Raw genomic sequence first — 115,343 nt, 5'->3', positions numbered from 1 at the left:
TGATCAAAGGGATCGATGCAACGATTGAAAAAGATATAGAACTCAATCAAAAATAAACGATTAACTACTTATTCACAAAATACGCTGAACCGTAAAATGAACTAAATAACAACACGTAAACTATTTTAACTGGTTTACGTGTTGTTAAATACTTTAGCTCATATTTTTGAATTAAGCTTATTTTAAACTAATCTATTGATTGTACAGATAAAATTCAAGATTGTTAATCTACATTATACTGTATGCTCATCTACATAATTAGTCCCCCATACTCTATAGGTGAGGGACTAATGTAGCTCGCTATGATGGTTACCCTTGGTCACTCGAACACCGCCACATAAGGCTTATTTTGTTTCATGTTATAATCCGATCTATATAAGAAATGAGCTAATCTAATATGCATTTAGAGAAAATAGTCATTCAATATGTTCTCTGCCCAAGAAGCTCCCACTTCAAGCGTTAAAAACCGATACTACGTAGGGAGTAGTTCCCTACATACAAGAAGTACTTTTTTTGACATAGATTGGAAAAATTCGCCCTTCTTCCATTGTTATGAGCTGAATGTCTCAATCAGTTAAAAAGAACTCGCTAACGCTTGTTGTACGCAAGCGCTGGCGAGTCCTTTTTATAGTCCATTTTGAGCAATCACTTTTTTATACCAATAAAAACTGTCCTTTTTCTTTCTACATAAAGTACCAGTTCCATCGTCATATTTATCAACAAAAATCACCCCATAGCGTTTTTTCATTTCACCAGTAGAGGCACTTACAATATCAACGGCACTCCAAATCGTGTAGCCAATCAAGTTTACCCCGTCATCGATGGATTTTTCCATTTCAATGATATGTTTTTTTAAATAATCGATACGATAATCATCATGGATTTTTCCATCTTTAGCAACTGTTTCTGAAACACCGATGCCATTTTCTACAATCATCAAAGGTAGTTGGTATCGGTCATAAATGTCATTCAAAGCAATTCTTAAGCTCACTGGATCAATCATAGCATTCCATTCTGTTTGCTCTAGGTATGGATTATTCACTCCAGAACCTCCAATCATGCTATGACCATTTTTAGTGACTTCATCATCTGCAGAAACACAAAGTGTTAAGTAATAACTGAAAGTATAGTAATCCACTGTTCCTTTTGCCAATATTGCTTGATCTTCTGGTGAGAAATCAATTGAAAATCCATTATCAGCAAAATATTTGTTTGCATAGTATGGATATTTTCCTGTTACTTGCATGTCCCCGCAAATCATCTTGAATAACTATCTTACAACTTTGTCCATATTTACGTAGATCGTAATTTAATATTTCGATGAATTTAGTAATCTTAAACTTAGACTGGCCGGTTAATTCAACTAATTCTTGAATTGTAACATAATCATCAACTTCTAAATCTTGAAATCGCAATATAAATAATTGGTAGCGTTGGTCTTCATCAAGAAGCTGAAAAATATCCAAATAAATTCTCCTTCACCTCAAATATTTTATTCACTAGATAATTTCATATAATGATTTTTTCCTGTTTTTAAAATTACTATCAGCTTGGCATTACCTATTAATAATTTATAAATTTAAGGAGATAACCTAGCCTTACCTATATCATTATAGTGAAACGAAAGAGAAATGAAATACTAATTTCAAAATAATTTTTTTAGTTTTTCTATTTAATAGGAAAAATTCAAAAGAAAAGATTTATCATATTGTCCTAAAAACTGAAAAAATGAATATAAAATACTACCTAAAAAAGGTAGTACTTTTGAAATTTATCTAATTTTATTATTCATTCCCCATCCTTTTCGAATGGATTCTTCCGTATCTTTTTTGATTTGAGCTGTTGTTCTTATTATTTCTCCATGATCGTCTAGTTCTGGAACAATAGGATACTTTTCTCGAAACAAATCTAATTCTTTCACAACATCATTAAATAAGTCCTGCTTATCTTCTTGTGTAAGATTTTGCTTGATATATTCATCCAATGCTTTCCTCAACAATTCATCTCTTGTCATATTTGTTTCATACTTCTCTACTAAAACTCGGGATGTAGCATTTAACAAAGTCGACAGTTTTAAAGGATGCTTAGTAGAATAAACCTTATCAAATTTTCTGATTGGTGCACCAACTTTTTTTGTTCTTCTTCTACTCTGCCTTTCAGCATTGGATGAATTTTTTATTTCTTGTAGTTGATGTGCTTCCATTTGCTTATTTTCGGTTGGAGTAGTTATTTGCTGCTTTTTCTTTGCTTCTGCTTCTTTTTTTATTTTGGCAAGCCCTTTGTTGTTCCCAAAAATATCCAATCCTTTGATGTCAGCCAATTACTCCACCTCCACATACCAATTCTCGTGTTCTTCCAATTCTTTCAAAATACTGATAAATAATTCGTGGCTTTTACGATCCCATTGTTTTAAGAGTCCTTTTTTTGTCTTCTCCATCGTAATACCTGAACCGTCATACCGTTTTAAACGCGCATTTTTGAGTACAACATTTTTAATTAAATGTTCCCCATAAATCTCTTTAGCTTGTTTATACATTTCCTGGTCTACTGCATCGCCACTTTCTAACATAAATGGAATCACACCAGCAACATATAGATTTGTATCAAACTCTTTTACAAAAAAGTCCATATACTCCAGGTATTGCATCGCATTTCTCATCGATTTTACTTGAGTTTGCAGGACAACGATTGCCCAGTCTGCAATGTACATTGCGGATTTACTATATACAGAAATGGAAGGTGGGACATCTAGATAAATGACATCAAACTCATCAAATAATGGCTCTAGCTTTTCTTTCATGTATTTAAATTGGGATAATGAATCATTATATTGTTCTTTGATCCAATCATCATACATTTCAAACGACATATCTGCCGGAAGTATATAAAGATTATCAATAACTTTATATACAGCGTCTTTAGATGGAAGATTGTTTATCAATACATCAGTTACGGTATTTTCGTAAACGATTGATTCACCATCTCCTCCGCCTTCCTCTTCAGTGAAATTCATATGTGTTAAGTTCATTACATCAGAGGTATTTCCTTGCATATCCAAATCAATGATTAATGTCCTTTTTCCTTCATTGACTGCTGATTCGAACCCTAACATCTGCGCGCACGTACTTTTACCCACGCCACCTTTAAAATTACCGATCACATATTTCTTCGCTACCACGTTCCTACCTCTTTTCTTTTACTAATATTATGTTTAATACTATTATAACATATATATGTTTAGTTACTACCATAAAAAAGAGAAATATGTACTACCTTATAATTAATAAGTGAAAGGTAGTACATAAATAAGAAAAAGACGAAATATATTGATTTATAGCTTTCCTCAAAGTAATGACGTTATTTAATCTATCTAGAATCCGAGAATACTTGCGACTTTAGTCATGTAGACGAATCAGATTTTTGATAAAAAAAATCCGTCCTTCTTAAGAACGACCACAAATCCCTAGATTATTTTTTTCAACTGTTCATATTCTTGATGGTTCAGATACAAAAAAAGTGGAGGTATCTGAGCTTAAAGGTACACCTCAAATATCTAATCTGGATGCTTTACTTTCACAAATAGATACTGTTGCACGTGACGATAATCACTCAAATTCATTTGTTAAATACACCATTACACGCCAAGAAAACTACTTTATTGGAACAAATGTCAATAGCTCTTGGTCTAGTTACACTAATGATAACTCAGATGAATTCTCTATAGTTTCAATATACAAAATAGACAGTCAAATGAGTGGTAGTACGTCTACCTCTTATAAAATTTATGGATACTCTAATTTAGTTCTTAATAACAATCAAGTAAATGTTTCTAGTCTAAAGAGTAAAGATCAATATTCTGATTACAATTCTTTTGATAGTGCACAAGAATGTCACTTTTCTTTTTAAATGGCATAAATTTTTAATTTTATTTGACACAAACTATAAATATTTAATCGCTAAGAAAATCGTTCAAAATAATTGGTGAATTTTCTTAGCTCTTATTTTAAAACAAAGTGTTCATAAAATCTGCTGATTTTAAAAGAAGTTAATAAGTAGCCTAGTCGCGTTTTTAGGATTGACGTACCAATATTCAAAATTGCATAACCTGTTTTATAATTGAATTGAATAGTTTCGCCATAAAAGTAATTGTATTTTTATCATTAGGTATTTAAAGAGAAAAGTGACATCTGGTTTTCTAGTGTATGATTAGTGTGTATTTTAAATAGTTGCAGAAAGTAGGTAAAAATTTGAGAGTTGCATACATACGTGTCTCATCAATCGATCAAAATGAACAACGCCAGATTGAAGAAATGAAAAAATTCGGTACAAAGAGAATTTTCATCGAGAAACAATCTGGCGCTACGATTACTCATCGACCTGTTTTCCAAGAAGCATTGGATTACGTCCGAGATCAAGATATTTTTTATTGTGGAAGCTATTAATCGACTTGGAAGAAATTATGACGGGATCATAGCTGAAGCAATTGGCAATCCTCTCATGGATAAATTCATAAAGAATCTGATCATTCAAATTTTGGCCATGATCGCTGAACAAGAACGGACTGAATCTAAACGTCGCCAGGCACAAGGAATTAAAATTGCAAAAGATAATGGTGTTTATAAAGGACGTCCTAAGCTATACAGTACTAACGCAAAAGATCCTCAACAGCGCCTTTTTTATAAAAACATCGTTGAGTATCTTAAAAATGGAGTTGCTATTTCAAAGGTTGCAAAAGAATACAATGTTACGAGACAAACCGTATATAGAATAAAAAAGACAGCATGGTCAATGACGAATAGTTGATCATGCTGCTGTTTCTATTTTATTTACTTACTTTTTGAAATACTGTTCTAACTTTCATCAATAACTCCTCAACCAAACTATCATGTGCTTTTTCCAAGAAAATACACTCTCTGGCTTCATAATCAATCGTCGTTAGTTGATCTAATAATACTTTTCCTGTTGTCTTCATTTCATATTTTGAATTAATATTTACATATAACGGATAGTTTCTAGTTGTACTAGAAATCGGAGCAACTGTAACAACGTTACTATAATCTGCAATAATATCATGACTTAAAACAATATAAGGTCTTTTCCCTGTTTGTTCGTGTCCAGATCGAGGTGCTGTATTCAATAATAGAATATCGCCTTGTCTAGGTTTTCTCACCATTTTTCATTACCTACTGCTTCACCTAAATTTTGAATCGTCACATGATTTCTTTCGTCAGTGTAATTTTCAAATAACTGTTCAATTGTTAATTCATTTTCTAAATTAGCCGCTTCGATGATTAGACGCTTTTGACCGTTTACTTCTTCTTGTATTATCTTCACTTTGTCTTCTGTGTGAATTCCAAGATATTCCATAATATACTTTGGCAATCTAAGACCATTACTATTTCCCCATTTTTTTATAGGTAACATTTCCATATTAGACACCTCTTTCTGTATATACATAGTATAACACATTCAAGAAAGAATGTATATACATAATTATCCTTTTTTGTTACATTAGATTAACATTCTATGAATTCTTGAACCAATAGAAACCTTACTTTTATAGAGAGTTCTTAAGTATCAAAAACTCTTAAGTTTCTGACCCCTTCAAAGAATTGTCCTAATAAGTATAAAACTAATTTTATGAACACTTCGTTTTAAAATAAAGAAGAAAATTGAAGAAAGGTAAACTATCGCTACTTAAAACCTTTAGGTTTAGCTAAGTGGTGATTAGTTCATTGTATAAACACAAAAAGGAAGAGCCATTAAAAGAGACACAACTAAGTTGTGTCTCTTTCGCTTAATAAGAAAAACAATGCAGTCTACTTAATAGAATCAGTTGTTTCTCTTATAAATAAAATCTGTGTTGAGATCATCATTACTAATGGTAAAAAACAATCACAACTATATCATATCAGGTATATTTAGTAATCTCAAAATTGGTGTTTATAAAACCACATAATAAATACTTAAGTTTATTTAAATATTGTTATAATTAAATCGCTTTATATTTACAATTCATCATTATTTTTAAATAAAATTGGGGGTTTTTTTATGAATACAAGCAATAAGAATAACTTAAAACTTTATTTACAAAAATATCATTTATCTATTAGTGATATTTTTGCAATAACAGGATCACTCATTGTTCTATCAGGCGTATATATTTTTAATTTTATAGATATAAATTTTCCACTTATAGGACATCAAACTTCTAGTTTAGCACACATTGTAAAATTCATTAAGCAGATGGCTAGTTGGGGATCAACGAATTCAATTTCTTCCGATGTAACAATAATACTTCGTTACTTGCAAATCTTTATTGTAGCGATAACAATTTTACCTATCGTCGTTATAATTTGTAGTTTCATTCACAATAAGATCGCAAAAATCACTGCCAGTATATCAGCATTCGTTGTAACAGTATTATACTGTTGGTTTAACTATTTCTTACAGTCTAATCTCTCTACTAATACAAATGAATTTGCAGATGCGTTTTTGGGAATAGCTGGTACTATTATTATACTAGGATTAATTATCATGTTTATTAGCTCTGTATATAGTCTCATTCATTACTTAAAGAGCAACAATCAAAATATCAATATAGATTTTTCAAAAATCACTAAAAGACATTGGAAAATTATAGGTGGAAGCACCGCAGCTATTATTATTTTATTTAGTATATTTTTGTTTATTAGTCAAATGCCTAAATCAATCATTGACGATGTATCAGTTAATTTCACTGGATATAATCACCAGGGAACAGCAACTCTATCAGGTGAGTATGAAGATAAAATAGACAGTATTCTTAGTAAAAATAAAGACATTGATCGATCTGATATTTCTATTGAACTAGATAAAGACTCTGATTTATCAAACGGAGACAAAGTAAAAGTTTCAATTTCTTCAGATAAAAAAAATAGTCCAGTAAAATCCCAAACAAAAACAGTCACTGTATCTGGATTAAAAAAATCAACTAGCTATACGATTGATAATGTTTTAAAAGATAATCCGATTCATTGGAATGGGTACGATCATTATGGTTCAGCAGAAATAGATAGTGATATCTTTGATACAGAAGATGAAACAACTGAACTATCAAATGGAGATAGTATCACTATAACTTTAAATTCGGATTATGTTGAACAAGAAACTACCAAAGGAAAAATTCTTGATGGTTCAAATACAAAAAAAGTGGAAGTATCTGGGCTTAAAGGTACACCTCAAATATCTAATCTGGATGCTTTACTTTCACAAATTGATACTGTTGCACGTGACGATAATCACTCAAATTCATTTGCTAAATACACCGTTACACGCCAAGAAAATTACTTTATTGGAACAAACATCAATAGTTCTTGGTCTAGTTACACTAATGATAACTCAGATGAATTCTCTATAGTTTCAATATACAAAATAGATAGCAAAACGGATTATACCACATCGACCTCTTATAAAATTTATGGATATTCTAATTTGTCTCTCAATAATAATCAAGTGAATGTTTCTAGTCTAAAGAGTGAAGATCAATATTCTGATTATAATTCTTTTGATAGCGCACAAGAAGCATTAGATAGCCTCAAATCAGAATATCCTAGCATTACCACCTTATCATAAATAAAAAGACCACAACCTACTTTTCTTGGCTCTATAATTTCTAGGACTGATAGAATTTTCTGTCGGTCCTAGATTTCTTTGTAAAAAACAAACAGACATACAAAAATTCCGATAGAATAGAGTCGTCTAAAACATCAATCTGAAAGGAAGTTTTTGTATGTCCATCTCTCATTCTATCAAAGAGCTCTTCACTATTAAAGATAAAAATATTGAAATTAATTCTTTTCAAGAAACTACTTATAAGAACAAGAAAGTAAGAACAAGAAAGCCATCATAATCGAAGGAAATTTGGTTCGAACCTTTAGACATTGTCCATTTTGTAAAGAATCTGCGAAGCAGATCGTCAAAAACGGCAAGAAGATTTCAATGGTTCTCTTAAATCGCAGTGGAAATAAGCAAACCTACTTGAGGCTAAGAAAGCAACGTTATCACTGCCTAGCATGCGGGAAATATTTTACTGATCATACGTATCTTGTCGCTCCTTCATGTTTTATTTCGAAACAAGTTCATTACACAATATTAGAAGAATTGACCGAGCGTCAAGCGTTAAAGACAATTGCAAAACGTTGTAATCTTTCAGTGACGACCGTTCAGCGGACATTATCTGCTCTATCGGCAACAATGCGGCAGAAACTGGACTATTTACCTCATTGTTTACTATTCGACGAGTTTCGCTCTCTTTCAACTTCCTATGGGAAGTTCTCCTTTTCTTGTATGGATGGAGAGACAGGGAAACTCTTTGACATCTTGCCCAGCCGGAGAAAAAAAGATTTGGTTGCTTATTTCATGCGTTTTACAAAAAAAGCTCGTATGGGGGTTCGCTACATTGTCACAGATATGAATGCCCCTTATTTTTCATTAGTCAAAGAGTGCTTTCCAAATGCACAAATTATCATTGATCGCTTCCATATTGTGCAACACTTGAACAAGTTTTTCGACCGTATTCGAAAACGCGTGATGAAGCAGCTGGATCAAAAAGACGCTTCACAAGCCAAGTACTATCGACAATTGAAATCTTTGCATAAATTACTTCTAAAATCAGAAGACGAGTTGGATTACACCACATTCAAGAAATGGTAGAATTTTCAATGGCGCTATTTAACAGAAAGTGAAATAGTTGACCGTCTACTTTCACTCTCTTTTGAACTTAAAACGGCTTATCAGTATTATCAAAAGCTGCTTAATGCTTATCACGAGAAACAACCAGCTATTTTTTTCCAGCTACTTCGAGAAATGCCCAAAGAAGTTCCCTTGGAACTCCACTACATCAAAAAAGCCTTTTTCAGATATGAAAAAGGGATTCAGCTAGCGTTTTCGAAAAAGTATTCTAAAGCAAAATTAGAGAATCTTCACACGCATATCAAAACGTCAAAACGAATTGCTTATGGATTTCGCAGTTTCACCAATATGCGCTTGCGGATTTTTCTAATCAACGGGTTAATCAGCTACACATAAAAAAACATCAAAGCTAGTGACTTTTACTAACTTTGATGTTTATAGATGACCTTATCAGTCTGATTTGACAAAGAACCCAAAAAAAGTGGGGCAATAATCAGATTTTTTTCTGACTATTGCCCCACTCTCTCTAATCTTAGTATGTTTTTCTTATTTATAGCGTCAAATAGATATCACTAATCCGCACGTCATTCACTGCTCCTTCACCATTAGATTGATTACATCGGCGAAAAATAATATCAATCTTCTTCCCTTTCATCCAGCTAGAATCAAAAGTAACATCAAAACCTAACGCATCGCCACCTTGATATCCGTATGCCTTTTTAACATCCGGACGAGCAATGCCTTGAGATTGGATACGCGTTAATTCTTTAGGTGTCCCGTGTTCCATCACAAGTACGTAAGCGTATGTTCCAAGTGCACCTTGTGGTTTATCAGGAACCAACCAACCAGCCACACGAACTGTTTTGTCTGATACCTTCTTGAAAATATCTAGCTTGCCATAAGCATTTCCCTGATGCGTTGGCGTACTTGCTGATACTTTATCATCATGGTTCTGATCTTCTGTACTACCATCAGGTTTCAATGCAGGATTATCATAGTATTTTTTGATTTGTGAAATAAAGTAATCTTGCATTTGAACAGTGATTGCTGCAGGAACTGCTAACGTAGAATCATAGCCACAATGTTCCATCAGTGAACGTTTAGGACATTCCGTTGCTGAAAATTGATGATGGCATTTGACTGTATCTCGGTTGACTGGCAATCCGTAAAAATGAAAATCTTCTGCTGCTTGCCAGAAAGCATTTTGTTCCGCTTGTAGAAAAACTGCTTTTGGCGTTTCCCGATTTCCACGCACTTCATATCCGATATAACTGTTATTTCCGTCAGAATTAGCGACATGCCAAGCACGATTATAAGTATCTTCTGTCCGAATAATCGTGTTTTCATCACAGTAATAATGAGCAAATCCTGCTTCTAACTGTTTATCTGACATTCGTGCTAAACGATTCATTTCTTGTTCTGCTGTCGTATTTGTCCAAGTATTATGAATGACTACACCCTTCACATCTCCTACACGTCTACCTGCTACGCCACGACATACCGAATTATTGATAATATTGACCATTATTGACTACCTCCATTTTTCTTATAATTTTTGTTGGATACTTACATGATTGTCCCTAAGAATGTCGTCACATATATGATTATTTTGACAGCCACATCAGTGTGTTCATCCCCATAGGGTTTTCCCAATCCACACCTACCAATACAGTGAGTGCTGGCAGAACAACCGATACTACCCATTTGACAATGTCATGCATTGAATTATTTAATTTCATCATTCTTCCTTCTACAGTACTTTTGATATCTTACACATTACTAGAGTATCGTCATTTTATAGATTGTGCTTTTATATCTTTTTTCTCTTGCATTGTTTCTGTTGCATTTCCCATATAAATAAAACCACGAACAAAGTAGTAAAGCTGATTTGTTCAGGATTTGACAAGCAACGATCCTAATAATTTCTCCATGTTTCGCCGTCTTTTTTACAAAATAAAAAGCACATCTCTCAAGATACGCTTTCTTCATTAATAATCTCATCTACTTCTTCGTCCGTAATGCATCCTGGAACAAACTCTCGAACTTGGTCTTCTGTAAAACAGCCCCAGTCAAACATATGGATTGTACAGGTAAAATCCAATACTGCTAATCTCATTTATATTGTATGCTTGCCTACATAAATTCCAATTTAGTATACATTTAGAAGATATATTTTTATTTAATATAGATAGGTGAGGAATGTCCGAATCAGATGACCTACTCCCACTTCAATCTTAAAAAACGTTATTTTTAATAGAGTTGGAGTAGGCCTCATATATGAAATCAACAGCGATCATTTCATTATCTTCAATAAGTAAGACTTGACTGATTTGAATATATTGATAGGCTCCACAATATTAAACGCCCATATAGTACATCAAATATGCTTACGCCTAATAAAATGGAGGAAAAATACTTTGAAACTAATTAGAAATTTTCTATCTTCCTACATTTTAGAATACGTAGTTGTCTCCGCCCCTTTATTGTTAATGATTTATTTCTTAAATCTCTTTCACTGTCCTTTTCATAATTCAAAAATGATCTGATTGGCTAAAATAAATGGGTTATATAAATTTATTGAAATAGTATCTTCTTTATGTGTCTAACAAGACTATAACTATCTATGATGTTTTTTGTTCAGTCCTCTTTCCAACCTTCATCCACGGGAATAAAATACCAATTTCCCGCAGTTTTGGAACTAGTATTATAATTTTCATAATACCAAGCACTAGACCATATCCAGTAAGTACTACCTTTTAAGGTATAATTTAATAAACTCTTGTTACGACCATCATTCATAATTAATTGGCCATAATACAAAGATTGAGAACTTGATCTTGTCCTAAAATAAAGACATAAATCTTCAGCGTGATTATAGGTAGTCACAACGTAAGCACCACTTTCAGGCCTCCATTCTGGCAATTTAAATGGATTAACTACTCCGATATAAAAATCATCAATCTTCAATCTAATATTTTTATTACTTTTCACATGGGGTTCTAAGTTTTTTCCATCAGAGTGAATAGTGATTTTCTGTCCTTGGTATAACTTAGGATATGTTACCTCATGTGTAGGAATTTTTTGAGTACCTAATTCGCTCAATATGATATAATCAAATCCAGACCATGTTCGATATTCTCGCTTTATACCTCTTCCTGGTAAAGTACTAAGTTGCATGTAGTAATCACGATTATACGTTAAGCGTTCACCCCAGACGTCTCTCAAATAAGAACCCTCGAAATATTTCCAATAAAGCCGGTTTACTTCACTATCGGTCAATGCTTTACGATACACATTAAATTGTTCAAAACGTACAAAATAATTAGGGTCAGAATTATCTTGTATACTAAATAAAATAGGCTCCTTAGGATGGCAATTTCCCAGTACAGAAATATCTTTTTGATCTTGTAAGACGCCATTTATATAAAGTCTACTTTTTTCTGAACGCTTGTTTGTAACAGTAATGTGTAGCCAAAAATTCTGTAGCAAATAATTCTTATTTGTCAAGGCAGACCCGCTTGTTAATTGAATTTGATTATTAAATGTATCATGTAAAGTCCAAACAAAGACGCTATCTTGAATCGCTAATTGCCAACCATACTTATTAAATTGTTGGATGATGGTATATTTTTGCCCTCTGTTTCGATTATTCCGAAGCATGGAACATCTAATCCAAATACTTATAGAAAAATCTTCAAAAGCTGTAAAATGAATATTTGGACGAGATTGAATTTCTAGTTTACTGTCAAGTTGGTTATTTAATCGAACTGCTTGATTATCTCTTCCGTTTACAATGTGTAAATTTTCCCCTAGCGTTAAAGGTGTATTTTCTCCAGATAAATCTTGTATCTTCCCGTTATTCACACCAATATTTAAAACTTCACTATCTTGAATATCTATTTCATGTGAGTGAATAAGATCTTCAAATTCGGAAATAGGTAAATCTTCTAAGTTAAAAACTGGTAAGCTAGTAAGTCGTTTTTCTACCTTCTTCTTTAAATCTTTAGCAAGCGATTCACCTAAAACTCCTTGATTTTTATTAATAAAATCATTTACATTTCTCAGTGTTTGTTGGTCAAAAGCAAGAAGCTGTTCTTTTGTTTTGGGTAGCATTTGATTAAGTAAATAGGATTTCGAGCTTTGGATAAGAAATCTTTTAATATTATGCATAGCTTGATCAACAGCATAATACAAAGATTGTAGAGTATCATCGATTGCTTTTTCTAAGAGTTCTTTGTCTTCCTGGTTTCCTCTGTAATTAGCCAATTGATAAGTCATATTCGCTTTGATAGCTTCTACTTGGTGATTTAAAGCTTGATAAGCGTGCAAAATTCTTGTTTCAAATTGAGTATGCACCATCCACCACCACTGTTGTTTTACAAATCCATAAACTTCTTCCCATTTCTCATCTCTTTTATCTAAAACATTATAGACTGTTTGACTTACTTGTTCTTTTTCTAGTTCATCCTCAATGATTGTCAAACCAATTAAAACTGGCAGCGTAAGTTCTGGTATAGCTTCTAACAAAATTGTAACGCCGCCAAGCTCTACGGCCCCCATAAAATCGCCTTTTCTTATATCATTACCAATGTTTAAAATATTTCCTAGATAGGGCACTATCATTGTTACATCAGAAATCTTGTCAAACGTATCTTTTTGTGTGGCTTCCTCTGTAAAGTCTTGGACAATCCCTTTTAGCCATTGATAGAACATCATACCATTAGCAATACCTGTTCCGGCTTCGTTTATGCGAGAAGCTGTATTTTCAAATACAGTATACACTTTTTTAGAATCAAACAATGCCTCTTCCATATTTGTAGTAAAAACTACTTTTGTTTGAGTTGGCACAACTTCTTTGCCTATCTTTTGTGCTTCCAGAAAATGAAAAGTGGTGTAATCATCTACATATACAGTTCTATCTTCTGATATAACCGGCACATCTTCATCTGTTTCAAGCGGATCTTCTACAGTTATAATAGGAACCGTAGAGGTGAAATTAATTTCTTTGGAAAAGTCATAATTACTTAATGTTGAATCAAGAATTGTATCGGCTCCCTTCTTTGCCTTATAAGATACAGGGCCAACCGATGGTTCAGAAAAATCTGTGTCAGTGAATGAATCTTTCGAACTCATTATAAATAAATCGTCCTCTAAAATTTCAATACAGCTACTTAACCCTCGTTGTGAAGAGAAATGTGGATTAGGGCAAGCTCTTACGACTGCTCCTCGAGCCAAAGCACTTATCTTTCGAAAATAACTTTGAGAGACAGACTGCCCCTTGAATCCTTTTGAAAGATGATTAAATCCTTTGTCTATTGTATAGACATTCGGGGATAAAATATCCACTTGAACTATATTTTCTACTTTGGGAACCAAATAGCGAGCACGTGTTAAGGCCTTTAGATTTTCAGCAAACATAGTTTCATTCATGACCATCCATAAATCTCTAATATCTTTTTCTAGTTGAGTATCGTCGAAAAAGAACTGTCCTAATGTTCCCTTTAACGAAGGATATTTAGACTGCAGACACTGAAGCATCTCATCATGAGGATCTGTTATTTTATTTATAATAGGTTCTACAGTTGTCTTAATTAAATTTAAAATACCTGGTATCTTTTTATCTATTTCACTTTTAATAACTTTAACATCTTCTCCACCAAAGGTCATAACTTCTTCAAAATTTACAGCCTCTTTGCTACTAAACCAACTACTAAACAAACTATTAGGATTTGAATTAAATTCCCAACTACCAACATTTCCTAAATCAATACCATAGAGAGCGTGAAGCCCGTGACATAATTCATGAATAAGTGTAACGGCAGGATCTGGAACAAATTCTTGTACACTTTTATCTACTAAGGAATTTTTATTAGTCAGCTTAGTGGAATAAGTTTTATGATACATGGGACTAAAATAAATTTCTGCCATGCACCCTCTCCCCGTCTCGCGACTCTTGGTTAGGGCTTTTGAACCTTTTGCCATCAGATCTGGACCAGGTCCATAAATAATAATATGTGCTCGCCTGTGTTTAAGAACATTCCCCTTATCATCCATCTGTTTAATAACTTGTGTGGTACCCATTGCGACATCGCCATTTGATTCATAAGGCACAGGTATACTACGGGATAATAAATTTAAAAATTGCTGACCTTCTTGGGTAGAATTGATTCGTTTAAACAGAAGTATCATTTGTTGTAAAAATACTTCTTTCTCAGCATCACTTTGCAAATAAGTAGGATCATAATAACTACTTCTTGATGGATTTGCTGGTGCATCTAAGTTTTTCATTGTTGAGTAAAACGTATAACGCTCTGGTACGACCCAAACATTAGGAAAAACCTGAAAAGCTTTTAAATCAGGTACGTTATGATTGATAAACTGATCATCAACCTCAAGATCATAAAGCGGAATTCTCATATTAATAATATTATCTTCATCAATTGGATCACTATAATGTAAGTCATTAATTGTTACCATTCCTATTTTCCTCCTTTTCTAGATTCCAATAAAAGACATTTTTTAACTCCCTATCTATATATTCTGGATTTACAACTTCTAGCATATTTTGATTGTTCTGCTTAGGAGATAATTTGATATAGTAGTTATTCATATTTTTAAAGCACAAATAGGTGAAGCTATTTGGATAAGAGAATAAAGCGCTTGTCCAGATTGTGGCTTGACTTCTATCTTCGGTTAAAACAATCATTCCATCCGTTTGAATTGTGAGATACTTTTCTGTTTCTTCTTGAACAAGCTCAATAATAAATACATCACTTGATTCTATAATAGTTTTCTTGTTGTCCTCTAAAATTTGAAATTTTAAGGATACTGTCTGCTTTTCATTTTCTTGAATTCCCAGGAAACTACCCTCTAATACTGTCACCTTTTGTAAAGGATTTACTTTATTGCTTAACAAGTAAGGTTGATTAAAAAAGAGGGGCATTCCGTTCTTGTCTCGAAGGAATTCATCAGAAAAGTCTGATTGATATCGTTCGTATATATCTAGTTGTGAAAAAGCTACCGAATCAATTTTCAACTCATCAAGTTCCAATTTGACATCACCGGTTACCTGAATCATTAATAAATTTAATGCTCCTAAGCAATTTATATTCGCTAAATCTTCACTTCCCACTGCTTTTCCATCAATATATAAGATTACTTGATTTAAGATTCGATTAACACTTATATCTACCTTACGCCAGCCTGAATTAAGGGATTGGAAAGAAATAATCGATTGATGATTCCCTAAAATGTCTTGCATATCAAATGTGAGGTATCCGTCTACAAACCCAACCTGCCAATAAAATTCTTCACTACCACATTTTAATAATGCTGTAGTTAATTCACCTTCTATATGTCTTATCCAGAATGAAATCGAAAAACTTTGCAATAAGTCAAATGATAGTTTTTTATTTTGAACTTCAATAGCTCCCCATTGAGAATCAAGAGGAATAACAGGTGATAAAGTACGTCCCTCTGGAAACTTGCTTGAAATAGAATAATGAATAGATTCACTATTGTATGTCTGATCGCTAATAGAATCTACATTGTCCTCTTGATTAGGTACTGACTGAGCTATTAGGTGGCATAATTCAGTTTCTTGTCCTTCCAAAGAAAACGGTGCTTGATACTTAAAATCAATAAAGTCACGTAACATCTGTTCATTCAAGCAACTCTCATAATCAATGTCAGTAAACTGAAATTGTGCTATAACTTGCTCTTTTTCTTCATCGGATAACAAATTCCCGTTTTTAGATAAATAAGTGGTTAATGATTGATTCATTGACTTCCCAACTTCTTCAGCTGTTTTTAAATATTGAAGATAGAAATTTTCTTTGTATGCCAAAAGAACCAAATCTTCTAAAAAGTGGTTGACGTTTTCTAAAGAACTTTGCATCCACTTAGCAGTTCTATTAGTTTGTAAAGTCACTTGTTCCCCCATTCTTTCAATTTGTGTTGGAGTTAAAACTCCCTCTCCACTCATATATAAAAGCGCATTGTTGATTAATGTCAAATATAGGGATTGCTGATGAGCTAACGCACGACGCACAAAATAAAATAATTGTACAAATTGGCTATACTCTTTTACCCAAAATTGCTGAACTGTAAATTGATGAAGAGCATTCAAAAATCGCTGACCTTTTTCATAATAGGTAGATAATTTTGTTTTTATTTCTTCATAAGAAAGGGGTTTGTCATCGTCTGTTAGAGAAGGATGATAACCTAGGCTTGGTGACTCCCAGTTTGCCTTTTGTATAAAAGCAAATGCACCTTCTTTTCTGAGTGTTTCTTCTATACCATCTTCGTTATTAGCAATATTTATTGCTTGTGAAATCCAAGGAATATAATAGGAAAGAGATTCTACTTTTGTTTGGTGGGTATCAATAATATCCCAATAAAAAGCATTGCTCAGTTTTTTAAGCCAATTATAATAGTCAGTTTCTGATTGCAACATTTCAAACGGATTTTCACTTAAAAATTGATAAAAACGAAAAAGAAATGTATATGAAAAGTGATCGTTTTTTACAGCTGTTGTAAAATTATTCGTTACATATTTTGTAACGAAATCATTTTTTTCTGTTCGAATCTCTTGGGCTTTAAGATAGTGTAAAGGAAGCGGATTTTCAACTTCAATAGATACGGTTTCTTTAGCCTGAGGAACGTCTGGTACAAGATGAGTAGGAACAAACCAATCATCAATTTGCTGTAATGTTAATGTTAAGGGAGCAAGCTCTTCTATTTTTTGCGTATCTACTAATAAATGTACACGTTCAGGTGATTGGACGTTGAACCCTCCTTCTTGCCCATCATCCACCCGATAATCGTTGTAATAGTCGTCTTGATGCTGTAATTTATCATCATAATTCAACACTGTAAAATTAGTATCAGCTAAAGTAATTTTTTGAATAGGCAAATCTACTACATTTTCGACTATTTCAATTTTTCCTAAATCTAAATAATGATGAATATTTTGTCCCTTAGTAAAACCACTTTCATTATACGTTTGCGGATAGTTCAATTTATATATAGCGTTTCTTTCCCATGCTGATAGAGATGCTGTAAAGCTAGGTGGTGCAAATATTCCTAAGTTTTGCTTTAGCTTACTTAAAGATATATTCCATAAATCATTAATTGAAACAGAAAATTTTTGCTCTAAGTACTCTTTCAGAGGGCTATCTAAAGCTCCCCTTTCCACCATATCTTGAAAGCTTTGTTTACTCGCTGTATAATACTTATCAGCTTCTTCAAAATAGGTAGTATCTAACCAAACACCTTGCTGAAAAGCAGCTAATGAGTCTTCTGGACCATTGATGAGAATTTCTTCTAGCGTAACCATCGATAACATTTGATTAGCTACATTTTGTTTATAAGGTAACTTTAAATCGACTGGTGGAGTAATACCATATAAACGATACATTGCTTTTAAAAGACCTTTAATAAAAGCTAAAACTGGATCTTCTAAAAAATCACCATATTGATGGACGTGAAACGGGTTAAAAGCTATTTCACAAGTAGAACCCATACCAGAATGACTATTTTCATCACTCAGTTCATAGACTTTCGTCTCTGTTAAATTTGCTCCGGGTCCATAAATGACAATGTTTGCTCCAAAAAATTTATTAGTAGGCATATTATCTTCGTCTAACCCCATTAAGCTTTCATCAAACTTATAAGCAGTAAAATCTGCGTTTACACGAGGCAAGGGCAAGCTACTACTAAGCAGTGTCAAAAATTCAGCTCCCTGAGGTACACTGTTTAACCGTTTCAATAAAATCACAATAGCGTTTAAAAAATCTTGTTTTTCTTCATCACTTTTCATAAAAGAAGAATCATAAATGCCCTGGTCAATCTTGTTTTTATCTAATACATCAAGTTCTTCTATATAATACCTCTCAGGTACAACCCAAATATGTTTTGCTACTTGAAAAGCTTTTTTATACGTAGCTTCTCCCTCTGAATTTTTTCTTGGTGTAATTAATTTAATTATATCTTTTCCATCTATTGGATCTGTCACTTGGAACTTATCTCGAATGATCATTTTATCCTCCTACCTTATTATAGATGTCACTATTTTTTACTATAATTAGTTTAATTTATTTTTTATATAAAAATTAACATCTAACCCTACTTCATTTGGGATTGCAGAATTAATTAGGTTATTGCTTAATGTATGCTTTATTTGAGGAATAAGTTGTTGTTGTAGTACATTCAAAATATACCAAGGAAGAGTAACAGTTAAATTTTCCAAAATATACAACATTTTGCTATTACCTTTATGATCAGTGCTAATTTGAGGAGAACTTGTTGTTTTATCGAAATAAATGCTTCGACTATTACGATCAAATACAAAGAGAAATTCATCTACTAGTTTAAATGTTAATTCTGCATAGTCTACATAACAATCTGCCTTACCTTGTATAGATATTCTCAGATTATTATTTTCTATATCCGCATATAAATTATCGAATGAGAGCTCAAACAAATAAGGAATACACGTTGGATCCTCAAAAGGCGTTTCCTGAATACACAGTGCTCCTCTCTGAAATATAAATATAGGATAATCAGTTAATGTAATTACTCCCGTAGAAGTAGAAGTTGGTTGCACATAAAACTGTTTTTCATCAGACAAAATACCTTTAATAATAGGTAGTATCTTCTCTTGACAAGAAGGTAGAATAAAATACTCTAAAAAATATTTTTGTGATAGTAGAATATATTCGTTATTAACATGATCTAGTAAATTACTATCAAGCGCTGTTTTTAACTGACTAATGTCACGTTCAGTAACAACAGCAAATGTTACAAAATATTCATCTTCTTGATTGGTAGCAGCATAGTAAGCAAATTTGTAATTGACAGGAGTCAACCACGGTTCAGTAGGTGAATAAAGAAGGCTAGCTAGAACCTTACCTATATTATCTTTGTTGAAATTAAATAATTCTTCCATATATGATTTAATCACATAATAGGAGGTTTTTTTTGAATCTAGCACCCCATTTACATCTAAATTTATAATATTCACGTCTGACTTTGTTGTTTGAGTAAGCGTATCTAAATTCACTTCAATTTCTGGACAAATTCCATTTAAAGAGCCATTAAGTCCCCCTGTGATAGTTCCTGCTTCTACATTTAATGCTAGACGCAATAGCTTATTAGAACCACCATCGACAATCCTCCACTCTTTGAAGTCTAAGTAAATATTTGTACCATCAGTATTTTGATAAACGAAAGTAACAACATTTTGATTCAAAAAGTTTTTTAACCGTTGATTAACTACTTTATTTGTCATTACATAAACAAAATCCCAGTCGTATATCTCCATCATAATACCTCCTAGTATATTAAATGATTATAAAGTAAGGGAACCGCCTAATTGTAGTGGACCAACTAAGCCCGCTTGTTCTATTTTAAAAACATCGGCAGCATTCCATATAACTTGTGAAGTAGTATTATCTAATAACATACCAATACTAGGAGCATCAACACTATTAATATTATGAGCAATTCCATAAGCTAATGCTAAACCCCCAGCTAATAAAAATGCGACAACGACAGCAACAACATAGCCAATAGTACCTGTTGCAATCCCAACAATTATACCCACTAACGCTACACCTATTCCTATGATCCAATCAATAATAGTTGGCATATCCCCTTCATATTCGTGATGAACGGTAATCGGTTCTCGCGCTTCTACATATTCAAGTGTTTGTTTTCCATCTCTTTTTTCACTGAGCTTAATTTTATAAAAATGTGTTGTTTCGCATGTAGCAGAAGCATTACTTGGAAGATTAGCCCGCGTATAAGTGTACATTTGAACTTCTTGATCTACTAGTTTTATTTCCAATTGTTCAATAATGGGTGTAAATGTAATACCTTCTTGTTTTTGTTCTTCCAAAATAATATTCTTATCAGCTTTTAAACGTACAGCATATTGATAAAAACCATTGTCACTTATGCTCTCATGGAGTTCAAAGTCTTCTAATTCAGTAGACGGGAACTGTTTAGGGATAGTTGGTAGAATAACTTCTTCTAGTAACCTTTTTTCATGGATCAAAAAGCCAGACTGCGAACCTTTTGGTATCGCTTGTGCATCTACTGCTTGTTCTTGTAAATCCCCTTTTCTGCCATCGGTCATACAAAGTACACCTAAAACACTATTCTCACAAGTAGCATTTTCAATAGGCTCACTATATGCATAGTCAACGTAGCTTGGGCGCGCCCATTGCCATGGTTCCTCATCATCAATATAATTATTTAAATTTACTGTGTTAAATACATGTACAAATTGATCTAAATGTTCATTTAGCCACATCATTAAGCTAGCATCTACAAATCCTTTAATCATCTCTGGAGAAGGGATAATACCACTACCATCCACTTCCACATCTTCATTCTGATAAATAATATTTGTCGAAACAACAGCTGGATCTGTGTTGCTCAGTCCATAAGTTCGTATCTTTAATTGTTTTTTTGTAATTGCTTCTTTTTCTTGTTCTGGGTGTGTCAGGTAAACAAGTTTCACTTCGATATGATAAGCAAGTTTTTTGATTTTTAATGGTTGATTTGGTTTGTCACTACGCGTATACGTAAAGTCAGTAACCGGTAAACTCATTTTTACAATTTTACCACTACCTCCGGGAATAATTTCCCAACTGTCAAAATTTCCTGTTACTGTAGCATCAGGAATAAAATCATCAGCAGGAATATACTTTTCAAAGACTTTCGGACTCGTTTGCTGATGATTAATTGCTTGATTAATAATATTAATAGGTGCCGCAAAAACTGTATCCCAGTTAAAAGTTGATACATTTCTCATTCTTTTATCCTACCTTTCTTTAATAATACGAAAGGGAAATTAGCAGAAATTTCCTTATTTCCCTTTCACAATTCATTATTTTAAATTACCACACATTAACATAGCGCCTTGCATCTTAATATGATCAAGCACAAATTCGCTATCGTCTGGCCATTGAATAGCTCCTAAAGTAGTAAGAACAAACTCATTAATTTCAGGCAAGCTTTCAAAGTTATCTTCTTGTACTAGTTCAATAATATCATTAACTACTACAGGAATAGATCCTCCTACTCCACCAAGAATAGCTCCTCCGATTAGTTTAAAAGCAGGATTAACCAATCTTTGCATCAATGGAAGGGATTCTGTCGTTATATTATAAATAGCAGAAGACCCATTGCTGATTAACCTCATGTTTCCTCCTGTGTTACCTACTTCTTGTTCTATTTCCCTGATAAGCGTCGTTTCAGTCAGTTCAATCGCTTCCGCAAATTCGCTGCCTGCAGCACTTGCAACTTCACCTGCCGCCTCACTTAATCCAGCAGCTCCACTCTCTATACCTGCCATTAATCCACCTTCTTCAGCCGCTGCATCAGCTGCTGAGCTGCCTAGGCGCCCCAAAAATTCCCAAAAGGCTGTTCCCACTAATTTCGATGCAACAAATGAACCCAGCGCTCCACCTGCTATACCCGCAGCAACACCTATAGCTATACCAGCTAGTATATTAATCAACATATCTTTGTCTCTACGCCATTGCTCAATGTTAAAATCAAAAGTATATGCTACTTCTCCACTTTCTATTGGCACAAAAACCTTTTTGTTTGGATCAGATTCCTTACTTTTAGTAGTGAATTCGAATCGTTGATTATAATTTACATGGCCTTCAATACCATCTTTTTCAAACACCATGTCACGAATATCCATAACGATTAAATTTGTATCTTCATCAATTTTAACGGTAAAATTATTTGCACTAATTTTAGCTTGTGCGCCTTCCCAACCATCATCTGATAATGTTGCAAAAGGAATTTCAACATTATTTTGAAATCCATGACCACTACTAATTTCATCAAATTGTTCATTAGTTCCTATCTGCATTTTATATACAGCTTGCTTAAGCCAGTTTTGTGCAAAGATGGGATAATCCAAAGCTACTACACTTGGATGATCATCATCGATGTTTGCTGCTTCTAAAATTAATGAGTCAACAAAAGCTTTATTATTTCCTGGATCATGATTGTTTACCATATTTAAACAAGCAAACGTACTTTTTTTCAATGCTTCTTCATATTCAGGAGTACCTTCATCTGGCTCATTTTCTCCTGAGTATTTTTCAGGTATGGAAACGGCATAAGAAGTATAAGTCGGTTTTAACCACTGGAAAGTCTCATCACTAGCGGTTTGATTTAATTGAAAATAGGAAAAAACTTGCAACATCTGGTCAAGGTTTTCTAAGAACCACTTTTGTATATAAGAATTAACAATTGCTAATTGTGTTTGAGGTATATCTTCAGGTAGTTTAGTAGAAGGTACACTAATCACCGGATCTACACCTTCTTTTTGTTGTGTTGGTGGCACAAGTTTAAAATATTGACCATTATTTTCTCCCGTAGGATCTTGGGCGCTATTTTGTTCATCAGTCACTCTATCTAACTTAAATTGCGTTCTAATATAGTAGGTATCTGAATCTGTCACTTCAAAACTTACAGGTTTGTCATTTTTAGTGATAGTTATATTTGATGACTGATCAAGCATAACTTTAAAATCCAAATAGGCACTTTCGCCTTTTAAAGTAGCTTGCCAATCATGAAAAGATAAATCAAAATCATATTTCCATGTATCTCCCCAAGGATCATTTTCATCTTCTGAAAAATATGTCTGTTGAATCAAGCTAGGAAATAGATTCTCTTTAGAAATTATCTCATTCAATTGCTGATAAGAAGTTGCGTAAACCGTATCCCAATGATCAAGAGTAATATTTGTATTTTCCTTTATTTCTATACTTTCAATTTGTTGTACTACCTTTGCAAATCTGTTCTTTTTCTTATTTAAATATTGACCTGTAAAACTAGTTAATAGACCAGATAAAAAAGGGTTATTACTTGTATATGACGTTCCATCAACCCAAAACCATTCAGAATCTAATAATTGTAATTGATTTAAATCTTTAGCTAATTTTAAGCGCACTGTTAATTTCACCCATGCATCTTCTAATCCCACTGATTCTCCGTTCTCACTAATAATTTTTGCATTTGCTAAGTGCCCCTTTAACTTCAAATGTTTAGCAGAACTATCTTTATGCAAAATCTCCCAACTATCCCATTCTCCTGTTAATTTATAGCCAATTTCTTCATCTATCATTATGCGTTCGTCAATTCGCTCTATTTTTTTGTCAAACAATCTCTTTTTATGTTCTTTTTCCCAGTCTACCTTTACTAATCTTCGTGCGTTTGTTGAATTCAATGTCATTTTCCTTTCTTTTTTAAGATTACTTAATAATAATTATCACAGCAAAATTTCTTCTCTATCAATAAATAGCTCTTTTACCAATTGTCGTAAGAAAGCTTGAGTAGTAAAACCAATATCCGTAGTAGATAAAATTCGGAGAATTTTTAAATCATATAAGTTTCTTCTGTCTGGCGTTTCTAAACTATCCAATTCTATTAAAGAGAATTCTTTTTGAATATCTACATTTTCTTTGTCTTTAACAAAAAATTTTTTCAAAGCAATAAACACTTCTATATAGGGTATTTCAATGTATTTTTCTCCGATAGCTAAATTGCTATTAAAAAAAGTAACTTTTTTTACAAAATAGTCTGGTAAAGTTTTTTCATCCATCAATGTCTCAATTTGGATTTCTTCTGTAATCCACTTTATCTGATCTTGAGAAATTTCTACATTCAATTTCATTTTTTCACCTCCTTTCTCTTGAATTTTTCATACATTAACACAGCACCTTACAAAGTTATATGCTCCAATTCAAAGAAATCCGTCTGGATCCAATAAATTGTTTGGTTTAGATATAATTAACTAAAATCATTCTATTGATAAACGTCTAAACCTTTTTCTAAAGGATCTGACACATTTGAAACAATACCTGAACAAAGCCTACCTCTTATCAATTTACTTTTAATTAATGATATTTTGTGAAAATGGTAGCTATATACTGGTCGCGTTTTCAATCCGAGCTATTCTTGTATCAATTTCTTGAAAATTAGTCTCTGTATTCTCTCTAAACATCACCTCCTCTCTTAATACTCTTAAAATAGTATCGCTTAACTATTCTTCTTCCGATATTTCTCCCAAAGCTTTCTCAAAGTCATTCCACATTAAATCTTAATTATCAGATGAGTTAATGATCATCACAACTGAATCAGAAATTACATTTTCAACAACATCTTTTCTAAAGATTTGAATAGGTCTCTTTAATTCCTCCCCTGCAAATTCTCCTACGGAACATCCTAGTACTCCAGTTGCAATCCCTAATCCTATTCCAACAAAGATACTCATCAGCATATCTTGTATTCTTTTCCAATCTTCAATTTTGTATCCGAATCGAAGTTCCAGTTTTTCTTTTTCCACAATAGCTATTACTTTGCTTTATTTTGCGCAATGAAATCAAATAACTGCATATAATCCACATGAATTTCTATATCATCTTTAAAGTATTATTTATATACAATCGTCACTAAATACCATATCCCTCATTGTTAACAGATACCTCAGTTGGTATTAGTATCATAATTACTTTTCATAGTTCAAATATTCACATAAAAGGTTAAAATCAATCACTCTACAAGTGTAATATGTCATTTAACAATAACAACGGAGTCGGCAACTTAGTATACTGTTATTACCTATTTCACCTCTTTTTCTTCATATTCATTCAATTTTTTCTTTTTGTTAGTTAGATCATCCTTACTGCATCTATTTAAAAAATTTTGAAATAAGATAACATCAATTCCTAATTTTCTATAATTTTCTAAAATTGATTGAATTTCCATAATTAAATATCCAGAGTAGAGGACATAAAGTAATCCCGTACCTGTTTTTCCTGGAATAAGCACTGATAGTGGGATAAAGAATATTAGTAATATTAAGGCAGCAATTTTCTTTAAAATTCCATTAATTCCTATTTGTGTTTGAAAATCGATTCCTGGATTCACCTTTGCTGCAAAAACGCCTGACAAAAAATCGATAATCATCGCGCAACAAATCATTGCTAGAATATACATATGATTAATTTCTAATCCAATATAAGTAAGTTGTTCTTGTATCTTGTCCATAAAGTCCTCCTTATAATATATTAAACTGCATACAGTTGCTCATTAAAAAAATTTAAATGTAGTAGTCTCTAAAACTTCACTGACAGGTAGTACATACTAGACTAAGTAATGAACGTCTATAATAGATATATCAAATAAAATCTTCTTTTTATGCTCAAAATTCAGATTAATTGTATCCTATTTTTGAATATTATTTTTACATGTGTATCTCTTAGTACCAAAACTGGCACTCCTAAAGAAAGCGCTTCTTCTTGAATACTACTTGAATCTGTTAAAATCATATAACTATGCTCAATGAAATTATGAAAACCAAATACATCTAAAGGTTCAATTAAATACACATTGGAGAGATCGCGAAGTATTGCTATCACTTTTTCTCTTACTTTTGGATTACGATGTATTGGAAAAATAAATTTAATATCAGTTCTTTCTTCTGCAATTCTATATATCGAGCAGCAAACGTTCTCAAAAGGTTTCCCAAGATTTTCTCTTCTATGCATTGTAACAATAATCATTTTTTCATTTTTGGTAAATATTGATGACTATAATCTTTTTGAATTGTATATTTCATTGCATCAATTGCTGTGTTTCCAGTAACATATATTTTATTATTTGGGAGATTTTCTTTTTCTAAATTTTCTTTACTTTTTTGTTGGCGCAAAATAAAGATCACTTAAAATATCTGTCAATTGTCAATTATCTTCTTCAGGAAATGGAGAACGCTTATTCCAAACGTAGACTTTTAACAATAAAATAATCAATATTTATAGTACGAATAATAATATTATCATTGATGATTTTAGGATTTGTTTCAAATTGAGTAAGTTCATAATTTAATTCGTCAATAATTTTCTTTATTCTTAATTCACTAATACCTATAAAAGAAGTTAGTTCCGTTAATATAATATTTTGGGACAAGAAATAAATCCTGATGAAGAGATTGAAGGAGATCTTTATTTCGATTTAGATAAAAAAGATGACGTAGACCAATCGGTCTATTTCTTATGCGATCAAAAACATATTGTTTGGAATATAAATAGTAACTAAATCATAATACTGACCAGTAATTTAAGCGCTGGTCTTTTCATTTTGTTTAAACCATATTCCCCTTTAAACTTTTGCTAACCTTAAAAAAGATGTTTATACCACTTTATAATCCATAAAAAAGCTTTATATTGTCGAATATTCATTGTGTATAATCTAAATATGTAATCTATTAGTCAATAATTGTTTCTTCAATTTTAAAAGTACAACCTGAACAATCTTATCTTAATAAATAAGGGCCTATTTTAGCAGAATAATTTTTCACTGTACACATAACCAGTAATATTATTTGCTTTGCAGGCTCAAACGATAAAAAAACACATGCAACTTGAGTTACTTGTGTTTTTTTTTTATTAGTAAAACTTCTATTTAGTAATCTGTATCTATTAAAGATATGCTAGTTATATTTTAATTTATCTTATCAATATCAGGATTTAAATATTCCACATAACGAACTTAAAATGTTTGTACGTTTGATATTGTTTTAATTATGTAATAAATAGTTAATTTAAAATAAATCTTACAAAAAAGAGGGATAAAATGGATATCAACCATCTTTATGGGAAAAATATCAAGAAAAAAATTACATTAATCAATATTCTATATAATAAGCATGATTGGGTTACAACAAATGAACTTGCTAAACAAGCTAAACTAGATAGAAAAACAGTATTAAAATATGTAACGGAACTTGAAAAAGATATAGAGTTATTTGATCATTCAAAAATCTATATCAGTTTTTCTAAAGGACGGGGAACGATCTTAAATGCTGATAATCCTTTAATAATTCAAGAATTTATTTTATGGCTGATAAAAGAAAACATCGCCATAAAAATAGTTCATACTCTTTTTTTTGAGAGCAGTTTAAATATCACAACTTGGTCTTATGAAAACTATGTAAGTGTTTCAACTGTTAGAAGAACAATTAATGAATTAAATAAAAATTTCAAACCATTAAATATTAATATTACTTCTAAAAAATCTACTTATTATATTTCTGGCGAAGAAAAAGATATTCGCTATATGTTTTACGCATTTTTTTGGAATACTTATAAGGGAATACATTGGCCTTTCAAAAATATTTCAAAAAATAAACTTAATGATTTATTAAAAGATATAAGTTCAGTTTATTCCACTTCTTTTAGTATCCAAGGCGAAGAACAATTACGTTTTTTTATGGCTGTTAACATAACTAGATATTTTCAAAATCATCATATTTGTCTAGAACAATTTAATTCAAATTATAAAATTATAAATTTAAATATAATGAATAATTCTAAGATAAACAACATAATTAAAAAACACTTTCTTATTTCTGATTCAGAAATTCATTTTTTGTTATTTTATTTTCAGACTAATGGTTCTTTCTATAGTCGTTTTGTTAAAGAGATGAATATATTAGCTTTACATCAGAAACATCACACTGAAAGTTATCGATATTTTCAAATATTTAAAGATGAGTTTATTAGATATTTTGACTTAGATATTAACTCATTATCCAAAAATGATAAAAAAAGATTTGAAACCAGTACTTTTTCAATACATTATAAAATATCTCTCTTTCCACAGATTGATAAAAATCCTATTGAAGAGGATTATACCTTTGAATTGTTGTATCCAAAATTATTGAAACATATTGAAAACTTTATGATGGTAATGTATAACGAGACAAAAAATTGCATTTTTTTAAATAACTCGTTTTTAAGAAAAAAATATTCTTTGCTTTATGAAATTTTTCATCCACTTCATTTTTTAGAACAAAAAATTTTCATATATTTTGAAGCCGATTATCCTTTGATGATTCGTTGGTCATTAAAAAAACATTTAGAATCAATAATAAGCACATATTTTAATGTCAGCATTTATTCTATTGATGAACTAGAAAACTATAAAATTCCATATGAAGATATTGACTTAGTAATTTCTACAATTCCAACTAATACACAATCACATAAATTTCAGAATAGTTCATTCATATATTTAAATTATAAAAATAGATTCACTAGTTACGATATACAGTTAAAGAATAGCCACTTAACTTTTTTATTCTATTAAAATATTATAGATAGTATGCCATTGATTCATATAACTATCTAAACTAAAATTCTCCTTTATCTTGTTAAATGAATTTTCTGATATTTGATCTTTTTCAACTGAGTTTTTATCTAGATATAAAAATATTTTTTACTAATTCCTTCTATATCACCAGGATTAGTCAAAAAAACCTTCTTTGTTACCAGTAATGAGCTTGGGAATTCCGCCAATTTTTGTAGTAAGATTTGGAATCCTATAGCTCATTGTTTCTAATACAGACATAGGTAATTAAGCTTACATTATATGATGGTAAAAAAATGCATTAGACTATTTTTCATAATTTTTTCCTTATTCCTTTGCTCAATCTATTCCTTAATTTTTACATTTGGTAATTGACTAGCCAAACGACGAAACTTTTCAACTTCGCCATCTCCATACAATTCAAATACAATATTTGGATATACTTTCCCTACAATCTCCGCTACTTTAAGCAAGTCAACGGTAATTACTACAGTGACACTCTTACCTGATTCTGGCGAATTAAATATTATGTTATAATTTCCCGTTTTTTTTGTGTCTACATTTCCTGATATCGTAACATTGTTTGTTACATCATTTCCAGATTTATCTGTTGCTTTGACTCCTGTTACTTGTTTCGCCACACTATCATTCCATGTTGATCCATATTCGACGGTCACATTATGTGCTGTTAAACTAGACTCATTATCTATATCTTTTCCTAAATCTGTTGCATTAATACGTACCATTGGAACTCTAAATTCTCTACCATTTGATGCAACTACATAATAATATTTTGTAGATGTATATGAACTAATTTTTTCATGACCAAAGTAATTACCACTTCCATCATTCAAAACCTCATCGACTGAAGTATACCAATACTCGTTAGCGTCGTTTAGATCGAATACAGGACTGTCAGTACCAAAAACAAAATAAAACCCTTCCTCCGCCACAGTTTTATCTGTTTTAACAATTAATTGATTATTAACAGCTGAAATAGATGTAATTTTTGAACCTTGTCTATCCTTTACTAAAAGAACAAACGTTATCTCACCATAAGCATTACTTTTTGCTTCTACTTCATTAGTTACATTTGTATCTGCAAAAGCTACTCCTGTACTAATGAAACTATTTGTTATCATTCATGCTGTCATAAACATAGCTTGCGGTTGCTTTTTTCTTTTTTAGTTAACTTTTTCTTACTCAAAAATTATCCCCCTCATAATTTAATAAGTCTGGACTTTATCCTGCTTTTACATTTTAAGAGATTATTAGTACTAAAAAAGTTCAGTTCTAGGCTTTTTTTAAGTATAAAATTGATATTGGATATCAAATAAAATAACAATTTTAAACAGATGTATTGCAGACTACCATAAAACGGTAATATTTAAATAAAATTAAAGTACGACCTAAAAAATTAGTACTTTCAGACGGTAGACAAAATACTTATTTAAATAGAACTATGAATTGGAGGTGTAACCCGATGTTCTCAAAACAAGATATGAGTAAGCGTGCACATATGGGATTTTTTTGCTCTTGAAGACTTAGTTCCCCAAGACCATTTATTACGACAAATGGATCAGTTTATTGATTTTTCTTTTATTTACGATTTGGTAAAAGATTAATATGATGAAATCCAAGGACGGCCAAGTCTAGATCCCGTTTTTCTGATTAAATTACCGATGATTCAATACTTTTGGTATTAAAAGCATGACAAACCATAAAAGACATTGAAGTGAACAACGCTTATCGCTGATTTTTGGGATTAGAGTTAGAAGATGTAGTTCCTCATTTTTCTACATTTGATAAAAACTATACGAGACGGATCAAATAAAACACTATGTTTAAACAAATCTTTTATGAGATTTTAGCACAGTGTATGTCGGAAAGTATCATTGAGACCTCTGAAGTTTTTGTTGATGGGACGCGTATTAGAGCACATGCGAATCGAAACAAGAAAGAATCCGTCGAAGTGCTGGATCAAGCATTCTTTATACGGAAAAGTGAGCATAAAGAAGTGTTTGCTTATAGCGCACAAGTAGCATGTGATAAAAACGGCTGGATACTGGGCTACACGATAACATCCAGGAAACCTACATGATAGTCGTACGTTCGTTTCTTTATTTGAAAAGCTTAAAAGAACTTTCACTTTAGATAAATTATAAATTGATTATGGATACCGGATGTAAAACGCCAGCAATCGCCCAATGACGAAAACGGGCTATTTCAAGAAGAACGACTATGCCTACGATGAATATTATGATTGTTATATTTGTCCTAATGATAAGATCCTCTCTTATTCGACAAAGAATAGAAAAAGATATTTAGAATACAAAAGTAATCCAGAAGAATGTAAAAATTTTCCTGTTCTATCCACTTGTATAAATTCAAAAAATCATACAAAAGGAATCACCAAACGTATTTGGGCGAAAGCAATAGAAATATGTGAGGAAATACGTCATCAAAGAGGGTTTAAAGACCTATATAGAAAAAGAAAAGAAACAATTGAACGAATTTTTGATGTAGCCAAAGAATTTCATGGGTTACGTTATACGGATCAAATAGGAATTGAAAAAATGCACATGAAAATTGGGATTAATTTTGCCTACCTAAATATAAAAAACTAGTAAAAATCAACAAAATTAGAGCAAGAAAGGAGTGTTTTTCTAAAGAAAAACAGAATTATTTCTCTTTTATTTTTGAAAGCATACATACAAAAAAGACAAACCTCATTTTTACATAAGGTTTGTCTACAATCTGAAAGTACTACCTTAAAAAAGTAGTACTTTATTTATTAGTAAGTTATATAAGTTCCATATTGTTTGCTTGCTAAATACAAGAATACATTTTTATTATATAGTCCGGTTTGCCCTGAGATAAAACAGAAGGCTGTATGCCTGAACTGTTGGTTGTTGAGTTTCCTAATGTGCTCTGTATTCTCTATAACTATCTCACATATGATAGATATTCAATTTCTTCTTAAAACAAGGAAAATTATAAAAAATCAACAAAAACCTAACTTTTAAATGTATTATTTTTTTATCTTTATCTAATTTTAGTATTCATTCCCCATCCCTTACGAAGGGAATCTTCCGTATCTTTCTTAATTTGCGCTGTCGTTCTTACTATCTCACCATGATCATCTAGTTCTGGAACGATTGGATACTTTTCTCTAAACAAGTCTAGTTCTTTCACCACATCATTAAACAAGTCCTGTTTATCTTCTTGCGTAAGATTTTGCTTGATATATTCGTCCAATGCTTTCCTCAACAACTCATCTCTTGTCATATTTGTCTCATACTTCTCTACTAAAACTCTAGAAGTCGCATTTAACAAAGTCGAAAGTTTTAAAGGATGCTTGGTGGAATAAACCTTATCAAACTTTCTGATTGGTGCACCAACTTTTTTGGTTCTTCCTCTACTCTGTCTTTCAACATTTGATAAAGTTTTTATTTCTTGTATTTGATGTGCTTCCGATTGTTTATTTTCGGCTGGAGTAGTTGCTTGCTGCTTTTTCTTTGCTTCTGCTTCTTTTTTTATTTTGGCGAGCCCTTTGTTGTTCCCAAAAATATCAAGTACTTTGATGTCAGCCAATTACTCCACCTCCGCATACCAATTCTCATGTTCTTCCAATTCTTTTAAAATACTGATAAATAGTTCGTGGCTCTTGCGATCCCACTGTTTTAAGAGACCTTTCTTTGTCTTCTCCATCGTAATACCTGAACCATCATACCGTTTTAAACGTGCATTTTTGAGTACAACATTTTTAATCAAATGTTCCCCATAAATCTCTTGAGCTTGTTTATACATCTCTTGATCTACTGCGTCACCGCTTTCTAACATGAAAGGAATAACCCCGGCAACATATAAGTTTGTATCGAATTCCTTCACAAAAAAGTCCATATATTCAAGATATTGCATAGCATTTCTCATTGATTTTACTTGGGTCTGCAAGACAACGATTGCCCAGTCTGCGATATACATTGCGGATTTACTATATACAGAAATAGAAGGTGGAACATCTAAATAGATAACATCAAACTCATCAAATAATGGTTCTAGTTTTTCTTTCATGTAGTTGAATTGGGATAATGAATCATTATATTGTTCTTTAATCCAATCATCATACATTTCAAAGGACATGTCTGCTGGAAGTATATAGAGATTATTGATCACTTTATATATTGCTTCTTTAGGTGGAAGATTATTGATCAACACGTCAGTCACAGTATTTTCGTAAACAATCGGCTCCCCTTCTCCTCCTCCTTCTTCATTAGTAAAGTTCATATGCGTTAAGTTCATCACATCAGAAGTATTCCCTTGCATATCTAAGTCAATTATCAAGGTTCTTTTCCCTTCATTAACTGCTGATTCAAACCCTAACATTTGCGCACACGTACTTTTTCCTACGCCACCTTTAAAATTACCGATTACATATTTTTTCGCTACCACGTTCTTACCTCTTTTCTTTTAGCAATATTCTATTTGATACTATTATAGCATATTTGTTTTTAGTTACTACCATAAAAAAGAGAAATATGTACTACCTTATAATTAACAAGTGAGAGGTAGTACATAAATAAGAAAAAGATGAATTATATTGATTTATAGCTTTCCTCAAAGTAATGACGCTATTTAATTTATCGAGAAGCCGAGAATACTTGCGGCTTTAGCCATGTAGACGGATCAGATTTTCGATAAAAAAAGCCGTCCTTCTTAAGAACGACCACAAATCCCTAGATTATTTTTTTCAACTGTTCATAAAAATTTTCATGCGTTCCACATAACAATACTGGAATAACCTTGTTTTCTATAATCTCGTAAGCTACTCTATATGTTGTACCCGCATATTTAAACCCACTAGACCAAATACCTGATAAATCCCCAGTTTTTTGTTCTCCCTTGTATGGATCAATCGCAATTTCATCATAAATTAAATTCAAAAATTTTTCTTTTAACGGCTTCTCTTTTAGCTTTTTTAAATACTTAATGACATGTTTTGAAGGGACGATTTCATAAGCCAATTTCTGCTGCCAACTCCTCTTTAGTCATTACTTTAGAATTAGTAAGTGTATCTTCAGCAATATTTCTAAAGGAAGCATGCATTTTGCTTTTTCTATTCTTAAATTCCACAAGAATCTCGTCTTTATCATAGCCCTCTGCAATTATATCGGACAAAATATCTTCGCTAAAATCATAAAATTCTTTTTGTGGTTCGACAAATTCATAAAGAATACCATTCTCTACCAACTTTGCCTCAACTTCAACTCCATTAGGAACATTAAAATCTTTAGGTACTGTCAACATGATTGAATTGCCTTGTCTTCTTGTTTTTGTAATCACTTAAATCCCTCATTTCCAATATAATGTAATTACTTAGTAAATACATTATACCACGAGATGATGTTTTTACAAGTAATTAATGTGACTTGTAATGTGTCCATGCTGAATAAATTTCAACCACATGTTTATCTACCTTAGTAAATCTACTATCATCTTTTTCTCGCTTACGAACAACATCCAACGTGCCTGTTTGCTCAAGTAATAGCGTTTCTTTGATTGCTTTCCAACATCCAAACCAATAAGCACCGCATTATTTTCACTTATGCTCACTAATGATTTCAATTTCCGTATGATTCTCATTTACGTCTTTCAATAACTTATAAAAATCTTTCCGTGCTGAGCTAGGATTCAAGACTGTATTTGCCATATCTACTCCCCTCTAATTTTATATCTCCATTCCAACGTACTTAATTAAGTACGTTAGTTTAATTTATTTAAATTGGAGTACCAACATAAAAATGTGAATCCTTTCTATTTACTTTTATCAACAAGTTTTATCACTGGCTTCATAAATTTGATCCTATCTTCATCTTCTACATAGCTATCTATTACCCTTACGATATCTGTACTGTTTCGATTAAGTACTTTCACTTGATCTCCAGCATTGATTTTCCCTCTAAATCTTTTAGGAATGAACCAACTATACATATGATTAGCATCACCAAAATGTGCTTTTATCGCATTCTCAGGATATAACTTATTCAATAGTTCATTCTTTTGAATTTTCAAAACTTCAAATCTATACTTATCATCTTCTGCTAATCTAAATAAATCTTCTAAACGCATGTTTTCTAACTGTAAGTTTTGAAAATCTTCCGGTATAAATTTTCTATATTTCATTAATAATGAACGCCCGGCCCGAGTTATTAGAATCTGGCCATTTTGGTCATCTCTATAAAGAATTCCGTAACCCATCAACGCCAATAGCACACGTGACGTTTTGTTACTTGTAATATTCATATTTCCTTGATTACCTGAGGCAATGAAAGACTTATCTACTTGAATTAGGGTGAAATTCTCATTCAAATATGGTAGTAAAATTAATATATGTGAAAATCGAATCTTGAGATAGCTATTCCCCTTGAGATATTCACTGATACTTCTACTCAAATCATTTAAATTTTTATAATTATTTGTACGGAACGTATATATATCAACATCAGTTTTCTTTACATGAGAACTTATTCTAAAATGAAAAAGCCTACTCTCAGAAAGAATTGAAAAATAGATACTTTCAGTAGATACTGAAGATTGAACAAAATTAAACTTGTATCCTTCAGGCATAGCACTTTTAACAGTCTGCTGCATTAACTCGGATAATCTTTTGAAAGTAGTAATATATTTTTTACCAGCAAACCATACATATCTTTTTTCATTAAGTATGTTCACTATCTCTCCTCCATTAATTATATTTAGCATCAAATAGTTATTGTACCTATATTTTATCCCATTCCTTTTAAAACAAGAATACGTACAAAGTAAAATGTTGTAAATAGTCTAGCAGGGATGTATATTTTCATGTACCAACATATTTTAAAACACAAAAATAAATACTACCTTATTTAGGTAGTATTTATTAAAAGTTACGTCAATTTTGATTAAAAATATACTACTTGAACCTCTCATGAGTAAAGTCACGAAATTTTTGGGAATAGAGCGTACTTGATATCTTATTTTTTCACTAATAGCAGTGTCTCTTATTCACCAAGCGATCCCCGTAGTTCCTACGGTTCTTAATTTTTCTCTAGACTAATGATTGTATCTTTAGACCTTCGGCCATAACATGGAGCAAAATAAAAAGGTACTAAGTCTTATATATCAATCTTCGAGTAACCGACGGTTAACAACCATATCGAGCGGCATTAATCACCCACCTGTAGAGGATGAGCGACTTTTGCCTAATTATTGTTAAAAGCCTAGTTTCATTTGTTTAGATTGGAAAATACGTCCTACAAGTATCTCTTTTTTTTCATGGTCGATCCGATAAAATAAGGCATAGCTTTTGCCGATCACGATCCGATATGTTGGGATATCCATTCCATAGATTTCGGAAACTTCCTCATGCATAGTTGGAAAATTTTTGGTTAGTTCTAAAGCCTTCTGGATCGCACCTACAAATCTTTTTATGCTGGCTGGAGAAAGAGCAAGCTCATTTTCCCATTCTTCTATTATCGTTTCAAGGCTGGTCTGGAAACTTTTAGAATAAACTAGCGTGTACTCTTTCATCTATTCACTCCAGCCGTATTTTCCGAAAGCTTTTACCATTTCAATTTCTGAAACTGTTAAACCTTTCTCAAAGTCTTGGAAACTTTCTTCAATCAATTTGCGATCGTGTTCTTTTGCTATTTGAGTAGTATCTAATATGAATAAGTTGCCTTCTTGTTTGGCTTGGATAGTGTCTCCGCTTTTTAATCCAAGAGAGCTTGGAAGGATCACTCCCACGCTATTGCCGATCTTTCTAACCTTTAGTTCTTTTCCCATGTTATCACACTCCTTTTAGTTTTTGATAAATAAATTATAACATGTTATAACAACAATTGCCAACGGTGTTTCTTAAGGGATTCCACTCCATATTATTATTGGACAAAATAAGCCACTTAGAACGCTGAAAACATATACAAACGATATCAAAATACGAGTGAACTACTCACCATACACTTCCGTTAACATCCATTTAAGTAGGTATTTTTATTATATATAGATTTAACATATGTCGGTCGGTTGATTGATATAGCTAAAGTTATAACTCAACCGAAGCCGATTCATCTACACGAATAAAGTTGCGAGTGTTCTCGGCTAATTCATAAAAATTGTTATGTGTTCCATATAGCAATACTGGAATAACTTTATTTTCTTGAATCTCATAAGCAACTCTATACACGGTGACCGCATACTTAAATCCATTAGACCAATTACCTGATAAACCTCCAGTTTTTTGCTCTTACTTAAATGGATCAATAGCAATTTCATCACAAACCTATAGAGGATGAGTGACTTCTGCCTAATTACGTTAAAAAATATTGAAAATAACTCTATGTAGCAAAAAATATCTAGAATTTCATTTCCTCAAAACTGATCGATATTGTATCTAAAAATATATACTACCTAAAATAGGTAGTATATATTAAAATATGTGCTTTTGTTAGAAAAATCAATACATAAATTATCATATCTGTATATGTCATTTAGGTATTTCAGTTATGTTATAATAGTTTTGCTGTCTGCTACCCCGGCCTAATCTGGCAAGGGGAGGAGGAGATATAATGAAATACCTTTTTGATTTTGTTTTTGCAATCTTAGCATAGGTAACTGCACACTACATCTGCAAATGGCTTGATTGCAAAATTGCCAAAAAAGACAGTAAGCCTACCCGTTAATTCTATAATATAGAAACGTAAAAAAAACCCCATCAGCGTGCACGCTGATGGGGTTTGGTGATATAATGAAATACCTCTTTGTTACTCATAATTATACCATAATTAGTCACGAATGCAACCAATAGAAAAAACTACTTAGAACGGTAGATCATCGCTAATAACAATGCATTGTCCACCAAATGGATTTTGTGAAGCATTAAATACATTGTTATTAATTGTCGCTGCTTTTAACTAGGCCTCTCCCCTTCTATTATAAAAGAAGATATATATTATTTCTTAATTACCTACTACCTTAAACCAAAATTTAAGTACTACCTAATTTAAGTAGTACTTAAATAATCTAAAAAATAGTTATCCCAATTGTTATGCTTTTATAATACGATTATTTGTAACAAAATGAATATTATATAATTAAACACTACCATATTTAGGTAGTGTTTAATTATTAGCAAAACAAAAAATATTTATTCTATTCTCTTAACTTCAACTAAGTTATGCTGCACACCTTTATATAAATCATATGCAACTCATTAGCTAGACAAACTACAAGTATGTAGTTTTATCTGTTAATTATGTACTACCTAAATAAAGTAGTTTATAATTAACAAGTATATATATTTAAAAATTTAAGATTAATTTTTTTATGACTTGTACAAATTTATCTGAAATTCTCTTATTAAGAACTACCTAATTTGGGTAGTTCTTATTTTTTTACATTTTAAGTAGTATTTAATTGCAATTTGGTAGTATTTTTTTATTATCTTATTCCTAGAACGGTAGTACTTAATATAAATATAGGTAGTATCTAATTTAAGTATTAATGGTAGTATCTAATTTAACAGGTAGTATGTAACTACCTTAAAGTAATTTTTTTCAGATTAACACGGTAGTATCTTATTAAATAAGTTAATTTTAATGGTAGTACATAATTATTATATTTATCTGACATTGGTAGTACTTATTGTATTTTTTAGTAGTATATAATCTATTGTTTTCTAGCCTAAAGCCTTGTCTTATAAGATTAATATAATATATACTACTGAAATAAGGTAGTATATATTACTAGTAATGGTAGTATGTTTTATATGCATAAGGTAGTTCTTAATTTATTTTTTGTTTTGACACTGGTAGTACTTAATTATCTTTAATTTTAAAACTAAATTTTATTCATACGTTCTTCTGGTAGTATTTAATTATAAATAATATTTATTTAAAGTAGTTCTTAATGACTTTAAAGGTAGTACATAATTCATTTTATTTCTGATTTTAGGTAGTATTTAATTAAAAAGCAGTTTTAATGCGTTTGCATTTTTTATTTATCTTTGCTATTTTCGAAAAGAGTAGGTAATTTTACATAAATAAAACAACGTGAAAGTAGAGGATCTACAATGACTGATTTTAATTTTTTTAAGGCGGATAGAGTTTACAACGAATTATTTTATCAATTTCCAAAAGTCTTTATTGTTTCTGACGAATACAAAAAAATGAAAGATTCAACTAAGATTGCCTATATGCTTTTAAAAGCAAGATTAGAGATCGCAATCAGTAAACGGCAAATCGATGAAGAAGGTAATGTTTATTTTACTTATACGACAAATGAACTATGTAGCGTATTAAACTGCCAAAAACAAAAAGCGATAGCAATCAAAAAAGAGTTGGAATCCTTTGGTTTATTATTACAAAAGCAGATGGGATTTAACAAACAGTTAGGGAAAAATAATCCTAATAGACTATATCTAGCAGAATTAAAAGTCTCAGAAAATGATATCTACTTACTCGAAAAATTTGATAGAGAGAATAGGGAAAACGTTGATAAATCAGAGGGTATGAAAATCATACCCACCCTCGACGAAAAATCAGACGCTGAATCCCTTGGGGCTCAAGAGGGTATGAAAATCATACCGTGCCAAAACGTTGATAAATCAGAGGGTATGAAAATCATACCAGAACTTAATAATAATATATTAGACACTAATAGACACAATATAGACACTGAAAAAGACCGCCTACAAGATCAATTGTTGTTAGACAATTTTGAGACAATTATGACAAACGACAGCATTGCTACGTTTGTCCCTGAACGAGTATTAAATTTGATAAAAACATTTTCTTCAAGTTACAGTGAAGCTCAAAAAACCGTCCAGACTATTCATAATGCAAAGAAAAAAGCTGAAATAGAAAGTGGTATTTCGATAGTTTTTGAAGAACTCGATAGTTATTATGTCAATGCAGAACAAGAATTATACACGACACTGTTAAAAGCCTATCAAAAATTAAAAACCGAAAAAGTCGAAAATATCCAGAACCTGATTTTTGTCTATGTAAAAAATTGGTTTATCGAAAAACCAATAGCTGCTAAAGTTTCAAGTGAAAAACATTTGAATTCTGAAAGCTCTTCACACACTATTACGAAAGACTGGTTAGAGTGAAACTTTAATGACAAAGTGATTGTTTCTTCATGGAGTAGCATTAAAATTAAAAATTTTTTATTATTCTAATTATATTACGAATGTTACAAAGAAATAGCTATTTTAATAGAATTTATGAGTTAAAATATTATGATAAAAATCACAAACGTAGCTTTTTACGTCATAAGTGTTAAAAGTAATAATTAATTTTAAACATAAAAAAGGGAACAAATGTTTGCGCGCTCCTATTTTTGAGTTATAATAATACGCGAAGAGAGGTAATTTCATTTTTTAAACAAGCTAAAAACCTTGATATTACTTCTTTTCAGGAAATACGAATATTATTCGCTTACATTTTTTTGTATAAATTTAGTTGTTTTAAATTTAATTGTCTGCTATGCTTGTGATGAATTGATTTTCGTTCTGCACTTTTGGACGATAAATTTGGACAATTGAAAATACAAAAAAAAGAAAGGCGGTATGAACTCGGAAGGCTGGTAACCTTCGTCAGCGTTCATACACGGCATTAAGATTTGGCCCTTAATGCGTTAACCTTTCAGTGTTACGGTATTACCCGCAACGGATTTAGTATAACAGATATTCAAAAGTGATACCACTTTTTTTGGCTGTGTTAAGGTTAAAAATACGTGATATTACGATGAATCTATGCCTAAGCATAATGTTATAAAAATGTCCGTGTGGCTCTTTGCCGTATGACGAACACTGAAATTAGAGGGAACGCATGTTTGGGTGCGTTCCCTCTTTTTTGTTTGTCATGAACGAAAATCAATTCTCTATTTTTGAAAAATAACAAGAAAAACTTGTTAAAAATATTTAAAGAAATTGGGTGGTTTATTTTATGTCATATACAGGAATTTTGAGTCTCAAAGATATTTGTCACTACGGTAAACGGTGTACCGCTACAGAGAAAATCACGAAGAAACTATCAACTGGCCAAAGTAAAACCGTTGTGCAGTGTAAGAAATATATAATCCAGAAAGACAAAGTCTCAGAGGAAATGATTTATTACATTGGGAAACAAAAGCAAATAATTTTAAAAGATCCTATCCCCTTAAAAGAGCTATATCCAACAATCAAACATGTTTATGACCAAAACGGTGTACTGATTGGTCGAAGAAAAAATGGAGTCTTGCGTTGTACCGCAAAAGGGATGGGGCGTTTGATCAGCTGAATTGATCATTCTCATAACTTGTATTTTATCGTTTTTCGCTTGCTTGAAAATATTGTCGAGACTTCTAAAGGAACTTAGAGTCACTAGAAAAATAAGGAGTAGACTTGATCTATCAACAATTCCCTTCGGGGAGTGACGGGGTAGGTTTTAACGATTGGTAACGTAAAAAATTGGTCAATCGAGTAAATGCGCTTGTTTGGATAGTGGTGAAATGAATTTGTGTAAATAATATGCGCAGAGTAAACAAGAGGGAATTTAGAAGTTAGACAAGTTAGAATAGCGTCTAGATTAATCATGAGCAGCTACTAAGGGATCTAGACTTTGACGCAAACTCATGGAATAAGGAGTAGGTCTTCTCGTAATGGGGAGGACGCACAAGAAATTGTGTCGTGTGCTGCAGTACATGTAGATACTTGCGAGGACGTTGATTATTGGATCAATCGAGCATTTACCGCTGTCTACTAGGGTTTCTCGTTTCGGACGCCATAAACGAGTCGAAATTTTTTATGTATTTTTAAGTAAACGAAAAACGATAAAATATGAACAAGTCCTGAATAAAGTGAAAAAATTGATATAAAACATAGAGAAAATGAAATTTACGTAATGGAGGAATGACAAATGAAAAATTATGATCCGAATATACGATTGGGCACACATACTATTAAGGTTTCTTTCCGACGTTGGGATTACAAAGGATTTGTGACGTTTAGAAGAGGCGGAAATTGTAAAGGATTAGATGTTTTAGCATTAGACGAGGATGATTTATACGATTAAACATTGACTGATAATCCAATTGGATTCGGCTTGCTACCTGAAGATGATGAAGGCGATGAGTGGTTTAAAATGACGCTTACGAACGACAAAGGAGACAAATTGTCTGTAGAAGATACCTGGTCATATTTGAGTGATTATATTGTCAGTGTTGAAATCATTGACTTTGTAGCGGATAAAGAAGAATAAAAATTGGAGGAATAGATCATGAAATTTTTCGAAGTAAAATCACCATGCTATTATGCGTTAATCGCAGAAAATAATGAAGAATGTGCAGAAATTACGACGAATAATAAAAAGCTAGTATTATCATTAGACATCGAGTAAAGAATTTATTTAGGAGGCAAATTAGATGGCGCGACCAGTTTTAGATGCGATGGATATGGATACTTTGACAAAAGGAAGGTATGTACAGCTGTTAGCTCGTGGTTATTCACCTAAAGATGTATTTAAAGCCTTATCCAAAGGAACAGATATGGAAAAAGAAAGATTACGAAAAGAGTTTGATTATTGGAGAACCTATAATGGAATCAAGGATTTGAAACCAGCAAGGCCAGTAGTTAAAAGAAAGAAAAAGATAACCCAAGAGTGAAGTGTAGAGCGTATGTGATCATAGGCTTTTTTATTTTTATCAAAACAAGGAAGGTAGGAAAACTCATGAATTGTAAAGAAATCGAAAATAGAAAAAAAGTGTCGAAAGAAATGGAAGAAAAGTTACTAAAAACGATGAAACAAAAACACCTTAAAAGGTTATCTGTCATGCAATATATCAATGACATGCAGATAACAGGAAAGGAGAAAGCCTGTCTATTGGGATCAATGAAAAATTTTGAACAGTTGAGACGAACTTATGTGAAAACAAGTTCTAATTGCCAACTATTATTAGAAGTTTCTTGACGATTATGATATGAAAATGATCAATTATGATGTGGCATTGTTATTGAATAAAAAGAATAGTAAAATTTAACGTGGTTTATCTTGGTTAGATGTAGGTAAATTAATTCAAATATAGAAGGTAGATAGATGAATAAAAACAATAAAACTTTATTTAATCCTTACGTGGGCGTAATCATTGTTTTTCTCCTTTTTAGTTATTTTGCTTATCAAGGTTATCAAAAGGACAAAATCGCTGAAAAAGTAGATGGTGTAACAAAAACAATCCATATTCAGGAACAGGCTAAAACCTATCAAGATAATTTAACCAGTTTAACGGATATTTCTAAGAGACAACTTATTACTAATCAAAAACAGGCATTAGAAAAGGATCTCAAAGGTGAAATTGCTGGAAAACTTGTTTTTTCTTCTACAGGATTTATTCTCCCTGTTTTTCAAGGAGCGAATAGCGATACGCTTAGCTTAGGAGTAGCTTCTACTTATTATCCAGATGCTGAAATGGGAAATGGAAATTATATTCTTGCTGGTTATAACGTAGATACACCAAGCGTTTTATTATCCGATATGATTGATTTATCTGAGGGAGAAGAAATTGATCTAATCGATGCTCATTACAAGTATCAGTATGAAGTCTCCAAAAGAGGAAAAATTTATGATTACAGCCAGGTAGTTCAATCTAAGGAAAACAATTCCTTTTTATCCTTGCCAAAAGCAGGTAAAAAACCACTACTCACACTGTTAGACTTTGAAGCAAATAATATGAAAAAGTGCGATGTGATCCAGTGCGAATTAGTCAATGTAGAAAAAATCAATAAATAAGGGAAGTGAGTCACATTCAAGAACTTGTAGAAAAATTGATCAATAAAATGAGTGCCATTTTTCTGTTACTGTTGGTATCCATTCTATATTTAATATGGACGGTGGGGTTAAATCCTCCTACGATATTATTTATTTATGATAATGCTGCACAGTTAGTGACGTTTTTCGTAGGCTGTTTGTTTCTTTTGAATCTGTACAAGGTAAAGAGAAACGATTTATTCTTCATTGCAGCAGGCATTCTTTTTTACCTTTTCTTTTCTTTTTTTAGAAGCTACCGAGGAGATACTTTCTATGGTGATCTGATCGTTCCGACAATTATTGCCATTATTTTGATTGTAAAATGGACGGAATTTACTGTATTTGATCGTAGCTTGTATCTTGTAGTATTCTATGTCTTTTTACTCGTAACGGTTTATCGAGTATTTACCGAGATACCAGTACCAGAAGGACAAAGTATTTGGAATCCATCGAACAAATTATCAGATATTTGGATCAATACAAATACGATAGGTAGTTCTTTAATGACATTAGCCCTTCTTATCACAGGATTTGCTAGTTCATTTGGAAAATGGTACATGCGATTGCTATCATTACCAGCGTTGATTCTTGCTGGGGCAACGATTTGGGTTTGCCAATCGAAAGCAGCATTATACGCGCTTGTTATCTTCGTTATCCTAGAAATTTTACCTAAGAAGATTTTTCGAAACACACACTTGTCCTTTTGGATGTATGCAGCAGTTTCGGTTCTAGCTTTACCGATTTCTTATTTTGCTGCAATGTCAGACAAAGTTCACTTATTTACAGGACGAGAAGAAATTTGGCGCAAATTCTATGAAACATTAGGCGAAAAAACAGGACAAATATTTGTAGGGATGAAACCTTTCTTTTTCCATAGAGGAAATCAGATTCTAGGCAATCATAATACGTATCACGCACTCGTCAATCACTATGGATTGATTGGTTTTGTTCTATCGATTATTCTTTTGCTTAGTTTCTTATGGTTGCTCGTAAGAAAATGTGAGCTGACAAATGGACAATTAACATTCTTGTGGGCTTTTTTAGCGATCATGTGTCAATCATTCATGGAAGAAACATTAAATACAATCAGTTGGGTTCCAATTGTATTTTTAATGTTAGGAATGGCTACACACCAATATAAAACCACCAGATAAATGAAATAGAATTAAGAGAAAACACTTTTTCATTGTGAAAAAGTGTTTTTTGTTTTGTCTGAAAGGAGGCAGATGGATGAAAAAATGGTTATTTGGTTTTTTAGGAGTTGCTTTAATCGTCTTTTGCAGTGTGTTTGGCTATGTTAGCTATCAAAAACATGAAGGAGAGGTGTTTAAGCAAAATATAGAAAAAAAGATGCCCGTAGATCAAATCAATGCACATGCAAAGAGTTATAAGGAGGATGCAACGAACGTCAATAATGATATGTCTTTGGGGCAAATGTTGTCCATACAAAAAGAAGCAATCGAAATGGGTGTCAATAAACAAGTATTTGCACAAATTCAGATTCCTGCACTTGGTTTAGCATTGCCGATTTTTAAAGGTGCAAATCAATACACTTTGAGTCTTGGAGCGGCTACTTATTTTTATGAAGATGCCGAAATGGGCAAAGGAAACTATGTCCTAGCAGGTCATAACATGGAAATGCCAGGTGTTTTATTTTCTGATATTCAAAAGTTGTCATTAGGGGAGGTGATGGACTTAGTTAGTAACGATGGCGTCTATCGTTACAAGGTAACGCGTAAATTTATCTTACCTGAGTACTTTAAATTAATCGATGGCGTTCCTGAAGAGAACTCTTTCTTGTCTTTGCCAAAGAAAGGAGAGAAACCCTTATTAACGTTGTTTACTTGTGTTTATACGTCACAAGGAAAAGAAAGATACGTGGTACAGGGAGAGTTACAATAACAAGGTTTTAATCAACGTGAGTCGTTGAAATATGAAATGAGGAGAGTAAAAAATGGCAATAAATCGGTATGTAAAAAAAGCTGGAATGCTTGTTGGAATGTTAGGAATCATTGCAAGCTGCTTTCAGGGATATCAAGCACATGCAGAAGATGTCACGCAAAAAACGCCACCAGAGAAGGTCAATATCACGGTTCATAAATTAATGTACGATCAAGGAACGCAATTGAATGTTGATATTGACGGGATCAAAAACGATGGTTATACGCACGATCAATATCCTACAGGTGTAACGAAATACAACAAGGCAGATTATGGTGATGTTGAGTTTACGTTAGGAAATATTACGGATCAAGTATTACCGACTGAAGATTCTGATCTAACCAACGCGAAAGTGGACGAAATCGTTAAAGATGTAGAAGACAAGGGATCTAACAGTGAGTACGTCAAGAATGCAACCAATAAAATTACTTCAGCTGTAGATGAAAATGGTGAGATCACTTTTGCGGATCAACCAGCCTATGTCAATTCCAAAGGGAATGTATATGTGGTGTATGAAAGTAAATCTGCTGCTGGATTAGTCACACAAAAAGCAAAACCAATGGTTGTGATTGCGCCAATGACAGATAATACAGGTTCAGGTTTTTTAAAAGACATTCACTTATATCCTAAAAATATTGTTTCTAAGTTGAGTTTTGAATTAACGAAATTTGGTGACGATGGCACAGCTCAAAGCAAACAAACACCTTTAAAAGGGGCAAAATTTGAGTTATACAAGGGCGAACCTGGAAAAGGAACAAAATTAGGAGATCTTGTAGCGGATGATCAAGGAAAGCTGACTGCGACTGATTTGACGTTAGGAAAATACTATTATGTGGAAGTTCCTTCAGAAGTCGTAGTGGGATCAGATCAAGAACCAACAGCCGATCAATATTTATTAGGCGCAGACGCTCGCAACGATGCGCACAATAAATTAACCTTTGAAATTACGAATGATGGCGTGACAAGTGACTTAAAAGCTTCATACGTAAACTATAAAGCACCAGTGATCGATAAAACAGTAACAAATGGAACAGGACAAGAACATTCTTTCCAAATTGGTGACGCAGTAAATTATCAAGGAACGATTCATATCCCAACAGACATTGCAGGCGGAGCAGACGGTATCACAGTAAACGGCGTGAAAAGCGAAACTTCTCCTTACAGTGTATTTAAATGGGGGGATACAGCAGGACAAGGACTTTCTTATGTCGCTGCTAAAGCAAATATCAAAGTAACAAATAAAGATGGATCAGTGGTATTAAAAGAAAATACAGATTATAAGATCCAAAATTCAGAAAATGGCTTTGTGATCGATTTTATCGTGAATAATGGTCAAGTAAGTGATACTGTCGCAAGTTTACATGGACAAGATCTTCAAATGACTTATAACATGTATGTAAATGACAGCGCAGCTGTTGCCAATCCATTAACAAATAGCGTGGATTTCGTTTATAACAACAATCCATTTAACCAGGAAGAACACCACGAAAAAACGAAAGCTGACGTTGTGACTTATGGTGCAAAATTCTTAAAAGTCGATAGTGGCTTATTTGGAACAGGAATCAAAGCAACACCGCTTGAAGGCGCAGAATTTGCTGCTAAAAACGCAGAAGGAAAATATTATTGTGGATTAGTTGATACGGATAAAGACGGTGTCAAAGAAGCAGTATGGGTGGACGATGTAGCAAATGCAGCGATACTAAAATCAGATAAAGAAGGTCACTTTGAAATCACTGGTTTAACTGAAGGTGAATATTCACTGGAAGAAACAAAAGCGCCTGAAAACTATCAAAAATTAACGAAAGAGATCTCTTTCAAAGTAGACAAAGATTCATACAAAGAAGAAAACCGAATCACGATCAAAAACAATCAAAAAGCTTCCGTACCTATGACTGGTAGTAACGGTTTCCAAACGTATGTATTGATCTCTTGCTTGTTGCTAGGAGCAGGGGTACTTTCTGCAGTTGTTTACTTTAAGAAGAAAGCCTAGAAGGATCAAAACCAATGATTATCAGGAAGCCTAAGAAAAAGCGAATCATGGGTAAATGGATCATTGCTTTCTGGTTACTTTCAGCTGCAGGTGTTTTACTTTTGATGCCTGCTGAAGCGAGTGTGGCAAATTACCAACAAAATCAGCAGATTGTCGCAATCGATCGAACAGGAACGGCAGCAGAAACGGATTCTTCTTTGGATGTTGCTAAGATTGAGTTAGGCGATCCCGTTGGTATTCTTACAATTCCAAGTATTTCTTTAAAACTACCAATTTATGACGGAACGTCCGACAAAATTTTAGAAAATGGTGTAGGTATTACGGAAGGAACTGGTGATATTACAGGAGGAAACGGTAAAAATCCTTTAATCGCAGGTCATAGTGGACTTTATAAAGATAATCTTTTTGATGATTTACCTTCAGTAAAAAAAGGAGAAAAGTTTTATATCAAAGTTGATGGTGAGCAGCACGCTTATCAAATCGATCGGATTGAGGAAGTGCAAAAAGACGAACTACAAAGAAACTTTGTCACTTACTTAGAACCAAATCCCAATGAAGATCGAGTAACGCTAATGACATGTACGCCTAAGGGAATCAACACACACCGTTTCCTAGTGTATGGGAAACGAGTAACCTTTACAAAATCAGAATTAAAAGATGAAAAAAATAAGAAACAAAAATTATCTTGGAAATGGCTTTTAGGAAGCACTGTTTTTCTTTCAGTCATGATTATTGGTTCGCTATTTGTTTATAAAAAGAAAAAATAAAGGAGGGTAACCAACATGAAAAATAGAAAATGGCTATTTGTTTGTGCAGCCGCTCTTCTTTCTTTCACTGCCTACACACAGTTGACGTTTGCAGACAGTCAAGAAAGTACGGATAGCACAGATAGCACAGAACAAACAATCCAAACGTCAGATAGCAGCACGATTCAAAGCAGCGATGAAACCGTCGATTCGTCAACAGTTGATTCTTCAGAAGAACCTAAAATTGCTGAAGACGATCAAATAGTCAAACAGACCATTCACGTTCAAAAGATTATTTCTTCCGAACAATTAGACAACCAGGGGCAAAAGCTTGAAAAACAAGAAGGAGTAAATGGCGCGAAGTTTTCTGTTTATGATGTATCGGACATTTTACAAAAGATGGATGTTAAGAATCTCACTACTGACCAAATTGAATCCCAATTGAAAGATCGAGTGAAAAAACTATCCAGTGATCAATTGAAGCTAGTTTCTAATGGAGAAACAAAGACAATTGATCAACAAACAGGTGTCTTTGAATTCTCGGTAGAAGTACAGGCAAATCAGAAACAAGCTTATTATATTGTCAATGAATCAAGTCCTGAAAACATTTCTAATAGCGAGGATATTTTGCTATTAACACCTGTTTCTGATAAAAACGGTGAATTCTTAAAGGATGTGTGGATTTATCCTAAATCAGAAGCTTCGCAACCTAAAGAAGAAGTAAAAAAAATCGTTTCTACTGGCGTAAAGAAAAACTTCTTTGAGAATTGTTGGGATTTTGTTACTCACTTGTTTTCTAGAGATTAAGGAAGAAATAAGATGAAACTGATCAAATTATTATTATTCAATCTTTCTTGTTTAACCGCAGTCTTTTTGTACTGCGGTTTATTATTTTCTCAACTATCTATTTTGCCAAGCTACCAACTATACCTAATGAGGATTTTAAACATACCAGCTGCTTCCATGCCGCTAGATATTATGGAAAAGCTCATTAGGAATCCATTATTTACTACGATCAATTTGATCGTTATTGTCGGAATTTCACTAGTCATTTATAAAAAAGAGGGGATGAAGGGATGAATTTTAAACACTCGTGGACAAGACGGTTAAAATATGTTTTTCCCATAATGATGATGTTAGGTACATTGTTTGGGTTAAAAACAGCCAATGTCTTTGCTGAAAAAGTTATTGTCGATCCGTCAAATCCAATCCAGAACGTAAAGAATAATTTTATTATTCCAAAAGATGTTCCTAATGCAAAAACGAATATTACTGTAAACGGAGCGTCCAAAGTTTACAAATATCATGTTGATGCCAACAAAGGTGGTTTTACAGACGACTACGTAGGATTAGTGGAGGGAAACAAAAATATACGCTATCCTTCTTTCCAAAAAGAATACGGTGAAACAAACCTTGTTTTAGAAGGCGTAACAACCAACACCAAAGTCAATATTGACTATGGAAAAATCGGTACGTATAACGGGAAAAAAGTCAATATCAAGCTAGTTTTATCTAATATCCACTTATATTCAGATACGTTGCCGTGGAATCTACTAGATAATAACTATACAAAAACTCATTTTCGAGACGATGGCTATAAAAATACGAATGGTGCAATGAGTAAATCTAAAAAAAGAACAGTACTTTGGATCTCAGACAATCTTTTCTCAGGAATTGTTTACCATTCAACACAAATGAATGTGCAGCTAGTAGCCACATATGAGGACGGTACCCCCATTCAATTTTCAGGAGACACGTTTATCAGTTTTAACTCTTTGAACCCTGCAGGAGGAAAAAGCACGGATCTTAAAGGAGAATATGCCCACTATGACAAAATGAATACGACAGATTGGTATGTCAGAAAAGATACGGTTCTTTCAGAATTTAAATCTTTCTACAACAATCTGAACGTGGTAGGTGGCCACCCAGGAGGAAGCTCTAAGCTGACACAAGCGGATAATGATTTCAATAATTTGCATGATAAATTAGGAGATCCGAAGTTTGGTCAAGGTACTGTGTCCTTTAAAATATCTGAAGCAAATCCGACGTTTGTGATTGGTTCTTCTAATGTTCAAACCTGGTTTACTTTATCTTCTGCGACAATCTTTAGTGTTGTTCCTGATCAACCTGAAAAAACAGGGGTTGATAAAAATGGAAATAACGTGAACGATAAAATGTTGCAAATAGGAGACACGATTCAATATCGAATCAAACAGAAGGTGAATCGATTAGGAGTGGATTTACTAGCGGTTTACGATCGATTTGAGTTAATCGATAATTTACCAAAAGAAGTAGATTACGTCGATGCACACGTTGAAAGTGGTACAAATAAAAAATTCGATGTATCTGGTGAAGTGACCTATGACAAAACAAAACACCAGGTAAAATATGCAGCGAAAGCTGATACATTAAAAAATCGAATGAAGTATAACGGCGAAACTTACGAATTAGTGATCAATGTAAAAGTCAATGAATTGGCCAATCAAAATAGTGTAGCCAAAAATCAGGGAACGTCGATCATTAATAAAGTAGAAAAGGATACAAATATCATTACCGTTTATTTCCCTAAAATTCCAGTGAAAGAAGTACAACAAAATGGAAAAGATGTAAACGGACGAAATGACGGTAAGAAGGGTACGCCGACAGCTCCTTTAAACGCAGGATCTGAAGTACAATATCTAGTCACACAAAAATGGCACACAAAAGGTGTAGACGCTGCGTCAGATCACTACAAGCAATTTAGTATTCAAGATCCAATTGAAGCTCGTTTGACATATGAAGAAGGTTCTGCGCAAGTAATAGATAAGAGTACAGGAAAAGATATTACTTCTGAAGGCACACTAACCTATGATAGCAATTCAAGAACGCTGAAGTGGGAAGCTTCCGCTGACTTCTTAAGTAACAATCTTTTAGATGGACGAGAAATTCAGCTGATATTTACAGCTAAAACCCCACTACAATCAGAAAAAAATATTGATAACCAAGCTGTAGCAGCAGTAGATAATGTTTCAAATAAAACGAATGTAGTGACAATTGGTGTTGATCCTAACTTGCCACAAGTTATTGTTCCTAAAACAGGTTCTACACATTTAGTAACGATTTTAGCGGTCAGCTTACTATTACTTGTGTTAGCAACTTTTAGCTACGCAGTTCTGAAATTCAATTAAACAAAAAAACAAGGCTGATTTTCAGCCTTGTTATTCTATTTGAAAATTGGATTGGCACTAATAAATACGTTGTCTGAAGAAAGTGATCCGTCTGAAGAAACTTCATAAGCATGGGATAAACCAACGATGCTTTGATTGTTGTAAAGCAAGTTTGCGTTATGAGCAGCGCTATCTTTCCACATTACCATAGCATTTACTGCTCCTGTATCTGAAAGGATCTCGTCAACGTAAAGGTAGAAACTATTGATATTTTCTCCTTTAGCACCGTAGCAGCCTAAACTTTCTAAGAGATCTTGGAAAGTACCGCCACCAGGTCGATAATGACTGAAGCTTACTTGTAATTCTTTTGCACGAATATCTGCAGCTTGTTGAACGATATCATTGAATTGCATTGGGGCAACGCCATTTTGTTGACGGTAGCTATTTAACCAAGCAAGTTCTTTTTGACGCACATAGTTGTTTAAATCACTTAGTGAGATATTTTTGTATTTGAAAGTGATCGTTCGATTTTGGTCAACATTATTGATTACACGTTGTCCATTTTTATCAACGGTAACAGATGAATCGTCATTTCTACACAAGAAGTAGTTTTGATCGGTCATATTTTTCCAAGAAGTAGAGAAACTATCTCCCTCGTAAACCGTTTGTGTTTCAGTAGATAAAACAGCGTTTGTGTCAACGTTTATATGGTTCACAGTGACGTTGTATTGATGAGTATAGGCAAAATTGATTCCTTGATTACTTGTAACGTTGTTTAAAGTCACAGTGTTGCTAGAGCTTTCTCTAGGGTCAAGAACAAAATTAGTGAACGTAGGTGCTTCAATTGTGATGCTTTGTCCATAAACGACGGGATAACTCTTACTGTAATTATAGAGTTCTTGGATATTTGGATCAGTATCCGAGACTTTATTTGGACGAGCTTTCACTTCAACTAGAAAGACTTCATCATAGTAAAAAGTAAATGTGGTATTTGTGTTAATCGTTTGTGTTTGTGTTTCATTCCCATTTACTTGATACTGTGGTGCTTCAAAGTTAGTCAAGTCGGTTCTAGCTTTTGCAGTGTAACTTGTACCAGCTTTTACTGAGACATGTTCTTCTTTTAGCAGCGTTCCAGTTTGTCGATTCATATGACGGACAGTTACCGCATATTCTGAAGGTTTAGGTTTGTGTTGTAACCCTTTAAATGCAGAATCAAGACTATTTTTAGCATTATTTACTTGGGTTTGAGAAGCTTTAGAATCGTCTAGTACTTTTTTAGCATTGGATAAAGCAGTCTGAAAATTATTCCAAGATCCTTCTGTAAAATCTCCTTTAGCAGTTGATTTTACTTGGTTGTACAAGGCTTGTAATTCCGTTTTGTTCACAGTAGGAGCTGGTTTTTTCTTTAATCCCTTGTAAGCAGAATCTAATGTGTTTTTGGCACTATCCACTTGTTTTTGAGTCGCTTTTGAGTCATTTAACACTTTTTTAGCATTGTTTAAAGCGGTTTGGAATGCGTTCCAGGTATTGTCGGTATAGTCACCTTTTTTAGTTCCCTTAACGCTCGTATAAAGAGCTTCTAAAGCTGATTTATTCACTTTGGGTTTAGAGGTGTCAGCACCATACCAACCAATACCTTCGTATTTCCAGCCATAGTCTTTGGTTAACCATTGTACTTCTTTCCAACTTGCAGTGTAGTGATGCGAACCAGAGGTGACACCTGGAAGGAAAAGGCGGTAGATCGGTTTATTATTTTTTTCGGCAGAACGCCATGCAGGCCCTTCGTAAGTCCAACCGTAATTTTTGGTCAACCATTTCACTTCATCCCAACTAGCTGTGTAATGGTGATCACGAAGGCCTTTATTGTATAAGCGATAGACAAGATGGCCACCGCTAGTCGGTGCTTCCCAAGCGGGGCCTTCATAATTACCCCACTTAATCTTCACTAGGTGATCACGTTCTTTTGTGCTAGAGGTGTAAAAATGTTCATGGTTATTTGGATTATAAAGGCGATACATGACGTTAGTTGAAGCAGCGTCAACAGATCCAGCAAGAGCAAGTGTGGCAGCAAATGTTCCAATAGCTATAACAGTTTTTGGATTTAATAATTTCATGTTTTCAACTCCTAAAAATTAGTTAAAATCGATTACAAAACCACTATATATCGGTAAACCGATATATAGTCAATAAAAAAATTAAGAAAAGCCAGAAGTACATGAGGCTTTTCTTAATTTGTTACTTAGTTGAAGTGTTAGTATCGATGGTTTCTTCAGCTAATTTATTTAATTTTATAGCATTGATGAATCTCATATTGTCTATACTAGAGCGCTTATTTGCGAGATCACTGACCGTAGTTAAAGGTACGCCAGATTCTATAGATATAGAACGAACTGATTTACCACTATCAAACAGCAACCATTCGATTTCATTTTTATCTGCGTACATTGCAATGCTCCCTCTTGATTTTTTCTTTATTATAGCTCTTTTTTGTAATAAATCACAATATCAAGAGGAAAAGATTCTATAGAAAGGTGGAATATTATGAGTATCCGTTCCCCGTGTATCAAAATGAGGTTTGTTGCTACTTTCGTTATTTGATATACTAAAATAAAACAACGAAAGAAGGAATAAAATGAAGAAAAAGCAACTATGGTTTGTCTCTATGTTTGCAATATTTTTTATTATTTTAAGTGGATGTTCAAGTAATAAGAAATCGGAAGCTAAAGAAGATAATAGTTTATTGCAACCAGGAACTGTTTGGAAAGAAGAAGTAGGTGGTCTTATTCATAATTTAAAAATTATAGATGATACTACCTGGGAATATTCTGAAAGTGTATGGCATCCAGATCCTGTACAAATAACAGTTAAGAGGCAAAAGGATTATGAAGGTTTAGAAAGATACAAAATAGTAGATTCTGCAGGTATTAGGGAATTTATAAACAAACCTGATTCTTTATTTATTGTTGTTCCCTATGAGAAGGATGGCGTAAAAAAAATAATTTTTCTTGGATCTAGCAAGGATGAGAAGCGAACGAAAGAGAAATTAATTCATGATGGATCAGAGTTAAATAAATACAAATTACAAAAGACTAGCGAGTGATGGCTAGTCTTTTTATTTACCCTAAAGGAGGAATTATAGTGGCTAAAGCGAAAACGCCATTTGAAAAAGCCGCGTCTAAAATCTTAGAACGTCGCGGTGTATCTGAAACACAGTGGAAACAAGAAGTCCTTGAAAAAGCACAATTTGACCTATTACGGGGAAAAGACAAGGACTTAGAAGGTTATATCTATCAACGTGAACGTGAAAAGCTTGTTTTCGATGAAATTATTAAACACTAAAAGGAGCGAACAATTTTATGTTTGAATCAATTACAATGAATTTTTTAACACAACCGAAAGTAGTAGCTGCGGTTGATATTTTTAGAGCATTACAAACTGCAGCAACTAGCTTAAAAAACAATTTAATGATTTTTGCCGGCGTTGCGGCCGTTGCTTCCATTGTTATTGGGGGGCTTTTCTTCTTATTTGGACGAAGAGGTGCTGAAAACGGGAAGATGCACGTGGGATATGTATTGATGGGGGTAGGAATTATTTTAGCTGCTGCCTCTATTGTGGTTTCGTTATTTGGAATGTTTGGACAAACCCCACAGGGATTATAAAAACAAAATGAAGGAGTAAAAAGTAGCTATGTACTTTTTACTCCTTTTTTTATGAAAGGAGAATACTCATGTACTTTACGATTGCAGGCAATACCAAAAAAGATAAAGAGTTAATAAAAAAAGCAACGAAAGAAGTAGGAAAGCGGGCTTCTTTTTTACCAAAAACAATTAAATATTCGGTCATTGAAACGGAAGAACAACTACATGTGTTAGGGAAAGTACTGGAACAAGAAAGTCAATCTTCTGTTAAGTTGACTCTCACGTTACATGAAACAGAAGGAAAAATAGAGAAAGCTGGTACAGAATATGTTTTTGGTCCGCTGGATTATCAAATTTCAGAAGGTTTCTATCCTACCTTGATGGATTTGATCCGCCTTGATGTGTTTAAAGAAACGGATGAAACCATGAGTGTGGAAGAGTCTTATCGAAACGAAAAACTGCTACAAGTGTTAGAAGAAGAGTTGGAGAGCGACCAAAGAAAAGTGAATCAAGTGAGTGAAGTAAACGAAGAAGTTCCATGGGAGCGCCCAATCTTTCCAAAGGATGAATCAAAAGAAAAAGAAACAGGCAATATTGACGAAAAACCTGATATTCCAAATCAAAAAATGATATTTGAGGAAGAAAACGAGGTGATGGATCAATTGGAGGTAGATCCCTTTGAAGAAACAATGGAGGATGAAGAAACGTCCGAAGTAGAAGTTGATCCAGTTGAAGCAAATGAAGAGCCAACATGGACTGAAGGGGATTCTCAGGAATATATTGAACCACTTATCAGTGAAGAAGTAGAGAAAAACGAAACAGAGATAAAAAAGGCAACTGTATTTGATTATATTTTGGATCAATATCCACCAGAGCATGAATGGATGAAAGAAAAAAATAAATTATTTTTAAATGAGCTTTATTCGAAATATCAATTACCCCAAACCTATCAAGCGTTTTTAGAGAGTAAAGAAGAATTAATATCACAGGGGAAAGGTACACTTTTAGAACAGTTAGAGTCTGTTCAATCAACAAATTGGCATGAGCTTGCACAAGAAGATTTATTAGCCACCTTTGAAGAACGTCAACAAGAAACAGATCAAGAAATTAATGAGTATGCGACGGAACAGTCGTCGAATTGGGAGAAAGCAAAAGAGGAACTAAATAAAGAAGAACAGCGAGTGATTGAAGAAGAAGTACAAAAAATCAAAGAGCGGTACGAAAAGAAACGCGACAATGCGTATTCCTTGTGTGTAGAAAAAATCAACAATTTTACTAAGACGAATCAAGAAGCGCTATCAAAAGAAAAAGAAAACTTGTTAAAAGAACGCATAAGAGAACGAAAAGAAGAATTTTACCGAGGTTTGCGTACAGATAAGCTAAAGATTAGTAAAGAATTAAATGAGCAACTGAATAAACTTTATCAAACAACAACTGAAGTTCTTACGGAAAAACACGAGCAGATCCAGCAAGAATTACAAATACAAATTCCAAAATGGAAAAAAGAGTATGAAATTCAACAACAAGAATTGAAAGAACAAGAAGAAAAACAACGGCAAAAAGAAAAAGAGCGCGAACAATTAGAACTAAAAAAACGGGAACAGGATCTTGCGGAACAACAAATGGCGATAGAAAAACAACGGTTAGAGCAAGAAAAGGAAAAAGAAGCAGCTGCTCGTAAGGAACGTCAAGAACAAATGGATACATTGCGACAAGCCCAATTAAATTATCTAGCACAACCTCAACCAACGCCTTCAGTAGCTGCTGTTCAAACACCAATGAACAACCAAACAAATCTAACTCCTTCACCACAGCGTTCCTTTAACGGATGGATGGTGGGATGTATTGCAAGTTTAAGCTTGCTTCTAGGTGGAGGGACAGTATTTGCTTTTAATCATATCAATCAATCTTCACAGGCTGATTCTGTAGCCACAACGGCGTCAATCAAGGAAGAAGCCCAGGAACAAGCAAGAAAAGAGTATGAACAACAATTAGAAGAATTGTTGAAACGTACCAATCAGTCAACAACAGAGTCAAGTGTGGAAAACAGCAAAGAGAGTGATCCTAGTAAGGCTAAAGAAGGATCAAGCGATTCAACTGTACAATCAAACACTTCCGAAAGTTCAGAATCAAATGAGGTGAAATAATGCGTGTTAGAGAAACAACGAGACGAAAAGACAAACGATTCAATTTAGAAAAGAATAGGTATCTTTCTCATTTCTATCGCTATACTCCTTCAGGAGAAGAGCTACCAGAAAAACATGACAAACGTATTTCTCAAAAGATTTTTTATAGTGGCTTAGCTTATCTTCCTTTAAACTATGTTGTTACAAGAATACCAGAAGCATTTCATCGATTTGAGATTATTCCAGGAAGTTTACAAGGAGTGAATATTTTTCAGTTACAAGAAATGCCGCAGTTATTCCATTTTGATTCAACTGGTTTTTGGAATCCTTTGACCCCAACAACAAGTTTAGGCACACGTTTAGTTGTTTCTACGATTTGTGTTGTTCCAGCTGTACTTATGGGATTGAAAATGGACATGTGGTTTCGTCCTCTAGCAGATGGGCAAAAAGGAGATAACCGATTAAAAACGTTAAAGGAAATCCAACAAATTTATCCGCAAATACCAGAATCAAAGGGAGGTTTTCCTGGTTATGGCGGAATACCAATTACTCATTATAAAAAGTACTGGTATATTCAGACGGATACAGTAAATACTTGTATTGTTGGTACTTCCCGTTCAGGGAAAGGACAGATAGAAGTTTTAGCAACCATTGACAATTTGTCTCGTGCAGAAAGACAAAGTTCAATGGTTGTTAATGATCCAAAAACAGAATTATATGTTGCTAGTAAAGATGAACTAGAAGCTAGAGGGTATGATGTGTATGCATTTAATATCACCGATCCACTGCAATCAATGAGTGATAATCCATTGGCACTCATCGTGAAATACTGGAAGCGAGGAGACATAGACACAGCGACACAGTTAACCAATACTTTCACGAATACGATTTATTATGATGCCAACGCTTCAGACAATAAATACTTTAACGAAAATGCGCAAAAAGCTGTCAATGCGCTTATTTTTGCGTTATTGGAACAAGCGGATCAGACAGGGGATTACTCAAAATTAACACCGAATAATCTCGTCGAACTTCTTTCTGAGATTGGTGGTTTTAATTACCAAGATCCTGATAATGAATTCAAGCAGCTCAATGCTTTAGATGAATTTATGAATCAGTTACCACCTGGAAACATAGCAAAAAAACAATATGGGGCAACAAAAATTGGTTCTGATAAAGCGAAAGGCAACATTCTATCGACAGCGATCACAGGACTAAATCCATTTACACTGACGAAAATTGCGAAAATGACTTCTCAATCAACCATTGATTATAAGTCCATTGGTTTTCCGAAGTATTTGGATCTCAAACTACACGAGAGTCTGTTAAACCAGCGAATTGTTGTAGAGTTTTATCATCAAGGAAAAAAATTTCATGAGGAACGTGTCAAAGTAGGCTATAGAGGTTTTTGTGAAATCAACTTTGATTGTCATTTAGAACAGGGAGATCATGTTTGCTTAAAATACGATCATCGAGGAAAAGAATATGTGGCTTGGTATGAATTTTCTCAAAGAATATTGAAAGACGAAGAGGGTAATATCGTTTATCGAAAAAAACGAGGAGAAACTCATTTGCCAGAATGGGAAAAAGAAGCCGTTCTAACATTAGATGAGGATAAAAGTAACTTATTAGTAGAGTCTATTCGGATGCACTATACCGATAAACCAATGGCTATTTTTATGCTCACACCTGATTATGATCCATCGAACCATATCATTGTTAGCATTTTTCTTAGTCAGCTATATAAAGAATTATCTACACAATGTGTTAAGACTAAAGGTGATAAATGCCACCGCAGGATTCACTTTATTTTAGATGAATTTGGGAATATGCCACCAATGGATAATATGGAAGGCATCATGACGGTCACAGCTGGGCGAAACATGTTGTGGGATCTGTTTATTCAATCTTATCAGCAACTTTATGCGAAGTATGGAGAACAAAACGCAGCGATTATCAAAGAAAATTGTCAGACACATATTTATATTATGTCGACAGATGATAATACCATCGAAGAATTTTCTAAAAAGGTGGGGAATAAGACGGTTGAGCAAGAAAACAGTACCATCAATTCATTAGGTATGAATACTCATATCAATCGCAATGTTGATTCAGATCGTATCTTAACTCCTGAAAGAATTTCTACTTTTTTAGAAGGTGAAACGATTGTACTCGCTCCTTTAAAACGACAAGATTTGAAAGGTCATAAAATACGGCCGTATCCTATTTTTAATCATGGGGAAACGAATCTTCCTTATGCTTATCAATATATTGAAGATTTCAATCCATCGTGGGATATCAATGATATAGACATACATTGTACACATGCGGACTTGGATCTTAAGGCTTTACAAATTGATTATGATTATTTCCTACCAGATGAATATGCTAGAAATCTCTATCATGGACTGCATGATCAATTAGAAGAAAAAAACGAAGAAAATATGTTTTATAAAATCGTTCAATCTCTTGAGAATGAGACGGCTAAAAAATTGTTAATTCAATTTTACGAAGAACAAGCAGCAGATCGACTTCAAGAATATGTTGAAAAGTTGATCAAAAATGAAGAAATTTCTGAAATGATTGGGAAACGGTTGTTATCGGAAGCTGATAAGGTGGTGAAAGAATGATTGTAGGAGGAATTTTTTCTGACATAGCCGACTGGTGGTCAGGCTTATTTGGTGATGGAAATGCAGATCCTAAATCCGTAACAAAAGTATTACAAGATTATGGAAACTATTTGCAATATCAAGATGTATTCAGTTGGATTTGTAATACTTTTTTATGGGGATTGATAAAAGGGTTATATAATATCAATACTTTATTAGAAAAAACAATTTATCAAAGCTTTGACTTAAAAGACTTATTGAACGCCGCTGGTGTTAATGAACTGTTTCAAAGTTTGATTAGTAAGGTATTGGCTCTTTTTTGTGTCGTCACATTAATTTATTTAGGCTTGAAATTTTTTATGAGTAAACACCCACCAAAAATCAAAAATATCTTAGTTAATTTATTTATGGCCATGATCTTGATTTTTGGTGGTAGTTCTTTGATTGATGATGGTCTCAATATCAGTAAAAGTTTTTACGGAGACGTCACTGCAGCAAATAAAGAAGATAAATCTGGTTCACCTGCTTTTCAAATTATTCAAAACAATGTAATTGATATAAGTACGTTACTAGCAACTGAACCAAATAAAGTAGAATCCCTGCCAACGGACAAAAGAAATGCTTTAACAGCTAAAAACTTTAAAACGACGAATATCAACGCAGTTATTACTCCTGAGGCAGCGAAAGATGCAGCAGAGCTAGGGTTATTGGATGTGCAAAAAGATCGATTAAAGGCATTACAATACCGATTAGAACTGAATGATAAAGGGGAAGAAATTCCTGTTCAAATCAGTGATGAAGGTTTAGCCAAATATGTGTATACTTCAGGCTATCGTCGATACATTAGTAGTCCAGGTATTATCTTAGCTGGTGAATCTTCTTTGGCGGTGGCCTATTTATTTATCCTATTTACGATCGTTACTTGCATTATTGAGCTGGTATTTAAAAAGTTCTATTTAGTGATTGCCGCGTCAACGGACTTTGAGACAGGCCAACGGATGAAAAGTGCTATAGAAGATATTTCTCAATCCTTCCTGTTATTGGCGTTTACGATTTTAGAATTACGAATCTATACCTTAATGCTTTCAGGTATCGGTGATTTGCATGCGTCAGGAAAAATCAACGGATTCTTGTATGTTGTAGCTTTAATTGTGCTAACCATTGCGCTATTCAAAGGCTCTCAATCAGTTACGAAAATTTTCGGTGTGGATACGAGTCTGAAAAACGGCAGCAATTCTCTTCTTAGCATGTTTGCCTTAGGAAATATTGCGAAAAATGTGGGTAGTGGGGCTAAAAACCTTGCAAGTGCTGGTAAGAGTGGTTTAAGCAATTTAAATGATATTCGTAAAAATGGATTTGGCAATCGAAAAGATGTTACTCCTGATAACGGGGAAGATCAACCAGACGATAAAGCACCAACTGTGCCAAATAGTAAAAAGACAGTTTCCGAAATGTTCGGGAAAGCGAAAAGCGGTGTTTCTAAAGCTGCAGAAGGTCTTGGTTACGTTAATGAACGTGGGTTAAAAGGAACAGCTGAAGATCTTACAGAAAAAGCCAAAGACACCTTAGAAGAGAAATTAGACGGCACGAGAGCTAAAGAATTGGCTGAAGCTGTGAAGAATCCATCCGAAGCACTAGAAAAACAAAAAGAAAAAGCTTCAGAAGTCAAAGAAGGACTAAAAGATGCGTATGGTGAAGGACAAGTCAATGCAGCAGTAAAAGCAAATACAACAACCGAAAAAGAAAATCAAGAAGGTGCAGCGATTCCTTCAGCCAAAGATCACCAAGAAGCGTTGCATTCTAACGAAAATTCAGAAGAACAACAAAATGGTCAATTACCAAAAACAGATTCAGAACAATATCGTTATAAATCTAACATTAATTCTGAAAACGAAAAACGCATTTCAGATTTACCAAAACGAAATCAAGAAGTACAAACGGATGATGATTCCATCGATCTACCAAATGATAATGGAATCGAAGTTGGAACTGAAAAATCAACGAAAGTTGGTTTGCCTAAGGCAGAAAACTTACCAACGAAAGATAGTCGTTTGAATCAATTCAAAGAGAATGATCAAAGCTTTGTTCATCAATCACCTGCAGGTACTGTTCAAATGAAATCAAGTCGTTTGCCTGAAAATGGGAATTTGACAACTGTTTCTTACAATTTATCTGAAAGTGGTGAGACAGAGAATGCGTCCGTTCAAAATATTGTGACAAGAGAAGCTGCACCAAAACCTATTCAAAACGTTCACACGGGTTACAAGCCAGCAAATGTGGCATTTACTGCACCAACAAAAATAAATGTGACAAGAGAAACTAAAAACAGGAACAATGAATTGAAAGAACAACTATTGAGGGATATCAAACCATAAAAGGCCTACAAGTTAGGCCTTTTTTCTATGTATGAAAAGGAGAAATCATTTATGGATAAATATATTAACATGAAAAATCCTCCAAGATTTAGTGGGGAATGGAAGTTTTTCGCCTTTTTCTTTTTAGATCTATTAACGCTTGGTGGTTGCTTTTTTTGGGCGAAAATAGTCAATAATCTTGTCCACTTACCACTCTTTTTTGCACTCTTGAATTATGGATTATGGATTGCGATAGCTCTAGTGATTGTTTGGCGACCCTATAATAACCCAGGTCAACGCCAGATTTTTGCGATTATCGAGTCTATTTTTTTTACGGACAAGAACCATTATCATGCGTTAGATCCTAACCGAAATTATCATGGTACGTATAAGGAGGATGAATAAATGCGAGTCAAAGGTCAAAATTCAGTTGACAAAAAATCCATTTTGCAGTTTGGAAAACCAGAAGAGCGCTCTATCTTGGACTTATTTCCTTATAAATCCTGTACAGAAGAGGGAGTCTTAGTTACTAAAGAAGATCATTTTCAACGTTATTATCGTGTAGTTTCTACAGACGTGGAAGGATTAAATGAACAAGAGAAACTAGAACGAATGAATCAGTTGACCACCGTCATGCGTACGTATGTGCCAACAATTAAGTTAGTTAGTTTGACCACAGAAACGGATCTAACGGAACAAATCGTGCAAAAGCGGCAGTTATTAGATAAAAATCGTATGGCACAGTCCTTAGGAAGAAATTTGCAGCGATTAAGAAAATATGAAAAGAAATTAGTAGAGGAAATCCAGGAATTGAAACGAGCAGAACAGGAACGTCCTGACTTAAGCTTCTTTTTCATTATTGAAGGAAAGACAATCAAGGATTTACAAACCAGAAACCGTCAGTTAATGCGATCTAGTGGCATTTTAGGGTTAAAACCACTCTACAAAAAAGAATTGATCAAGATTCTTTATCGAATGAATAATATGAATGATGAGTAGGAATGGAGAAGAGAGAATGAAATATCTGTTGATATGGTTAGAAAAAGATGTTCCGAAGGAAGAGTCCACTAGAAAATTTCCTCACACTTTAAGCCTGGGTAAGTTGGGAAAAGGGCAATCTTTTAACCAAGTAAAGAATCAAACAAGAAGAGGTGACTGTACATGTTAGAAGCGATTAAAACAGCATTTTCACCACAAAATGATCAAAAAGTACTTGATCCATTAAAGCAACTAGGAAATCGGGAAATAGAAATTTTAAAATCCAAAGGATATGATTTAGATTTTTTAAAACAAGTGATGCCACAAGGTGGATTAAATTTCGATGAAGAGTATGTAACCTATGGAAATGGTTATTCACGGTGTGTGACAGTTTATCACTACACAAAAAATCCTACGCTTTTTTGGTTGGCCAATCTCATGAACAATCCTCATACAGTGGCCACACTAGATGTTAGCACAGATGAAAAGCAAAAAGTGATTGATCAAATCAATCGTGCCTTAGATGAATTAAATGATCGATCAGATAACGAACGAAAAGCGACTGACCGAAATAAAAGCGCAGAAGAATACCTGGAACTAGCGGAATATGCCCGAAAATTGACTTCTAATGGTGAAATTTCTAAACAAGTCAAAGTGAGAGTACATGTTTACGGAAACACGATTCAAGAAGTAGATGAACGAGCGCAGGAACTGATCGAAAATCTCAAAGGGATGGATTATCGTGCGGTGACCTATCTGCATAAAACCAAACGAGATTGGCAATCGATGTTCACCATGTTCGATGAACAAGCTGAATGGTTCGGAAATATCAAAGGGCAATCACTACCATCGTTAAACATTGGTGGAGGATTCCCGTTCCACCACCAAACGCTAAAAGATCCAGGAGGGACACAATATGGGGAAACCATGACAGGCGGCCCATTTGTCTGGAATGCGACGTATAAAAATAGTGTACGGTTGTCTACTAATACCTTGCTTCTAGGAATGATGGGAGCTGGTAAATCGACCGTTCTTAAAATGATCGCGGAAGCCCATTTAGCTGCAGGAGACTTTATTTGGGGCTTTGAAAAGGGAAAAGACTTTATTCCTTTCTTAAAGGAATATAACGGTATTATGGTGCGCTTAGACGGATCTGACGGGATGATCAATCCTTTAGAGATATTTGCCACTCGGACGTATGATGAAGCATCCAGTTTATATGACGATGGATCAGTCAAAGATTTGAAGATCAATGAAGCAGCGTCCTATCAAACACACTTAGACAAAGTGGTCTATCAGGTACAGTTAGTGAGTCCTCAGTTAAAAGGAACGATGAAAGCAGAATTTAAGACCTACTTAAATCGTTTTTATGAAGAGTATGGAACAGTACCACGCGGCTTTACTTCCTCAAATTCGCGTTCAAATATTGATACGCAAGTCACAGGGAAAGATCCAGAAGCTTATCCGACGTTCAAAGAATTTTTAGACTTTTTAGGACTACTGGAATTACCAGGTGCTTCCCAAGAGAAAAAGAATCGGAAAGAAGAAATGGAATCCATCGTAGAATCCTTATGTGAGACGTATGGCATGATTTTTGATGGTCATAGTACGATTCGACACCTTGACCAACAACAGTTGGTCTTTTTTGACATTGACTCTATTACAGGCTTAGATCGAGGGGTACAACAATGTCAAATGTACATGGCTATGACGTTGATTTGGAATCAGGCATTGATTCAAGGAAGAAGACAACGACGTTTAATTAAAGAAAAACAAATGGAAGAACAAGACTTCAAACGCTTCTTGGCGATGATTGATGAGTGCCATAATGCGATTAATCCAGATTTCATTGAAACGGTAAATTATGTCACAAACTTTCAACGAGAAATGCGTAAAGTAGAAGCAATGACTGTTTTAGCGACACAATCCCCACAAGAAATGGTGCCAGAAAATATGTCTTCTGATAACTTCTCGAAATTGAAGAAAGTCTTTGAATTTTCTTCTACGAAGATCTTTATGCGTATGGATGAATCTATTTTACGTCATATAGAAGGATTAGTTGGTAAATCAATGACGAACTCAGAATTAGAATCCATTCCTCAACAAAATCAAGGAGACGCTGTGATCAATTTTGGCTCAAAAGAAACCATTCGTGTTCATTTTAGTCCGAACAAACGTCAATTAAAATTGTTTGATGGAGGAAAATAATGGAAAACCAAAATGAAAGTTTAATCAAGCAGTATGTTAAGCGTCGTGCAAAGCGACGCTTATTTTTGTGGTTGTTTGGTACTTCTGCAGGTTTGATAACTATTTTGATCACTGTGTTCGTGACCCTTTTTCTAATACTTGCGGCGGGTTCGATTGATAATTCTGATTCAGATTCAAGTAGTGGTGGCGAAGCTTTTACAGGAGAATATTCGGAAGGATTACCCATTTATAAAGAAATCAAAGGAAGAGGCCCTTTTTCTGATGAGATTGCGCAATATGCTGTAGGTGCAGCAGTGAAATATAAATTATTACCAAGTGTGATCCTTTCGCAATACGGTTATGAATCAGCGTTTGGTACGTCGGCGTCTGCAAGAAATGATCTCAATTATTTTGGGATTACTTGGTTCGATGGCTGTTTATTTCCAAAAGGAACTGCGCGTGGAATTGGTGGCATTGAAGGTGGCTGGTACATGAAGTTTCCCAACTCAAAAGCTGCATTTTCCTATTACGGATTTATGGTAGCCACACAATCCAATTTTAATGCTTGTGTCGGAAATAAAAGCCCTGGCGCAAGCTTATTGATCTTAGGACGAGGCGGTTATGCCGCTGCAGGAATTACGGAAGATAGTCCGTATTATACAGGTTGTATGTCAATTATCACTTCTAATAAATTAACCGAATATGATGAATTCGCCATCAAACATTGGGGTGAAGGTGGCAATAACAACGGCACGATCACTGGTGAATGGACGAATCCATTCCCTGGCAGCAGTTTAGATAAAAGTTCCTTCAGCGGTGGTCAATTATTTGGAACAAATCCAGGCGGTGAATTCCGTCCGAATGGCTTCCATGATGGTTTAGACTTTGGTTCAGTTGATCATCCAGGAAGTGAGATTCATGCGGTTCATGGCGGAAAAGTCGTGTACGTTGGAAATCCTGGTATTTCAGGTTTAGGCGCATGTGTGATCGTGATTAATTACGATGGCTTGAATATGGTGTATCAAGAATTTGCAAATAGTACAGGAAATTCTCGTGTAAAAGTGGGCGATCAAGTGAAAGTTGGACAAGTAATCGGGATACGAGATACAGCACACTTGCATTTAGGCTTCACTCGAATGGATTGGCGTCAAGCACAAGGACACGCATTCACAGATGATGGTACATGGATCGATCCATTACCATTTTTGAATAGCAGCAAAAAATAGATCAGGAGAAAAAACAATGGAAAATAAAACGTTAAAAATCATCTTAACAAGTGCAATTAGTATTAGTTTAATCGGCAATATCGCATTGTTTTGGCAGCTAAAAGAAGAACAGACAACAAATACCTATAAAATGGAAGAAGTGGCTAAAAACGCGTCTGAGAAGCTCAAAAAAAATTCCTCTGAGGCACAGGCGAAGATCGACAAGTTAAATCAAACCATCAATGAGAAAAACCAAGAAATCGATCAGCTGAAGCAACAAGATGGTACAAAAGCAAAAGAGGAAGTAACTGAAGCACAAAGAAAGACGGCAGAAGAGTTTGGTCAATTGGCCATTGATAAATCATTAAGTAGAAATGAATTAACGGAAAAACTAAAAGATGTCGCAACCCAAGAAGTGATCGACAAATTAAGTCCTGCAGACGATGGTCACCAACATGATGATTACGGAAGTTACTCCTTTACATTAGGTGACGTGCAAACTTACGCGCAAACAAGTAGTGTAAAAGAGGAACAAAATTTTGTTGTATTTGTTGATTATACAATCGGCAATCCTCAATTCAAAGATGTCAAACCGCAAAAAATAAAAGGTGGATTAACTGTCACTGAAAAACAAGTAGATGGTCAATGGAAAGTCACAGACTTTAGTTATTTCACTCGTTAGGAGGAAGAAAATGAGTAAGAAAAAAGGAGCAAGAGAACGTTTCAAAAAACGGAAAAGTTATCTTAGATGGCTGGGAATCTTTATGATTCTCGGCTTTTTAATTCTTGCTAGTCCGATTTATACGCATAAGAAGGTAGACATACCAGATGAGGTAAGCACGAACGCATTTTTAAACACGAAGGAACTGACGATGGTTTCAAAAGAAAAAGGAGCGAACCAGCAATTAGTTTTTGAATTTGCGATCGACGATGAAGATCAAAGCTTATTAAAAGAACTGGCTAATCTTAATTATCGCGTAGAAGTAAAGACAGCTAAAGGGGATTATCGAGCAATAAAAGCCAAAGTGATTAAGGTGTCTGATGATTATTTTGCAGTGAAGCTATCGCATGTACCAGAAGAATATATTGCTATGCGCTTAACGATTATTCCTGAAAAAATTGATCCAAAGGTGGATATGCAAGAACCGCAAGATCTGATTTATTATGTTCACGAAGATAAGGTCAAGGATCAAGTGAAAGATGAAGATTACGAGCAACATGTGATCAATTACAAAGTGAAAGGATACAAGAAAGAACAAAAAGCAGCACAAAAACAAATTGAATCTTTCCAAGCAACCATAGATTTGAATGAAGAATTAGTGAAGAAACTAAAAGATCAGTTGCCTTATCAAATCGCAGATGATCAGGAAAATACTGAAAATAAGATTAATGGTTACCAGCAAGAAATTGAAACATCGAAAACGCAAATGAAAGATCAAGAAGAGATCATTCAAAAACTTCAAGAAAAAATTGATCGTATGACAAAAGAAAATATTTAGAAGAATAGGTGGAGTAAAAGAAATGAAGCGAGCGAACTTGGTCGGCAAAGATACTTTCGCTGAGCAGAAAGTATTGATTAAAGCCTATCTCAAAGTTGTAAAAGCTAAAGAAATATGTCAAGAAGTGAATTTATCTAACACAACAATATCTGAGTTGAAGAATGGTAGAAAGAGTTTAGATACCTTAAAATTTAGATCATTTGAAGCTCTATATATAGCTGCTAAAAAATATTTTACGGCTGAAAGAAAATAAAAACAGGAGGATTTTATGTGAAAAAAGTATATCAAAAATGTTTATGGATCAGCTATATCACCGTAGGTATAGCTGTTTTTTTCTTTAGTTTAGCCGTTATCGTCGGTACAATTTTTCTTTGGTTTATCAATAAAGATTTATCATTTAATTGGTTCATGAGTCTATTGTCGTTCATTATGTTGATCTTTTTATGTTTAGAAATCCGCGAATTCATGCCTTCTCATTGGCAAGATAAGAGGAAAGAGTTTAGAGAAGAAATCGAGATGAAATCGAGCGACTGGATGGAACATACTTGGTTACCATTGAAAAGAAATAGCAAGCGAAAAGAATTTTGGATTCTACAATTATGGCCATTAGGTAAACTTTGTAGCTATTTGGCTCGTTTTATACTTGATTTAATCATTTACTCGATTGTAGTATTTGGAACGGCTTATTACTTATTAAATGATCCCAATAGGATTGCAGCAGCAGACATTTTTACAGTGCTAATGACGTTGATTTTTGTCATGCTATTGACTATTTTCACTCAAATAGTCATGCAATTTACCAGGCAAAAATTAACAGCAGGAAAACTTTTCAAAAGTCTATTCGATTTAATTATTGTAAATGCAATCCTAGCAATTTTAATAAAACAAATCGAACAATTTGGAAGAACAACAAAAGGAGTAAAGGAATTTTTAATGACGTTTGTTCACTTTGTAAATGGGCACATGTATTTGTTTGAAGTGGGTATTATTCTCTTTTTAGTCGGGAATGTATCCACGAAACTTATTAAACGTTCAATTGAAAAAGAAATTGAGATTGACCTGCTCCCAACACTTCTTGGTTATGAGTACTATGTTGATTTTGGAAGATATGACGAATTGATCAATACAGATATTGTTCACACGAGTATCCATGAAGCTACCGTTAAGGGCGTCAGAACTACGTTAAAAGATGGCCAGGAGTCGAAAGCAATCGACCGAAGAAAAGAGGTCTACAATTTTTATGAAGTCGAAGCAAGTATAAGATATGGCATTGGAAAATTGTCGTTAGATGGAAGAAATATTCCACAAAACAAACCATACATTGGCTGGAAAAGTGATGCTTTAGAAGTATCTAAAAAGCTTCCTATGGAAGAAGATGAGATTCAATGAGTCTAATGAATTTGAATCATTTTCATTAGTTTATTTTGATTGAAAAAAAGAAGAAAAAATGTAGAAAGTTGTCTGTGAAAAAAGTGTATGCTATACTGATAATGCAAACACATAAAATATTTAACACTCAAAAAGAGCCCTAGCAGTTGCAGCTGCGTAAGGCTCTTTTCTTTATTCACTATTAACCAAATAATGAACAGGCTAGCTGTCTTTATCATGTTTAGAATCTAACCATTTGTTAATGAGATGGGAGAAAACATTAACCACGATTCTAACGCAAACATCAAGCACATAAAACATTTAACACTCCTCCTTTCTGGCTGAAGATTTCAACCAAACAGGAAGACAGCGTATCAATTATAGCATACACTTTTTCTTAAATTCATTTTTCATATGACAAAATATTTCCTTCTAATCGACAAATTTAGAAGGATTTTTTATTGTCTAAATAAACAAACAACCTTAATTTTTAAAGAGCATAAGGAAACGTGACCCCACTTTTAAAAAAAAGTGGTTGGATAGGCTGTGCCTATCACGTTTCTGAAAAAAATAAATGACCCCAAAATACCAATATATAGGATAGTACAAGGATAGCAAAGGATAGTAAAAGGATAGGGGTAGGATAGCGAAAAGGATAGGCTCCTTTTCACTATCCTATATTATATTAGAGGATATTTATGAATGTTAAAATTAGAGATTTAGATCCAAAATTCATTTCTGAAATTGATCGAAGATGCGTTGAACTAAGTAATCGTACAGGAAATAAATGGAGTCGTAATGATTATTTAAAGCTACTCGTTGAAAATGATTTTGATCGTCCTTTGATGGAATATAAACAAGAAAAATTTGACCAGTTATTAGAAAAGTTTTCAGAAATTCAAAGTTATAACACAAAGATATTAGAAGAATATGTTAGCCAAAATAATCGTATTATAGAAATCTTGATCGAGCAAAATAGAGGAAGTGAACTTTGATATGGCAAAGGTTATAGACAAACACATTTACTTTCACCAAACACATATCGATGTATTGGATGAAATCATTTCTACTCATGCAGAGGTTAAAAACTATAGTGAAGCCGTTCGGTTTCTATGTATGAACTATGATCCAGAAGTGGAGAAAAAAGTAAATTCCAATCAAGCAAAGTTGAATGGAATGAGTAAAGAAATTTCTATTTTAACCGAAATGGTTTCAGAGTTTGCAGATCTTCATTTGAAAGATACAGGAATACTAATTGGTACAAATTCAACGGTTTACCAAGAAGCAAAAGAACGTGTGGAAGGGAAAATTAAATCTAATCAAACTAAAAAATATTCCCCTCAGTTGAAGAAACCTGTGAATGAATCTGTTCATGCCAGAGTAGATCCATTTGATCCAACGAAGATTCTAAAAAGATAAAAGTAGAAGGAGAACGTGATGAATAAATCGCCTGCAGTCATTCTCACTTGTCAATTTACCTTGCCCAATAAAAAATCTTTTTCAACATACATTGATTATATGACAAGAGAAAAAGCGCTGGAAGAAAAGGAACGACGCACGCCCGACGAAGAACAGGAACTGCAACGAATCAAGAATGCTTTAGAGGATTTTTATATTCCTGAAGGAGAAACTTTTTCGGAGAGTAAGACGGATAAAGAATTCAGCGAAACGTCGAATGAAGCTCAATCTTTGATGGGAAATGGAATCAACTTTGACAAGTTAGAGGAACAAGATTTTACCAAATATCTTTCTTATATGACTCGTCACTATGCGTTAGAACAAAAGAAAGAACTGACGCAAAGTGAACAAAAAGAATACCAACGCTTGAACCAAGCAATAAAAAAATATCAAACAGAGCCACACAAAAAAGCTTCAGGAAACCTTCCTGGAGTTTTTTCTATGGCTTCAGACGAAGTGAAAGGAAGTGATCTGAAGGAGATTAAGCAAATCTTCCAAAGAGGACAACAAAAAGGCTCAATCATTTATCAAGATGTTGTCTCTCATGATAATTCGTATCTTGAAAAAATAGGATTGTACGATCCCAAAACAGATACTTTAGATGAAGAAGGATTAAAAGCAGCTGGAAGAAAAATGATGGAGACATTATTCGAGAAAGAGCAACTGAAGGAAACAGGCTACTGGATGGCAACGATTCACCGTAATACCAAACATATCCATATTCATTTTGCAGTTGTTGAAAAAGAAAATACGCGTAAACCTTACACGGAGGTTGAAAATGGTGTGAGTTATATCGTACCGAAAGGTAAGAGAAGACAAGCAACATTAGACGCAATGAAGACCAATTATGTACATGAGTTAGAACGTTTTTCTTATGAAAAGGATCGAATGATTGGTATGGAGAAACGAAATTTATTGACGCGGAAAAGTGATTTGCGTAACACCTTAACAAAAGTGGTAAAAGAGCCAGCGCGTTACGATCGACACGCAATGAACTTGTTAAATGAAGTATATAAAACCCTACCTGACAAACGTTCGGAATGGAATTACGGGGATGAAAAACGAACCAAACTTTCACCATACACAAGAGAGAAACTCGATGAGTTAACCAAATATGTTTTAACAAAAGAACCTGAATATCAAGAATATATACAGATTTCAAAAGCATTGAAAGAAGAAGCAAAAAGTCTTTATGGGGAAAGCAAAAGAGAATCAAAGAATGCAGAAAAAAACGCCCTCTTTGATTTAAAAAAGCGCACAGGAAATGCCATCCTAACAGAACTGAAGAGACAAGATAGTCAAATAAAACCATTAATAGAAGGTGTCGATCATATGCAAACTATTTACAATGAACGATCCTTTCGAACACTTAAACAGTTGCCAACAAATGAATACAAGTATAGTTACGAAGAATTCATGAAGCGAAGGAAACAATTCCAACAAAGAGTTGTCACGCAACGGAGTTTGCGTCAATTAAATCGAACGATTAATGCCCATGAAGAAAAATACCACGCAAGTAAAGCATACGAAGAGCAACAACGAAGAATTCAAATGGAACAAGAAAGACAGTAGGAGGAAGAGAAATGAAACAATATTTAGATCAATGGAAAGTTATAGAAGGATCATTAAGAGAAGAACGAATCGAACAACTTCCCGATTGTTTAGAAAAAGAGCATTTGTTTCAGATAAGAGAAATGTTGAGAAACGAACAGTTTGATCCAGATCAATTTTTAGTCGTTGAGTACCCAGCTACTGGTGTGTACTGTTGCAATCATGTGAACGGTGAAAAATATTTTATTATTCAAGAATATGAAGGGAATTTAGTTCCTTATTATACTACTTGGGAAATAAATGAAGAGGGAATCAACAACTTCCCATGTAAAAGCATTAAAGCGTCTATTTCACTCACAGAGTGTTAGTTATTAAGTGAAAAAAAGAGTCCTGAACGTGATTGTCCAGGACTCTTTTTTTCAATGAATTGTTTTCCGCCAATTCATTGAGTGGTGCGATTTGCGACTACATTATATCAAAAGAAAGAGAAGGGAGGAAGCAGAAATGGTTCATTCAACGATTGGAGTTGTTGTTGAAAAAACCAGAGACAATCTCGTTTTTGTGACAGAAATTCAAACAGGCAGAGCTTTTGTCGTTACAGACAAAGCGGCAAAAGCGTATCAAAATGGCGATATTTTAACGCTAAATCTGACTACGAAGACGTTCGTCGATGCAGTAGAAAATTATCCATTTGTTTAGACAAACGATATTTTACGAGGAGGAAACGGACATGGCAGAAGAAAAAGAACCACTAGATAATAGTCGTTTGGGAAAATCCAAAAGAAAATTAGTACGGTTGCAAAACGAATTAAATGATCAATTTCAAAAGCTATTTGATCACCAAAAATTGACAAATGGGCAACCAATGAATGACAAACGAAATGGTCGTTCATGGTTTAACCAGCAAGAACAAATAGAAAATAAAATACAAAGTTTGAGAGAAGAAATTAAGCAGCAAGAAAAACAGGTAGAAAAACTTGAAAGACAAGAAGAGCTAAAGGAAATGGGCTATAATAAGTACGGCGGACTGGATATGACGATCGAGAATATTCCAAGACTCAAAGAAGAAATCGAACGCTTTGAAAAAGGTGAATCGACTTTTTCAGCCGCCACGATCCGAAAATACCAACGGAAGTTGGAAACATTAGAACAGCTGAAAGAAAGATCAGAAAAAGGAAAAGAAAATCTTCTTCCTGAAGTACAAGCAATCATTGACAGCGGACGAATGACGCAATGGAAAAAAAATCCGACCATTTATTTTCTGAAAGGCTATCGAAAAGTCGCTTTAGAACTGAATGAAAACGGGGGATTTGAGGAATCTAAAAAATACCAAGCTACGTCGGAAGAGGAAAAAGCAGCTGTTCGTGAATTACTTGAAGAGTCTGCGCCAACTGAATCTTTGAAAGAGAAAGATGGCGATCATTTTTATCGAGTAGAATTCAACGAAAATGATCCAGAAAAAGGATTGAAAAGTTATGGTGGGGAGATCGTAACATTAGAATTGATCGATCAACTCAAAACATTGGATAACCAATACGCTGCAGAAGCAGGTTATTATAAATTCTATTTTGAAGAAGTGAAGAACGGAGAAGTAGTAGATCAGATCCGAATGGATCTAGGGGATGGCGTCAACAGTAATCAACCAATCTATTTAGAGTTAGCAAAATTGTGCGAACAAGTACCTGAGAAGGAACAAAAACAAACGGTCAAAAATGAACCTGTTTCAAAAGAACAAGTGGAGTCGAAAGAAACAAAAACAAGACAAAAGGGCTATCAAAAACGAACGGCAGAAGAGATCAAGCAAGAAGTCAAATCCCTTTCGCAACAGGCGCTGGATGCGGTGAAAAAGCATACCCATTCTCCTGAAGACGTCAAAGAACTTCTGAACTTTATGTCGCGTTTTCCAGAACGATCCTTTAGAAATCAGTTATTGATTGAGGAACAATTTCCAGGTGCAACGGCTTGTTTAGGTCGTGCCACGTTGAAAAAAGAAGGAATCTATATCAAAAAAGGGGAACAAGGGAACAAGATCTTTGTCAGAAAAACGGTCAAAGGATTTTATGAGAAAGGACGTGGCTTTGTTCGAGAAACAGAAGCTACACCAGAAGATAAAAAACGAATCGAAAGTGATCAAAAAACCTTACTACACGATTGAAAAAGTGTTTGATATCACACAAACACAGTTAAAACCTGAAGACTATCCGAAAATCTTTCCGAACCGTGTCTTTGATTTTCAATTGGATAAAAAAGGACAGTCAGAACTTCAAGCTGGGATTCAAGCGGTAGCCAACAATATTGGAATACAAATTCGAGATATGACAGAAAGTGAAGTCTATCAAAGAGAATTAGGACAAGCACGTGGGGCGTATGTTCGTAACGAATTTACTGGCGAAGAAGAAATCGTCATGAATACTCGAAATACTCCTACGCAGCATTTAGCTACAAGTATTCATGAATTAGCCCATGCAAGAATGCACAAATTTTCAGAATTAGATACCGCAACCAAAGAACTACAGGCAGAAATGACTTCTTATATTGTGTGCAAACATTTTGGAATGGACACGTCGGAGAAAGCTATTCCTTATATTGCAGCATGGACGAAGAATGGTCAGACGTTGGATGATAAGGAAGCTGCGGAACGTGGGAAAATCATGAATGATGTCAGCCGCGTCGCAAATGAATTCATTCAAACCATTTCTAATGAAATCAATCAATACAGAGAAAGAGAACCAGAGATCCAACCAGCAGAAGTGAAGCAGGAGCATAAAAATACTGTAGAAACGGCAGAACAAAAGAATATTGTTCCTGTTGGTTCACTTTGGATCGACAAGAAAGACGGGAAAGTAATGGAAGAAGATACGGGTCGAACGTTACATTTGAAGGATGCGGCGTTTATTGAAGATCCGCAGCATAATCAAGTAATTTTAAAAGGAAAAAGTTATGGAAAAGAGATCCAAACGGCGTTACCTTCAGAAGAATTTGCGCTAGGAAATCCATTCCGATTTTCACTTGAGACAGTGTCAGAAGTGGCAAAACGAAAAAATGAAATCTATTATGAACAACAATTGTCACAAAAAGAACGTGTATAAAACAAGTAAAAAAGACTATCTGAAAAACGGATAGTCTTTTTTCTTTTGGGAGGTTTTAAAATGACCGAGAAAAAAATAAGTCTTATTGATCGATGTAAACAGATCGATATAGTGGATTTTGCTCGAAACAATGGAATGGCTGTAGTCAATAAAGGACGAGACTATCGCTTAGAAGACCATGATTCATTTGTTTTTGATCGAAGAAAACAACGTTTTTATTGGAACAGTCAAAATATTAGTGGCGACATTATTGAATTAGCTAAACTTTTTTTCATAGACAAAGAGATCCAAGACCCTAAGCAACAATTTAAAGCAGCCACTGATTTTATTCTAAAGAATGAAGACAAAACAGACCGAGTGGAAAATCTTCATTTTGAGACAGAAAAGTACAAAGATCACCCCGTTGATTATCAACCACTCACAGAAAAAGGAAGGAATTATCTGAAGGAAGAACGAAAACTACCAGAGTGGCTGATTGATTATGCAGAAAAAGAAGGGTTGATTGCCGAACTAAAGCCAAAACATGAACGGCAAAATTTCTTAGTTCGAGACGATCGTTTAGATCATGCGGTCGCCTTTTTATGGAAAGATCCACAGACAAAAGAGACAGTAGGGGCGAGTTATCAAGGAACGTTCATTGATTATGAACGTTTTGGTGAGAGAGGCACATATAAGCATATAGATAAAAATTCGACAGCGAATCATGGCTTTAACCTAAAGATCGGTGACCCTAAACAGTTAAAATTTTTTGAGAGTAGTATTGATTTACTTAGCTATGCTGCACTGAATCGTGATCAGTTAAACGATACGTGGTTAGTCTCTATGGAAGGGTTAAAACACCATGTGATTAGTCATTATTTTGGTGAGGCAGTATCTGAATTGAGAAAGAAACAAGCCTTTCCTCAATCCATCGAGATTTGTGTGGATAATGACCGTGCAGGACATATTTTCTACGAAAAAGAACAATTAATGGGCGCAGTTGATCCATTTACGAATCAGAAAGTACGTTGTGAACGAGGAATCGCTAATGATTGGCAAGTGCCAAAAGAATACAAAGTCATTTATGAAGAAGTCGCAAAAGAAGAAAAGGTCACACCAGAAGCTATTATGGCCATACACAAGACAGAAAACAATCTGCAATTAACGAACCAACTGGTTTCCGCTCACAAAGTAAATGCGTCTTTTGGCCAGCAGCTTTCTGTTAACGATTCAATAGCAGCTATTAATTTGAAAGATATTTGTAGAGAAGTCGCAAAAGAATTAAAAGCTTGTGAACGCGTGGATGGTACGTACGATTTTGATCGTTTTTATCAAGAAAAAGGGGATATTAATGCGCAGATTCTTTTCTCTTATAAAGCAGAACAATACTACAAAGGCTATAAAAATCATGAACATGAATTTGTACCTGAAGTAAAAAAGGACTGGAACGATCAATTGAAGCATGAGATCCAGCAACAAGAAATCAGAAAGCAAAAACGTGCCATGTTGTTTCAACAAGGTAGACAGCAAGAAAGGGAGTGAAATCGTCATGATGAAAACCGTTATTTTAGCAGAAAAGCCGTCACAAGCGAAAGCTTATGCCGATAGCTTCTCTAAAGCCACCCGAAAAAACGGGTATTTTGAGATCCAAGATCGATTGTTTCCAGGTGAAACTGTGATCACGTATGGTTTTGGTCATTTAGTCGAGTTAGATTCGCCCGATATGTACGATGAAAATTGGAAACAATGGTCATTAGAGCATTTGCCTATTTTCCCTAAACATTATCACTATCATGTTCCTAAAGATAAGAAAAAGCAATTCAACGTGGTGAAACAGCAACTTCAATCGGCCGACACCATTATTATTGCGACTGATAGCGATCGTGAAGGGGAGCTGATTGCCTGGTCAATCATTCAACAAGCAGGCGCCGATCAAGGAAAAACCTTTAAAAGACTTTGGATCAACTCCTTAGAAAAAGAAGCCATTTATCAGGGATTCCAGCAGTTACGAGACGCAGAAGAGACCTATCCAAAATTTGAAGAAGCACAAGCGCGTCAGATCGCCGATTGGTTAATTGGGATGAACGGCAGCCCACTGTATAGTTTACTCTTGCAGCAAAAAGGCATACCAGGAAGTTTTTCCTTAGGCAGAGTCCAAACCCCAACGCTTTACATGATTTATCAATTGCAGGAAAAGATTAGAAACTTCAAGAAAGAACCATATTTTGAGGGAAAAGCTCAAGTAATCGCTCAAAATGGCGCATTTGATGCGAAGCTTGATCCGAATGAAACCCAAGCGACGCAAGAAGCATTTGAAGCTTATTTAAAAGACAAAGGGGTTCAATTGGGAAAACAGCCAGGCATGATTCGCCAAGTTGAAACCGAGAAAAAAAGCGCGGCAAGTCCACGTCTTTTTTCTCTATCCAGCCTTCAGTCTAAAATGAATCAACTCATGAAAGCTAGTGCCAAAGACACATTGGAAGCTATGCAAGGCTTATATGAAGGGAAATATCTAAGCTATCCGCGAACAGATACCCCTTATATTACGGAAGGGGAATATGCGTATCTGTTGGATCATTTAGATGAATACAAGCATTTTTTAAAGGTCGAATCAATCCCAACCCCTATTCATACGCCGAATAGTCGGTATGTGAATAACAAGAAAGTCCAGGAACATTACGCGATCATTCCTACAAAAACGGTCATGACGGCAGCGACATTTGAACAACTAAGTCCGCTGCAGCAGGCCATTTATGAACAAGTGTTAAAAACAACTGTGGCCATGTTTGCGGAAAAATATACCTATGAAGAAACAACGATCTTGACGCAGGTTCAGCAGCTTCAGTTAAAAGCAATTGGAAAAGTGCCGGTAGATCTAGGTTGGAAGAAGTTATTTGGAAAAGAGAGCGACGGAAAAGAGAAGGAAGAAGAGCCGCTACTTCCTAAAGTGATAAAAGGAGAAATGGTGACGGTAGATCTACAAGTCCTTGAAAAAGAAACCAAGCCACCAAAACCTTATACCGAAGGTACGTTGATCACGGCGATGAAAACAGCTGGGAAAACCGTGGATAGTGAAGAAGCGCAATCCATATTGAAAGAAGTGGAAGGAATCGGTACAGAAGCGACACGGGCGAATATTATTGAAACCTTGAAACAAAAGGAATATATCAAGGTAGAGAAAAATAAGCTCGTGGTGACGAATAAAGGGATTTTGCTTTGCCAAGCCGTGGAAAAAGAGCCGCTGCTTACGAGCGCCGAAATGACCGCCAAATGGGAAAGCTACTTGTTAAAGATTGGAGAACGAAAAGGAACACAAACCACTTTTCTAGCCAATATCCAAAAATTTGTCTCTCACTTATTGGAAGTCGTACCAGGGCAAATCCAATCCACTGATTTTGGATCGACGTTACAAGAAGTGAAAGCAGCCAGTGAAAAGCAAGAAGCCGCGCGTCATTTAGGAATTTGTCCAAAATGCCAGGAACAAGAAGTCTTACTCTATCAAAAGGTGGCAGCTTGTACGTCTGAAGCCTGTGATTTTAAATTATGGACAACGATTGCCAAAAAGAAACTCACAGCAACACAGCTGAAGGAGATTATTCAAAATAGCCGAACAAGCCAACCAGTGAAAGGGTTAAAAGGTCAGAAGGGTTCGTTTGAAGCAACGATTGTTTTAAAAGAAGACTTCACTACAGGCTTTGAATTTTCTGAAAAGAAAAAAACGAGCTTCAAGAAGAGAACACGACGCACTACAAAATAATGGAGGGTTAATCTTATGCTTAATACAACACACAAACAACAAGAAATCGAAAATCAAAAAGCCAAAATTCGTTCAGAACAGGAGAAAATGCGTGCCAGTAAACGAAGACTGCAGCAATTAAAGAACCAGCAACGGATTCAAAAAGAAATTGAATTAGATCGATAAATATCTTTCTTGTTAATATAAAACTAACGTGATATAGTTATGTTAGTTTTATATTAACTTTAGGGGAAAAGCAATGAAAGACAAAATCCAGTGCATTTTTGATAAACATAATGGGAATCTATCCTTGAAGGATGCTAGAAGTGAAGGCTTATCGCCTATGACGTTAGATCGATTAGCCGAAAAGGACAAAATAGAAAAGGTAGCACCAGGTTTCTATACCTTAAAAGAAGCGTTCGTGGATGAATTGTATCTCGCTCAAAGTATCTATTCCAGAGGTATTTTTTCTCATGAGACTGCGCTCGATCTTTTTCAAGTCGGAACGTATATCCCTAAAAAGATCAATATGATGTTTCCTAAAGGATACAATGTTTCAAAGGAGAAATTAGACGAGTATGCTATTCAACCGCATTACACGAATAAAGAAAATTTTGACCTGGGAATCACAGAAACAGAAAGCTTTTACGGCAATAAAATTTTAGTCTATGATTTAGAGCGAACGTTATGTGATATGTGGAATCCAAGATACAAAGCAAGCGTAGAGGTAAAACAAGAAGCATTAAAAGAATATATGACAAGTACCAGTAGAAATACAAATAAGCTAAGAAGATACATGGATATTTTAAAATCACCAAAAGAAATGACTTTGTATATGTTGCCACTTTATTGAGAGGAGTAAAGGTGAATGACACCGACACAATTTAAAGCAAAAACGAGAAATTTCGCAACAGAGAAACATTTAAATCCACAAATTGTCCAAAGATATTATATGATGGAAAAATTATTAGAACGTATTGTTGAATCGCCTTATCATGATGATTTTGTATTAAAAGGGGGATTTCTGATCGGATCAAAATACGGGTTAGAAAACCGTTCAACTGTTGATATTGATACGACTTATCGAAATTCGAAACTAACAAAAGAAAAGTTAGAAACTGTTTTTTCTGAGTTAACAGCTGATCCCACAAAAGATGGAATTCGATTTGAATTAAAGGGATTAACAGAGACGAGGGAAGCCGATTATTACCCAGGTTTTCAAGCAAAGTTTATTGCTTATCTTGAGAATGCACGTGTACCATTTAAATTAGATATTACTTCAGGTGATTCTATTATTCCAGCGGCATTGATGTATGAACACAAATTAATGTTTGAAGATAAAACGATTCATATTCCAGCTTATCCTACGGAACAAATTCTAGCTGAAAAATTACATGCTACGTTTAGTTTCGGAAAAGATAATTCGCGCATGAAAGACTTTTATGACCTGTATATGATTCCAAAACTAGAACGTATCGATGAGAAAAACTTGTATAAGAGTGTTCAAGGAACGTTCAAGGAAAGAAATAATCAATCTGTGTTTAAAAAATTGTATAATCAGGAAATGCCTCAATTGATGAAGGATGAGGGGTTGAGGGAAAAGTGGAAAAGATACCAACAAGAAAATTATTTTGCCAAAGACATTTCTTTCGAATCTACACTAACTTCCGTCGATTCTTTGATGCAATCAATTGTAGAGCAAGAGAAAGTAGAACGAAAACAAAATTTTAAGAGATCACAACAAATGAATCAAGAAATGGAGAGATAAAAATGATTAATAATGTAACTTTAGTAGGACGATTAACCAAAGATCCAGATTTACGTTATACTGCAAGTGGTACTGCAGTAGCGACTTTTACCCTAGCCGTTAACCGAAATTTCACGAATCAAAACGGCAATCGAGAAGCCGATTTTATTAACTGCGTAATTTGGCGCAAACCAGCAGAAACAATGGCGACATTAGCTAAAAAAGGTAGCTTGATTGGTGTAGTTGGGCGGATTCAAACGCGGACTTATGACAACCAGCAAGGACAACGTGTGTATGTGACTGAAGTTGTAGCAGATAACTTTCAACTATTAGAAAGTAAAGCAGCGACAGAGAGCCGTGCGCACGCTGATCAATCGTCCACCAGTCCAAGCACCGCCACCTTTGAACAACGGGATACAGCGACGCCTAACAACAATGGATTGAACGCTTCACAGAATCCATTTGGTGGACAATCAATCGATATTAGCGATGATGATCTACCGTTTTAGTTCGAGAAAGAAGGAGTAAGCATGGCAAAAAAAATTAGTCTGACGATGGATCTATTGATACCCGTAATTGCATTTATAGACGGGATTTCTTTTGGCGTCACTGAAAATCCTTTGGTAAATAGAATTGCGAAAGGATCACTATTTCTTGTATTCGTGTATCTTGTCTGTTCTTATCTTTTAAAAAGATCAGGAAAGGATAATTCCTTTTGGCGATTGACTAAAGTCACAATAGCAGCGACAGCTGTTATACTTACGGCTATTCTACCGCTTTATATGTAGGGTTAACGGGAAATCGTTGAACTTCTTGCGAAATATTGCTATAATGAACATGAAAAAGAGGAGTTGCGCTAACAACCCCTCATTAACAGCACCGATTAAAGAACGGTGGCAGAATATTAGTTATTTGGAAATAACCGCTGACCTGCTAAAGTAGACGGTTATTTCTTTTTGTCATTTTTAAGCATATTTACAATCAAACTAATCAAAGCAATGGTAAACATACCAAAACCAAGAATGGTTTGAATTGTCTCATATGCGGACAAAAGGCTTACTCCTTTCATAGATTTTAGCACTTACATTCATAAGCACCACCACCTTTCCAGAAGTCGCCACCGTCTTCAAACTTTACTGTCTCGACTATTATAGCATATCTAAAATCGAATAAAAATTCTCAATTTTAGCTGTTTTTGCTATAATTTTAGCGAGGTGATCGCGATGGAACATTATACTGGTTTACTCGATAAAATTCGGGTGATCAAGACACAGCCATTGCTTGTGCGATTTACATTACACACGAGTCATGAACCAATCAATTGTGTAGTGGCCAATATAGAAATAGCGGATAAATTGCTGATTTTGGAAGAAGGCAAGTATACTATTTCAGTGACAGGTCACTTCAATAAACGGAATCAATTAGTCATTGAATCGATGCAAATTAGAAACCCCGATCATTTTACGCGATCGATGGGCATATAAAAGAAGAGCTGCAATCCTAATGTAGGACTGCAGCTCTTTTTGTTTTACATAGAAACGGGAACAGGAAAAGGCCTTTTTAGGAAGGCACAAGTGCCTTCTCAATTGAAAAACCTTTCTCTCACTCCAACCGCCACCGCCGTTCGAGAAGAAAGGAAGTGAACGCTGCACGTTCACTAAGATAAGGGGTCTTGCAAAGCAAGACAAAATAGAAAAAACTTCCTCTCACCAAAAGGTTCGTTCCTGTTCGTTATCTCTTTATTGATTTGCCAGACCGGCAACAAGTTGCCTTTTATCACCAAAAAGTGACAAGGACAAGGGTAAATGGCACGCTGCGCGCCCTTGTCCTTGTCGCTTTTCGTTGATTCATTCTGGCCAACAAATCAATAAAGAAAGAACTAACGAAAGGAAGTAAAACCTTTCCTAAGAGGAGGCAGAATCAATCATGCGAAAGAAATTTGATTATTGGGGTGTTCCCTTCAGTGAATTATTTCCAAACTACCATGCACCACATACTGTCGAATGCGATTGTGGAGAAAGAGCGAAATGTATCAAAAGCTATCGTTTGTATCAATGTCCAACATGCGGGAAAAAATATACCTTGTCTTACGGCGATTACATTTTGATTGAAGAGAAAGGAAGATAAAATGATGGCTCAAAATTACTATGACGAATTTGTCAAATTACCTTTGGATAAAATGGCACAAAAAATGGAGGATATGACGTTCCTATACCATGAAACGCGTGTACCCAAAAAGCATTACAAAGAAAAACTGTCAGTCGCAGTGGAAGAAATGATTGAATCAGGTGTCGAAATGAATCTCATTGCGACATATTATCGAACATTGGAAGAACTGAAAAAACAAAATGGAAAATGGTTTTTCCAAGCCTTACTATGCTTGGAAGCAGGCGTCAAACCAAGCACAATCAAACCTTCTGAATACCAAGCTTTAGAACTAACGTATGGAAAATTTATCGAAACGAAAAAAGCCAAGACTGTTTCAAGTGAATGGTTGGACTACTTTGAAAATGTCAACAAGTATGGCGCATGTTACATCATGAAAAAGGAGGAAAACGAAAATGAGTAATGTGGTTTATCAACTAACAATGGAAGATGTTTCTCACTTTTTAACAAACAAAGAACATTTGAATGAAGTAGTCAGACGGATTCAAAAAGACTTTAGTTGTATGGAAGAAATGAAGTACTTTATTCAAAGAGTGGAAGAACAGTTGTATATGGAAAGCGAAACGAGTCAAACGAAGGTCACAGTCAGCCATAATCATTTAGACGTGTATAAACGTCGTCCTGAAACGGTAAAAAAAGGAACAGAGCTTCTACGACTAGAAACAGAAAAATACATCATGAATGTGTACCTAGAAAGGAGTGAGCTGGTCGAAAACTTTGTCAGTTACACGATTTGTAGGAGACACTATTACTCAGAATCAGAATATTATTCGATTTTTGACGTGTGGGACGGAATCTATCGTGTTAATTGGAATGGATTATGAACTCACTGTACCCGAAGCATTTTTGAGGGAATATGTAGAAGAAGTAGATAACCCAGGCGACGACTGGTACACGACTTTAACTGATTTTTTAGATACCTACACTTACGACGATACAGAAGAAATCCAAAATGAACCTGACCGTAAACGAATGCCATATCAACGATTTGAAAGGAAAAAAGGTCAATAACCATTTATACCGAAAAGTGAGAATGTGTGAAATAAGAACAAAAAACATTGAAATTAAGGGAATGGTTCTTATTTCGCACCAATCGCTCCAACCGCCACCGCCGCTTAGGTGGTGCGAAATAAACGGGCAAAGCCCGAAAATCTAAGAGAAAGAAGGAGATCTATATGAACAAAATTATTCCCTTATTATTAGTCTTATTTGTTGGCGAAATAATTATGCGTCATGCTGCAGCTGTGCATTTAAACTTCGTAGTATTTTTGGCAATACTGGTATTTTGTTTGATCTTTTGGCGCTTTGTGTTAGCCCTTGTGAGTCCACTATTCAAGATGATTGCAGCCATATTTTTCATAGGGTTATTTCGATGAAAGGAGAGAGTACTAATGCCAATTGCAATAGGAAATAAACGGTTACCCGTGACATTAGATGAAAAGAGACAAAAAGAATTGCAGCAACTAAAGCAGAAGTACGGGAAAAGTGAATCTAAGATTATGTGTATTGCGTTAGATCTATTGATCGCGCAAGAAAAAGCAGGATTTGATGTACCAGCACTAAAAAAGTGACGTCACTTTTTAATTTGATCTATATAAGTGATATCACTTTTAGCAAGGAGGGAATTAAATGTTAAAACCTAAAAAGAATTCGTACAAACTAAAGCTTAGTATACTATTTATTATTTGTCTTTTAGGTATGATAATTAGTAGTCATTTGTATAGAGTGGCATATACGCAGTTTATTGAGTTCAAGGTTCACTCTTTAGGATTAGCTGGGGATCGATACGTTGAATATGTCCATTATTCATTAAAATGTTCTTCATATATTCTTCTTTGGCTTATTTTTTCATTGTTTGAATTGCTAAATTTAATAGTAATATCTTCATATCACTTAGATAAGCTAAATACCAAATCTAGCCGTTATAACGCAAGGAAAATATGAAGTTAGAAAGTGACTTAAACAAGCTAAAAAAAATAAAAAGAAGAAAACATAAGTTAACTAAAATTATTTTATTAAGAATGATGGAATATAAGGATAATGCTACCAACATAATGATCATTATTTCTCTGATATGCTATGGCCTTCTATCAATCAGTATTTTGTCTATAGATTATGGAATAACTATACTGCAAGTCTTATTTTTGGCTATACCTATGTATCTATCATTATTTATCATGCATGAAGTATATAAGATATTTGTTTTATGAAAAAATATAGAAATACAGATAAATATTTTGGTTAATAGTTATCAAAAAGAACTCAAAGAAGACGCTGGCGGTATTTATTGAAGTGTTAACACTTTAGAGTACTACAAAGACAAGAGGAAAATAACAAATGAAAAAAACAAATGATTGTAAAAAATTAATGAAAATGAGTCTTTTTCTGTCTCTATTATCTCTAGGAGCGCTATATTATATAACTAACAATATATATAATGATAATTTAACTAGTGAATTAGATTCGTTAGTTAGAACCCATAAAATCGAAAATTATTCTATCGAAAAGGAAAGAGCAAATCTCACTACATTCAAATATCGCGTGAGAGTAACTTATGAGGATTCCCTAAAAGGCAAATATCCAAGCGAATTTTATTTAACTAGACCTATTTTTTCGATAGAGAAAATGGATATTGAGTTTGAGAATCAAAAATAGTAGGAGGAGAAAATGGCAGATAAGAGAAAAGATAAGAGAAAAGATAAGATCAAAAAACTACTGGCGCTCGCTGCAGATGCAAACGATGAAGAATCAATGAGTGCATTAGCCAAAGCTCAGCAATTGATGATGGACTATGCCCTTACCGAAGAGGAGTTTTTCAACTATCACGAGCAGCAACGGATAGAAGAAGTAGAAACACACGTGATCTATCGTGGACGTCCGCAAAAGTGGCTGTATCGTTTAGCGTCGATTATCGCACAAAATTTTAGAACTGAGTTTTATTATCGAGAAGGATCACCAATCGATTTATGTTTTACTGGTCTAGCTTCAGACGTGCAAATTGCTGAAATTACTTTTCAGTATGCCAGCGGAAGTGTCTCCTATTGTGCAAGAAAGTATATGCAGCAACCTGAGATCAAACGCAAGAGAAAACGAAAATGGCAATTAAAGCAAGACTATATTCAAGGCTATCTCAGTGGTTTATCTAACGTATTTAAACAGCAGGTAATTACAAACGGATATGAATTAGTCTTACAGCTTACTGAAGCCGTGAAGTCTTACATGAAAGATCTCAGCTTAGTTCCAGGAAAAGACACTTCACACAAAGTAAAAGACAATGAAGCTTACTTCCATGGATACCAGGAAGGATTAAAATTTAAAAAAGCAGAATTACTAGAATAAGAAAGTGCGACCAACAGGGTATACCCTATCAGAATTTTTGTAGACTTTCCTTAATCACTAGGGAGAGTCTGTCCAAAATTCGGAAACATACATATTGCTCCCCTTAACATTGCTCCTGATCGATTGCAAGTCTTTTTTTTTCGATTTTTTAGTTAGAAAATTACTTAAAATAAAACTTAAAACTCTTTAGTATCGTTATTTCAAATATGGAAGATTAGTGGTATATCAGTTTTTCAGAACAAATAAATAGGAATGATTTTTTATTGCAATTATGCTTTCAAAATAACTTTTTATGATATATTTATCAGATTTTTCTAAAAATTATTTATAATTATTTTAGAAAAAAGGAGGTATTGATTTATGAGAAAAAAATTATTTAGTTTAGCTCTTATTGGAATGTTTGGATTAGTTGTGACGAATTTTGGTACAAAAGTTGATGCAGCTACGCGTTCATATGGTAATGGTGTTTATTGTAATAATAGTAAGTGCTGGGTTAACTGGGGAGAAGCTAAAGAAAATATTGCAGGAATTGTTATTAGTGGCTGGGCTTCTGGCTTGGCAGGTATGGGACATTAATATCCTATTATGAAAAATAATAAATCTTTCAACAAAATTCTAGAATTAACTGAAACTGCATTAGCCACCCCAGAAATTAAAAAAGATAAAAATCTATGTGAAATTTTAGAAAAAATAAAAGATAGTGCTGCTAAAGGTGAATTTTATTATGATTACAAGAAAGAATTTCAACCTGCAATTAGTGGGTTCACTATTAGAAACGGCTTTTCCACACCAAAAGTTTTATTGGAGTTACTTGCTGAAGTAAAAACTCCCAAAGCATGGTCGGGACTTTGAGTTGTAATAAGTGCCATTATATTTTTTTGTAAGAGTATCTAATTGAGTTTAGGTACTCTTACTATATAGGTTCAAATATTTATTTTTGTAATATCTTCATTTTTATATCTTTTGTTTTTGACTATAATTTATTGTGAAAAATACAATTATACAGAAGATGATTTTAGTTTTTTGATTTATTATGATAAATTCTAAAAATTGTATTTAGTAAGATAGTTGGGTTCCTTTTGAAAATAAAGCGAATGATTTAAGAAAAAAATGAGGTATATCTTTAGACGAAAATGAATTAAAAAATTTAATTACGATTCCTATTTTAATGATTTCAAAAAATCAAAAGGTTATGAAGTTGTTTATAAATCAGGAAAATTTGCAGAGTAGAAAAGAGCCATTAACAGCTATTTGGTTGTTAATGGTTCTTTTTTAGTCTTTGTTTTTTGCTCAATTTATTATTTCTTTATCAGTTATTCATTTATGTCCGTATAGAAGAACACTTTAGGTTCCAGGGTATCATGGTTAAATTTGAATTAAGGGTATATTCCTAATTATATACGGGCATTTAAGTTGTGCCCTTAAAGTAATAATATTATATTTTGTTTGCAAATTGTAAATTTTTTGTACAAGATAAACACAAAGAAAAGTTTATTGCGAATAAACTTGTTTTTTAATTTGTTGGGTGAGACTCGGAGCGTGTGGGCTAGTGACAAGTTGCTTATTTCTCGTCTTTTTCATCTAGCCGATGAAAAACTAGTCAAGTAAAAAGTGATGCGATAATCAGTGAAGTTATATGATAACACCCCATAACTTAGATATTAATCCAGATTACGGGGGGCATTGCAAATTTAACCTTTTAAGCTTGGTTTAAACTAATAACTCTAAGCTCTTATTATCTTTATTTAATAGAATTAAGCAGATAATTGATACAATAGCAATTGGCATAAATATTAATAGTATTTCTCCCCAGGATGAAGAAGTGGCTGCACCGTTAGCTATTGTTGGCTGAAAATCAATTAAAGAATGCAACAAAACCACGTAAGATAATCCATTAAATCGAATTCTAATGACAGAAAAGCATAATCCTAAAACAGTTGCATAAAAAATTTGTTGCATGGTTGTATTAAATGATTGCATTGTTAGATTAGACAAGTGGAACAATCCAAATAAACAAGAGGAAACAATGGAAGACCAAACTAAGGCATGTTTCTTCGCTTTAAACATTTCTAAAAATGCCGAGAATGTCAGTAACCTAGCAAGAGATTCTTCAAATATTCCTGTAGAAATTGCTACTAAAAAAGAAGCAGTTAATAAGTTTGTACCACCATTGAGAATTTCCTCAATATTATTTGGAACATTTATTACTATTAATAAAAATAATAACATTATCACTCCTAATATGATTAGCCATACATTAGTAATTTTATTTGATGATATCTTATCATTAGTTATTTTAAATGTTTTTACTATCGAATAAGAAAACCACGCTAAGATACAGCTACAACTAAATTGCAAAATACTATTTAAGATAGAAGTCTCTTTAATAGGCAAAAGTTCTATTCCTATACTGCTAATTAAAAAAAGTACATATATCAATATTACCATAGAAACTTTAAAAGAAACTGATTTTTTCATTTCACTATCACCATATCCCTTACATAATATTTTTATAAAAAAACTATAACATTATTGTTAAAGAAATGTGAATACTATTCTTTGATAGTCTTAAAAATTAATGATCCTTTTTCTCTCCACTAAAAAAAGGAGAAAGAGTACCTAAAATGCGCCTAATAAACAAAAATACAATTTTTGAAGGATTATTTTTAGAATTAAAAGATAAGACATTGCACAAAACTAAACAAAGAATTTATTTTAAAGCACCAGAAACTGTTTTTAAAAAAATTGGTATAGGGGATATTATTCCTTTTTCTATTGAAGGTAAAAATTGCCATGCTTTGATTATCCAAGTTTATAAATCAACGCAATTGGAGAAAGAAGTATCTATATTTGAACCAAAATTTAAACCATTCTTTTTAAAAAAAGCTACGAAAGGCTTCAAAAAGACAGACTATATCACTATACCAGAGGAAGAAATTATTGTAACTTTTGAAAAAAACAAAAAACAAATAGTAAACATCCTTTTACAATAAGAAAAACAAGTAAATAAGTAATTATTATAGTTTATAACTCATACTTTCTTCTTGATTTTGTCATACGATTGTATTACAATGAACTTGAAAGGGAGTTGATAGCTATGCCAGTAATCAGTATTCGAGTATCTAACGAAGAAAAAGATTTTCTTGAAAAAGTTGCTAACTTTAATGGAGAGAATATTTCTGAATTTATGCGCAGTAATTCTTTACAATCAGCTGAGTCATTAGTAGACTTTGAAACTTATAAAAAACTAATGAAAGAGCATGAGAAAAATGATCAAACCATTTCACATGAAGAAATGCTAAAAGAGTTAGGATTATAAGATGACCTATCAAGTACGATATGAACGAGAAGCGCAAAAAGCATTAAAAAAAATGGATAAATTTCAAGCAAAAGTTATCCTGAACTGGATTGAAAAAAAACTTGTTGGCACAGATGATCCAAGAAGATATGGGAAAGGACTAACAGCTAATAAATCAGGATATTGGAGATATAGAGTAGGTGCGTATCGTATAATAGCTGATATTAGCGAGCAAGAAGTGACGATTCTTATCTTATCAATAGGTCATAGAAGCGAAGTATATAAGTAATAGATATGTTGATATGATTTTGTTAAAGGGTCAGAAACTTAAAAGTTTCTGACCCTTTATTTTTTCTATATTCTGACATGTGTAACTTTTTTTCTAGAAGGAGCATGTAAAAAAGTCATTTGACATAGCTTGCACGACAACAGTAGGGACAGCCATAAAAATTGTTTAACGGATATTTCTTTTGAGCAGTAACCATAGCAGAATAGTAGGAAAGTTCAAAGCCTATCAATACTCTATCTTGACAACAGGCTAAAAACGGGCACTCATTCGTGTGAATGACATGTCTAAAGTGTTGATTGGTAAATTTCTCGAAGTAGTAGTAATACATTATTGTCACTCTCCTTTACAGTCACAAATATAACAAATAAGAGAGTAATCATATTTCACACTTTTTACTTTTTTGATTATAAATCACAATCATTTTTAAGTTCTTAGCTAAGTTTATTAGCTTTATTTTTTTCTATATTATCCAGATATCTATAAATAGTTGTTCTTGAAACATGCTAACGTTCGGCGGTGGTTTTAATTGGTATCCAATAGGAGATACTTTAAACATACATAAAACAGTTTTTGTAATTAATAAAAGTTAATTTTGTGTTACTTAGTGTTGTATAGTAATATAAATAAATATGTTGTCCGTTTGACTCGTTGTCATATAAGACAACGTGAAGCTTTATTAAAAAAATATGGTAGACGATTTATTGTTTCTGAAGAGAATCTTTCAATTTCAATTAGCTTTCCTCACGATGTTCAGTCCAACTAATCGAAAAGATCTTATAAAAATAGTAATGAATGAGTATTTTCACTATAAAAAATTCAAAGTTTGTAAGTTTTGGGTTATATGGAGTGTTCGTTTTAGATATGTTACAATTAGAAGGTAGAAAAGTGAAAAGATGGTGGCTAACCTCTTACAAAAGGGGTGATGCCTATGGTTCATAGCTTTATCCCTAGAAGGGAGTAAGCAAGTGTCAACTTTTGAAGCAATTCAACTGATGATCGTCTTTGTGACGTTAGTTTTGCTGATAATTGACCATAAGGACAAAAAATAGCCATCTAACACTTTGACAGAGAGTAGATGGTTTGTAAAAAACTATTCATTTCAGTCACCGTCTTTTTAACGGTTCTACATGGGGCTATGTTAGCGCATGGCTCTTTTTCATTATTTTAAGTATATCAAAGTAAAGTAAAAGTTGCAAATACGTTGAATACTTGTTTGCAAGTTCAGAATCCACACAACGAGCTGGACATTTTTTAATAATAATATAGGAATAAAAAACAACAATCTGCTACTGTGTTTAACAAGGAAGTAAATTGTTGTTTTTTATTGAATAGTTTGCATTTTTATAATTGAAAAGTAAGAGTTGAACCAAAAAATAAGGCTGTGGCTGCAATTAATTCATTTGTAGATTGGGTTATAGTCTGGAAATAATATCTACAAACAAATTAATTACAGGAATAGCCTTAAATCAAATAGCAAGATAGTAATTCCGCTTGTACTATAACATGAACGGTTAAAAAAGCTATCAAAATTTAGATACATAATATAGAAAATAAATTAGTTCTTTATTATTGATTGCCTTGTGACTATGAATCATCAATTATCGTACAATATCCATTATTTACCATTGAAAAGAAAAAATTTTTGAAGGTTAACAAGCTTTGCTTAGTCACAAGGCAATCCAATAATAAATGAAAAAAACTTTTTGTTATAGCCAATGCAATGTGTAACTCATGCAGCGATTGCTAATTATCATGGGATGATAGGACTATATATAGGAGTTCAGATATTTAACAAAAGTATTGGCTATATATTTATTTTAAGATAGATTAGTCAAAATAAGTTTCTTTTTTTTACAAAAATATATAAAAATAGTACATGTAAAATACATTTTGCTTTTAAGGTAGTTCTAGTTTTTGTAAAAAAAATAATAGCTACTATAACCTTTTCAAATAACTAATTTTACAAATATAGTATATACTATATTTGTAAAATAAAGATAGTCTTTCTTATTTATAAGATATTTTCAGATTCACAATATATAAAAGAATTTGAAATAGTTTTATTGAAAGAACTGATCTGTTTCTTTTCTTGAACATAGTTTTTTCCTAGTACTTTAGGTTCATTTTTTAAACCGGTATTCACTATTTCTTGTAATGTATGCACTCTTCCATTTTCTTTCTCTAGATAAATGGAAGGGTAAAATTTTTTTGAAACTAGTTTTTGTCTCATTAATGAAGATAAGTGCTTTCCAACAGTCTGGCAACCTTCTTTTTTAGAAGAGGTATAAATCAAATACTCTGAGCCATCTTCAAATAAAAATGAATATATTTTATAAATTCTTTTGGGTTGTTCACTCTCATTTATGTTTTTGTCTGTTTGTCTACCATCAAAGTTTATTTGATGGTTTTCTTCATACAAAGAGATTTCTTTTAAGAGTTTTTGAAGTTTTTTATTGATTGTTAGATAGTTTTCACAATAGAAACAATCTTTATCTTTCCCAATGGCATGAGATAGATCAGGATCTTTCTCATGTTTTTTTGTTATTTCTTCTAGTAAATTGTTGTAGTATTCTTTTAAATAAATTGATTTATTATAATTAGTCAAATTCAAAATTTCACGTCCTCTATTTTTAAATTGGTGATCAAAATAAAAAGTTACTAGAATAGTGATATTTAAAATTTTTCACGAAAAAATTAATCTAGTGTAAAAGATTAGTTTTATTCTTAATTATTTCTACAATTTATCGCAAACTACATACCTCCATCAATCATCGAATCAAATTAAAATTACAAACTTGTATAATCAACTTAAAAAGGTGATAGAAAAAAGCCATTCAATAGAATGACTTAAAATAATGTAATAATTATTACTTAGGAATAATAACAAAGTTGTTTGAAAAAATCTATTATTTGAGCAATAAGATTTTTCTATTAAGCTAATAAGATTCAGTTATTTATAATTTTGATGGGAATAGCTATTAATATATATTAGATTGAAACGGTTCTTTTGTAGAAAAATAATACACCAGCTTTTTTAAGAAATGAAAAAGCCAGTGTATTATTCTAGAGCTATGATCGTCTTATGACTTATAGTTACTAAATTAAAGCTGTTAAGGTAAAGAAGAAGTAAAACCTTTTTTAGTCAGTCATAAGACTATGGAATAAAATAAGATTGAGGCTCGTTAATACTATATGATAGGGATAGACATCAGTCCCTATATTAGGGGTTGTTTGTATTAACTATATTCTTTTTATCATAAATTTTTAAATATAGGTTTCTTCTTTTTTTCTTTTACTTTAAAAAGTCGAGTAAAAATATTTCCACAAAAAAGCAACAATCAACTTTATTTGAATAAAGTTGATTGTTGCTTTTCGGGTAAAATTTTTTGTAACTTTTATTGCTACATAGTTAGGGTTGAAATTAAATTTATTTGTGCCGAACTACAGCTATGAGTGTGGAAAATATAGGGGATACACAAATAAATTAATTACATGAATAGTATAACCAATTTTCATTATTTTGTTTATTTTAAATTTTTATAATGAATCAAAAAATAGTTGATGATATAGAAAATGAATTTATTCTATTTCATTAATTGCCTTGTGACTATGAAACATCATACACTGTTTAGTGTATATCATTGAAAACAAAAAAATTTTAAAAGGCTAATAGGTTTGGTTGGTCACAAGGCAATCTAACAATAAATGAAAAAAGCATCTTGCTATAGCCAACAAAAGCATATGAGATTAAATTATAATTATTGGCTATGGTCTTATTTTAAGATAAATCGCTCAAAATAATTTCCCCTTTTTTTCTTATATGCAAAAAAAAATAGTATAAAAAAATACTTCTGTTCTTAGAGAACAGAAGACTGCAAAATAAGATTGTGAGAACACTAATGATTCACTATCAACAATATTTATATCAAAAAATAATGGTTGTTTCAATATCTCTTATATTGAAATTTAAATACAAAATCTAAATAAAAGTGTTATGATGAAACTATCATACAAATCAAAAGAAGATGCAGAAGGATTTTCTTCTGCGTCTTTTTTTGTACACTTAACTATTTCTTCTTTACAATAACAAACATATGTTTGTTTAATGTGAAAAAGAAAGGGTGTTATTCATGCTGGATTATTCAAAAGAACCAGTAAATGATTACTTTTTAATCGATATGAAAAGCTTTTACTCAAGCGTTGAGTGTATTGAGAGAAATTTAGATCCGTTGACGACTGAATTAGTTGTCATGAGTCGTTCTGACAACACTGGATCAGGATTGATTTTAGCTTCTTCACCAGCTGCAAAGAAAAAATATGGGATCTCTAATGTCAGTCGACCAAGAGATTTACCACAACCATTTCCTAAAACGTTACATGTCGTCCCACCACGTATGAACCTCTATATCAAGCGAAACATGCAGGTAAACAATCTTTTCAGAAGTTACGTGGCGGATGAGGACTTATTGATCTATTCAATTGATGAATCGATCTTAAAAGTGACCAAATCGCTAAATTTTTTTACGACTGAAGTTAGCTCAAATGATCCAAGATCATCTTTAATATGATCTTAGATTGATTGCTACGGTAGGTGTCGGTGATAATCCCCTTTAGGCTAAACTCGCTTTAGACAATGAAGCGAAGCATAACGAAGAGTTTATTGCGGAATGGACATACGAAAACGTTCCTGAAAAAGTATGGAGTATTAAAGAAATAACGGACTTTTGGGGCACTGACTCACAAATGGAAAAAAGGCTCAACCAAATGGGAATTATGAGCATTCGTGATCTAGCTAACTGGAATCCATACACCATTAAGAGTTGCTTAGGTGTGATTGGCTTACAGCTATACTTCCATGCAAATGGTATTGATCGAACTGACATAGCAATCCCACCAGAACCGACAAAGGAAAAATCATATGGAAATCCACAAGTGTTACCACGAGATTATACTAGAAGAAATGAAATCGAGCTGGTGGTAAAAGAAATGTCGGAACAGGTACCCATTCGTATCAGGCAGCATAATTGTAAAACAGGATGTGTTCATTTACACATTTCAGCTAGATTTGTTTAGTGATCCGCAAAAACAGATTGATGACGAAAAACTAGACAAAATAATAGATAAAATTAGGCAGAAGTATGGTTTTCCGTCGATTATACATGCTTCTTCGATGTTAGAGGGCGCTCGTAGTATTACTAGAAGCACACTTGTTGGTGGGCAATGCAGGAGGCACCGGGGGCTTAAAAATGATTGATTATAACGATCGAGGATGGTTGAAATGGGCTAGACTCTACTTATCAGATCACACAGAAGAGATCGATGCGGATAATGAGCAACGTTTTACTCGTAATTTAGCAAAAGAACAAATGACGACGGAAGAGATTTCAAAGATACTGAAGACGGCAATAATAAAAAATAAAATTATCTGTATTCAAAAAAAAGAGTGGGACGTGGATGGTTATTATACGGAGGATATTATAGGGTAGATCTTAGGTGGCGATGAACTTGGTATCTATGTAGGTGAGGATAAAGTTCACTACGATGAAATATGTCATAGTGAATTCTACCAGGAACAAAAATGGAGTCACGTAGAATGAATATCAAGATTTCTTATACATTATTTTTTCAAGTGAAAGAAAAAAAGAAAAAAATATCTGGCATGATTTCTTTTAAAATAAAAGTAGCTAATACAACTATGAAGTAAGCATGAATAAAAAACTCCTAAATGATGATCAGTGATATTTTATTTTTAGTATTAGCTATAATCAAATTTTTTCTTCTTTTTATTTTATTGCTTAATTGCCTTGTGACTAACTAAGCTTAAATTATGATAATCTTCAAAATATTTTTCATTTTTCTTTTTTGATGGTAATGAATGGGTACTGTACGAGAAGTGATAGTCACAAGGCAATTAACAATAACAATTTAAATTAAGATAGCTTTGTATGAACCGTTTATGTTATAGTAAGAACGGAATTACTATATTACTATTTGATTTTAGGCTATCTATACGTGTAGCCTTCTTTTTATATACTTTTCTTATAAAATTATAAATTATCTAAATAATACTTTTTTTAAATTTTTGCTATAATACGAATTGTCCAAAGTTCATTAAAAGAGATCTAGTGATAGTTAGTTAAAGTAGCTGGATGTATATCTCTAAAAGCTGATCTATTTTTGATAGATCAGTTTTTTTATTATTAACTATCGTTTATATAGGAGTGTTCAACTTGAAAAAAATTGAAATAGGAGATATCTATTTTTATAAAACGCCTGGAATTCCTGGATACTTTCAAGTAAAAATCATTGAGAAACTAAAAAGTAGTGGTTATATTGCAGAAGTAATCTCTTGTACACAAGAACAAGCTGTGTTTTTAGAAAAAGACGATTTTAAAATAAATGTGAGGGGAACACTGTTACTAGATGAAAAACGATTCAAGAAAGAAATGAAAATAATTTCGGATCAGTTGGAAATACAGAAATTGCGTAAGGAAATCAAATCAAAAATCAATGATTATTTACGTAAAGAAGACAAAGACAGAGGTTCGATCAAGGAATTAATCCAAAAGGGAATCATTGATATACAAAGAGAGATTCAATTGCTTGAAAATTTAAGAGATTCCATTTTTTCTGATCAAGCCATTATGTTAGGAAATAAATATAGTTACTTTTCAGTAGAATTTGATCAATTACTAGAGGTAGAAGTTCTAAATAAATTAAATCAACAACAATATTTAGTTCAATCCAATCACTATGATAGTTTAGAATATGAAAAAATATTTATTGCTGAAAAAGAACAATTAATAGATAAGCCTTTCTGTTTATTCTAAAAGAAAAATCTATACGTTTATTATTAGATCTTAAATCTGTTTATTCTTTAGCCGATATTCGGAGTTACTTTTTTATAAAGATAAGAAATTAAGTTATAAGCAAACGTAATAAAAAAAACTGCTTTGATAGTTTATAATAATAGATGTTAAAACTAATATTTGTGTAATATCTGACACAAGGCTAGTTTTATCATCCTTCTTCTTTTTGGTTATCATTTTGATAGCTAAATATAATGCCAAATTTAATAATCATATTTTATCGATTAAATGCAACTTATTAAATTTGACGTTACTTCCCTCAAAAGTCACCAACAGGTGACTTTTTTTACACAATTTCATATCTAATAAAAAGAAGAAAATATATTTTTTCGTGTATTTATCAGATTACACGGAAGAGATCGGTGCGAACAATGATCAGCGTGTTACTCATTGTTAAAATAATTATGTAGAAATGATAAAACAATATTTTATTACAGCAAAAAAAGACTCCACTTTTAAGAAATAAGATTTTCTATTAATTAATAAGATTCAATTGTTTAGAATTTTGATGAAAATAGTCATGAGCACATATTACCTTAGAACGGTTCTCTCGCAAAAATATAATACACTAGCTTCTTAAAGAAATTAAAAAGCCAGTGCATTGTTCTAAAGCAATAATCGTCTTATGACTAATAGTTATTAAAATAAACAGTTAAGGTAAAGAAATAAGTTCTTTTTAAAATTTTCTGTTGTATGTTTATTAACTTATATCAAATTGGCTAAAGTTGTACAAGTGAAAAATATAAAAGAATTTTTTCTTTTACTAAAGCGATATCCCTTAAATTTTACTTTTTATTTATCAACTTCATATAATGGAATACCAATTGACAATAAGTCATGTTTGACCAAGAAAACCATTCTCTTGTATAATTCTTAGGATCATTAACATCAATTCCTTCATGGCATTGGTTTGTTTGATCATCTGTATTAGCAATTTTAATAATTTTTTCTTTTATCATTGCGATATCCGCTGTGGTCAATCCCTCCATAGCTATAGAAATTGGCCATACATATTGAGGTGGCGTATGCGGGCTTCCAATTCCAGTTAGATAACTACCAGAATAATAGTAAGGATTTTGTTCACTTAAACATTTTTTTCTTGTGTTCAAATAGATTGGATCATTATCTTTACAATAGCCTAAAAATGGCAAGGATAATAAACTTGGAACATTTGCATCGTCCATAAATAGTTGATTTCCAAGACCATCAACTTCATATGCATAGTAAAGACTACCAGATTGATCAGTTATTAAACCATATCTGTTGATTCCTTCAAAAATTTCTGATTTTAATTGAATGATTTTTTCTTTTAATTTTTCTTGTTTATTATCGATTAACAAGGCTAATAATTGATCAAGAATTACTAAGATAAAACAATTTCCAGGAATAAAATACCCATAATGACAAGCATCATCACTTGGACGGAATCCGCTCCAAACCATACCTGTATAATATATTGGTGTTCCTTTTCCATTGTTTTGCAATGTATCAGAAGAGGGACAATCACTACGTTGGAATCGATATTCAGACTGTTCATGTCGTTGCTCTGTAATAAATGTATCAATAACTAATTCCGCTGATTTCCAGAAATCTTTATTAATATGTTTTTGATACCCAGTTTGGTATAAACGATACGCTAAGAAGAAGGGAGCACAAAGTGAATCAATCTCAAATTTTCGTTCCCATACAAGCGAAGAAATAGGAATATTTGAACGATCGTTACTATAATGACGGTCATTTTCTTCTATGTTGAATGCATTTGCATAGGGATCGTGTAGTAAGAAGCTTAATTGCTGCTTAATCACACCGTGGATCAATTGTTTGATAGATGGAATATCATCTACTAGTTCTAAATAAGGCAATACTTGAAAAGTAGAATCTCTAAGCCACATTGCTGGGATATCACCAGTTGCGACAAATATTTCACCATTTTCTTTTACTGTAACGGTATTACTGATTGTATCTACGATTGCATGTCTAAATAGATTCGTTGCTTTTTTGTCAAACAGGTTAATGTTTTCTACATATTCTTTGATTGCTATCATTAATTGTTCTTGATCAAACATTGGATTTTCTCTCTTTCTGTTCGAAATAAATACCATACGTACGAATTTCACCTGGTCTAAATGGAGACATTGAGTGTTTTTTTATATCTGAAGCAATAGTTTCTTTCGCTTTTCCTTCCAAATTTAATCTTTTCACCTGTGCTTTTGTACCAAAAATAAGACTTCCTGGTTCTGATTGGACGTCGTTTGTTGGATTATAAAGACGTAATTCGATACCTGTTTGGTCAATTGTTGTTTGCATACTGCTAAATACAACTGAGAGTTTTTCTGCTCGGATCCATTCTTCTTCATTTTGTTGAAGGTTCATCAAATTGATTGGAAAATACTGAATCGGTGTTGTAAAGCGATTTATATCTTGTGTTTGATAATATAATCCGTTTTGTGTCGTCATCAGATAATCTTCTTGTTTTTTTTGTGCATCAAATTCGGTCTCAACGATAATGCTACCTTCAAAAATAAGTTTCCCCATCAACTGACTTTCAGGTGTCGGAACTTTTTTTGTTTGTAATCCTGATGCATCTCCTGGACGTCTTAAGGTGTCTGGTCGTCCTAGATATCCCACGCCTCTAAATATAGTAATTGCTAGTAGTTGTACTTTTTTTTGTAATACTTGAAAGTCTTTTGTTCCTCTAGTCAAAAAAGTCCAGCTTTGTTCAGCATCATGAAGATTTGCTAAGTGAATAAATGGCCGCATGCCTGTCGGTTCTTCTTTATATTCAGACTCACGCCAATCGTTCAAATGAAGATCATTAATTGGGCGGTCAATGATTCCAAATGGTGTATCACTTGTTGAATAAAGGGCTTTTGTTTTTGTATCTAAGAGTATTCTTACTCGATGGTCAAGTGCTTGATTATCAATTTCTATCTGCAAATCTATCCTATTATTTTGGCGATTCAATGATAAACAAAGTTCATAATCCATCCATCCATTCAATATTTTTTCTGCACGAGCTTTTAAATCGTATGGTACTTTCCAACGGCCTTTTAGAAAAATTCGGCTAACTAGGTTACCTTGTTCAGTCTTTTTCTCTACCAATTCATTAAAACCTAAATGCAAGATCCAATCTGAAAATGCCGGAGAATAATCGTAAGTATCACCTTCGTCTCCTCCGTCTTCAATTGTCAAGAAATTGTGATACCATTGTTTATTTTCTTTTGAATATAAGTCTAATCTTCCATCCTTGTACTGTATGATATACCAATCATTTTCTATTTTTTCCGCTTCTTTTAGATTTGGAGACTCTTCGGTTTCTTCAATGATTTCGTAACACAGCCAGCTCATTGCTGGCAAATTACATTTCAAAGCAATTTTACTAATATAAAATGAATCGTCTAGTCTCTCTTCAGGATTTCTTCTTAATAAAGCTGCATTTTCTTTTGTTTGTTCTAAAATCTCAAAAGAGATTTTTTCACCTTCAGAATCAACGAGTGAGAAATTAGCTGCTTTTGTAGATATTTCAATTATTTTTATCATTTTCCATTCAAAAGGTAATGGATTCCAAATGAATACTTCGTTTTTCTTGTTAGGATGAATTGAACTACTCAATTTTCGCAATAAATAATCAACACACGATTGTGCTTCTTGGAGACCATTTATTCCTCTCATGTAAATGTCTTTATTTGTTTTATCGCTATTACATCCTCCAGCACTGTCGTGAGCCTGACCACGAGCTACTACCTTCCATATATTTTTGATCAATCCTTGTTTGACAGTTATGCCTTGATTGCGTGCTAAAACTGAGAGTGGTTCAAGTTGATACGTCAAAATCCGTTCTAATTGATCATAAAGTTGCTTTAAATCATAACGAGAAGAGTAGATTCCTCTATGAATTTTTGAATCTGTTGGTTCAATAAACTCTCCAGAAAATACACTGTTTTCTGACACCTGACTTTCCAAAGACTTGAAAAAAGTAGGATAGTTACTTTCAATTAAAACAGCATCTTCTAATTTGGCATTTCCTTCAGCAATTTTTTCTTTGAAATTGAAGTCTACTGCTCGTTGATCTCCGCCTACTGGTAAGATGTGTACTTTACTTGTAGTATCTGAACTAATTCTCTTAATGAGATTTGTCGGATCAGCTTGTTCGATCAAATCGACTCCCGAATAATATCCATTTTTTATATTTGCAGTGAGTACTTTTGATCCGTCATTACTTGACCAGTAAAAGTAACGAGCTTGTGCTTCTTTTGGCATTCCTCGCCAGAATAAAGCATGTTTGATCTCAAATCCTTGGTAGATCTTTGGCATATCTTGATTTTGGCCAAAAGAATCCGGTAAATATCCAATCTTCATTGCATGACCAAGTGCTTCTGCTTCATGGATACCAATTCTCAGATTTCTTACAATAGACTCTCCTGAAGTTGTCATTTCATCGATCTGGGTAAACCATGGTCCAACAAATAAACGTTGTGCTTCTACGAATTTTTTAATTTGAACTTCTTTTTCTGGAAACAGTTGTAAGTAATCGTCAAGAATAGACATTTGACCATCTAATGTATAAAAATCTAATTGGTTTGTTTCTAGAGCTTCTAATACTTCATCCATATGGAAAATAAACTGAACTTTTGCTTCTTGTCTTGTAAAATACCATTCAAAATCCCAGTGGGTATGCGCAACGGTGTAAATTTCTTTCATGACTTCTACTCCTAAGTGAAAATTTATTTAGCTGATTCTATTATTTTTTGATCAATTCGTTCTTGTTTTTGATTCAAAATAACAAATGGTGCATAAAGTAAGGTATCTAAAATAACTAAAATGAATGTTAAGATGACAGGACTAATGTGGAATGCACCTAAAACCCAAGTACTAAGAAAAATTGGTTCATTCCCTGAATTCAATACGACTAGAGGAACAACCCATCCGATTGAAGTAACGATATAAGCAATAACTGCATTAATAATTGGTACAAGTATCCAAGGGATGAACATCAAGGGATTCAGTACAATTGGTAAACCAAAAATCACTGGTTCGTTGATTCCAAAACAACCGGGAATCAGTGATAATTTAGCTACTTCTCTCTCTTTTTCTCCTTTTTTTGTAAAAATTAACATAGCGATGATCAAACCAAATGTCGCACCTGAACCACCAATCATTGCATAAACATTTGTCATTGTATTTGGTGAAATAGAGATTCCATCAAAACTTTGAGTTGCTGCAAATTTCGCCACATCTTCTAAAAAGACTGGTAACCAGAATGCTGATACGACTCCCCAAACAATATTAAATCCGTGCAAACCTAAGAACCAAAGAATCTGTTGAAGCAAAATAACAATAATGATAGCAGGTAATCCAGTTCCAACTGTCAATAGAGGCTTGATTAATACATCTGATATCATTTGCAATAAAGAAACATAGCCCAAAGATTGGATAATGATCCGTATAACTCCAAAGACTAGCAATACTTCACTGATTGGAATCAATGAAAAGAATGAATCAAAAACGTTTTGTGGAACGTTTCCAGGCATCTTTATCGTAAATTTACTACGTGAGAAACGAGCGAATAAGAAAACAGCTAACATACCAACTATCAATGCTGTAAACATTCCTTCATAGCTAAAGAAGGAAGTGGAAAATCCTTCAACAATATCTGCTTTCGGATCGAGATAATTCACATTATTCGGTATCATAATAAAGTAAGCAGATAAAGCCAATAATGTAGCAATGATAGGGTTGAGACGCTCATTTTTCTCCTTTTTTTGCAATTCGATTGCATAAGAATAGGCAGAAGAAAAAACAACAATTATAGCAACGATTCCTAAAGTAGCATTGCCTAAATAACCAAATAGATTACTGATGTTTATCAAAAATGTATTCTCTATTCCTTGACTTTTGATCAATGCATCAATTTGCATCTTGATTAAATTTGAAAAAGATCCGACAACGGTAAAGGGAATGGTTCGAACAAAGGCATTTTTAATTGCTTGTAAAATCGTATTTTTGTCTACCCATGCAGATACTTTTAATAATGGTTCTTGCAGTCTTTGTACATCAAATTTCATGATTCGTGCTCCTTACTCGTTAGATTCAGAAAACGTTTTCTGATTTTATTATATATAAACTCGATAATTTGTAAATATGTATTTTAAAATTAATATATACAAATTTATTTAGTTAGTGTAATATGTATATATAAATTTGATGAAAAGGGGTGTACAAATTGTACAAATATCGAGAAATTTACTCAGATATTAAACGTGATATTTTAACAAATCATTATCGTGCCGGTACTTTACTTCCTACCCAAGAATTTTTTGCAGAAAAATATAATGTCTCGAGAATCACTTTAAAAAAAGCACTCACTCTATTAGAAAATGAAGGATTAATTTTTAGCAAACAAGGGTCAGGCACATACATTCGTTCTAAAATTGATAACTCCACAGGTGAATTGTTACCACTAGATCTTCCTGTGGGCGTGACCTATTCCCATCGTGATCAATCTATAAAAAGTCGTCTTTTATTTTTTGATGCTCGACTACCTTCTAAAGAAGAGCAACAACATCTTTTGTTGAATAAAACGGACCCAGTATACGAATTTAAGCGTGTCCGATTAGTAAATAAAGAAATATACAGTTATGAACATGTAGTGATGCCTGTCTATATTGCTCCTTTGACAGAAGAAATCTTACAAGAATCTGTTTATGATTACTTAGGTAGCGAAGTCAAGTTACAACTGGTAGATGCTAGAAGAATTGTTTTTGCCGATTACGCGACAGAAGAAATTAGTAATGCTTTAAACATAGCTATTGATTCTCCAATCTTGGTAATCGAACAAATCGCGTATGATCAAAAAGGAAGGGCATTTGAGTTTTCAAAATCTTATTTTTTATCAAAAAAGAGTAAATTTGTTTTAGACATCCATCTGAAAAAGGAGAGCGCTTTGCCAGATAAGAAATACGAATTATAAAATGAAGATTTAAGGATGGATAATGAAGTAAGTATAAGGTGGGAATGTGATTCGAGATATGTAAAGCGAATGAGAAAAAAATAGCCAGAAAAAAATCCTTAAGGTGAAGTTCGTTTATTCGGATTAACTATTTTATCATGAGTCAGTCAACCAATTATAAACAAGTCTTTGAAGTTATTTTTTTCAGAGAATAATGCGCCAGCTTCTTAAAGATATTAAAAAGCCGGCGCATTATTCTAGAGCAATGATCGTCTTACGACTAATAGTTAGTAATAACAAAGTTGTTAAGGTGAAGAAGAAATAAAACCTTTTTAGTCATAAGACTGTGGAATAAAATAAGATTGAGGCTAGTTAATACTATATGATAAGAATAAACATCAGTCACTATATTAAGGGGTGTTACTTCATATTTGTACTAACTATATTCTTTTTATCATAAATTTTGAACCATAGTTTTCTTCTTTTTTTCTTTCTCTTTAAAAAGTCGAACAAAAAATATTTCTACTAAAAAACAACAATCAAATTTATTTCAATAAAGTTGATTGTTGTTTTCGGGTAATTATAACTTTTAACGTTACATAGTTAGGATTGAAATATTAATAAGGTTGAAATTAAATTTATTTGTGTCAAATTTAAGCTATGCGTATAGAAAATATAGGGAATAATTACATGAATAGTATATTCAATTTTAACTTTTTTGTTTATTTGAAATTTAATAATGGATTAAAAAAACTGAACATATATAAGAGCTAATAAAAAAAGACTATTCGCATGAAAGTCTCAAATCGAATAGTAAAATAGTAATTCCGCTCTTATTATAGCATGAGTGGTTAAAAAAGCTAACGAAATTTGAATACATGATATAGGAAATGAATATGATCTTTAAATTAATTACCTCGTGACTAGCAATCTTTGTACAGTATCTAGTATTTATCATTGAAAACAAAAAAATCAAAAAAATTTTTTAAAAGGCTAACAATCTTTGCTAGGCACAAGGCAATCTAGCAATTATCAAAAACAAAAACGTAAAGTAGCACGATTACATGAAAAAGTAATGAATCAACGTACTGATTTTCTGAATAAGTTGAGTACAGAAATGATCAAAAATCACGATATTATCTGTATGGAAGACTTAAACACAAAAAGTATGTTGCGTAATCATAAACTAGCAAAAAGTATTTCGGATGTATCTTGGTCTAGTTTTGTGACTAAATTACAATATAAAGCTGACTGGTACGGACGTGAGATTATTAAGGTAGATAAATGGTTTCCCTCTAGTCAAATTTGTTCAGAATGTGGACATAAAGACGGTAAGAAACCGCTCGACATTCGAGAATGGACTTGTCCTATTTGTCATGCTCATCATGACCGAGATATCAACGCTAGTATCAATATCCTGACCGAAGGTCTAAGGCTACATTCTATGGGATTGGCTTAGATCAAATAAACAAGAACCGTAGGTACTACGGGGATAGCTTGGTATATAAGAGACACCTCTGTTAGTAAAAAATACGCTATCAAGTATGCTCTCTTCCCAAGAAACTCCCACTTCAAGCGTTAAGAACCGTTAGGTTTAGCTAAGTGGGGGGAGTTCACGATAAATGAATCAAAATAATTTTTCCTTTTTTTCTTGTATGCCAAAAAAAATAGTATAAAAAAATACTTCTGTTCTTAGAGAACAGAAGACTACAAGGTGTTTAGAATGAATTTGGAAAAAACGATAGATCATCTATCAATAGTATTTATATCAAAAAATTTTCCTTGTTTCAATAAAGATGCTCTGAAATCTATAAACAAAAACCTAAATAAAAGTGTAAGGATGAAACTGTCATACGAATCAAAACAAGAAGTAAGGACTAGGGGATAGTTTACCTATATTTCTTTTTTTAGGTATTTAACTTCAGTAACATGAGCTAAATTCGGTATTATCAAAAACTACTAGCGGACAGGCTGATTTTTATGTTTTAATGTCAGACTAAAAAATTTGCGAATACTGAAGAATTAGAATTTAGATAATGATGTTATCTTGTCGTTGTTTCAAAACTTTTCTGATATACTTGCAGGATTCTGGTTTATATATATCAAAATTTTTTATTTTAGTGGTTTTCTAAGACAGTTACGAAGTAATATGAATAAAAACTAAATGATGATTAGTGGTAACTATTTTGTTTTTATAGTATTGGATGTAATAAAATGTTTTCTTTTATTTTATTGCTTACTAGGAAATACTAAAGGAGGGGCGAAAGATTTTTATGATAAGCTTTGGTATTTGATCATTCCAATCATAAAAATATCGATCTAGGTATCAATTGTAAGGTTGAAGGTTTTAGTGAGCTAGAAATTGTATATATTTGATATCCGTAAAGAGTACTCGTCTGCAAGTTTTTCTTAACAAATTACACTTGAAACTACATAACTAAATTGACATCTGTAAAAATTATCTTATAAAATATATGTGTTATCGCATATGTACTATCATCTATAACTAATCATCTTTAAGTTCATACGGAAACATGATTGTTTTCACGATATTTATATTTCCAAATACACGACTCTTTGTGGTAATGATCTGAGAGATGATTAGAATATTTAGCTCGCAATCGAACTATTATTAGGTCCGAAATTTACAAGTAACGTTAAGAATTAGGTATAATTATGGAGGAAATATATGACAAAAAAAGTTAATTTTATAAGTATAATTAGTTTGTTACTAGGATTAATCGTAAGTATAGGAATTTTTACTAATTGGTTTGGTCACTTATTTCATAGTATTATTCCTTTGCTAATTATAGGAATATTAGGAACTCTAATTTCTATTTGGTCAATAACAAGAGGAGATAGTCGTCTTAATGAAATTTTTGCAGTATTTGGCTTATTATTAAATGTTTTACCTGTAGGATATTTCATTTTATTATATTTTACAATGGGTTAGTATTTTATGTTGTAATATAACCAACAATAGTTTGCATAGTTAGAATATGGTATAGTTGAGAGGTGGAAAAATTAATCTTTTGAAGTAATTCAACTGATGATCGCTTTTGCGATGTTAGTTTCGCTGATAATTAACCATAATGATCCATAATGATCCATTAAAATAACCATATTTCCAAGTAAATAAACTAACAAAGTTGAATAAAAAGAAGTATCCTTAGCTAAAACAAAATTCAAATTATTCTATCTAATGAGTTTGGAGAAGACTTAGTCGGATACACAATATAGACAATAAATAAGAAGCTATGTTCAAACATAGCTTCTTATTTATTGTCTAGCTTTTGAGTCTACATCATTTGGGGGGCAGTTTATCAAAAATATAAAATTAAAACTTCTATTATTCTTTGATAGAAAACTAGTGAGCATGTATCTTTTTATCTACTGACAATTAATATTAATAGTTTCATACCACAGTACATAGTACTTATCCCTAAAACTGAGTTAGTTACTGTATAATAAATTGCCATATTCCAATTATTTTCTATCATAAATTTTATTACTTCTAAAGAAAATGAAGAAAAGGTAGTTAATCCTCCGCAAAAGCCAGTTGCTAAGAATGCTTTTACTTTTGGAGATTGTATTTCTTTTTTTGTAAAAAATCCAGCTATCATCCCCATAATCAAACAACCGATAATATCAGCAGAAAATGTACCCAATGGAAACTGAGTTATTCTTTCTCTCCATAGACTTTCTAAAAAATATCGTAGTTCTCCTCCTAAAAAGCAGCCGGTACCCACAATAATATAATTTTTTATTTTCATATTCTTTAGCTATGCCACCTTTCTATTATTTAATCAAACTAGCAACTAGTCCTCCTAAATCTACAGCAATAAGTGTACTAAAGAAGCTAATTAACCAATAATAAAACGCAGAACTAAATGCTCTATTTATTAATCGATTTAATATCTCTAAATTGAAAGTGGAAAAGGTGGTTAAACCGCCACAAAATCCAGTAGTTAAAAACAAATAAAGTAGGGTGTCTTTAATTGGTAAACTATAAAAAAAGAAACCAATTAAAAATGCACCTACAACGTTTGCTCCAAGAGTTCCTATAGGAAATTTTGTATTTAATTTTTTACTAATAAAATATCTAAGACATCCGCCTAGAAAACATCCTATTCCTACTGAAACATACTGATTAAGCATTTTATCGACTCTTTAAAATAGACTATTTTGAGTTGTGATTTTAGCAAATATACATTTTCTCTTTTCTATAAAATTAGGATATAGAAATTTTAAATGTAAGATCACATATATTTTTTTTATCTATAAAACTTATATGAAGGTAAAAGGTATAGTTTATGAAATAAAGACCATGTGAATTTAACTTATAAAGATTATTAGGAAAGTGAAAGAGTGGAATTATTTCATTGAGTTGGATAATGAAATAGAGAAATACAATGTAATTCATAACTGATGGTTTCATAATTGTTGATTTTACAAACATAAGTAATCTTTAATTTTCTGAAAATAAAAAGCAGACCTATACTTGAACAGATCTGTTTTTATAAAAATATTTGATTGATTAACAGTATTTTTTATGAATTCAAAATAATAGAGATCGCTCTTTTTTGTATTATATAGATATATCTAATATCAATTTGTTTACAAAAGAAGCTGAGTAATTTGTTACAGATATAATATTAGATACAAGTGTCTATCAAATCTCTATACATTTAAAAATTTTCCATTAGTTCCATAATTAAGAGATTATGTCGATTTAAGATAAAAAGTAGTCATTTAAGTTGGATAGATAATACTTTTTTATTATAAAAATCAATAACTGCTATAACCTTTTTAAATTTAACTAAACATGGTTTTACTTTTTATTCAATGGAAACCTTATCTTTATTTTATCAAAAGTATAGACGTATAATTTTTAAAATCTCTAGTTTTTGAAAGATAGTGTATAGTAATACTGTTTTGTATTGATATTTATATCATATTTTAAGATTCACAATATATAAAATGAGGTTGAAATAGTTGTATTGAAAGAACTTGCGCATTTTTTTTCTTGGACGTACGTTTTTCCTAATATTTTAGTTTCATTTTTTAAACCTGCATTTACTATATCTTGTAATGTATGCACAATTCCATTTTCTTGTTCTAAACAAATTGAACTGAAAAATTTCTTGGAGACTAATTTCTGTCTTTTTAACGAAGATAGTGGTTTTCCAATAACCTGGCATCCTTCTTTTTTAGAAGATGTATAAATTAAATATTCTGTTTCATCTTCAAATAAAAACGAGTATACTCTATAACTTTTTTTCGGTTGTTCAATCTCTTTTAATTTTTTATCTCTTTGGTTCTCATCATAGTCTATCTGATTTTTTTCTTGATATAGATAGATTTCATCTGAGATTTTTTTAAGTTCTTTATTGATTTTTATATATTTTTCACAATACAAACAATCTTTATCTTTTCCTATAGTATGAGATAGATCTACATTATCTTCATGATTTTTTGTTATTTCTTTTAGTAAATTATTATAGTATTCTTTCAAATAAATTGCTTTATTATAATTAGATAAATTCAAAATTACACGTCCTCTATTTTTAAATCGTTTGTCAAAATAAAAAGTTACTAGAATAGTGATATTTAAAATTTTTCACGAAAAAACTAATCTAGTGTAAAAGGTTAGTTCTTTGTCTTAATTTATTTTTACAATTTAGTGCAAACTACATACCTCCGTAAACCAATCTAATAAAACTAAATATTTCAAAATTTTAAATTTGTATATTTAGTTTTTGAAAAAGATGACAGAAAAAAGCCATTCAACAGAATGACTTTAAAAGATAAAATAGTGTAATAATTATTACTTAGGAATAATAACAAAGTTGATTGGAAAAATCTATTATCCAATCAATAAGTTTTTTTTATTAATTAATAAAAGTTGCTAATCACTTGAAGAGGAGAAGGAACAGTTAAAACAGCCGATTCTATAAAATATTTCTTTCTTATTATTGATTGCCTTGTGATTATAAATCATCATATAGTACCTGTTGCTTACCATTAAAAAGAAAAAATAAAAGAGAAAAATCGAAAAAGAAAAAAACTTTTTAAAGGTTAACAAGTTTGATAGTCACAAGGCAATCCAGCAATAAAACGAAAGAAGCATCTTGCTCAAGACAATACTATATGAATTATATAGTCATTGATAACTAACATATGAACATAATTACTTCACAAACAAATTAGCTATGCTCTTATTTTAAAGAAAATTGTTACGAATGATTTTTTCTTTTTTTCTTTTATTTAAAAAAGTTAAACAAGTAATGTTTAACAGCTGAGAATAACGAAAAGCAACAATCAACTTTATTCAAATAAAGTTGATTGTTGCTTTTCGAGTAAAATTTCTTGCAACTTTTTTGCAGTTGTAGAGTTAGGTTTGAAATAAAAATAAGGATGGAATTAATTTCATTTGTGTTAAAATTCGGCTATGTGTGTGTAAATATAGGAGATATACAAATAAATTAATTACATGGATGTTATATCAAGTTTTAATTCTTTTGATTATTTGAAATTTTTATAACGAATAAAAAAATCTAATCTGATAGTAGAATAGTGATTTCGCTCTTATTATAGTATGAGTAGTTAAAAAATCTATAGAATTTTGGATAACATGATATAGGAAATGAATCGGTTCTTTATCATTGATTGCCTTGTGACCACGAATCGTCGTACAGTATCTAGTATTTATCATTGAAAACAAAAAAACTTTTTAAAGGCTGATAAGCTTGGCTAGTCACAAGGCAATCTGGCATAAATGAAAAAAGCATCTTGTTATAGCCAATACGATATGACTTATGCAGTCGTTGTTAATTAGTATACAAGGAAGATTAAATGTTTAACACACTTATTGGCTATGTTCTTATTTTAGGACAAATTGATTAAAATAATTTTTTGTTTTTTTCTTTTTCTCACAAAAAAATAGTATAAAAAAATACTTCTGTTCTTAGAGAACAGAAGACTGTAAGTAGATTAGAATGATTGTGAAAATAACGATAGATCATCTAATAGCTATAGTTGTATAAAAAATTATGCTCGTTTCAATATTTCTGACATGAAATTCATGGTCATACTATAAATAAAAAACATAGGAAAACATTATTATTTTAGAAGCCATATTGTTTTTTCTTTATAAAAAGAATAGATCCTTGTGTGAGTGAACTACCCCCACTTAGCTAAACCTAACGGATCTTAACGCTTGAAGTGGGAGCTTCTTGGGAAGAGAGCATACTTGATAGCGTATTTTTTACTAACAGCGGTGTCTCTTATATACCAAGCTATCCCCGTAGTACCTACGGTTCTTGTTTATTTGATCTAAGCCAATCCCATAGAATGTAGCCTTAGACCTTCGGTCAGGATATTGATACTAGCGTTGATATCTCGGTCATGATGAGCATGACAAATAGGACAAGTCCATTCTCGAATGTCGAGCGGTTTCTTACCGTCTTTATGTCCACATTCTGAACAAATTTGACTAGATGGAAACCATTTATCTACCTTAATAATCTCACGTCCGTACCAGTCAGCTTTATATTGTAATTTAGTCACAAAACTAGACCAAGATACATCCGAAATACTTTTTGCTAGTTTATGATTACGCAACATACTTTTTGTGTTTAAGTCTTCCATACAGATAATATCGTGATTTTTGATCATTTCTGTACTCAACTTATTCAGAAAATCAGTACGTTGATTCATTACTTTTTCATGTAATCGTGCTACTTTACGTTTTTGTTTTTGATAATTGCTAGCTTCAAACAGATTGATACCTTTTTGTTTAGCTAATAAGGCACGTCTTGACAACTTACGTTGTTCACGTTTGAGTTTCTTTTCCATTTTGGAAGTGAATTTATTATTATCAAATTTTTGACCGTCCGAAAGAATTGCAAAGTCTGTAATACCTAGGTCAATACCAACAGCAGAATTAGATTTAGGTAGTTCGCTAACTTCTTCTTTGCATAACAAAGAAATATAATATTTACCGCTAGAATGACGTGATATTGTAGCAGATTTGATCATTCCTTTAGGTTGTCTATGGAGCGTAATTTTAACTAACGACTTCAACTTAGGAATTTTGACGAATTTATGATCAATCAAAGCGATTGTTCCATTTTGATTGTTGGTTGTGTAACTTTGAACTGGATTTTTCTTGCTTTTGAAACGAGGAAATCCGACGGATTTATCGCGAAAGAAGTTCTTGTACGCCTTATCTAGATTGAGTTGTGCATTCGCTAAAGCAAGACTATCCACTTCTTTCAAGAACGGAAAATCTTGCTTGTATTTTGCAGGCGTTGGAAAACTCATTTTTTTAGAGGAATCTCTCCTAGTTTCTTCATAAGCTTTTATTCGGTCATCAAGCATTAGATTGTAGACCTTACGGACACAGCCAAAAGACTTAGCAAAGAAGATTGCTTGTTCTTCAGTCGGATAGATTCTAAATTTATATGCTTTTAGCCGCTCCATAAAACTCACCTGCTTTCTATTTATGATTGTTTCCTTGATTTTGAATATACTTCTTAATCACATCAATTGGTGCCCCACCAGTTGTCAAAAGACAAAAACTTTTTGACCAGAACATTTCTTTCCAAAGAAATTGTTTAACTCTTGGATAATCACGCTTTATCAAACGTGAGCTGGCACTTTTATAGGCATTGATAAATTTTATCAATTCCGTTTTTGGTTGAGCTTTGAACATAATATGAACGTGGTCTTTATCATAATTCCACTCAACTAAAGTGATGTGATATGATTCTGAGATTCTTTCAAAAGTCGCTTTAGCGTAGTTAGATATTTCATTATCAATTACTTGTCTACGATATTTCGTTACTAAAACAAGGTGGTACTAAAGAAGAAATACTGAATGATTATTTGTATCTAATTCCATGTTATATCAACTCATTTCTTGTATAGACTGATTGTAACATAGAACAAAATAAAAAGGCAGTATACCTTAGTTGTCGGTCTTCGAGTGACCAACGGTAACTTTCATACCGAACGGCATTCATCACCCACCTATAGAGGATGGGCGAATTCTGCCTAATTTATGTTAAAAAACATAACCGCTGATTTTATTAACAACCAAAGGAGTCAATATACTATTACGAAGGGTAAGAAGTTCACTAAGTCAGAATTACTTATAGCAAGCTCGTTCACATAGATTAGCTTTAGCTAGGTCTATTTAGTGAGCAACAAAAGCAAACCGATGAAGAAAGCCTATATAAAATTATGGATAAAATTCTACAAAAGTATAGTTTTACGTCAATTATAGACGCTTCTTAGAAGGAACTTATAGTATCACTAGAAACACGTCTATTTGATGGTCACAAGAGTGGAAAAGATAGATAGAGTATCATGATTGTGGATGGTTAACACTGCAGGGAAGGATCCTGTATATCTAATTATATCGAAGAAACCAATGCTAATAATGAAAGGAATTATCAAAATAACGAACGATGACTGTTACTTAGGCATTGAACGCTGCTGTCAAAAAATTAACATATATTCAAAAAGAGAAACGAAATACTGAAGAAAAGTATATAGATGTTATTATTGAAAAAATATTAGGTAGTGATGTGTTAGAGATCTATAACAAGTTGATGAAACGACATTTTTTCAAGGAAAAGAAAAAAAGATAAAAATATTTGGAAAAATTTAACTTAAAATAAAAGCATAGCCAATACAATTATGAAGTAAAGTCATGAAACAAAAAACTCCTAAATGATGATCAGTAGTAACTATTTAACTCATATAGTATTGGTTTAAAAAAGTAATTTCTTTTTTATTTTATTGCCGGATTGCCTTGTGACTAACAAAGTTTAAAAGATGGTAATCTTCAAAATATTTTTTCGAATTTTCTTTTTTGATGGTAAAGAATGGGTAATGTACGATGATTAATAGTCACAAGGCAATCAATAATAAAAAACAAATTTAATCTATCCTGTATTTGAATAAGTGATAGCTTTTTTAACAGTTTATGTTATAATACGCATGGAATTACTATCTTACTATTTGATTTAAGGCTATTCTTTTGAATAGTCTTTTTTGTATACATTTCTTTTATAAAAAACGATTAAATTAAGAGTTTCTTTAAATGAAGAGACCATCTGAGATAGCGAGACAAGATACATAAAAAATGAAAGGACATGATTCTAATCGCTTGGTTACAATAGCCGAGAAAAAATTTACCGACTTTCTTATTTGGTTTATGAGATTTTCAAGGAATTAAAAAATAGTTATTCATCTTATAAACTACAAAAAGATATGGGACGAACGAGTTGATTAACTTTCTGTTTCCTTAAGGAACAAGACCAATTATTTACAGAAATTACGCAGTTAAATTGAATAAGAAAATATTTATTTTATTAGCTTGAGTAATCTTTAAAAATTCGTTTAATGTATGATTAAAGAATTAATTTGAAAAATTGCTCTTTTTTTTAAAGCTAAGCAAAAAAAATAAAAAAGTATGCTACATATTTTATAATATAATAAGAATTGTAGCTGATACCAGTATGAAACAAAAAATAGGTGGCTATTTTATCCTTATAGTATTAGTTATATATAATCTTATTTTTTCCTCTTTTGTGACTAAGAAGTTTCATTTCTTCTTCACTCTATCAATGAGAGCTACAGAATGCTAGTCACGAATCACCCTTGCTTTAGAATAATGCACCGGCTTCTTAAACTAATTGAGAAGTTCGTGCATTATTCTTGTACTTTTCAGGATAGTATTATTCATAATAGTGATATTTTATATAAATATTAATCATAAAAATACCATTGTTTTAGGATAATTCATCTTCAAAGGATAGTGATCGGGAAAGCCAGCGTTTTCATGGTTTGATATTTAATAAAGCATGATTTCGTAGAACTCTATAGAATTATGTCTATAAATAAAATATTAAAAATGGAGAGAATATTGATGTATGCTATACCAATTTTTATGTTAATTATTGGATTATTCTTACTGTGTGTTAGTATTTATTTATTTCTTGTTGATTATAAATATGTAGTAGACAACAATATAAGGTTTCATTATCTAATTCCAACCATTGTTGGTGTTTTGTTAGCAATTTTTATCATTATATATGTGTCTATTTATTTCTGCATTTTTTAGCAATTAAAGAGACTAAAAATAGTATGATAAACTTAACTATTTATATATAAAATACTATAAATGATATTTAGCCATACATAAAGAATTACTCTTAGAGAGGTGGATCATAAATAAAAGTCAAATAGCTGAAAATAGTAGAAACTATCGCATGTATCTAATAAGAGAAATTATTACTTTTATTTTTTTTAATGATTAAAAAAACAGAATCTATTGCTTTGTTATTTTGTATTAATATTTAAACATACCTAATACTAATATGTAGTGACACATCTCCTC

91 protein-coding genes and 15 pseudogenes (1 of these 106 running past the window's edge) are annotated in these 115,343 nt (G+C 32.9%); 65 read left to right on the top strand and 41 right to left on the bottom strand.

Translation table 11 applies throughout. The features are described from left to right. Positions 1–56: the final stretch of a pyrroline-5-carboxylate reductase gene (gene proC, locus A5816_RS15025; RefSeq protein ID WP_179189736.1), read on the top strand. 757 nt of this gene lie to the left of the window's left edge; 56 of the gene's 813 nt are visible here — the last part of the coding sequence; its start codon lies beyond the left edge, outside the window; its stop codon occupies positions 54–56. 569 nt (positions 57–625) lie between these two features. Here the strand turns inward: proC and A5816_RS15020 are convergent. The 3 genes and pseudogenes from A5816_RS15020 to A5816_RS15010 form a co-directional block, all read right to left on the bottom strand. Then, positions 626–1,255 (bottom strand): annotated as a pseudogene (locus A5816_RS15020) (family 1 glycosylhydrolase); the annotation flags it as partial. A gap of 516 nt (positions 1,256–1,771) precedes the next feature. Beyond that, positions 1,772–2,320, bottom strand: a complete 549-nt coding sequence (locus tag A5816_RS15015; RefSeq protein WP_086311658.1) for a hypothetical protein — start codon at positions 2,318–2,320, stop codon at positions 1,772–1,774. Next, positions 2,321–3,178 carry a ParA family protein gene (locus tag A5816_RS15010; RefSeq protein WP_086311657.1) on the bottom strand — a complete coding sequence of 286 codons (858 nt, stop codon included), beginning with the start codon at positions 3,176–3,178 and terminating at the stop codon, positions 2,321–2,323. 1,069 nt (positions 3,179–4,247) lie between these two features. Here A5816_RS15010 and A5816_RS15005 point away from each other — a divergent pair. Then, positions 4,248–4,803: pseudogene (locus A5816_RS15005) on the top strand (recombinase family protein). Positions 4,804–4,822: 19 nt separating this feature from the next. On the opposite strand, the gene A5816_RS15000 reads toward A5816_RS15005, so the two are convergent. Further along, a complete protein-coding gene (locus A5816_RS15000; RefSeq protein WP_086311656.1) occupies positions 4,823–5,173 on the bottom strand; it encodes a type II toxin-antitoxin system PemK/MazF family toxin in 351 nt (116 codons plus the stop codon). Continuing rightward, positions 5,167–5,430, bottom strand: a complete 264-nt coding sequence (locus A5816_RS14995) for a PbsX family transcriptional regulator (RefSeq protein WP_086311655.1) — start codon at positions 5,428–5,430, stop codon at positions 5,167–5,169. The genes A5816_RS15000 and A5816_RS14995 overlap by 7 nt, the downstream gene beginning before the upstream one ends. A 621-nt stretch (positions 5,431–6,051) precedes the next feature. Here A5816_RS14995 and A5816_RS14990 point away from each other — a divergent pair. Together A5816_RS14990 and A5816_RS16610 are read left to right on the top strand one after the other, a co-directional pair. Continuing rightward, entirely contained in the window at positions 6,052–7,614 is a 1,563-nt protein-coding gene (locus A5816_RS14990) for a zinc ribbon domain-containing protein (RefSeq protein ID WP_086311654.1), read from the top strand. Positions 7,615–7,902: 288 nt separating this feature from the next. Beyond that, positions 7,903–9,069, top strand: a pseudogene (locus A5816_RS16610) (ISL3 family transposase). Between the two features lie 154 nt (positions 9,070–9,223). Here the strand turns inward: A5816_RS16610 and A5816_RS14980 are convergent. The 12 genes and pseudogenes from A5816_RS14980 to wecB form a co-directional block, all read right to left on the bottom strand. After that, on the bottom strand, positions 9,224–10,198 hold the full coding sequence (locus tag A5816_RS14980) for an N-acetylmuramoyl-L-alanine amidase (RefSeq protein WP_086311653.1): 975 nt from the start codon (positions 10,196–10,198) through the stop codon (positions 9,224–9,226). 79 nt (positions 10,199–10,277) lie between these two features. After that, positions 10,278–10,412 carry a phage holin gene (locus A5816_RS14975; protein ID WP_256926102.1) on the bottom strand — a complete coding sequence of 45 codons (135 nt, stop codon included), beginning with the start codon at positions 10,410–10,412 and terminating at the stop codon, positions 10,278–10,280. 230 nt (positions 10,413–10,642) lie between these two features. Next, positions 10,643–10,750 carry an XkdX family protein gene (locus A5816_RS14970; protein ID WP_086311688.1) on the bottom strand — a complete coding sequence of 36 codons (108 nt, stop codon included), beginning with the start codon at positions 10,748–10,750 and terminating at the stop codon, positions 10,643–10,645. Positions 10,751–11,310: 560 nt separating this feature from the next. Beyond that, the gene (locus A5816_RS14965; protein WP_086311652.1) at positions 11,311–15,150 is read right to left on the bottom strand and encodes a botulinum/tetanus family neurotoxin BoNT/En; all 3,840 of its coding nucleotides are present in this window, start codon (positions 15,148–15,150) and stop codon (positions 11,311–11,313) included. Beyond that, positions 15,137–18,712, bottom strand: coding sequence for a tetanus/botulinum neurotoxin (locus tag A5816_RS14960; protein ID WP_086311651.1), 3,576 nt, complete (start codon positions 18,710–18,712; stop codon positions 15,137–15,139). Before A5816_RS14960 ends, A5816_RS14965 begins: the two co-directional genes overlap by 14 nt. A 45-nt stretch (positions 18,713–18,757) precedes the next feature. Beyond that, positions 18,758–19,996 carry a TULIP family P47-like protein gene (locus tag A5816_RS14955; protein WP_086311650.1) on the bottom strand — a complete coding sequence of 413 codons (1,239 nt, stop codon included), beginning with the start codon at positions 19,994–19,996 and terminating at the stop codon, positions 18,758–18,760. A 27-nt stretch (positions 19,997–20,023) separates the two neighbouring features. Next, positions 20,024–21,493, bottom strand: a complete 1,470-nt coding sequence (locus tag A5816_RS14950; RefSeq protein ID WP_086311649.1) for a TULIP family P47-like protein — start codon at positions 21,491–21,493, stop codon at positions 20,024–20,026. A 75-nt stretch (positions 21,494–21,568) separates the two neighbouring features. Next, positions 21,569–23,932, bottom strand: coding sequence for a TULIP family P47-like protein (locus A5816_RS14945; protein WP_218777104.1), 2,364 nt, complete (start codon positions 23,930–23,932; stop codon positions 21,569–21,571). A gap of 42 nt (positions 23,933–23,974) precedes the next feature. Next, on the bottom strand, positions 23,975–24,379 hold the full coding sequence (locus A5816_RS14940; RefSeq protein ID WP_086311647.1) for a hypothetical protein: 405 nt from the start codon (positions 24,377–24,379) through the stop codon (positions 23,975–23,977). Between the two features lie 426 nt (positions 24,380–24,805). Beyond that, on the bottom strand, positions 24,806–25,051 hold the full coding sequence (locus tag A5816_RS14935) for a hypothetical protein (protein ID WP_086311646.1): 246 nt from the start codon (positions 25,049–25,051) through the stop codon (positions 24,806–24,808). Positions 25,052–25,326: 275 nt separating this feature from the next. Beyond that, complete coding sequence (locus tag A5816_RS14930; protein WP_086311645.1) at positions 25,327–25,755, bottom strand: phage holin family protein; 429 nt, start codon at positions 25,753–25,755, stop codon at positions 25,327–25,329. 203 nt (positions 25,756–25,958) lie between these two features. After that, a pseudogene (wecB, locus tag A5816_RS16710) lies at positions 25,959–26,486 on the bottom strand (non-hydrolyzing UDP-N-acetylglucosamine 2-epimerase); the annotation flags it as partial. Between the two features lie 853 nt (positions 26,487–27,339). On the opposite strand from wecB, the gene A5816_RS14920 reads away from it, so the two are divergent. Continuing rightward, positions 27,340–28,854 carry a helix-turn-helix domain-containing protein gene (locus A5816_RS14920; protein ID WP_086311644.1) on the top strand — a complete coding sequence of 505 codons (1,515 nt, stop codon included), beginning with the start codon at positions 27,340–27,342 and terminating at the stop codon, positions 28,852–28,854. 344 nt (positions 28,855–29,198) lie between these two features. Here A5816_RS14920 and A5816_RS14915 read toward each other — a convergent pair whose 3' ends face one another. Next, positions 29,199–29,996, bottom strand: a complete 798-nt coding sequence (locus A5816_RS14915; RefSeq protein WP_086311643.1) for an immunoglobulin-like domain-containing protein — start codon at positions 29,994–29,996, stop codon at positions 29,199–29,201. A 341-nt stretch (positions 29,997–30,337) separates the two neighbouring features. Here A5816_RS14915 and A5816_RS14910 point away from each other — a divergent pair. Then, positions 30,338–31,637, top strand: a pseudogene (locus A5816_RS14910) (transposase). 262 nt (positions 31,638–31,899) lie between these two features. Here the strand turns inward: A5816_RS14910 and A5816_RS14905 are convergent. The 10 genes and pseudogenes from A5816_RS14905 to A5816_RS16125 form a co-directional block, all read right to left on the bottom strand. Further along, entirely contained in the window at positions 31,900–32,448 is a 549-nt protein-coding gene (locus A5816_RS14905) for a hypothetical protein (protein ID WP_086311642.1), read from the bottom strand. Then, on the bottom strand, positions 32,449–33,306 hold the full coding sequence (locus tag A5816_RS14900) for a ParA family protein (protein ID WP_086311641.1): 858 nt from the start codon (positions 33,304–33,306) through the stop codon (positions 32,449–32,451). It lies immediately after the preceding gene. Between the two features lie 284 nt (positions 33,307–33,590). After that, positions 33,591–33,878: a type II toxin-antitoxin system RelE/ParE family toxin gene (locus A5816_RS14895; protein ID WP_086311640.1), complete on the bottom strand. Its 288-nt coding sequence runs from the start codon at positions 33,876–33,878 to the stop codon at positions 33,591–33,593. After that, positions 33,868–34,197 carry an AbrB family transcriptional regulator gene (locus tag A5816_RS14890; RefSeq protein WP_086311639.1) on the bottom strand — a complete coding sequence of 110 codons (330 nt, stop codon included), beginning with the start codon at positions 34,195–34,197 and terminating at the stop codon, positions 33,868–33,870. Before A5816_RS14890 ends, A5816_RS14895 begins: the two co-directional genes overlap by 11 nt. 76 nt (positions 34,198–34,273) lie before the next feature. Then, positions 34,274–34,564 (bottom strand): annotated as a pseudogene (locus A5816_RS14885) (type II toxin-antitoxin system Phd/YefM family antitoxin). 104 nt (positions 34,565–34,668) lie between these two features. Beyond that, positions 34,669–35,586, bottom strand: a complete 918-nt coding sequence (locus A5816_RS14880; RefSeq protein WP_086311638.1) for a hypothetical protein — start codon at positions 35,584–35,586, stop codon at positions 34,669–34,671. A 519-nt stretch (positions 35,587–36,105) separates the two neighbouring features. Next, a complete protein-coding gene (locus A5816_RS14875) occupies positions 36,106–36,423 on the bottom strand; it encodes a type II toxin-antitoxin system RelE/ParE family toxin (protein ID WP_002290394.1) in 318 nt (105 codons plus the stop codon). After that, entirely contained in the window at positions 36,424–36,678 is a 255-nt protein-coding gene (locus A5816_RS14870) for an AbrB family transcriptional regulator (protein ID WP_002290397.1), read from the bottom strand. A gap of 259 nt (positions 36,679–36,937) precedes the next feature. Next, positions 36,938–37,162 (bottom strand): annotated as a pseudogene (locus tag A5816_RS14865) (type II toxin-antitoxin system RelE/ParE family toxin). A gap of 547 nt (positions 37,163–37,709) precedes the next feature. Next, positions 37,710–37,796 (bottom strand): annotated as a pseudogene (locus tag A5816_RS16125) (single-stranded DNA-binding protein); the annotation flags it as partial. 1,166 nt (positions 37,797–38,962) lie between these two features. On the opposite strand from A5816_RS16125, the gene A5816_RS14860 reads away from it, so the two are divergent. The 13 genes and pseudogenes from A5816_RS14860 to A5816_RS14800 all read left to right on the top strand — a co-directional run bounded on the left by A5816_RS14860 (position 38,963) and on the right by A5816_RS14800 (position 51,520). After that, positions 38,963–40,003 (top strand): replication initiator protein A, encoded by a 1,041-nt coding sequence (locus A5816_RS14860; protein ID WP_086311637.1) that lies wholly within the window; start codon positions 38,963–38,965, stop codon positions 40,001–40,003. Between the two features lie 838 nt (positions 40,004–40,841). Further along, positions 40,842–41,174: a type IV conjugative transfer system protein TraE gene (gene traE / locus A5816_RS14855; RefSeq protein ID WP_002322486.1), complete on the top strand. Its 333-nt coding sequence runs from the start codon at positions 40,842–40,844 to the stop codon at positions 41,172–41,174. A gap of 618 nt (positions 41,175–41,792) precedes the next feature. Continuing rightward, positions 41,793–42,134, top strand: a pseudogene (locus A5816_RS16380) (DUF5406 family protein). Positions 42,135–42,297: 163 nt separating this feature from the next. Continuing rightward, on the top strand, positions 42,298–42,537 hold the full coding sequence (locus A5816_RS14845) for a hypothetical protein (RefSeq protein ID WP_002347362.1): 240 nt from the start codon (positions 42,298–42,300) through the stop codon (positions 42,535–42,537). Positions 42,538–42,602: 65 nt separating this feature from the next. Next, positions 42,603–42,842 (top strand): hypothetical protein, encoded by a 240-nt coding sequence (locus A5816_RS14840; RefSeq protein WP_086311635.1) that lies wholly within the window; start codon positions 42,603–42,605, stop codon positions 42,840–42,842. 126 nt (positions 42,843–42,968) lie between these two features. Further along, a complete protein-coding gene (locus A5816_RS14835; protein ID WP_086311634.1) occupies positions 42,969–43,658 on the top strand; it encodes a sortase domain-bontaining protein in 690 nt (229 codons plus the stop codon). Positions 43,659–43,663: 5 nt separating this feature from the next. After that, positions 43,664–44,830 (top strand): EpaQ family protein, encoded by a 1,167-nt coding sequence (locus tag A5816_RS14830; RefSeq protein WP_086311633.1) that lies wholly within the window; start codon positions 43,664–43,666, stop codon positions 44,828–44,830. Positions 44,831–44,906: 76 nt separating this feature from the next. Continuing rightward, complete coding sequence (locus A5816_RS14825; protein WP_086311632.1) at positions 44,907–45,578, top strand: class A sortase; 672 nt, start codon at positions 44,907–44,909, stop codon at positions 45,576–45,578. A 52-nt stretch (positions 45,579–45,630) separates the two neighbouring features. Then, on the top strand, positions 45,631–47,607 hold the full coding sequence (locus A5816_RS14820) for a pilin N-terminal domain-containing protein (RefSeq protein ID WP_086311631.1): 1,977 nt from the start codon (positions 45,631–45,633) through the stop codon (positions 47,605–47,607). Positions 47,608–47,621: 14 nt separating this feature from the next. Beyond that, on the top strand, positions 47,622–48,374 hold the full coding sequence (locus tag A5816_RS14815; protein ID WP_086311630.1) for a class C sortase: 753 nt from the start codon (positions 47,622–47,624) through the stop codon (positions 48,372–48,374). A 15-nt stretch (positions 48,375–48,389) separates the two neighbouring features. Next, complete coding sequence (locus tag A5816_RS14810) at positions 48,390–49,160, top strand: pilin N-terminal domain-containing protein (RefSeq protein ID WP_086311629.1); 771 nt, start codon at positions 48,390–48,392, stop codon at positions 49,158–49,160. A gap of 12 nt (positions 49,161–49,172) precedes the next feature. After that, complete coding sequence (locus A5816_RS14805; protein WP_002293489.1) at positions 49,173–49,433, top strand: hypothetical protein; 261 nt, start codon at positions 49,173–49,175, stop codon at positions 49,431–49,433. Then, complete coding sequence (locus tag A5816_RS14800; RefSeq protein WP_086311628.1) at positions 49,430–51,520, top strand: isopeptide-forming domain-containing fimbrial protein; 2,091 nt, start codon at positions 49,430–49,432, stop codon at positions 51,518–51,520. Before A5816_RS14805 ends, A5816_RS14800 begins: the two co-directional genes overlap by 4 nt. A gap of 35 nt (positions 51,521–51,555) precedes the next feature. Here A5816_RS14800 and A5816_RS14795 read toward each other — a convergent pair whose 3' ends face one another. Beyond that, complete coding sequence (locus tag A5816_RS14795) at positions 51,556–53,613, bottom strand: CAP domain-containing protein (RefSeq protein ID WP_086311627.1); 2,058 nt, start codon at positions 53,611–53,613, stop codon at positions 51,556–51,558. Positions 53,614–53,734: 121 nt separating this feature from the next. Next, a complete protein-coding gene (locus tag A5816_RS14790) occupies positions 53,735–53,944 on the bottom strand; it encodes a hypothetical protein (RefSeq protein WP_086311626.1) in 210 nt (69 codons plus the stop codon). Between the two features lie 187 nt (positions 53,945–54,131). On the opposite strand from A5816_RS14790, the gene A5816_RS14785 reads away from it, so the two are divergent. The 27 genes and pseudogenes from A5816_RS14785 to A5816_RS14650 all read left to right on the top strand — a co-directional run bounded on the left by A5816_RS14785 (position 54,132) and on the right by A5816_RS14650 (position 81,811). Next, positions 54,132–54,599, top strand: a complete 468-nt coding sequence (locus A5816_RS14785) for a hypothetical protein (protein WP_002296355.1) — start codon at positions 54,132–54,134, stop codon at positions 54,597–54,599. Beyond that, a complete protein-coding gene (locus tag A5816_RS14780) occupies positions 54,596–54,838 on the top strand; it encodes a DUF5415 family protein (protein WP_025481010.1) in 243 nt (80 codons plus the stop codon). The genes A5816_RS14785 and A5816_RS14780 overlap by 4 nt, the downstream gene beginning before the upstream one ends. Before the next feature lie 17 nt (positions 54,839–54,855). After that, a complete protein-coding gene (locus tag A5816_RS14775; protein ID WP_002307546.1) occupies positions 54,856–55,158 on the top strand; it encodes a TrbC/VirB2 family protein in 303 nt (100 codons plus the stop codon). A 68-nt stretch (positions 55,159–55,226) separates the two neighbouring features. Then, positions 55,227–57,284: a hypothetical protein gene (locus A5816_RS14770; protein ID WP_086311625.1), complete on the top strand. Its 2,058-nt coding sequence runs from the start codon at positions 55,227–55,229 to the stop codon at positions 57,282–57,284. After that, positions 57,284–59,893 (top strand): VirD4-like conjugal transfer protein, CD1115 family, encoded by a 2,610-nt coding sequence (locus A5816_RS14765; protein WP_086311624.1) that lies wholly within the window; start codon positions 57,284–57,286, stop codon positions 59,891–59,893. Before A5816_RS14770 ends, A5816_RS14765 begins: the two co-directional genes overlap by 1 nt. After that, positions 59,890–62,247: a pLS20_p028 family conjugation system transmembrane protein gene (locus tag A5816_RS14760; protein ID WP_086311623.1), complete on the top strand. Its 2,358-nt coding sequence runs from the start codon at positions 59,890–59,892 to the stop codon at positions 62,245–62,247. Before A5816_RS14765 ends, A5816_RS14760 begins: the two co-directional genes overlap by 4 nt. A gap of 51 nt (positions 62,248–62,298) precedes the next feature. After that, positions 62,299–62,631, top strand: coding sequence for a hypothetical protein (locus A5816_RS14755; RefSeq protein WP_002295656.1), 333 nt, complete (start codon positions 62,299–62,301; stop codon positions 62,629–62,631). Beyond that, positions 62,632–63,225: a hypothetical protein gene (locus A5816_RS14750; protein ID WP_086311622.1), complete on the top strand. Its 594-nt coding sequence runs from the start codon at positions 62,632–62,634 to the stop codon at positions 63,223–63,225. It begins immediately after the preceding gene. Between the two features lie 162 nt (positions 63,226–63,387). Then, on the top strand, positions 63,388–65,412 hold the full coding sequence (locus tag A5816_RS14745) for a VirB4 family type IV secretion system protein (protein WP_086311621.1): 2,025 nt from the start codon (positions 63,388–63,390) through the stop codon (positions 65,410–65,412). After that, complete coding sequence (locus A5816_RS14740; RefSeq protein ID WP_002304929.1) at positions 65,412–66,617, top strand: glucosaminidase domain-containing protein; 1,206 nt, start codon at positions 65,412–65,414, stop codon at positions 66,615–66,617. Before A5816_RS14745 ends, A5816_RS14740 begins: the two co-directional genes overlap by 1 nt. Positions 66,618–66,633: 16 nt before the next feature. Next, a complete protein-coding gene (locus A5816_RS14735; protein WP_086311620.1) occupies positions 66,634–67,278 on the top strand; it encodes a hypothetical protein in 645 nt (214 codons plus the stop codon). A 10-nt stretch (positions 67,279–67,288) separates the two neighbouring features. Continuing rightward, positions 67,289–68,095, top strand: coding sequence for a hypothetical protein (locus A5816_RS14730; RefSeq protein ID WP_086311619.1), 807 nt, complete (start codon positions 67,289–67,291; stop codon positions 68,093–68,095). A 22-nt stretch (positions 68,096–68,117) separates the two neighbouring features. Continuing rightward, positions 68,118–68,348, top strand: coding sequence for a hypothetical protein (locus A5816_RS14725; RefSeq protein WP_002321289.1), 231 nt, complete (start codon positions 68,118–68,120; stop codon positions 68,346–68,348). Between the two features lie 17 nt (positions 68,349–68,365). Next, the gene (locus tag A5816_RS14715) at positions 68,366–69,484 is read left to right on the top strand and encodes a hypothetical protein (protein WP_256926099.1); all 1,119 of its coding nucleotides are present in this window, start codon (positions 68,366–68,368) and stop codon (positions 69,482–69,484) included. Between the two features lie 677 nt (positions 69,485–70,161). After that, positions 70,162–70,458, top strand: a complete 297-nt coding sequence (locus A5816_RS14705; RefSeq protein ID WP_002296377.1) for a hypothetical protein — start codon at positions 70,162–70,164, stop codon at positions 70,456–70,458. 1 nt (position 70,459) lies between these two features. After that, a complete protein-coding gene (locus A5816_RS14700; RefSeq protein ID WP_002305006.1) occupies positions 70,460–70,882 on the top strand; it encodes a hypothetical protein in 423 nt (140 codons plus the stop codon). Positions 70,883–70,900: 18 nt separating this feature from the next. Next, complete coding sequence (gene mobP2, locus A5816_RS14695) at positions 70,901–72,493, top strand: MobP2 family relaxase (protein ID WP_086311618.1); 1,593 nt, start codon at positions 70,901–70,903, stop codon at positions 72,491–72,493. 11 nt (positions 72,494–72,504) lie between these two features. Beyond that, entirely contained in the window at positions 72,505–72,840 is a 336-nt protein-coding gene (locus A5816_RS14690) for a hypothetical protein (RefSeq protein ID WP_086311617.1), read from the top strand. Positions 72,841–72,976: 136 nt separating this feature from the next. Then, positions 72,977–73,171 carry a hypothetical protein gene (locus A5816_RS14685; RefSeq protein ID WP_086311616.1) on the top strand — a complete coding sequence of 65 codons (195 nt, stop codon included), beginning with the start codon at positions 72,977–72,979 and terminating at the stop codon, positions 73,169–73,171. Positions 73,172–73,202: 31 nt separating this feature from the next. Further along, positions 73,203–75,561 (top strand): annotated as a pseudogene (locus tag A5816_RS14680) (ArdC-like ssDNA-binding domain-containing protein). Between the two features lie 60 nt (positions 75,562–75,621). Then, positions 75,622–77,082 carry a toprim domain-containing protein gene (locus A5816_RS14675; RefSeq protein WP_086311615.1) on the top strand — a complete coding sequence of 487 codons (1,461 nt, stop codon included), beginning with the start codon at positions 75,622–75,624 and terminating at the stop codon, positions 77,080–77,082. A gap of 10 nt (positions 77,083–77,092) precedes the next feature. Then, on the top strand, positions 77,093–79,297 hold the full coding sequence (locus A5816_RS14670) for a type IA DNA topoisomerase (RefSeq protein WP_086311686.1): 2,205 nt from the start codon (positions 77,093–77,095) through the stop codon (positions 79,295–79,297). A gap of 15 nt (positions 79,298–79,312) precedes the next feature. After that, positions 79,313–79,462, top strand: a complete 150-nt coding sequence (locus tag A5816_RS16375) for a hypothetical protein (RefSeq protein WP_179189733.1) — start codon at positions 79,313–79,315, stop codon at positions 79,460–79,462. A gap of 73 nt (positions 79,463–79,535) precedes the next feature. Next, a complete protein-coding gene (locus A5816_RS14665) occupies positions 79,536–80,129 on the top strand; it encodes a type IV toxin-antitoxin system AbiEi family antitoxin domain-containing protein (RefSeq protein WP_002287520.1) in 594 nt (197 codons plus the stop codon). A 15-nt stretch (positions 80,130–80,144) separates the two neighbouring features. Beyond that, positions 80,145–81,044, top strand: coding sequence for a nucleotidyl transferase AbiEii/AbiGii toxin family protein (locus A5816_RS14660; RefSeq protein ID WP_002305191.1), 900 nt, complete (start codon positions 80,145–80,147; stop codon positions 81,042–81,044). Between the two features lie 2 nt (positions 81,045–81,046). Further along, complete coding sequence (gene ssb, locus A5816_RS14655; RefSeq protein WP_002295626.1) at positions 81,047–81,532, top strand: single-stranded DNA-binding protein; 486 nt, start codon at positions 81,047–81,049, stop codon at positions 81,530–81,532. 21 nt (positions 81,533–81,553) lie between these two features. Continuing rightward, positions 81,554–81,811, top strand: coding sequence for a hypothetical protein (locus A5816_RS14650; RefSeq protein ID WP_086311614.1), 258 nt, complete (start codon positions 81,554–81,556; stop codon positions 81,809–81,811). A gap of 158 nt (positions 81,812–81,969) precedes the next feature. Here A5816_RS14650 and A5816_RS14645 read toward each other — a convergent pair whose 3' ends face one another. After that, positions 81,970–82,092 (bottom strand): putative holin-like toxin, encoded by a 123-nt coding sequence (locus A5816_RS14645; protein WP_002295624.1) that lies wholly within the window; start codon positions 82,090–82,092, stop codon positions 81,970–81,972. Positions 82,093–82,246: 154 nt separating this feature from the next. On the opposite strand from A5816_RS14645, the gene A5816_RS14640 reads away from it, so the two are divergent. The 10 genes and pseudogenes from A5816_RS14640 to A5816_RS14580 all read left to right on the top strand — a co-directional run bounded on the left by A5816_RS14640 (position 82,247) and on the right by A5816_RS14580 (position 87,380). Next, on the top strand, positions 82,247–82,507 hold the full coding sequence (locus A5816_RS14640) for a hypothetical protein (RefSeq protein WP_049055261.1): 261 nt from the start codon (positions 82,247–82,249) through the stop codon (positions 82,505–82,507). Positions 82,508–82,949: 442 nt separating this feature from the next. After that, complete coding sequence (locus tag A5816_RS14630) at positions 82,950–83,150, top strand: hypothetical protein (protein WP_044031603.1); 201 nt, start codon at positions 82,950–82,952, stop codon at positions 83,148–83,150. Between the two features lie 4 nt (positions 83,151–83,154). Then, positions 83,155–83,592 (top strand): hypothetical protein, encoded by a 438-nt coding sequence (locus A5816_RS14625; RefSeq protein ID WP_065763829.1) that lies wholly within the window; start codon positions 83,155–83,157, stop codon positions 83,590–83,592. Beyond that, positions 83,585–84,200, top strand: a pseudogene (locus tag A5816_RS14620) (hypothetical protein). Before A5816_RS14625 ends, A5816_RS14620 begins: the two are co-directional and overlap by 8 nt. Positions 84,201–84,364: 164 nt before the next feature. Then, a complete protein-coding gene (locus A5816_RS16590) occupies positions 84,365–84,565 on the top strand; it encodes a hypothetical protein (RefSeq protein WP_086311613.1) in 201 nt (66 codons plus the stop codon). A 15-nt stretch (positions 84,566–84,580) separates the two neighbouring features. Beyond that, positions 84,581–84,760 carry a hypothetical protein gene (locus A5816_RS14610; RefSeq protein WP_002300804.1) on the top strand — a complete coding sequence of 60 codons (180 nt, stop codon included), beginning with the start codon at positions 84,581–84,583 and terminating at the stop codon, positions 84,758–84,760. Positions 84,761–85,526: 766 nt separating this feature from the next. After that, positions 85,527–85,844: a hypothetical protein gene (locus tag A5816_RS14595; protein ID WP_086311612.1), complete on the top strand. Its 318-nt coding sequence runs from the start codon at positions 85,527–85,529 to the stop codon at positions 85,842–85,844. A gap of 12 nt (positions 85,845–85,856) precedes the next feature. Then, positions 85,857–86,528: a DUF2786 domain-containing protein gene (locus A5816_RS14590; protein WP_086311611.1), complete on the top strand. Its 672-nt coding sequence runs from the start codon at positions 85,857–85,859 to the stop codon at positions 86,526–86,528. Positions 86,529–86,924: 396 nt separating this feature from the next. Then, a complete protein-coding gene (locus A5816_RS14585) occupies positions 86,925–87,104 on the top strand; it encodes a class II bacteriocin (RefSeq protein ID WP_047927845.1) in 180 nt (59 codons plus the stop codon). Positions 87,105–87,113: 9 nt separating this feature from the next. Beyond that, on the top strand, positions 87,114–87,380 hold the full coding sequence (locus A5816_RS14580; RefSeq protein ID WP_002298902.1) for a hypothetical protein: 267 nt from the start codon (positions 87,114–87,116) through the stop codon (positions 87,378–87,380). A gap of 858 nt (positions 87,381–88,238) precedes the next feature. Here the strand turns inward: A5816_RS14580 and A5816_RS14570 are convergent. Beyond that, on the bottom strand, positions 88,239–89,006 hold the full coding sequence (locus A5816_RS14570) for a CPBP family intramembrane glutamic endopeptidase (protein ID WP_086311610.1): 768 nt from the start codon (positions 89,004–89,006) through the stop codon (positions 88,239–88,241). A gap of 146 nt (positions 89,007–89,152) precedes the next feature. Here A5816_RS14570 and A5816_RS14565 point away from each other — a divergent pair, with 146 nt between their 5' ends. The 3 genes from A5816_RS14565 (at position 89,153) to A5816_RS14555 (ending at position 90,115) form a co-directional block, all read left to right on the top strand. After that, a complete protein-coding gene (locus A5816_RS14565; protein ID WP_256926098.1) occupies positions 89,153–89,521 on the top strand; it encodes a hypothetical protein in 369 nt (122 codons plus the stop codon). Between the two features lie 104 nt (positions 89,522–89,625). Beyond that, positions 89,626–89,847, top strand: coding sequence for a type II toxin-antitoxin system RelB family antitoxin (gene relB, locus A5816_RS14560; RefSeq protein WP_086311609.1), 222 nt, complete (start codon positions 89,626–89,628; stop codon positions 89,845–89,847). Between the two features lies 1 nt (position 89,848). Further along, complete coding sequence (locus A5816_RS14555; protein WP_086311608.1) at positions 89,849–90,115, top strand: type II toxin-antitoxin system RelE/ParE family toxin; 267 nt, start codon at positions 89,849–89,851, stop codon at positions 90,113–90,115. A gap of 2,011 nt (positions 90,116–92,126) precedes the next feature. On the opposite strand, the gene A5816_RS14550 is transcribed toward A5816_RS14555, so the two are convergent. Beyond that, the gene (locus tag A5816_RS14550; RefSeq protein ID WP_086311607.1) at positions 92,127–92,726 is read right to left on the bottom strand and encodes a hypothetical protein; all 600 of its coding nucleotides are present in this window, start codon (positions 92,724–92,726) and stop codon (positions 92,127–92,129) included. A 1,519-nt stretch (positions 92,727–94,245) separates the two neighbouring features. On the opposite strand from A5816_RS14550, the pseudogene A5816_RS14545 reads away from it, so the two are divergent. The 3 genes and pseudogenes from A5816_RS14545 to A5816_RS14535 all read left to right on the top strand — a co-directional run bounded on the left by A5816_RS14545 (position 94,246) and on the right by A5816_RS14535 (position 96,945). After that, positions 94,246–95,369: pseudogene (locus tag A5816_RS14545) on the top strand (Y-family DNA polymerase). Then, positions 95,362–95,712, top strand: a pseudogene (locus A5816_RS14540) (hypothetical protein). The pseudogenes A5816_RS14545 and A5816_RS14540 overlap by 8 nt, the downstream one beginning before the upstream one ends. 633 nt (positions 95,713–96,345) lie before the next feature. Beyond that, positions 96,346–96,945 (top strand): hypothetical protein, encoded by a 600-nt coding sequence (locus A5816_RS14535; protein ID WP_086311606.1) that lies wholly within the window; start codon positions 96,346–96,348, stop codon positions 96,943–96,945. Positions 96,946–97,769: 824 nt separating this feature from the next. Here A5816_RS14535 and A5816_RS14530 read toward each other — a convergent pair. From A5816_RS14530 to A5816_RS14520, 3 genes are read right to left on the bottom strand one after another with little or no spacing between them, the layout of a single operon-like run. Beyond that, positions 97,770–99,050, bottom strand: a complete 1,281-nt coding sequence (locus A5816_RS14530) for a glycoside hydrolase family 125 protein (RefSeq protein ID WP_086311605.1) — start codon at positions 99,048–99,050, stop codon at positions 97,770–97,772. Beyond that, positions 99,043–101,685, bottom strand: coding sequence for a glycoside hydrolase family 38 C-terminal domain-containing protein (locus A5816_RS14525; RefSeq protein ID WP_086311604.1), 2,643 nt, complete (start codon positions 101,683–101,685; stop codon positions 99,043–99,045). The genes A5816_RS14530 and A5816_RS14525 overlap by 8 nt, the downstream gene beginning before the upstream one ends. Before the next feature lie 23 nt (positions 101,686–101,708). Beyond that, positions 101,709–103,049 (bottom strand): PTS sugar transporter subunit IIC, encoded by a 1,341-nt coding sequence (locus A5816_RS14520; protein ID WP_086311603.1) that lies wholly within the window; start codon positions 103,047–103,049, stop codon positions 101,709–101,711. 158 nt (positions 103,050–103,207) lie between these two features. Here A5816_RS14520 and A5816_RS14515 point away from each other — a divergent pair, with 158 nt between their 5' ends. From A5816_RS14515 to A5816_RS14505, 3 genes and pseudogenes are all read left to right on the top strand, one after another. Then, on the top strand, positions 103,208–103,954 hold the full coding sequence (locus A5816_RS14515; RefSeq protein ID WP_010733234.1) for a GntR family transcriptional regulator: 747 nt from the start codon (positions 103,208–103,210) through the stop codon (positions 103,952–103,954). Between the two features lie 997 nt (positions 103,955–104,951). Beyond that, positions 104,952–105,392, top strand: a pseudogene (locus tag A5816_RS14510) (RNA-guided endonuclease TnpB family protein); the annotation flags it as partial. Between the two features lie 1,230 nt (positions 105,393–106,622). After that, entirely contained in the window at positions 106,623–106,886 is a 264-nt protein-coding gene (locus A5816_RS14505; RefSeq protein WP_086311601.1) for a hypothetical protein, read from the top strand. A 433-nt stretch (positions 106,887–107,319) separates the two neighbouring features. Here A5816_RS14505 and crcB read toward each other — a convergent pair whose 3' ends face one another. The 5 genes and pseudogenes from crcB to tnpA form a co-directional block, all read right to left on the bottom strand. After that, positions 107,320–107,706 (bottom strand): fluoride efflux transporter CrcB, encoded by a 387-nt coding sequence (gene crcB / locus A5816_RS14500; RefSeq protein ID WP_086311600.1) that lies wholly within the window; start codon positions 107,704–107,706, stop codon positions 107,320–107,322. 25 nt (positions 107,707–107,731) lie between these two features. After that, a complete protein-coding gene (locus tag A5816_RS14495) occupies positions 107,732–108,091 on the bottom strand; it encodes a CrcB family protein (protein WP_086311599.1) in 360 nt (119 codons plus the stop codon). A gap of 808 nt (positions 108,092–108,899) precedes the next feature. Beyond that, entirely contained in the window at positions 108,900–109,481 is a 582-nt protein-coding gene (locus A5816_RS14490) for a hypothetical protein (RefSeq protein WP_086311598.1), read from the bottom strand. 1,787 nt (positions 109,482–111,268) lie between these two features. After that, entirely contained in the window at positions 111,269–112,417 is a 1,149-nt protein-coding gene (gene tnpB / locus A5816_RS14485; protein WP_086311597.1) for an IS200/IS605 family element RNA-guided endonuclease TnpB, read from the bottom strand. A gap of 16 nt (positions 112,418–112,433) precedes the next feature. After that, positions 112,434–112,838, bottom strand: a pseudogene (tnpA, locus tag A5816_RS14480) (IS200/IS605 family transposase). Between the last annotated feature and the right edge of the window lie 2,505 nt (positions 112,839–115,343).

Source organism: Enterococcus sp. 3G1_DIV0629 (assembly GCF_002141285.1).
Taxonomy (GTDB): Bacteria; Bacillota; Bacilli; order Lactobacillales; family Enterococcaceae; genus Enterococcus_B; species Enterococcus_B lactis.
This window is presented reverse-complemented; position numbering and strand designations above follow the sequence as displayed.

Coding starts and splice junctions, on each gene's coding strand:
- A5816_RS14860 (WP_086311637.1), top strand. CDS start 38,963: ATGACTGATTTTAATTTTTTTAAGGCGGATAGAGTTTACAACGAATTA.
- A5816_RS14685 (WP_086311616.1), top strand. CDS start 72,977: ATGGTTCATTCAACGATTGGAGTTGTTGTTGAAAAAACCAGAGACAAT.
- A5816_RS14965 (WP_086311652.1), bottom strand. CDS start 15,150: ATGGTAACAATTAATGACTTACATTATAGTGATCCAATTGATGAAGAT.
- A5816_RS14770 (WP_086311625.1), top strand. CDS start 55,227: ATGTACTTTACGATTGCAGGCAATACCAAAAAAGATAAAGAGTTAATA.
- A5816_RS14745 (WP_086311621.1), top strand. CDS start 63,388: ATGTTAGAAGCGATTAAAACAGCATTTTCACCACAAAATGATCAAAAA.
- A5816_RS14530 (WP_086311605.1), bottom strand. CDS start 99,050: ATGTTTGATCAAGAACAATTAATGATAGCAATCAAAGAATATGTAGAA.
- A5816_RS14650 (WP_086311614.1), top strand. CDS start 81,554: ATGGCAAAAAAAATTAGTCTGACGATGGATCTATTGATACCCGTAATT.
- A5816_RS14975 (WP_256926102.1), bottom strand. CDS start 10,412: ATGAAATTAAATAATTCAATGCATGACATTGTCAAATGGGTAGTATCG.
- A5816_RS14690 (WP_086311617.1), top strand. CDS start 72,505: ATGAAACAATATTTAGATCAATGGAAAGTTATAGAAGGATCATTAAGA.
- A5816_RS14845 (WP_002347362.1), top strand. CDS start 42,298: ATGGCGCGACCAGTTTTAGATGCGATGGATATGGATACTTTGACAAAA.
- A5816_RS14565 (WP_256926098.1), top strand. CDS start 89,153: ATGCGCCTAATAAACAAAAATACAATTTTTGAAGGATTATTTTTAGAA.
- A5816_RS14820 (WP_086311631.1), top strand. CDS start 45,631: ATGGCAATAAATCGGTATGTAAAAAAAGCTGGAATGCTTGTTGGAATG.
- A5816_RS14930 (WP_086311645.1), bottom strand. CDS start 25,755: ATGGACAAGATACAAGAACAACTTACTTATATTGGATTAGAAATTAAT.
- A5816_RS14940 (WP_086311647.1), bottom strand. CDS start 24,379: ATGAAATTGAATGTAGAAATTTCTCAAGATCAGATAAAGTGGATTACA.
- A5816_RS14750 (WP_086311622.1), top strand. CDS start 62,632: ATGCGAGTCAAAGGTCAAAATTCAGTTGACAAAAAATCCATTTTGCAG.
- A5816_RS14675 (WP_086311615.1), top strand. CDS start 75,622: ATGACCGAGAAAAAAATAAGTCTTATTGATCGATGTAAACAGATCGAT.
- A5816_RS14525 (WP_086311604.1), bottom strand. CDS start 101,685: ATGAAAGAAATTTACACCGTTGCGCATACCCACTGGGATTTTGAATGG.
- traE (WP_002322486.1), top strand. CDS start 40,842: ATGTCATATACAGGAATTTTGAGTCTCAAAGATATTTGTCACTACGGT.
- A5816_RS14835 (WP_086311634.1), top strand. CDS start 42,969: ATGAATAAAAACAATAAAACTTTATTTAATCCTTACGTGGGCGTAATC.
- A5816_RS14585 (WP_047927845.1), top strand. CDS start 86,925: ATGTTTGGATTAGTTGTGACGAATTTTGGTACAAAAGTTGATGCAGCT.
- A5816_RS14870 (WP_002290397.1), bottom strand. CDS start 36,678: ATGGGAAAAGAACTAAAGGTTAGAAAGATCGGCAATAGCGTGGGAGTG.
- A5816_RS14520 (WP_086311603.1), bottom strand. CDS start 103,049: ATGAAATTTGATGTACAAAGACTGCAAGAACCATTATTAAAAGTATCT.
- A5816_RS14705 (WP_002296377.1), top strand. CDS start 70,162: ATGAATGTTAAAATTAGAGATTTAGATCCAAAATTCATTTCTGAAATT.
- A5816_RS14725 (WP_002321289.1), top strand. CDS start 68,118: ATGAAGCGAGCGAACTTGGTCGGCAAAGATACTTTCGCTGAGCAGAAA.
- A5816_RS14760 (WP_086311623.1), top strand. CDS start 59,890: ATGATTGTAGGAGGAATTTTTTCTGACATAGCCGACTGGTGGTCAGGC.
- crcB (WP_086311600.1), bottom strand. CDS start 107,706: ATGAAAATAAAAAATTATATTATTGTGGGTACCGGCTGCTTTTTAGGA.
- A5816_RS14555 (WP_086311608.1), top strand. CDS start 89,849: ATGACCTATCAAGTACGATATGAACGAGAAGCGCAAAAAGCATTAAAA.
- A5816_RS14785 (WP_002296355.1), top strand. CDS start 54,132: ATGAAGAAAAAGCAACTATGGTTTGTCTCTATGTTTGCAATATTTTTT.
- A5816_RS14955 (WP_086311650.1), bottom strand. CDS start 19,996: ATGGAGATATACGACTGGGATTTTGTTTATGTAATGACAAATAAAGTA.
- A5816_RS14920 (WP_086311644.1), top strand. CDS start 27,340: ATGGATATCAACCATCTTTATGGGAAAAATATCAAGAAAAAAATTACA.
- A5816_RS16590 (WP_086311613.1), top strand. CDS start 84,365: ATGAACAAAATTATTCCCTTATTATTAGTCTTATTTGTTGGCGAAATA.
- A5816_RS14505 (WP_086311601.1), top strand. CDS start 106,623: ATGACAAAAAAAGTTAATTTTATAAGTATAATTAGTTTGTTACTAGGA.
- A5816_RS14700 (WP_002305006.1), top strand. CDS start 70,460: ATGGCAAAGGTTATAGACAAACACATTTACTTTCACCAAACACATATC.
- A5816_RS14840 (WP_086311635.1), top strand. CDS start 42,603: ATGAATTGTAAAGAAATCGAAAATAGAAAAAAAGTGTCGAAAGAAATG.
- A5816_RS14595 (WP_086311612.1), top strand. CDS start 85,527: ATGAAAAAAACAAATGATTGTAAAAAATTAATGAAAATGAGTCTTTTT.
- tnpB (WP_086311597.1), bottom strand. CDS start 112,417: ATGGAGCGGCTAAAAGCATATAAATTTAGAATCTATCCGACTGAAGAA.
- A5816_RS14960 (WP_086311651.1), bottom strand. CDS start 18,712: ATGATCATTCGAGATAAGTTCCAAGTGACAGATCCAATAGATGGAAAA.
- A5816_RS14825 (WP_086311632.1), top strand. CDS start 44,907: ATGAAAAAATGGTTATTTGGTTTTTTAGGAGTTGCTTTAATCGTCTTT.
- A5816_RS14670 (WP_086311686.1), top strand. CDS start 77,093: ATGAAAACCGTTATTTTAGCAGAAAAGCCGTCACAAGCGAAAGCTTAT.
- A5816_RS14795 (WP_086311627.1), bottom strand. CDS start 53,613: ATGAAATTATTAAATCCAAAAACTGTTATAGCTATTGGAACATTTGCT.
- A5816_RS14740 (WP_002304929.1), top strand. CDS start 65,412: ATGGAAAACCAAAATGAAAGTTTAATCAAGCAGTATGTTAAGCGTCGT.
- A5816_RS14580 (WP_002298902.1), top strand. CDS start 87,114: ATGAAAAATAATAAATCTTTCAACAAAATTCTAGAATTAACTGAAACT.
- A5816_RS14995 (WP_086311655.1), bottom strand. CDS start 5,430: ATGGAAATGTTACCTATAAAAAAATGGGGAAATAGTAATGGTCTTAGA.
- A5816_RS14875 (WP_002290394.1), bottom strand. CDS start 36,423: ATGAAAGAGTACACGCTAGTTTATTCTAAAAGTTTCCAGACCAGCCTT.
- A5816_RS14775 (WP_002307546.1), top strand. CDS start 54,856: ATGTTTGAATCAATTACAATGAATTTTTTAACACAACCGAAAGTAGTA.
- A5816_RS14610 (WP_002300804.1), top strand. CDS start 84,581: ATGCCAATTGCAATAGGAAATAAACGGTTACCCGTGACATTAGATGAA.
- A5816_RS14810 (WP_086311629.1), top strand. CDS start 48,390: ATGAAAAATAGAAAATGGCTATTTGTTTGTGCAGCCGCTCTTCTTTCT.
- A5816_RS14805 (WP_002293489.1), top strand. CDS start 49,173: ATGAAACTGATCAAATTATTATTATTCAATCTTTCTTGTTTAACCGCA.
- A5816_RS14815 (WP_086311630.1), top strand. CDS start 47,622: ATGATTATCAGGAAGCCTAAGAAAAAGCGAATCATGGGTAAATGGATC.
- A5816_RS14735 (WP_086311620.1), top strand. CDS start 66,634: ATGGAAAATAAAACGTTAAAAATCATCTTAACAAGTGCAATTAGTATT.
- A5816_RS14660 (WP_002305191.1), top strand. CDS start 80,145: ATGACACCGACACAATTTAAAGCAAAAACGAGAAATTTCGCAACAGAG.
- A5816_RS14915 (WP_086311643.1), bottom strand. CDS start 29,996: ATGATAACAAATAGTTTCATTAGTACAGGAGTAGCTTTTGCAGATACA.
- ssb (WP_002295626.1), top strand. CDS start 81,047: ATGATTAATAATGTAACTTTAGTAGGACGATTAACCAAAGATCCAGAT.
- A5816_RS14730 (WP_086311619.1), top strand. CDS start 67,289: ATGAGTAAGAAAAAAGGAGCAAGAGAACGTTTCAAAAAACGGAAAAGT.
- A5816_RS14765 (WP_086311624.1), top strand. CDS start 57,284: ATGCGTGTTAGAGAAACAACGAGACGAAAAGACAAACGATTCAATTTA.
- A5816_RS14590 (WP_086311611.1), top strand. CDS start 85,857: ATGGCAGATAAGAGAAAAGATAAGAGAAAAGATAAGATCAAAAAACTA.
- A5816_RS14625 (WP_065763829.1), top strand. CDS start 83,155: ATGGCTCAAAATTACTATGACGAATTTGTCAAATTACCTTTGGATAAA.
- A5816_RS14790 (WP_086311626.1), bottom strand. CDS start 53,944: ATGTACGCAGATAAAAATGAAATCGAATGGTTGCTGTTTGATAGTGGT.
- A5816_RS14630 (WP_044031603.1), top strand. CDS start 82,950: ATGCGAAAGAAATTTGATTATTGGGGTGTTCCCTTCAGTGAATTATTT.
- A5816_RS14665 (WP_002287520.1), top strand. CDS start 79,536: ATGAAAGACAAAATCCAGTGCATTTTTGATAAACATAATGGGAATCTA.
- A5816_RS14980 (WP_086311653.1), bottom strand. CDS start 10,198: ATGGTCAATATTATCAATAATTCGGTATGTCGTGGCGTAGCAGGTAGA.
- relB (WP_086311609.1), top strand. CDS start 89,626: ATGCCAGTAATCAGTATTCGAGTATCTAACGAAGAAAAAGATTTTCTT.
- A5816_RS14570 (WP_086311610.1), bottom strand. CDS start 89,006: ATGAAAAAATCAGTTTCTTTTAAAGTTTCTATGGTAATATTGATATAT.
- A5816_RS14755 (WP_002295656.1), top strand. CDS start 62,299: ATGGATAAATATATTAACATGAAAAATCCTCCAAGATTTAGTGGGGAA.
- A5816_RS16375 (WP_179189733.1), top strand. CDS start 79,313: ATGCTTAATACAACACACAAACAACAAGAAATCGAAAATCAAAAAGCC.
- A5816_RS14640 (WP_049055261.1), top strand. CDS start 82,247: ATGGAACATTATACTGGTTTACTCGATAAAATTCGGGTGATCAAGACA.
- A5816_RS14495 (WP_086311599.1), bottom strand. CDS start 108,091: ATGCTTAATCAGTATGTTTCAGTAGGAATAGGATGTTTTCTAGGCGGA.
- A5816_RS14800 (WP_086311628.1), top strand. CDS start 49,430: ATGAATTTTAAACACTCGTGGACAAGACGGTTAAAATATGTTTTTCCC.
- A5816_RS14970 (WP_086311688.1), bottom strand. CDS start 10,750: ATGTTTGACTGGGGCTGTTTTACAGAAGACCAAGTTCGAGAGTTTGTT.
- A5816_RS14950 (WP_086311649.1), bottom strand. CDS start 21,493: ATGAGAAATGTATCAACTTTTAACTGGGATACAGTTTTTGCGGCACCT.
- A5816_RS14645 (WP_002295624.1), bottom strand. CDS start 82,092: ATGAAAGGAGTAAGCCTTTTGTCCGCATATGAGACAATTCAAACCATT.
- A5816_RS14990 (WP_086311654.1), top strand. CDS start 6,052: ATGAATACAAGCAATAAGAATAACTTAAAACTTTATTTACAAAAATAT.
- A5816_RS15000 (WP_086311656.1), bottom strand. CDS start 5,173: ATGGTGAGAAAACCTAGACAAGGCGATATTCTATTATTGAATACAGCA.
- mobP2 (WP_086311618.1), top strand. CDS start 70,901: ATGAATAAATCGCCTGCAGTCATTCTCACTTGTCAATTTACCTTGCCC.